The sequence below is a fragment of the Xanthobacter versatilis genome (assembly GCF_043193975.1).
In the GTDB taxonomy this organism is placed as follows: domain Bacteria; phylum Pseudomonadota; class Alphaproteobacteria; order Rhizobiales; family Xanthobacteraceae; genus Xanthobacter; species Xanthobacter autotrophicus_E.
This window is the reverse complement of the sequence record NZ_JBAFVB010000003.1, coordinates 331,656-446,998: the sequence shown is the minus strand read 5'-3', so window position 1 is coordinate 446,998 and position 115,343 is coordinate 331,656. Positions and strand designations below refer to the sequence as shown.

Below are 115,343 nucleotides of genomic sequence, written 5' to 3'. Positions count from 1 at the left end.
CAGGTCCGTTAACCCCCCGTTAACCGCGACGGCCGCAGGAGTCGGGGACATTGATCCGTCTGGCCCGGCGCAGGTCTCTCCCCGGAGGCGCGCCGTCCGCGAAGGGCTCCTGCCGCATGTCCGGCCCCTTTTGCCCCCCGCTCGACGCCGCCGCCAGCTCCCCGCCGGAGCCCGCGGCGCAGGCGGACGGACTCCCCCTCGCGCCCCCCCTGCCCCTCCCCCGCCCTGCCCGCAGCCTCGCAGGCCCATGGCTGGTGGCCGGTCTCGGCAGCTTCGGTCTGGCGCTGGCCGGCGGGGCCCTGGCTGGAAGCGCCGGAGCCGTGGCCGGCGGCGCGGCGGCACTGATCGCCGCAAGCCTCCTCGTCCTGCGGTCCCAGCGGCTGGAAGCGGCCCTGCGCGCGGCCGAAGCGAGAGCCGATGCGGCGGAGGCGGCGGCACGGCAGGCAACCGCCGAAAACCTCGCAAAGTCCAGGTTTCTCGCGGAGATGAGCCATGAGCTGCGCACCCCGCTGAACACGGTGATGGGCTTTTCCGAGATGATGGCGGACGAGGTGCTGGGTCCCCATCGGGTGCCGGCCTATGGCAGCTACGCGCGCGACATCCACGCCTCCGGCCAGCATCTTCTCGCGCTCGCCGACGACCTGCTCGACCTTGCCCGCATCGAGAGCGGCCACCGCACCCTCATGGAAACTCCGGTGCGGCTCGATGCCCTGGCGGAGGACTGCGTCGCCATGATGCGACCGCTGGCCTCCGGCGCCCGCGTGACCCTGACCGCCGAGGTGGCGGGCACGCCGCGCCTGTGGGGGGACGAGCGGGCGCTGCGCCAGATCGCCCTCAACCTCCTGGCCAATGCGGTGAAATTCACGCCGCACCACGGCTCGGTGCATCTGCTGGCCGGCATCGGTGCGGACGGCGTGCCGTTCCTCGCCGTGGAGGATACCGGGGCGGGCATCGCCGAGCGCGAGCTGCCGCTGGGGGCGGCCCATCCCCGGGAAAGCCGTGTCGACCTCGCCACCGGACGCGGCGCCGGGCTGGGACTTGCCATCGTGCGCGGCCTCGCCGGCCTGCACGGCGGCGCATTGGCGCTGGAGCGGCGGCCGGGCGGCGGCACGCGGGCCGAAGTGACGTTTCCTCCCGCGCGCGCCCTGCACTCCTGAGCTTTCAGCCTTCGGACACCCCGGCCTCGGCGAAGGTGGCCATACCACGATGGCAGGCCACCGCCGCCTTCACCACACCGATGGCCAGCGCCGCGCCTGAGCCTTCCCCCAGCCGCATGTCGAGGTCGAGGATCGGACGCAGGCCCAGCCGGTCGAGCAGCGCGCGATGGGCCTTCTCCGCCGAGACATGGCCGGCGAGGCAATGGTCGAGAGCGGACGGGTCGAGGGCGTGGAGCACGGCGGCGGCGGCGGTGACCACGAAACCATCCAGCACCACCGGCACCTTCTCGTGCCGCGCGGCGATGATCGCGCCTGCGATGGCGGCGATTTCGCGCCCGCCAAGGCGGCGCAGCACCTCCAGCGGATCGGACAGGTGGTCCTTGTGGAACGCCACGGCATCGCGCACCGCGGCGATCTTGCGCTCCAGCACCTCGCCCGTGGAGCCGGTGCCGGCGCCTACCCACTCCTCCGCCGTGCCGCCGTAAAGCCCGTGGCACAAGGCGGCGGCGATGGTGGTGTTGCCGATACCCATCTCGCCGAGGCACAAAAGATCCGACCCGCCGGCGATGGCTTCCATGCCGAAGGCCATCGTGGCCGCGCAGGCCTTCTCATCAAGCGCAGCGCCTTGGGTGATGTCCGGGGTGGGATAGTCGAGGGCGAGGTCGAACACCCGCAGCCCGGCGTCGAAGGTGGCGCAGATCTGGTTCACGGCCGCCTTGCCGGCGGTGAAGGTGGCCATCATCTGCTTGGTCACCGCGCCGGGATAGGGCGAGACGCCGCGATCGGCGATGCCATGGGTCGCGGCGAATACCGCCACCATGGGCCGGTTGACGGTGGGCATGGAATTGCCCTGCCAGGCCGCGAGATGGGCGGCGATGGCCTCCAGCCGGCCCAGCGCGCCGAGAGGCTTCACCAGCTGTTCCTGCCGCGCCAGCGCCGCCTCCCGCGCGCCCTCGGACGGGCCGGGCATGGTGGCGACGAGCTGGCGGATGTCGTCGAAGGGCAGGCCGGATTCGCTCGGATACATGGGCAGGCTACCTGAAGCGGCACCGGGACGCAGGACCCGGCGCGGGAACGGAAAGCCGCTGCATAGAGCCAAAGTGTCTCCGAGCGAAGGGGGCAGAAGGGCGAACCGGTAGGGTCGAGTACGCGACTCACGCCCCGGAAGGCGCGGCTTCGGTCAGGCCGCGGGACCAGGGCGGAACACGCAGCGGGCCGCACCGTCAGAGGGCTGGCCCGGCCGCGCGCAGTGGTGCAGACCGATAGTTGCTGTGCCGCTCAGCGCTCGCCCTGAGACTGCGCCACGTGGTCGCGCAGCTCCTGGAGCGAGGCGAAGCGCACCACCCCATCGGGCAGGTCGGCCTGGATGGAGCCGTCCGAATAGAGCGTATAGGCCATGCCGCCGACGATGCCGGATTTCAGGATGCGCGGCTCCTCGGGCTCGCGCCGGGGCGGCGGAGCGGGAGGGACGGCCGGAGCCGGCTGTTGCTCGGGCGCCGGGCGGGCCGGGCGCGGGGGCGGCTCGTAGCCGGTGCGCGGACGCGGCGGGGCGGGCGGCGGCGTCACGGCAGGCTGGGGCTGCTGCGGCTCGGCCCGGCGCTGCAACCGCTGGCGGCGTGCCTCCAGCATGGGATCGGCGGTTTCGGCCTCCGGCTCGGCCGGCGGCGGAAGCGGGGCGTTGCGCGAGGGCGGCGCGATCCGCTCGCGGGCCTCGACCGGCGGAAGCGCGGCGGGGGCGGGCTCGGCGGCGATAGCCTCCGGCTCCGGCGGCGCCAGATCATCCGCGGAGAGGCGGGCCTGTGCGCCACGGCCGCCGACGCGCGCCGGATAGGTGCCCTCGGCAGGCGCTTCCGCGCCGGGATAGCTCCGCTCGACCTGCTGAGTGAGGCGCTCAAGCTGGCGCAGCACCAGACCCATAGCGGTAATGACGAACCCACCCGAGGCCGCCACGGCCCCCGTGGTGATCAGGGTGTTGCCAAAGGTGGACACGAAAATGGAGACGCCGAGCGCGATGACCGCAACCCCGGCCAGAGCGATCAGAACGCCGAGAAGGACCAGGAACCACCACATCTGCCACCCCACTCCCGCTTGCCAGCCTAAAGGCCGCTATACACCAAAGGTGGTACCTCGCCGGGAAAATCGGCCGCATCAAGGTTGTTTGAAGGCAGGGGCCGCCCTATCTAGGTGCACGCTTGGACATGTCGTATACCCGGTATGGCGCCGGGGCCACGATTTCGCCCCGAGCACGACGCCGGATACATTGCGGAGATGTTTCATGTCCTTCACGCTGCCCGAACTGCCCTACGCCTATGACGCCCTCGCCCCCTACATGTCGCGCGAGACGCTGGAATACCACCACGACAAGCACCACCTCGCTTACGTGAACAATGGCAACAATCTCCTAAAGGGAACTGAATTTGAAGGAAAATCCCTGGAGGAGATCGTCAAGGGCTCGTTCGGCAAGAACGCCCCGCTCTTCAACAATGCCGGCCAGCACTACAACCACCTGCATTTCTGGAATTGGATGAAGCCGAACGGCGGCGGCGCCATCCCCGGCGAGATCGAGAAGAAGATCATCGAGGACATCGGCTCGGTCGAGAAGTTCAAGGAAGACTTCATCGCCGCCGGCGTCGGCCAGTTCGGCTCGGGCTGGGCTTGGCTCGCCCTCAAGGACGGCAAGCTCGTGGTGCTCAAGTCCCCCAACGGCGAGAACCCGCTGGTGCAGGGCGCGACCCCGATCCTCGGCGTCGACGTGTGGGAGCACTCCTACTACATCGACTACCGCAACCGCCGCCCTGACTATCTCAAGGCGTTCGTGGACCACCTCGTGAACTGGGACTACGTCGCGGAACTGTACAGCAAGGCTGTCTGATCCGACGGGTTCCCCGCCTCTGGCCTCCCGGCGGACCGCCGGGAGGCCCTTTGCCGCCGAAGCAAAAGTGCTGAGCAAATTCTTCTCTTTGTGGTGAACGATTCAGCGCCACCAAGATGATCCGGACACCTCTCCTTGCGTCGCGGAGACAATCGGCCGCAATTTCACTCCGGATTTGCCTTAAAATTTTGCATTGCACAGCATAATTTTGTTGCGATTGGACGCTACTCCATCTTAGCTGTGACGCGCTCCACCGACTGCGGTAGAATGGTAATATCTACTTCAGGGGAATGAAGCTTTCGGCTTCAACCGGTGGGTGTGCACGCGAAGAGTTGGTCGTCCGTCGGGGTTCTCCTTTCATGTCGTTCCTAGAGATCGATCGTCGGCCAGGCGCGGTTGCGGATGCCTGTGCCGTCATCCTGCTTGCGGCCGTAACCGTCATCGCCGCCCTCACCTTCTCCGATTACGGGCTCGGCTGGGATGACTTCACCCATTCCCAGTACGGCGACCTGCTGTACAAATACTTCTCGTCGGGATTGACGCAGCGGAAAGTGTTTTCCTTCGTCAACCTGTACTATTACGGCGGCGGCTTCGACCTGCTCGCCGCCTCCCTCGCCAAGGCCATGCCCTTCGTGGACGTGTTCGACATCCGCCGTCTGCTGGGCGCGCTGGTGGGCGTCGGCGGCTTCTTCATCGTGTGGCGCATCGGGCGGCGCCTCGCCGGCCCGTGGGGTGGCTTCGCCGCCATGGCGCTGCTGATGATCTGCCCGCTCTTCTACGGCCACATGTTCATGAACGTGAAGGATGCCCCCTTCGCCGTGGCCGTCGCCGGCGTGCTCTACGCGATGGTGCGGGCGTTCGACGAATTCCCCAATCCCTCCCCGCGCACGGTCACCCTGTTCGGCCTGTCCCTCGGCCTTGCCATCGGCACCCGGGTGATGGGGCTGATGTGCGGCGTCTTCATCCTCGCCGCCATCGGCTTCCTGTTCGTCACGGAAGCCCGGCATCTGGGCCTGAAGGCGGCGCTGAAGCGCAGCCTCGCCTTCACCGGCATTCTCGCCCTCGGCCTGCCGCTGGCCTATTTCGTGATGGGCATCCTGTGGCCCTGGGGCGTGGCCGAGCCGCTCAATCCCCTGGTGGCGCTGAAGTATTATTCCAACTTCTGGGAAGTGCCCTGGCGCGAGATGTTCGAGGGACGGCCGATCCTCGTGCCCGACATGCCGCGCTCCTATGTGCCAACCCTGTTCTCGGTGCAGATGCCGGAACTGTTCCTCGGCCTCGCCCTTGCCGGTACGGCGGGCGCCATCGTGTCCGCCCTGTTCGGCAAGGATACGCCGGCCAAGCGCGCCCGGCTGGTGCTCATCGTCACCGCCGCCTTCTTCCCGGTGCTGCTCACGGTGACGGCCCGGCCGGTGGTCTATAACGGCATCCGGCACTTCGTGTTCGTGACGCCGGCCCTGGCCCTGCTCGGCGGCGTCGCAGCCTCCTGGCTGTGGGAAAAGGCGCAGCGCCTGCCGCGCCTCGCCCAGGGCGCCGTGGCGGCCGCCTTCCTGGTGGGCCTCGCCATGCCGGCGGCGGCGTTCCGCAACCTGCACCCTTATGAATACACCTACTACAACCATATGGCGGGTGGCATTCAGGGCGCCGACAGCAAGTTCATGCTCGACTACTGGGGCCTCGCCTTCAAGCAGGCCACGGAAGAGCTTGACGAATATGTGGAGCAGCACCGCCGGTCCCTGCCTCAGGGCCGCAAGCTGCGGGTTGCGGTCTGCGGACCCTACTTCGCCGCCGCCGCCGAGCTCGGCCCGCGCTATGAAACCACCTACGACAGCAGCAGCGCGGACTTCTATCTGCGCCTCGGCGAGTTCTACTGCGCCGACGTGAAGGCGCCACAGCTGGTCAAGATCGAGCGCGAAGGCGTCACCTACGCCACCGTCTATGACGTGCGCGGCCGGCCCTTCCCCAGCGTGTTCGCCGCCGGGCAGTAGGCCCCACAGGTCCCCAATGATGAAGGCCGGGCACCTGCGTGCCCGGCCTTTTCGTTTGCACCGTCGTCCAGCTTGTCCGCCTGACGCTCAGTTCGCCTTCAGCAGCTCCGGCACGGAGAGCAGGACGAACTCGTTGTCGTCGTTCTTCTGCGGGAAGCGGCCGGCGGAGTACGGCAGGTTGTTGTCGTTGCCCACCACGATCTCGGTGGGGCTCACCATCACCACGTTCTCGATGGTGAAGAAGGGCATGTCGAGCACGCCCTCGGTGCCGCCCTGCCGCGCCTTGCCATTGGGGTCCTTGATGGCGAGCAGGTCGATATAGCCCACCTTGCGCACCAGCTGGCCCGCAGTCTCGGGCGAGAACTCCACCTTGTAGACGCGCTTGAACTTGGCCGGCTTGTCGAAGCAGGTCGGCTCCACCTTGCCCTCGGCGCAGGCCTTGAAGCGCGAGCCCTCCAGGCTGTCGCGCTCGATGATGAGGCCGTGGGTGTCGTCGATCATGTTGAAGTCGCCGATGGCGTTGCCGGCCACCGCCAGCGGATATTTCCAGGACCGGCCGGTCCAGTCGCGCTTGGCGATGTCGAACTCGACGATGCGCAGCACCTCGCTGTCACCCACCTTCTCCTTGCCGCCGGCGGCCGCATCGAACAACGGGCCTTCCAGCAGCGCGTACAGCTTGGTCTTATCAGGGGACAGGGCCATGCCCTCGAAGCCCTTGGAGCGATAGACGTTGAACGCCGCCTTGGCGTCCGGCGCCGAAGGGGTGCTGACCGCCGGATGATCGGGCGAGCGCGCCGGCTTGCCGTCCACCTTGGTCTCGAACACGGCTTTCACCTTGCCGGTGAGGTCGGTCTCGATCAGGAAGGGTCCAAACTCCTCGCCGAACCAGATGCTGTCGCCCACCACCTGGATCGATTCGAGGTCGAAGTCGGCGCCGGTGAGATAGCGCTTCTCGGTGCCCTCCATGACGATGGGATAGGGCACCTTCTTATCCGGATCGTGCAGGAAGACGGTGGCGAGGCGCTCGATCTTGCCGTCCTTGAAATCCATCGTCAGGCGATGGGCCATCAGCATGGCGTCGGGCGAATTGGCCTTGGAGCCGAAGCCGTTGTCGGTGAGCACCCAGAACCGGCCGTCACCTTCCGAGACGATGCCGGAGAAGCCCTGCACCGGCTGGCCCTCGAACGGCAGCGACAGGCCGGTCTCGCGCGGGGCGGACTTGTCGGAGAGGACGCTGACGCCCTTCACGCTGCCCACCTGGTCGATGCGCTTGCGGTCGGCGTTGGTGAACTTGCCGGAGGTCTTCAGATCGGCCGGCGCGTCCGCCGGCGCGGCCACGAAGCTGGCGGCCGGCAGCACCGCCTGTCCCACCAGGATCGCCGGATAGGCCGATCCTTCCGAGGGGGCGGAAGCCGCCTTGTCAGATCCAGCCTTATCCTGGGCGAGGACGGGCGTCGCGAGGGCAACGCCAGCGAGCAGCACAAGGGTAAACGATTTCAAGGTGCGCATGGGGAAAACCTCCCAAGGGTCCGATGCGCCCTCCACCTGCCGCGCAAGCGTTGACGGCCCCGCGACAGGCCGACGACACTTCCGTTACGTTCGGACATCCCCACCGATGCGCTCAGTCACGGTCTGTGACCGGCGCCGGGAAGGCTTCGCTCAGCTACCGCAGGACTTCACCAAGGGCGGGTGAGTCGCCCTCGCCAGCCCGCTGGCCTCAGATCCACTTCAGCTTGCGGAACAGCCACAGCAGCACGAAGCCCAGCACCAGCATGGCGACGGCCAGCGCCCAGAACGCCTCGGGATCGGTATTGCCGGGAATGCCGCCCACATTCATGCCGAACATGCCGGAAATGAGCGTCATGGGGGCGAACACCACCGTCACCACGGCCAGCACGAGCATGGACTTGTTCATCTGCTCGGCCCGGGTGTCCACCATCTGCTCGCGGATGATGCCGGCGCGCTCGCGCACGCTGTCCAGCTCTTCGGCGAATCGCGCCACCCGGTCGGCGGCGTCGCGCAGGCGGTTCCTGTCCTTCGGCCCCATCCAGGGATCGTCCTCGAGGGCAAAATGGTTGAGCGCCTCGCGCTGGGGGGCGATGTGGCGGCGCAGCTTGACGGCGACACGGCGCAGGATGGCAATCTTCGGCAGCATCTCGGAGGCGAGGGTGGCGAGCACCGTGTCCTCCAGTTCGTCCGCCTCGTCGATGAGCTTGTCCACCACCGCGTCCACCCGCTCCACGAGGCGCGTGGACAGGTCGGCCACGAACTCGCCCTGGCTGCGGGGGCAGCGGCCACGGGCGAGCGCATCCTCGAAATCGGCGATGGCGGAGAGGAAATCGTGCTGCACCGAGAGCACGCGCCGCGCATCCACCCACAGGTGCACGGTGATGAGTTCCTCGGGCAGGGCATTGCGCTGCAGGTTGATGCCGCGCAGGGAGAGCAGCGCCCCTTCGGCGAACATGGCGCAGCGCGGCCGGCAATCATCCTCGGCGATGGAGTCGACCACCGAGGGATCGAGGCTGCTGTGCTGCCGCAGCCAGGTCTGCGGCGCGCGCGGCAGATAGCGGAAATGCAGCCAGATGAAGCCGCCGTCCGGCGCCGGCTCCACCAGCGCCCGGTCAAGCGGCAATCGAGTGGCGCCGCCCCGCCCGTCGAATCGCCACGCCGAAAGCAGTCCTTCGGCATCCATCTTGAGCGCGGGGCGTTCCATAGGGCGTCCTCGGGGCGTCTGGAGGCTACGTCTGGCGCATCCTGGGGCGGCGTTCAACCGACCTGGCCCGGCCTTCCTCGCACGATTGCGCGCCGCACAAAAGTGGGCGCGCAACGTAAGGGGCGAGAGGGCGCGCGCCTGTGTCCGCCCTCAGGCGAGGGCTTCGAGGATGCGCACCCAGCTGCGGGTGCCCTTGTGGAACGAACTGAGGTCGTACTTCTCGTTGGGCGAGTGGACCCGGTCGTCATCGAGCCCGAAGCCGATAAGCAGGGTATCGACCCCCAGCACGTTCTTGAACTGGCCCACCACGGGAATGGACCCGCCCGAGCCGACGGTGACCGGGGCGATGCCCCATTCCGCCTCCAGCGCCCCGGCGGCGCGGGAGAGGTCCGGACTCTCCGGCGGCACCAGGAAGGCGCGCGCCCCCTCGCCCCAGGAGAAGACAGCCTCGCAGTCCGCCGGCACGCGGGCGGCGACGAAGGCCTCGAAGCCGGCGCGGATCTTCGCCGGGTCCTGGTCCGCCACCAGTCGGAACGAGATCTTGGCAGTGGCCCGCGCGGGAATGATGGTCTTGGTGCCGGCCCCGGTATAGCCGCCGAACATGCCGTTGACCTCGAAGGTGGGCCGCGACTGGATCTGCTCGATGACGAGCCGGTCGCTCTCGCCCGCCGCAACCCCAAGGCCCACCGGATTGAGGAAGGCCTCCGCGGTGAGGCCGAGGCTTTCCCAGCGCTGGCGCACCTCGGCGGGCATCTCGCGCACGTCGTCGTAGAAGCCCGGCAGCGTGACCCGGCCAGAGGCATCGTGGGCCTCGGCGATGAGGCTTGCCAGCACATGGATGGGGTTGCGCGCCGCCCCGCCGAACAGGCCGGAATGCAGGTCCCGGTCGGCGCCGACGATGGTCAGCTCGGTGTGAAGGATGCCGCGCAGTGCCGTGGTGATGGAGGGGGTCTTCGGGTCCCACATGCCGGTGTCGCAGACCAGGGCGAGGTCGGCGGAAAGCTCGGACGCGTGGGCGGCGAGGAAGGCCGGCAGGTTGGGCGAGCCGCACTCCTCCTCGCCCTCCAGCAGCACGGTGACATCCACCGGAGCCCCCGCCCCGACCGACTTGAAGGCGCGCAGAGCCTCCAGGAAGGTCAGCACCTGTCCCTTGTCGTCGCAGGCGCCGCGGGCGACGATGGTCTTGCGGCCGTCCGGCGTCGCGCCGAGGCGCGGCTCGAACGGCGGGGTCTCCCACAAGTCGAGGGGGTCCACCGGCTGCACGTCGTAATGGCCGTAGAACAATACGCGCCGAGGGGCACCTGTGTCGGTGCGGGCGACCACCACCGGATGGCCCGGAGTCGGGTGGACCGTGGCGGCGAAGCCGAGCGCGCGCAACTCTCCCGCCGCCCATTCCGCAGCCTGGGTGCAGGCCGCCTTGTGGGCGGGATCGGTGGAGATGGAGGCAATCTTCAGGAAATCGAACAGCCGCGAGAGCGCGGCATCGAGCCCGTCGTCCACTGCCTTGAGCGTTGCATCAAGGCGCGTTGCCTCGCGTGTTTCAGTGCGTCCCGCCATATGGGGTCTCCGTCGCGCGGGCCATGCCCGGCCCACAATCGCGACGGATGCTGGCTTTCCCACGCGCATCTGGCAAGCAGCCATGACGCAGAACGCGCCGTGACGACAAGACGCCACGGCGGAGAAGACACGACAGGCGGAATTAAGAGGCGCCGCAAAACGGGCGCCAACATACGTGCCCCGCGCGACGCACCCCACTTAAGTCGGGCGCGACGCACCATGCGCGGCGACCCGCCGGACTTCGTCCGGCAAGCCAGGCGTTTCCTTCTCCGGCAGAACACCACTGTCAGAGACAAATCAGCCGGACGACGATCAGCTAGCGCTGACGAGATCCGCTGTCGGCTGCACGACGGGGGACGAAGCCGGACGCGCCAGCCGGCGCGCGCGCTGCATCACTGATCCGATGCGTCGGTAGAGCAGCCGCGGAGCGAGCGGCGCGCCGAGCGCGGCGTCATAGCCAGCACGGCTTGCGGCCCGCACGAGAAGCTGGGCCGGGACTTCCGCGATCAGGACGGCAGGAATGCCGGCACCGAAGCGGAACGGATTGGCAGGGGCATCCTCCGGATCATCCACCTGAACGACGAGCACATCGGCCGATCCCAGAACCGCGGGATCAGTCACTTCGTCGAGCGCAGCGACCTCGCGCACTGAACCGACGCCGAGCGCGGTCAGGGCAGCTTTGGTCGCAAGGCGACGTTCCATATGGGAATCAACCAGAAGAATGCGGGCGATCGGCAACACCTTCATGAGGCGCTCCAAGTCGGGGCGCGCCTGTGAGCGATCCGCCTGGAAGGACAGGGCTCTGGCGCGCGCGTTGAGCAGCTCCCCAGTGAGACCCCGCAATCCCACTGGAATACCGCAATTATACCGCCCCGCCCGCGCCAACGCAACAGAATACGTTTTCGGGCTCCAAGATCAGTACAAACTGTCGTTCGTTCCCCTTTAGGTGAACGTCAGCGTCGGATGGAGCCGAGGATGCCGCGCAGGATGGCCCGGCCGAGACCCGTGGCCACGGTTCGCGCCACCTGGTTCACCACCACCTCGGTGGTGGTCATGCGGGTGCTGGGCCGGCCGCCGCTCCGCGCCGTCCCGGATGGCGTCCTGCCGGCGGCCTGGCCGGTGCCCAGCACGCTGTCGAGCACCCCGCCAAGAAATCCGCCGCCGTCGGAGGCCGCCGCCTCCTGCGGGGCGGCCTTCTCCTCGATTCGCTTCTGCAGCATCTCGAACGCCGATTCGCGATCGATGGGCGTGTCATAGATGTGCCCCACCGGGCTCCTGGCCATCACCGCCGCGCGCTCGTCGGCGCTCAACGGGCCGATTCGGCCGCAGGGCGGGCGGATGAGGGTGCGTTCCACCATGGAGGGCACGCCATTGCCCTCCAGCATGGAGACCAGTGCCTCGCCCTTGCCCAGCTCCATGATGACCTGAGCGGTGTCGAGATCGGGATTGGGCCGGAAGGTCTCGGCCGCAGCCTTCACGGCCTTCTGGTCACGCGGAGTGAAGGCGCGCAGGGCGTGCTGCACCCGGTTGCCGAGCTGGGCGAGCACGCTTTCGGGAATGTCCAGCGGGTTCTGGGAGACGAAATAGACACCCACCCCCTTGGAGCGAATGAGGCGAACCACCTGCTCCACCTTGTCCAGCAGCGCCTTGGGCGCCTCATCGAACAACAGATGCGCCTCGTCGAAGAAGAAGACGAGCTTCGGTTTGTCCGGATCGCCCACCTCTGGCAGGCGCTCGAAGAGTTCCGACAGAAGCCACAGCAGGAAGCAGGCATAAAGCCGCGGCGCGCCCATCAGCTTGTCCGCGGCCAGCACCGAGATGGTGCCATAGCCCGAGCGATCCACCCGCATCAGGTCGGCGATGTTCAGCGCCGGCTCGCCGAAGAACTTGTCCGCCCCCTGGTTCTCCAGCACCAGAAGCTGGCGCTGGATGGCCCCGACGCTCTGCGCCGAGACGTTGCCGTACTTGGTGGTGAGGGTGGAGGCGGTCTGGGCGACCTCGGCCAGCATGGCCCTGAGGTCCTTGAGATCCAGGATCGGCAGGCCCTGCTCGTCGGCGAGGCGGAACACGATGTTGAGCACGCCCTCCTGGGTGTCGTTGAGGCCCATGAGGCGCGCCAGCAGCAGCGGCCCCATCTCCGACACGGTGGCGCGGATGGGATGGCCCTGCTCGCCGAACAGGTCCCAGAAGATCACCGGGAAGCTGTCCGGGGTGTAGGTGAGGCCCACCTGCTGCGCCCGCTCGACCAGGAAGTCCTTGGCCTCGCCAAGGGCGGCCACGCCGGAGAGGTCGCCCTTGATGTCGGCGGCGAACACCGGCACCCCGGCCCGCGAAAACCCTTCGGCCAGAACCTGCAGCGTCACGGTCTTGCCGGTGCCCGTGGCGCCGGTCACCAGGCCGTGGCGGTTGGCGAGGCGCAGGGTGAGATATTCATCCTTGGCGCTGGTGCCTGCTTTCGCCGCTTCGCTGCGGCCAAGGAAGCTGCGCCCCACCAGGATGCGGCCGTCGCCCTCCTCCTGCGCCGCCGGCCCCCAGGGATTGGCCTTCGGCTCGGTCGGTCCCACAGATGCGGGAGGCGCGGCGTCGGCCGCCGGCGCCTTGCCCGTTCTCGGGCCGGTGGCGGGCGGACGGGTGGAAGGGGTACGTGCCATTGCGTGCTCCTCGGCGCGATCCTCGCATCGACGCATGCAACAGCGACGAATCGCCGGATGCATCCGGTCTCTTCAATCCGAAGTTTTCGCCCGCCCCTGCCTGTCGGGCAAGCAAATTGCACCGTTATCCGGCGGCGCCCCTCCGCCCGTCCCGGCCCTGCCCGCTCCTCGCCCGAGGCCGGCCCGAGCGGCCCTTGCGCGCCGCCTCTTGCGCCTGCACTGTGCCGCCCCGCCTGCCGGGCGATGCGGCGCACGAAGCGGGCGCACGACGCGGACGAAGGAGCGCGCATGGACGATCTGATCGCATATCTTCGCTCGCGCCTCGACCTGGACGAGGCCACCGCGCGCGCCGTGGTGATCATCGTCATCCAGTTTCTCGGCAAGGAGGCGCCGGCCGACCTGCTCGCGCCCCTGTTCGCGGTTCATCCCTGGGCCGAAGCCTTGACCGCCGAAGCCCCTGATGTGGACGCCACCGAGCCGTCCGAGCGCCATTTCGGCGGCATGGCCCGCCTGATGCTCGTGGCCGACCGGATGATGGCCCACGGCCTCACCATGGCCCAGGTCCAGTACGCCGTGCACGAGGTCGTGGCCTATGCCCGCGCCACGGTGGGCGACGAACCGGTGACCCGGCTGGTGCGCGCCGTTCCCGGGCTCCGGCAGGTGGTATGACCGGCGCCGATTGACTTGAACGCGGGTTGTGGCGTGATCTTATCCGCCGGCACATAAGCCGGCCGCGATAAGGGGAAACGCATGTCCTATCCGATCATAGACATCGAGGGCATCGGGGCGGTGTTCGCGGAAAAGCTGAAGGGCGCCGGCATCACCACCACGGACGCATTGCTCGAAAAGGCCAAGTCGCCCAAGGGCCGCAAGGAACTTGCGAGCGCAAGCGGCATCGACGAGAGCCGCATCCTCAAATGGGCCAACATGGCCGACCTCATGCGCATCAAGGGTGTGGGCGAGGAATATTCCGAACTTCTGGAAGCCGCCGGCGTGGACACCGTGAAGGAGCTGAAGACCCGCGTTCCCGCCAACCTCACCAAGGCCATGGCCGACGTGAACGCCCACAAGAAGCTGGTGCGCGCCCTGCCCACCGAGAGCATGGTTGCGAAGTGGGTGGCCCAGGCCAAGGACCTGCCCGCCGTCCTGACCTATTGACGATCCCGTCGCACCGGCCCGGCCAGGCGGGCCGGTGCGACGCAACCTGTCCGCCGGACAGCTTCGCCCTCCGGCGGACACCTCCACGCACGGAGAGCGCCCAGGCGCCGGCTCACGCCATTTGCGGCCGGCACCGGCCTCATCTGCGGGGATGGCGGCCGGGCCAGCGCAGAGAGGGCCTTGAAAACGTCCCGCCCTCCCCGTAAATAGTGCCTCCGTGCCGCGGTAGCTCAGCTGGTAGAGCAACGCATTCGTAATGCGTGGGTCGGAGGTTCGAATCCTCTCCGCGGCACCAGATACCTCACCGGCCGTCGCCTGCCAAAAGCGCGACGCGGCCAAGGGATGCCCTGAACGGACGGGATCCCCCCAACAGCGCGAATGACGTCCCGGATCGCCGGGAGGAAATCCTTCAGTCCGTCGACGGCGGCCGGGACTAAGTCACGACCAGGAGCAGGTCTTCACGACTTGCCCCTCCCGTATGTTCTGCTTGAGGGACTTGCCCTGCGCGAACTGCGTGCCGCCCCGTATGATCGCATCAGCCCTTGCGCCAGGTGAAGACCGAGCTTGCCGCGTAGTTCCACACCGCCCCGACCAGGATGCCGGCGGCTCCGGACGCGAACCAATTGCCGGCCGTAAGCGCGTGGTTCTCAGCCTGGAACAGGAAGTTGGCGATGCCGACATTGGCCACCGCCCCCACCGCGCAGACCGCATAGAACGCGAAAAGACCGCGGGTGAGAGCCCAGACCCCCTTCAGCCGCCGGTCGCGGTAGGTGAGCGTGTTGTTGACGAAGAAATTGAACGTCATGGCAACCACGGCCGCCAGCCCCTGAGCGGCGAGGAAGCTCAATTGCGCATGCAGGGCAGCCAGGACCGCCATGTGCACGAACACCCCCAGCCCCCCGACCGCGATGAACATCAGGAAACGGACCGGCAGAAGATGCCCCACCGCCTTGTCGAGCAGCATCACGCCATATTCCCAGATCACCAGGGAATCGAGCTTGCTCTCACCATGTGCGCGGCACCGGAATGTATACGGCACCTCAACCACCCGAAGCGGCGCCTGGGTTGAAGCCAGAAGGTCGAGCAGGATCTTGAAGCCCTGCCCCGAGAGCTGCCGCACGCCGCTCATGAATGCCGGCCGCGTCACCATGAAGAATCCGCTCATCGGATCGCTCAATTGCGCGCGTGCCAGCAGGCCGGCGGCACGGGTTGCCAGCCGGCTCGCCTTTACCCGCCCCCGGTCCCAGGTCTCGATTCCGCCGCCCGCCACATAGCGTGAGCCGACCGCGATGTCGGCCAGGCCGCTCCTGAGCTGCGCCAGCATCGCAGGCAGCGCGTGTTCGTCATGCTGGAGGTCGGCGTCCATCACCGCCACATAGGGCGCGTTCGTCGACAGCACGCCCTCGATCACGGCCGAGGAGAGCCCACGCCGCCCGATGCGATGGATATAGCGCACCCGCCCGTCGCTGCGCGCAAGCGCAGCCAGCACGTCAAGGGTGCCATCCGGGGAATCATCATCGACGAACACGACTTCCCAGGCGATGCCTGACAGGGCGGCATCGAGCCTTGCGGACAGTTCCGCGACGCTGTCACGTTCGTTGAACGTCGGCACGATGATGGAAAGCTCGAGGGGACGCGCCAAGGCGGGCCGCGCCGTCGGCGCTGCTCCCGGCGCGAGAAGGCCTGTCCTGTCCGTCAATATTGCCCCGTCATCGTCCATATGCCATGGTCCGAAACATGCACGCGATGCGTGTCTTAATGCCAATGCGCGCTTCAAGGAAGCGCGAATGCCCAAGCCATCCGCAGGCGCCCGCTTGTGTGGAAGGTGAGGCACGGTGGACGCTGACAGGATCGATCCTGCGTGAACTCGGGCGAGGGAAACCGGAGCTTGCGTGATCTTGTCGATACCGTCCGAACCTTCCGGTCGCATGCGGTCGGGTGGGTGGTCCTGGCGCTGGCCTTCGCACTTCTGGCCGCGATCGAGACCGTATTGTCTCCGCACTTCGCCCTGTGGCTGGACGAGTTGTTTTCGCTCTGGACCACCGATCCCGCCCTGCCCCTCAAGGCGAGCGCCGCCCGGATCACCGGCGATTCCAATCCGCCGCTGTATTATGCGTTGCTGCGCTTCGTCCGCGCCTTCGTTCCTGAGCCAACCGGTGCAATATTGCTGTCGAACGGCATTGCCCTGCTTGCCGCAAGTACCTTCGTGCTGTGGATATCAGCGCGCGCCGGCAAGCCATTGCTTGCCTGCCTGGGCATAGCCGCGTTCGCGCTCAGTGGGCCAACATTGTTTTTCTTTCAGGAAGGCCGCGCGTATTTCCTCAGCAACAGCTTGGTGTTTGCCTTGGCGTGGCAAGCCGCGTTGACCGTCGATGACCCAGCCGTTCAAGCCCCGCCAGTTCGGTTGGCATTGCTTGGCGCGGCTGCGGCCCTGTCCCACGTCTTCGCAGGCCTGGCGGCCGGGGCGATCGCGGCTGGACTTCTGGCTTGCGGATTGTTCGGACGGCGCAGGGATCTTGTCCTGCAGGGCGTGGTTTTGGGTGGATCGACCACTGTGGTGTTCGGTCTGTGGCTCGCAAGCGCGATCGGCACCGTCGGCAACATCGGCTGGATCCAATTCAGTCTTGCCCATGTCACGACGGCGATGCTGTACGTGGCCTTATTGGCCGTTGGCAACAAGATGCTGGCGCCGCTTGTGGTATTTCTGGGCTATGCTGCTTGGCTGAAGCGCGCGCGGCCACTCCTGATTTTATTCGCAGTAGCTTTTACTGTATTCATCGCTCTACCGATCGCCGTATCGTTTCACACACCACTGATTACCGGACGCTATTGGCAGATCGGCGCGCCGGCGCTTATCGTACTCCTGGTTTTTCTGGCCCGCGCGTTCAGCATGCCACCGGCCACACCCTGGGGATACGCAGCAGCGATCGGCGTTGCCTTGTACCTCGTCGTCGCCACTGTCAAAGGCTTTGCCTCCGTACGTTTTTTGCTTGGATCGGAATCGGCCTGGAGCGGCGCCAACCTGGTTGCAAAGCTGGCCAAAGACTGCCCGTCCGGCGCCGTGCGCATCAAGGCCCTCGGGTTCGACAGCGCGCTTGCCACCGATCTTTATTCGGTGGCCTCGGGCCTTCCGGCCTCAGTGTTCGTGACCGCCGATGCGGCGCCGCCGCTTGCGGCGCGAGATGCGCCATGTCCGGTGATCGGATGGGGTGAGAACGTCACCCAACACGACTTGGCGCCACTCACTGCACCTGAGGCGGACATCCTAAAGACACTCAATGTGGAAGGATCGCCTGGAGACTTCACCATCGTGCGTCACCCAAGCGGCTTCGTCGTGCTGCGGGCGCCCACCCCCGCCCACAGCGTCCACTCGCCGTAGCTCTTGCCTTGAAGCCCGCCGCCCCGAGAGCGGCAGGTCCATCGCTGCCCTGACGGGGCAGTTCGCATAGCAGCGGCACTCCATGCTGCGCAATCCGCTGAACCCGCAGGCGTCGATGGCGGGGAGGCGGAACGCCCGTAGGCGCCAGCACGTACGCCGACGGGCATCATCGCGTTCCGCACCGGGAAGACAGGCGGGGTGGTGACCTTCCCTATCCCGCCCCCTCCATGCCCGCGCCACCGAGGGGCGGACACGGGCGACCTCACCTTCCCTCGCGACCGAACGCGGTCAGCCATTCGTGGTCGAGCGTTGGGAATAGGTTCCGAAAAGCCTGCCGTGAGGCAGGATGCCCCGGCTCCGCCCTTGGCTTGGGAAGGCACGGGCCACACGCGCCGCCGAGAACGGGGCCACTGAGCGCGCGGCGATCTATGGGTGGGAGCGCCATAAGCAGGTGGCCGTGTACGCCAAGAAGGCGAACCGGAGACGCCTGGCGGGAGATGCCATGCACCTGATCGTGCCGGCCAGACAGTGAACAACTCTCCCACCTTATCTTCCCCACCGTATCGGCCGGGAAAGATAAGCCAGAAATCTAAATAATTTCAGGTATTTAGAAAGTGAATGGTGCCCAGGAGAGGACTCGAACCTCCACGCCCTTGCGAGCGCCAGCACCTGAAGCTGGTGCGTCTACCAATTCCGCCACCTGGGCCCCGGACGGCGCGTTGCCGTCAGGCAGGGCTCTCACATAAGGGGGGGCGCGGGACGTGTCAATAACACCCGCGCACCACGTGATCGAAAGGTGTGAACAAGCTCAGCCCCACGGCTCCCAACCCCGCGCCGGGACCGGCCTGCCGTCGTGCCGGGACCTGCCGCCGTCCCAGACCGGAAGCCTGGCGCGGCACCCCACCGCTCACCCGCCGAACATGCAGATTCAATTGCCAGAGCGATCGCAGCGCTGGATAGGAGGTGGGGCAAACTGGATCGCGATGGCGGAAACGCTCCGCCATCGCGATGGTCCGTCCCTCCGCCGAGCCGGGCCTCGATGCCCGCATCACCGGGACGAATCGCCCTGTGCGGGAACGGCCCTCAGTGCTCGAACTTCGCGGGGCGCTTCTCGATGAAGGCGGCCATGCCTTCCTTCTGGTCGGCGACGCCGAACTGGGCCTGGAACACCCGCCGCTCGAAGCGGATGCCTTCGGCAAGCGTGGTCTCGTAGGAGCGGTTCACGCTTTCCTTGGTCTGCATGGCCACGTGCGCGGACATGCCGGCGATGACCTTCGCCACCTTCAGCGCCTCGTCCAGCAGTTCGGCTGCCGGCACCACGCGCGAGACGAGGCCGGCGCGCTCGGCTTCGACGGCATCCATCAGGCGGCCGGTGAGGCACATTTCCATGGCCTTCGACTTGCCCACGAATCGGGTGAGGCGCTGAGTGCCGCCGGCACCGGGCATCACCCCAAGCTTGATCTCGGGCTGGCCGAACTTCGCGGTATCGGCGGCCAGGATGAAGTCGCACATCATGGCCAGCTCGCAGCCGCCGCCCAGGGCGAAGCCCGCCACCGCCGCGATCACCGGCTTGCGGGTGCGCGACAGCCGCTCCCAGGAGGTGATGAAATCGTCGAGATAGGTCGCGGGATAGGAGAAGACCTGCATCTCCTTGATGTCGGCCCCGGCGGCGAACGCCTTCTCCGAGCCGGTGAGAACCACGCAGCCGATGCCCCGATCCTGCTCGAACGCATCCAGCGCCGCGTTCAGCTCGCCGATCAGCTGGCCGTTGAGCGCATTGAGCGCCTGGGGGCGGTTCAGGCGGATGAGCCCCACGCGGTCGTGCTGCTCCACCAGGATCGTCTCGTATGCCATCCCATTCCTCCTCGTCGCCCGGCGTGACGCCGGGTCATGCTCGTCCCCCGGCGCGACGCCGGCTCAAGGCTCCGCGCGGCGCCAGCACGCGCGGTCACCGTGCTGTATCGCGTCAGGGGGGCGAGGCGAAGAGGCATCGCCGCACAGTCGTCGTGCAGGCCTGCCCGACCTTTGGCGGATGCCCTTCGGGGGACGACCTCCGGCAAGCTACCTCTGGCAGGTGGGGCAGTAGAAGGTCGAACGCCCATTCTGCACGATGCGCCGGATGGTGTCCTTGCAGTGCAGGGTCTGGCAGGGCTGCCCCTCGCGGTCGTAGACCTTGAAGGTGTGCTGGAAATAGCCCAGCTCACCGTTCACCTGCCGGTGGTCGCGCAGGGAGGAGCCGCCGGCATGGATCGCCTCGCGCAGCACGTCGCGGATGGCGACCACCAGCCGCTCGGCCCTCCGGGTGGGCGCGCCCTCGGCGGTGGCGATGGTGTGGGCGAGGCGGCGCGGCGACAGGCCGGCGCGAAACAGCGCCTCGCACACATAGATGTTGCCAAGCCCTGCCACCAGCTTCTGGTCCAGCAGCGCCGCCTTCAGCGAGGTGTGGCGGCGGGCGCAGGCGCGAGCGAGATATTCGGCATTGAAGCCGTTGCCCAGCGGCTCCGGCCCGAGGCCCGCCAGCAGCGGATGGGACATGATCTGGTCGTAGGGCACGATCAGGATGGCGCCGAAGCGCCGGGGATCGTTGAAGGTCACCGTCGCCCCGCCGGCGAGGTGCAGCACCACGTGGTCGTGCGGTCCACCCGCCCCGCGCGGATGATGGAAGCGGCCGGGGCGGCCCTTCACCGCGCCACCTTCGATGCGGATGGAGCCGGACATGCCGAGATGCAGGATCATCACCTCGCCGCCGTCCAGATCGGCAAGGAGATATTTGGCGCGACGGCCGATGGCCTCGACCCGGCGGCCGGCAAGGCGCTCGGCGAAATTGTCGGGCAAGGGCCAGCGCAGGTCCGGCCTACGGGCCTCCGCGCTTTCGATCACGGCACCTTGCAGGACAGGAATGAGACCGCGGCGGACGGTCTCCACCTCGGGCAATTCGGGCATGTTGTTCTCAAAACTGAATGGGACGCGCCGCAACCGGCACGCGAATCTTCATCGCCTCATAGGATCGGACCGACCGGCCCCCCGCGCAAGAGAGCGCGTCGATCTTGTCCCCTCAATCGAGCGGGGTGACCTTCGCCCCCTCCGGCGGGCCGGGCGGTGTCTCGAAATCGAGCTGCTCCAGCCTGAGGCCGCGACGGGCGATCTTGTCGGCGGAGACGATGACGCGGCCGACGTCGTCGCCCACCTGCGCGAAATGCTTGGCGAGGTCCCCCACCCGCTCGCGCAGGCGCGTGACATCCACCACCAATGCCGCCACTTCGGCACGCACCCGGTCCGCCGCCTCCCGCATGCGAGCATCCTTGGCGATGGCCTGCACCACCTGGATCGCCAGCATGAGCAATGACGGCGAGACCAGCACCACGCGCAGACGATAGGCCTCCTGGACGACGCCGTCGAAATGCTCGGAAATCTCCGCATAGACCGATTCGGACGGCACGAAGATGAGGGCCACGTCCTGGGTCTCGCCGGGCACGAAATAGCGCTCCGCAACGTCGTAAACGTGCTTCAGGAGGTCGTTGCGCAGCCTTTGGCCCGCCGCCTTGCGGATGTCGGCCGAGGGCGCCTCACGGAAGGCGGTGACTGATTCCAGCGGGAATTTCGAATCCACCAGCAGCGGGCGCGGGTCGCCGGGCAGGAAGATGGCGCAGTCCGGCCGCTTGCCGTTGGAGAGGGTGTGCTGGAAGGCGAAGCTGCCGCGCGGCAGTCCGTCGGCGACGATAGCCTCCATGCGGGCCTGCCCGAAGGCGCCACGGGCCTGCTTGTTAGCCAGCGTGTCCTTCAGCGCCACCACCTGGGCCGACAGGTCGGTGAGGCTGCGCTCCGCCTTTTCCACCATCACCAGGCGTTCCGCGATGCGGGTCAGGTTCTCATGGGTGGCACGGGCGCTGGTGGACAGCGTCTCGCCGATGCGGTGGGATGTGGCATCCAGCCGTTCCGCAACCGCGCGGGCCAGCTCGCTCTGACGGTGGGCGAGCACCTCCGTCATGCTCTGCACCCGACCCGCGGTCTCCGACTGGACGCGGACCAGCTCGCGCAGGCGGCGGTCCATTTCGTCGCGCCGCAGCGCCTCCTCGGCCACCGCAGCAGCCCGCGCCCGCGACTGGCGCACGAGGGACACGCCCACCATGAACACAAGCAGCGCAAGCAGTCCCGCGCCCAAGGCTGCGGCCTCGGCCAGAGTGACGGCGTAACCTGCCAGACTGAATAGGGCCTCCCGCATGGCCCCTTCTATCGCGATTCTCGATCCGAACAAACAGCGAACATATTGACCGGACGCGAAGCTTCGCTTATTTCGCGAGAATGGCGACGCGACCCATCCTCATCATCCCCGAGCCCAAGCTGCGCACTCTCTCGGCATCCGTCGAGAAAATCGACAGCGAGGTGAAGAAGCTCGTGGAAGACATGTTCGACACCATGTACGACGCGCCGGGCATCGGCCTCGCGGCGATCCAGGTGGGCGTGCAGCGGCGCGTCGTCACCATTGATGTCGCGCGCGAGGGCGAGGCGAAGAAGCCCATCGCCCTCATCAATCCCGAAATCATCGCAGCATCCGAGGAAACCTCGGTCTATGCCGAGGGCTGCCTCTCCATCCCCGAATATTACGAGGAGGTGGAACGGCCGGCGCGGGTCACCGTGCGCTTCCAGGACATCGAGGGGCAGGTGCGCGAAGTGGCGGCGGACGGCCTGTTCGCCACCTGCGTGCAGCACGAGATCGATCATCTGAACGGCGTGCTCTTCATCGACCACATCTCGAAGCTGAAGCGCGACCGGGTGATCAAGAAGTTCACCAAGCTGGCGCGGCACAAGGACGAGGTCTGACGCCGCGGGCGCCGGCGCCGCCTTTCCCGCTTTCCCGCTGATGCCGTCGCATCCGGGTCCTTTCGCTCAATCGCCGCGCACCTGACTGGACGGGTCGCGCCGGCCTGGATCAGGCAGCATGCGCATCGTCTTCATGGGAACGCCGGATTTCGCCGTGCCGACCCTTTCCGAGATTGTCGGACGTGGGCACGAGGTGGTGGCCGTCTATACCCGCGCGCCGGCTCCGGCCGGGCGGCGCGGGCTCGATCTCACCCCCTCCCCGGTGCATCAGGTGGCCGAGCGCTTCGGCCTCAAGGTTCTCACTCCGAAAAGCCTGCGCACCCCGGAAGCGGCGGCCGAATTTGCCGCCCATGACGCCGACGTGGCGGTAGTGGTGGCCTATGGCCTCATCCTGCCGCCGACGATCCTTGAGGCGCCGCGCCTCGGCTGCCTCAACTTGCACGGCTCGCTTCTGCCCCGCTGGCGCGGCGCAGCGCCCATCCAGCGCGCCATCATGGCCGGGGATCAGGCGACGGGCGTCTGCGTGATGCAGATGGAGCAGGGCCTCGACACCGGCCCCGTCGGCCTCGTGGAGCGCATCCCCATCGGCCCGGACATGACGGCGGGCGACCTGCATGATCGCATGATGGTGCTGGGCGCCGACCTGATGGCCCGCGCACTGGCGGCGCTGGAGCGCGGCGGCCTCGCCTTCACCCCCCAGCCGGAGGCGGGCGTCGCCTATGCCGCCAAGATCGAGAAGGCGGAAACCCGCATCGACTGGTCGCAGCCGGCGCAGGTGGTGCACGATCGCATCCGCGGCCTCTCCCCCTTCCCCGGTGCCTGGTTTCCGCTGGGGCCGGACGAGACGCGGGTGAAGGTGCTGCGCTCGACCCTCGCGGAGGGCGCGGGTCCCCCCGGCGACGTGCTGGACGACCGCCTCACCATCGCCTGCGGCTCCGGCGCGGTGCGGCTGGTGGAATTGCAGAAGGCAGGCAAGCAGCCAGCGGGTGCGTCGAGCTTTCTCAACGGGAATGCCGTGCCGCCCGGCACCCGGCTCACCTGAGCCGCCGGCTCGCCCCGCCATGCCGCGCTACAAGCTGACCATCGAATATGATGGCACCCCCTATGCCGGCTGGCAGATCCAGGCCGACCAGGAGACCGTGCAGGGCGCGCTGGCTCAGGCATTCAAGCGTTTCTGCGGCGAGGATGTGCATGTGGCCGGCGCCGGGCGCACCGATGCGGGGGTGCATGCCACCGGGCAGGTGGCCCATGTCGACCTGTCCCGGCACTGGCGCAGCGACACGGTGCGTGACGCCATGACCGCGCAGCTGCGTCCCCACCCCATCGCGGTTCTGAGCGCCGAAGAGGTGCCGGACAGCTTCGACGCCCGCTTCTCCGCCACCAAGCGGCATTATCTCTACCGTATCATCAACCGGCGGCCGGACCTCGCCCTCGACCGGGACCGGGCCTGGCGCATCCCGCAGAAGCTGGACGCCCAGGCCATGCATGAGGCCGCCCAGCGGCTTTTGGGCAAGCACGATTTCTCCACCTTCCGCGCCGCCGAATGCCAGGCCGCCTCGCCGCTCAAGACCCTGGACCAGCTGGACGTTTCCCGCTCCGGCGACGAGATCCGCGTCATCACCTCGGCGCGGTCCTTCCTGCACCATCAGGTGCGCTCCATGGTGGGCTCGCTGATGCGGGTGGGCGAAGGGCGCTGGAGCGCCGACGATCTGGAAGCCACCCTGAAAGCCGCCGACCGCACCCGCTGCGGCCCCATGGCGCCCGCCGCCGGGCTCTATCTGGCCGCGGTCAGCTATTGAGCGCGCGCAAGCCTCCGGGCCGCGTCATCAACCCTTTGTAAGCACTACCTGCCGCCAAGCAGGGAACGTCTGCCCCACCGGGGGCATTCCCTCTTCAAAGCCCACATGGACACGCCCGGCGCGTCCCAACGGCAGAAGAGGACTGAGGATGATGTTCAACTTTCGCTTCCACGCCCGGCGCGACCCGCCACAGGCCCGCGCCCTCCCCATGACCCACCTGGTGGCGCGTCTGGTGCCCGCGGCGCCATGCGGCTGGGTGTTCTTCGACGGCAGCGAAACCCGCATGTCCACCGAGGACGGCGCCGACCTCATCATTCCCGGCGGTGCGTTCTTTGCCAAGGAGGCGCGATGCTATGCCAGCGAGGCCGATGCCCGTGTCGAAGCCGCAAGGCTCAATGATGCGAGCCTTTGCCTCGACCGGCCGTGGCGGGCGAAGCCGGTGTCCGCCTTCGAGGCCAGGCGCTCGTCGTTCGCCCATGCGGTGGCGCAGTTCTGAGCGCGACACCCCATCACGACAGCCAGACAGACACGAGAAAGCCGCCGCTGCCCATCAAGGCAACGGCGGCTTGTTTTTTCAGAGCGACCCTACGGGCTCAGATGGCGCCGTTGATCCACTGCACCAGCTTGGCCTTGGGGGCGGCGCCGACCTGGCGGGAGGCGATCTTGCCGTCCTTGAACAGCAGCAGGGTGGGGATGGACATGATGCCGTACTTGGAAGCGGTGGCAGGATTCTCATCCACGTTCAGCTTCACGATACGGATCTTCTCGCCCATCTCGCCAGAGACTTCCTCGAGGATGGGGGCGACCATGCGGCAGGGGCCGCACCACTCGGCCCAGAAGTCCACGATGACCGGCGCGCTGGATTGAAGCACGTCCTGCTCAAAATTCTGATCCGAAACCTTCTCGACCGACATGGCAGACCTCGTAGGGGGGAACCGGGGGAACCACTGAATGTTGGGACCGAACGTAGGGAGCCCCTCCCCTCTTCGTCAAGGCGCCGTCACGGCGAGGTGAGACCGAGCCGGGCCAGCGCCGCCTGCAAACGGGCGGATTCGAGCCGGAAAACGCGAGGACCCGTCGTATAGACCAGCCGCGCCTCGAAGGCCCGCCCGGCGAACACCTGCGACAGAAGAGCGCCATAGACGGCAAGCTGCGCCACATAAGCCTCGGCCACGTCTTCCGGCCGCTGGGGTGGGGTGCGGTCGGTCTTGAAGTCGGCGACAATCAGCAGGTCGGGCGTCACCGCCAGCCGGTCAATTCGTCCGGAAACGTGGAAATCCGCGCCCTCCTGCGCCTTCAGCCGGCCGATGACCGGCACTTCCGCCCGGCTTCCGGCGCCGAACAGGTCCGCGAGCGGCGCATGGCCGAGGACGCCCAGCGCTTCCTCCAGCACCTCCTGATGAATCTCGTCCGCCACCTTGTCCGCCGCGTGCCGCAGAAGGCGCAGGCCCGCCGCCGCGCGCTCTTGTGCCGGCAGGTCGGGCAGGCCGGCGAGCAGGCGATGGACCAGATCGCCCCGCACCAGGGGCGACAGCGCCGTCTCCGGTCCCGGCGTGCGCAAGGGCGAGGGACCGGCGGCCTCGGTCTTCGAAGGCCGCAGCAGGCGCGGCGCGGCTTCCGGGGGCGGTGGATTGGCGAAAATCGGCAGCGCCGGCTCTGCGCCAGCCGCGGAAGGGGCCGCCGCCGGCCCGGCCACGGCGAAGCCCGGCCCCTTGTTCCAGCGCAGCACCTGGCCCTCAAAGCCGAGGGCATCCTGCTCGTCCGCCTCCGGCGCGAGGGCGGCGCGCACCAGCTCGTACCAGCAGCCCTCCGGACGGGCATGGGCCTTGTCCTTGGCCGGCGCGCGGGTCTCGGCACCGCAGACGATCACCGCATCCTCGGCCCGCGTGAGGGCCACATAAAGCAGGCGCCGGTGCTCCTCCAGATCGCGGGCGGCGGCCGTGGCGCGGGCGGCGGCGAGGCGCTCGGGGTCCTCCGCCTTGCGCGGGGCCAGCACCGGCACCTCCCCCTCCGGCCCCGGCACGCTCACAAGACCTCCGGCGGAGCGGGCCTTCGGCATGTCCACCGTGTCGGCGAGGATGACGATGGGCGCTTCAAGGCCCTTGGCGCCGTGCACGGTCATCACCCGCACCTCGTTGCGGCCGCTCTCCATGTCGCGCTTGGTCTCGGCACCGCCCCGGCGCAGATAGGCGAGGAAGCCGGCAAGGCTCGCCGGCTCGGTGGATTCGTAGGCGCGGGCCAGCACCATGAATTCGTCCAGCACGTCCGCCGCCTCGGGACCGAGCCGGGCCAGCATGGCGCGCCGGCCGCCGTCGCGGCCCAGCACGCGGGCGTAGAAATCGAACGGCCGCAGCAAGGCCGCCTCCCCGCGCCATGCGGCGAGCCGCGCCCAGGCTGCAGCATGGCGCGGATCCGGCGCCGCCTTGAGCGCGTCCACCAGCCGCCCGCTCCGGCCGGGGCACAGGGCCAGGAGATCGTCGTCGGTGAGGCCGAACAGCGGGCTCTTCAGCAGGGCCGCCAGCGCCAGGTCGTCGTCGGGGGAGACCAGCGTATCGCCCAGCGCCATCAGGTCGAGGGCGGCGATATGCTCGGCCACCACCAGGCGGTCGGCGCCCGCCACTTCCACCTGCGCATCCTTCAATTCCTTCAAGGCGCGGATGACGGCCTCGAACACCCGCCCGCGACGGCGCACCAGCACCAGCACGTCGCCCGCCCGCATGGGCCGCCCCTGCCGGGAGGGGATAGCGAGGCCCTTGGCGATGCCCGCCTGGATGAAGCCGGCGATGCGCTGGGCGAGCCGGCTCACCGGGTCGTCCACCGGCGCCTCGTCCAGCGGGCGGCGCCAATTGTCGGGCTGGGTTGCGGGCTCGGGCGTGGTGGTGGGCCAGATCTCCACCAGGGCCGGCGCATCGGCGCGGATGGCGGCGTGCACCGGGGCCACGGCGTCCAGGGTGAGGCCATCATGGGCTTCGGGGCGGGAGAAGATCTGGTCCACCGCCTCCAGCACGCCGGGGGCGGAGCGGAAGGAATGGGGCAGCTCCACCCGCCGCAGGGCCTGTGGCCCCGCCTTACGCGCGAAGGTCGAGCGCATCTCGCCGAAGGCGCGCGGGTCGGCGCCCTGGAAGGAGAAGATGGACTGCTTCTCGTCGCCCACCACGAACAGGGTGCGGGTCACGTCCTCCCGCGCGCCGGCGCCGGAGAAGAAATCGTCGGCGAGGCCCTGCACCACCCGCCACTGCTGCGGGCTGGTATCCTGGGCCTCGTCCACCAGGATGTGGTCGATGCCCTGGTCAAGCTTATATTGCACGAAGGTGGGCTGGTCCGACAGAAGCTGGGCGGCCTTGACGATGAGGTCGTCGAAATCCAGCAGCCCGCGCGCCGCCTTCTCCGCCTCGTAGCGGCGGACGGCTTCGGCCGCGAGGGTCAGCGCTGCCTCGGTCCGCTCCAGGGTGCGGGCACCCAGCAGCTGGTCGGCAAGCACCGCGAGGCGGTCCCGCTCGTCCCGCAACCGCGCGGCAAGGCCGGGGGCACGGTCAGCAAAGCCCTTGGTGAAGAGGTTGCGGTCCGAGCGCGGTCCCTCCGAGCCGAAGAACACCCGCCGCCAGGCGGCAAGGCCGGACGCCGTGTCCCCCGCCTCGGCGGCGGCCAGAAGATCGTCGCCTCGGGTGCGGTCGGTGGCCTTGTCGGAAGCGGCCAGTTCCGCCGCCGCGCTCGCCCATTCGGAATGGGGCAGATGGGGGCTCGCCAGCATCTGCACTTCCAGATCCGCCACGCTCGCATCCGCCGGTAGATCCAGCGCCCGCGCCACCGCCGCCCGCCGCGCCTGAGGCGTGTCGCCCAGCAGCAGGATGCGGGCGCGCAGGGCGACGGCGGCCTCCAATAGGCCTGAGAGGCCGCTGTCGGACATATCTTCGGTGAGCCGCGCCAGCGCCTCGCCAAGGGGCGCGTTGGGCGTGCGGCTGGCCGCCACCACGAGGTCGGCGCGGATGCGGGCCATCAGCTCCTGACGGCCCACCTCGTCCAGTTCGCCGAAGCCGGCGGCCACGTCCGCCTCGAACGGAAAGCGATGCAGCAGGGCGCCGCAGAAGGCGTGGATGGTCTGGATCTTCAGCCCGCCCGGTGTCTCCAACGCGGCGGCGAACAGCCGGCGGGCGCGGGCACGCAGGGCGGCGTCGGGGGGCGAGCCCACCGTGTCGCGGATGGCGTCGTCCAGCTCCGCATCGGGCAGGCGCACCCAGCGGCCAAGGATGGCCAGCACGCGGTTGGCCATGTTGGCCGCCGCCGCCTTGGTATAGGTGAGGCACAGGATGCGCCCCGGCGGCGTGCCGGCGAGCAGCAGGCGGATGACGCGGCGCGCCAGCACATGGGTCTTGCCCGAGCCGGCATTGGCCGACACCCAGGCCGAGAAGTCGGGATGGGAGGCCTCCGATTGGCGGCGCGTCGCCTCGGACTTGGGGTCGCGGGCGGCATCGGGGGTGGCTTCGGGGGTAAGGTCGGCGCTCATTCGCCCTCCTCCCCCGAGAGCGCCCATTCGCGCACGCGGGCCAGATGATCATAGGTGCCGAAGGTGCCCGACCATTGCGGCGCGGCCAGCGAGCGATAGCCCTGCGCCTCGTTCTCGAACGCCATGAGCAGGCTTTCAAGGCCCGCGAGGGCGGTTTCGGCGAGGTCCATGGTGTCGCGGTCCTTGAGGCGGATGGGCTTTTCCTCGCCCCCCGCCGCGCCGCCTTTCAGCTCCACATAGAGCAGGTCCGCCACGTCCATCGCCGGCACGTCGGGGAAGGCGCCGCGCCGGGCCATGGCGGCCTCCAGCGGCAGCTGGGGCGAGAGCGAGGCGACCTGTCGGGCGCTGGGCGCCGTGCCGGTCTTGTAGTCGAGGATATTGAGCAGGCCGTCGCGGCGCACCTCGATGCGGTCGGCCCGCCCGGTGAGGCGGAAGGCGCCGCCGCCCAAGGGAATTTCAAGACTGCCGGAGGCTTCCGCCACCACATGGTCGAGGTGCCCCCGCCGCTCCCGCTCGAAGGCGACGAGGAAGCCCGCCGCCCGCTCGAACCGCGCCCACCATAGGGCATGCTCGGCGGGGAAGGCCTTGAGCGGGGCGAAGGCACGCCGGCCCTCCTCCAGCAGACGTTCCAGCGCATCGGGTGGCAGCTTGCGCGGGTGGTCCTGGGTGAAGCGGCCGATGGCCTCGTGCAGGGCCGATCCGCGCTCCGCCCCGCCGGGTGCGGCGTCCAGCGGATCGAGGGGGATGAGGCCGAGCACATGGCGGGCATAGATGGAATAGGGATCGCGCAGGAAGGTTTCCACCTCCGTCACCGAGAGTCGGCGGGGCCTGAGCGCCAGCGGCGGGGCCGGCGCGGGGCGGGTGGCGCGGGGCACGGCGGGGGCATCGTCCAGCCGCCGCGCGGCCTGAACCCAGCGGGCGCCGCGGGTGCGGGCGGCCGTCCATTCCGCCTCGCCCGCCACCGTCTTCAACCGCTGCACGAAGCGCGACGGCACGCTCTGGGTGCCCCCTACCTTGGCGGCGAAGGTCAGCACCACCTCGGCGGCGCCGAAGCCCTGGACGAAATCGTGGGCGGAGAGGCCGATGCGCCGCTCCGGCAGATCGAGCCCCAGATCGCCGCGCATGGGCCGGCTGAGCCAGGGGTCGGTCTCGGCGATGCGCGGCCAGCTGCCCTCGATGAGCGCGCCCAGCACCATGCGGTCCACATGGATGAGGCGCGCCTCGAGCGGGCCGAGGATGCGGATGCGCGCATGGGGCTCGGCGCGCGGGCGCACCATGGCGTCGGCGAACAGGGCCCCGGCCGCGTCCGCATAGGCGCTAAGGTCGAGGGCGGGACCATCGCCCGCCGCCCCGTCCAGCGTCTCGAAGGTGCGCGCCAAAGCGGCTTCCGCCGCATCCTCCGCGTCGATGTCGAGGGGGCCGGCGGTCTCCACCCAGGCGGCGCGGTGGGCGGCGACGAGCGCCGAAAGCGGTGCCACGCCCCGCTGCGCGCCGAGGGTGAGCAGCGGGCCGAGCGCCCGGTCGAGCCGGTCCACCAGATCGCGGGCGCGGTTGAGCGCCCCCTCCCCCATGCGCCGGCGCGGGTCGGCGCCACGAAAATCCTCCCGGTCGAAGGCGGCGATGGCATCCCTCAATCCATCGATGCCGGCGCGCGGGCGCGGGCCGCGCAGGGCCACCAGCTCCAGCGCCGCCACCGCATCCGCCTTCGCCTCGGACGCCAGCCCGAATTGGGCCAGGGGATGGGTGAGCAGCGCGAACAGGTGCACCGGCGCCAGGTCCTCCGCCGCCGCCATCACGAGCAGGCCGGCAAGCCGCCCGGCGGGACTGTCGGCCAGCGGGGTGCCGGCGGAATCGTCCAGCGCCACGCCGAAGCGCGCCATCTCCGCCGCCACCCGGCGCGCGAGATCGCGGTCGGGGGTGACGAGGGCGGCGGTCTCACCCTCCCGCTCCAGGCTGTGGCGCAGCAGCAAGGCGATGGCCAGGGCTTCGGCGCGGGGGTCGTCCGCCTCCACCACGCTGATGCCGGCCATGGCGGTGCCCAGCGCCGCCGACGGCAGGCGATCGGAGACGCTCGCCCACAGGTCGGAGGTCTCGGCCTGCCGCATCACCTCGCTCATGAGCCGCTCGCGACCGAAGGCGGTGGGCGCGGCAAGGGACAGCACATCGCCCCGCGCCACGCCGAGGCGCGGAAGCAGCCGGGCAAGGCCATATTGCGGATGGTCCGGCGCCGCGTCCCGCCCGTCGGTGATACGGGCGAAGGAGGCGGCGTCGAGATCCTGGTCGAGGCCCGGCAGCACCACGGCGCCCTTCGGCAGGCCGGCGATGGTGGCCAGGAGGCGGGCGGTGGCTGGCATGGAGCCGGTGGAGCCGGCGGCGATCACCGGGCCGGCGTCGCTTCCCAGGGCGGCGAGGCGGCGCGCTTCCGCATCCACCAGCGCGTCGCGGCGGGCGGCGGGCTCCACCAGCCCGGCGATGTCCAGATAGTCGGTGAAGGCGCGCCGGGCGATGCGCACGAAATCCAGCCCCACGCGGAAATAGCGGTCCAGCTCCTCTGGCACCAGGCCGTCGAGCCCGTCCACGGTCAGTCCCGCCGTGGTGAGGTCGTCGAACAGGGCGCCGAGGGCATCGGCCAGGGCGAAGGTGGCGGCGGTGCCGGCGGCCACCGCCTCCCGCCCGGCTGCTTTCGCGAGGGTATCGCGCCAATGGGCCACCAGCCGCGCCAGCACCAGACGGCGATGCACCGGGGCGATGGCGTGGGGCGCGGCCAGCACCGGCGCATCCTCGGAGAAAGCGAGTGCGTCCTCGTCCACGTCGCCCAAAGGCACGATCTTCGGCAGCAGCAATACCGCGCCGCCGGAGGCTTGGAGCAGTGCCTCGGCGAACAGGCGCCCGGCACGGCGGGTGGGCAGGAACACGGTGGCGCCGGCCAGCGCCAGCGGATCCGCGCGCGGCGCGAAGCCCTCCACCAGCGTGCCGTCGAGCAGCGCTGTCGCCAAAGTCGGCAGGAACGGCGCCGAGGACGGGATGGTGAGCACGCGCGGCACGGCCGTCCCTCCCCTGTCTAGATCGTTGCTGTAACGCGCGTTCTTCACGCGAACCGGTGCCCACTTCGCTCGAAAACGCTTTGGATCTCAGTCGCTGGACCTCTGGATCGCTTCCTCGGCGAGGGCGATGGCATCGGGGGTACCGACATGCATCCAGATGCCGTCGAGGCGCAGGCCGAACAGGCGCTCGGCCTCGGCGGCCTTGTCGAAAATGCGGTTGAGGGAGAAGGCGCCATCCGGCGTGCCCTCGAACAGCTCCGGCTTCAGGATGGCGGCCCCGGCATAGACGAAGGGCACGACCGTGCGCTCGGCCCGACGGGTCAGGCGGCCGAGCTTGTCCATCTGGAAGTCGCCCATGCCGTCGTAGCCGATGGAATGGGCGGCCGAGGCGAGGAGCAGCAGCGCATCCATCCGCTCCGGATCGAAATGCTCCATCAGCCGCACCAGGTTTGGCCGCATGCCTTCGATCCAGATGGTGTCCGAATTGATGGCGAGGAACGGGTCCGGCCCAAGCAGCGGCAGCGCCTTCCGCACGCCACCGCCAGTCTCCAGCAACTGGCCGCGCTCGTCGGACAGGACGATCTGCGGCGGCCCGCCCCGGGCCTTGAGATGCGCCTCCAGCATGTCGGCGTGATGGTGCAGGTTGACCACCGCCTGGGGGATGCCGGCGTCGGCCACGCGGCCGAGCACATGATCGATGAGAGGGCGGCCGTAGACCTCCACCAGCGGCTTGGGCCGCGTGTCGGTGAGCGGACGCATGCGCGTGCCCATCCCGGCGGCGAGCACCATTGCGGTGGAAATCCGGTTGTCGGAAATCTGGGCCGTCGAATGGCCGGCCTGTGCCTTGTCCGTCACGCGGCGAAATCCTTGGATGGCAGCACCGACTCGTACCACGACCGGAGCGAGCCGAGATCCTGGTGGCTGAGGCAGCGGGCAAGATGGCGGCGGATGCGCGACAGGTGGCGCAGGTAATGCGGCTTGCCGTCGCGATCATTGAGCCTTGTGAAGATGCCGAGGATCTTGGACGCCCGCTGCGCGCCCATGAGCGCATAGGATCGCGCGAAGCCGCGCACGTCAAAGGTGGGGTCGGCCTCGCGCCGCAGCTTCACGTAGTGGCTCACCAGTTGCAGCTCCAGCCCTTCAGGCACGTCCACACGCGCGTCCTGCGCCAGCGAGACCACGTCATAGGCGGCCGGGCCCATCACCGCATCCTGAAAATCGATCAGGCCCACCTTGCGCAGCCCTTCACGCTCCGGCAGCCAGATGAGGTTCGGGGAATGGTAGTCGCGCAGCACCCAGGTCGGCGGCTCCGCCAGCACCGGGTTGAGCGCGCTGCGCCAGAGCAGGTGGAATTCCTCGCGCACCACGCCATCCAGCCGGATGCCACGGGCCGGCAAATACCAGTCCAGCATCAGGTCGATCTCGGTGAGCATGGCCGCCACGTCATAAGTGGGCAGCGCCCGCTCCACCCGCGGCGCCACATTCAGCGTGCGCGGCAGGTTGCGGGTGTGGAGGGCGGCGAGCACCTCGATCGCCGCATGGTAGCGCTCGGGAACCGGCGCGGCCGGCGAACCAGCGACGACGCCCTCGCGCCCCAGGTCCTCCAGCACCAGGAGGCCCGCATCAAGGTCGGCGGAATACAGCAGCGGCGCCGACAGGCCCTGCGCCAGCAGGGCGCGGTCCATGGCCACGAAGGGCTTCACGTCCTCCGCCAGATGCACCAGCTGGCTGTAGGGCAGGCCCCGGCGCAGGGGCGGCCCGTCCGGCTGGCGCGGCGCATTCATCAGGATGGCGGAGCGGCCCGGCGCCACGAGGCGGGTATAGGAGCGGCTGGAGGCATCGCCCTGCAGGAATACCCGCTCGGCGGCGGCGAACCCGCTCTGCTCGATCAGGCCATCGGCGATCTGGAACCGGTCGAGCCGGGCGCCGACGCTGCCATGCCCGGTCAGGATGGCCACCCGCGCCTCCGGCCCAAGCCCGGCGCCAAAGTCGGTGCCGGCGGCGTGGAACAGCTCCACGTCGAGGCGGTCCGTCGGCAGGCGGTCGTCGGCCCGGTCCGGCCATTCCACCAGCAACAGTGCATTCTCGCGCAGCTCGTCCCAGCCCAGTTCGTCCAGCTCATCGGTCTCGATGATGCGGTAGAGGTCGGCATGCACCACCCGGCCGCGGGGAAAATCGTACGAGATCAGGATCGGGAAGGTGGGGCTCGGCACGTCCACGCCGGGCTCTTCCGCGAAGGCGCGGATGAGGGCGCGGGCGAACTCGGTCTTGCCCGCGCCGAGGTCGCCGGTGAGGGTGATGGTGTCCTTCGGCCCGAACCAGGTGGAGAGCCAGCCGGCGAGGCGGGCTGTCGCCGCGAGATCCTGGAGCACGACACGGCAGGCGACGGGCTGGCCGGCAAGGCGTTCGATCACGAGGCTCATTCGGCGGCCTCTCTCCGGCCTTCGCCGGACAAGGGAAAGATACAGGTGGCGAGGGTACCTTTGGCGTCCGGCCCGCGCCCGGCCGGCGCCACGGTGACGGAGCCGCCATGGAGGGTCATGAAGGAGCGCACGATGGCAAGGCCCAGCCCCACCCCGCGATGGCGCGGGCCGGCGCTGCGGCTCTCGAAGCGCTCGAACAGGGTATCGGCCACCTCGGCGGGCACGCCCGGCCCCTCGTCGCGCACGGTGAAGACCAGCGCCCCGTCGCGCCGCACCGCGCCGAGGCTCACCGTGCCGCCGGCGGGCGAGACGGCGATGGCGTTGGACAGGAGGTTGAACAGGATCTGCCGCACCCGCCGCCCGTCGGCGACGAAATGGCCCGCATCCGGGCCGACGCTGACGGCAAGGTTCAGCCCCGCCTCCGCCACCGGATCGCGCACCGCCTCGGCGACGCCGAGCACGGTCTCGCCCACGTCCACGTCGGACAGGTCCAGCTCCATGGCCCCGGCATCGATGGAGGCGAGGTCGAGGATGTCGTCGATCAGCGCGCGCAGCTGGTCGGAGGACTGGCGCATGTGCTCCAGATAATCCTGCTGGCGGGTATTGAGCGGGCCGGCTAGGCCATCCCGCAGCATGTCGGCATAGCCCAGGAGCGTGTTGAGGGGCGTGCGCAAATGGTAGGAGACGTGGCCGACGAAGGCATTCTTCAGCTTGTCCGCCGCCTCCAGCGCCTCGGCGCGCTCGATCAGCGCCCGCTCCACCTTCACGCTGTCGGTGACATCGCGGAAGGTGACCATGGTGCCGCCGTCCGGCAGCGGCTGGGTGGCGCCGTCCAGAACCCGGCCGTCCGGGCGCTCGATGCGCAAAGTCACCGCCTCGCGCGGGCCGATGGTGGTCACCGCGTGGCGGATGCGGGCGAAGGCCGAGGTCTCGCCATGCAGCGGCCGGCACAGGGCGGCCACCGCATCCACGTGCGGTCGCTCGCCCAAAGCGCGAGCCTCGAGCGACCACAGGCCGAGGAACGCGTGGTTGTAAAGATTGAGCCGCCCGTCCGAGCCGAACACGGCGACGGCTTCCGCCAGCCCGTCCAGCGTCTCGCCCTGGATGCGGATGAGCGTGTTGTAGCGGCTCTCCAGCGCCATATGCTCGGAGAGGTCGTCGAACAGATAGGTGACGCCGCCTTCCGCATTGGGCGTCACCACCACCCGCAGCATCTGCCCGCCGGGCAGGTGCCACCAGTCGTTCACCGGCTCGATGGCCCGGTAGGCCTCGCGCAGCTGGGCGCGCCAGCCGCGGAAATCCGCCTGCTCGGGCACCTTGCGACGGGTGCGCAGGTCTTCCAGGATCTCGCCTTCCGGCGGGTGCTGGTCGAGAAAGGCGGGGGAGAGGTCGAACAGCCGCTCATAGGCGGCATTGTGGAACACGAGGCGCTCGTCGGCGCCGAAGATGGCCACCGCCGTGGTCAATTGGTCGAGGGTGCGGCGATGGGCGACCACCGCCTGCTTCATCTCCGCCCGCGCGTCTTCCTCCGACGTCACATCGATGGCGATGCCGGCGGTGCCGAAGATGCCGGCCACCTCCACCACCTCCATCTGCCGCCGCTGGCCCTTGGTGACGGCCTTCACCCGCTGGCGGAAATGACCGTCCGCGCCTTCCGCGCTGGCGGCGGCAGCGCGCGTCTTGCCGTCAAGGAGGTCGAGGCCCTGCGCGCGGGCCTCCTCCGCCGAGGCGGCGCCCACCGCCACCACGAAGGCGGGGTTCACATAAGACAGCGCGCCATCCGCCCCGCGCAGCCACGCCGGGGCGGGCGCCGCATCGAGCAAGGCCGCAAGGCCGGACGCCATCGGGCCAGCCTCATGCCCGGACGTTTCGCTGCTGAGCGGGGCCAGCAGCAGGATGCCGGCGCCCGCCCGGCTCCTGCCGTCGAGCCGCAGCGGCCCCCTGGGCGTGTCCAGTGTCTGGGAGAAGGCGCCATCCTCCGCCTTCAGACGGGCGAGCGCGGTTTCGAAGGCGGATGAGGCGGGCCCCAGCTCGGCCTTTAGCGTCTCAGGGGTGCGGCCGAACAGGTCGGCCGGCGCCTCCCGCCCCGTCCACAGCAGGAAGGCCGGAGCGCCATCGGACAGGAGGACACGGCAGGCCTGGGCCTCGGCGCGGGCGCGGGCGGCGGAGGCGGCGGCATCCGCGGCGGCGCGTTCGGCGGCTTCAATGCGGCCGCGCAGGTCCTTCGCCACGCGATGGCTGCGCATGGCGGCAAGGCCGGCGATGGCGGCAGCCGCAAGCCCCGCCACCGGCCAAAGGGCGCCGGCCGCGGTCGCGGCCGCATCCCAACCGGCGGCAGCCGGGCTTACGAACAGCGTGGAAGAAAGGAAGACCGCAGCGAGACCGGCGCAGACAGGACGGACCGAGCATGACGGCAAGGAGAACCGGCGCAGCCCCACCGCCCGGTGAGCGCTGCCCTGCTCACGCCCGCGCCTTTGGCGCGGAACGCCGGTCCGGATGCGGTCCGCCATTCGCCCCGGTGTCCTTCCCCTGCCCGACGGGCGCCGCAGCTTCCTCCGGCGCCCCCGCGAATCACTCGCGTCAGTCTACCGAACGGGCAGCGGACGTTGAAGGGCGCGCCGGCCACAGCACACAGGCGCTTCGCCCCCTCGGCGGCGAAGCCCCATCTTCCACAAACCGGAAGGTAAAAAGGCCGCGCGGGGAGATGCGCCGCCCGCGGCCCTCCCCGCTTGCCCCTATGCCAGCAGGTCGCGCAGGGTGAGGGCGATGACCAAGGTCGCCTTGTCGAGGTCCGACAGGAGCAGGTTCTCGTCCGCCCGGTGGCCGTTGGCCTCCTCGATGGTGTGGGGGCCGGCGCCGTAGAGCACCACCGGCACGCCCGCCTCTGCATAAAGCCGCGCATCCGTGTAGATGGGAACGCCGGTTTCCTTCACCGTCTCGCCGGTCACCGCTGAGGCATTCCGGCACAGCACCGACGACAGCACCTTCGTTCCCTCGCTGGGCACCAAAGGCCGCGCCAGCAGGATGCGCCGCACCTCCACCCGCGCCTTGGGGAAGGCGGAGGCGGCGTCCGAGATCACCTTGCGCACTTCGGCTTCCACCGCTTCCGGGCTCTCGTCGGGCACGATGCGGCGGTCGAGGCGGAAGGTGACGCGGTCCGGCACCACATTGGTGTTGATGCCGCCGGAGATAAGGCCCACCGTCAGCTGCGGCGAGCCGATGCCCGCCACCTCGGACACCTTGTCCTTCAGGGTGCCGCGATAGGCATAGAGCGCGGTGAGGATGTGGTTGGCCGCCTCCAGCGCGTCGATGCCGGTGAAGGGCAGCGCGGCGTGGGCCGACTTGCCGTTCACCTCCACCTCCAGGTGGAGGCAGCCGTTGTGGCCCACCACCACGCCATAGGTGAAGCCGGCGGAGACGGCATAATCCGGCTTGGTGATGCCCTGTTCGAGGATCCAGCCCGGCCCCACCTCGCCGCCGATCTCCTCGTCATAGGTGAAGTGCAGTTCCACCGTGCCCTTGAGCGGCAGGCCCGAGCGCTTCAGCGCATCGAGGGCGAAAGCGTAAGTTGCGAAGTCCGACTTGGAGACGGCGACGCCACGGCCATACATGCGCCCGTCCACCACTTCGGCGCCGAAGGGATCCCTGGTCCAGCCCTCGCCGGGGGGCACCACGTCGCCATGGGCGTTGAGGGCGATCACCGGCCCGTCCCCGAAACGATGGCGCACGATGAGGTTGGTGACCGAGATCATGCCCGCCGCCTTCACCCGGTCGGCCGGCACCACATGGCGCTCCACCACATGGCCGAGCCCTTCCAGCAGCTCGGCGGCGCGGGCGGCATGGGGGGCGCAATCGCCGGGGGGATTGTCGGACGGCACCTTCACCAGCTCCGCCAGGAACGCGTGCTGCGCGTCGGCGCGCTCGGCGATGAGGTGGCGCAGGGTGTCGGCGTCGGGGGTCGTCATGGGGATTTCCTTCGATTTTACATACATTTTTATTGCGCTTTCGACGCAAACGACAAGGCGTGATGGCCGCAACCCGCATGCGCTGCGGCCATCACAAGACGAGGGACCAGCCTTACTTGCCCGCCCCCCAGGCCTTCAGCACCTCGCGGTCTTCCTGCGACAGCTCGGTGATGTTGTTGGGCGGCATGGCATGGGTGAGGCCGGCCTGCACCACGATGAGATCGCGGTTGCGGGCGATGTGCTCCGGCGTATCCAGCAGAACGCCGCGCGGGGCGATGACGATGCCCTCGTAGAGCGGCTCGGAGGCATGACACATGGAGCAGCGGCCCATGACGATGTTCTGGACATCGTCCGGCACCTCCACCGGCGGCCCGCTCCGCGCATAGGCCACGCTCACCAGCGGCGGCAAGCCGAGGGCAGTGCGGCCCATGGGGGTGGTGGTGGCCGAGATGGCGATGGCGAGGATGATGCACACCGCAGCCACCAGCCAGCACCACGCCTTGTCACCACGCCCGGCATGCCGCTCATTGTAGTAATAGCGGATCACCGTGCCCACCACGAGCGACAGCGCCACGATGACATAGGCATAGGGCGTGGAATAAGTGAGCGGATAGTGGTTCGAGATCATCAGGAAGACGACGGGCAGCGTGAAATAATTGTTGTGCCCGGACCTGAGCTTCGCGGTCTTGCCGTAATAGGGGTCCGGCACCTGCCCTGCCTTCAGCGCCGCCACCACCTTGTGCTGGTTGGGAATGATGACGAAGAAGACGTTGCCGCTCATGATGGTGGCCATGAGCGCACCGGTGTGGATGAAGGCGGCGCGGGCCGAGAACACCTGCTGGAACAGGTAGGCCGCCACGACCACGCCGACGAACACGATGACGCCCACCGCCATGGGATTGTTGCCGAGCCGGGAGCGGCACAGCTGGTCATAGGCGATCCAGCCCAAAGCCAGCCCGCCCATGCCGATGACGAAGGCGACGAACGGCTTCAGGTTCATCACCGCCGGGTCGATGAGATAGATGGACGACTTGTAGTAATAGAGCCAGATCAGCAGGAAGAAACCGGTGAGCCAGGTGGCGTAGGACTGCCACTTGTGCCAGCCCAGCTCCTCGGGCAGGAAGCTCGGGGCCACCAGATACTTCTTCACCTGGTAGAAGCCGCCGCCGTGCACTTCCCACGCCTCGCCGCCCTTGCCGGCGGGAATGTCGGGGGTCGCCTTCAGGCTGGCGTCGAGATGCATGAAGTAGAAGGACGAGCCGATCCACGCCATGCCGGCGATGATGTGCGTCCAGCGCAGCAACAGGCTGCCCCACTCGTGAAGGATAGGTTCCATGTCCGTTCAGGTCCCGTAGCTGGAAGGCGAAGGGGCATTTCCTTCGGAGCCCGCGCCCATGGGCTTGCGCCGCAAGCACATGGGATGACGCGGTCTCTCATATGATTGTTGATCCGGGATCTTGCGGCGCCATTGGCCCCGCCGTCCCGCGTGCTTATCGTTGCGAAGGTTCAGGGCAAAGGACGCGGCATCGTGCTCGACAATATGAAGGCCTTCGCCATGTCGGTGGAGAGCGAGAGCTTCTCGGAAGCGGCGCGGCGGCTGCGCCTGTCCGCCAATGTGGTGAGCCACCGCATCCAGATGCTGGAGAAGCACCTGGGCTGCCGGCTGTTCAACCGCACCACCCGCCGCATGAGCCTGACCGAGCAGGGCCGGGTCTATTACGAGGCCATCACCGACGCGCTCCGCCTCATCGACGCGGCGGAGAGCAATGTGTCGGAGCTGGGCGCCCTGCCCCGCGGCGCGCTCAGGGTGACCGCTCCGCTGCATCTGGGCCGGCGCCTGGTGGCGCAGGTTTCGGCGCGCTACCAGGAGGCGCACCCGGAGATCGACGTGCGCCTGCGCCTCTCCGAGCACACCCTCGACCTCATCGCCGAATCCATCGACGTGGCGCTGCGCCTCGCCACCTTCGAGGATTCCAGCATGATCATGCGCAAGGTGGCGCAGGTGGAGCGCATCCTGTGCGCCGCCCCGGCCTATCTGGAGCGGGCAGGAGTGCCGCTGCGCCCGCAGGATCTGTTGTCCCACCAATGCCTGCTCCTGAGATTTGCGAGCCTTCGGGAACTGCGCTGGATGCTGACCGACGAGGGCCGGGACCTCGCCGTGCCGGTCACCGGCCACCTGGAGGCCGACGATGGCGACGTGCTGACGGTGTGGGCGCTCGAGGGGCGGGGCATCGTGGTGAAGCCCCGCTTCGAGGTGGCGGATGCGCTCGCCGAGGGCCGCCTGGTGCCGGTGCTTCAGGCGCACCCGCCCAAGCCCGCGACCCTCGCCGTGCTCTACCCGGCCCGCCAGCTGGTGCCGTTGAAGGTGAAGGCCTTCGCCGACATGCTGGTGGACCAGGGCCGCCGCTACATCGCCCAGGAGCTGGGGAAGATCGGGGAGCGGCTGTCCGCCTGAGCGCAAAGCCAAGCCCTGATTGGCCGCGTTCATCCTTGCACCGCTCCCCTTTCCCCGCCCCCGGCCCGCGTCAGTGGGCCTCGGCCTGCTTGGCCGCCGCGACGATCTCCTCGGTGGAGGTCTTCTTCACGCCATTGAAGAAGACGTTGAGCAGCACGGCGACAATGGCGCAGAGCAGGATGCCGCTCTCCAGCAGCGGATGCAGCTCGTGCGGCAGGTTCTTGAAGAAGTTGGGCGAGACCAGCGGGATCATGCCGAAGCCCACCGACACCGCGACGATGAACAGGTTGAAGCGGTTGGTCTTGAAGTCGACGCCGGTGAGGATGCGCGCACCGGTGGCCGCCACCATGCCGAACATGACGAGGCCCGCGCCACCCAGCACCACCTGGGGCACCGCCTCCACCAGCGCCGCCATCTTCGGCAGCAGGCCGAGGCCGAGCATGATCAGGCCGCCCACCACCGTCACCCAGCGCGAACGCACGCCGGTGACGCCGACAAGGCCCACGTTCTGCGAGAAGGAGGTGTAGGGGAAGGTGTTGAAAACGCCGCCGAGAAGGGTGCCCACGCCGTCGGCGCGCAGGCCCTTGGTGAGCGCCTTCTGGTCCACGGGCTTGCCGGTGATGTCCGAGAGGGCGAGGAACATGCCCACCGATTCGATCATCACCACGACCATCACGATGCACATGGTGATGATGGGGACGATGTGGAACGTGGGCATGCCAAAGTGGAACGGCAGGATCACGTCGAACCAGGACGCCGCGGCCACCTTCTCGAAATGCATGATGCCGAGGAAGGTCGCCAGCACCGCGCCGGCGATGATGCCGAGCAGCACCGCCACGTTGGCAAGGAAGCCCTTGCCCCACTTGATGAGGCCGAGGACAACCAGCATCACGAACAGGGAAATGCCGAGACCCTGAAGCTGGCCGTAATTGGGATTGGCCACCTGCACCACCTTGCCGTCGATGGTCTGGGTCAGGAAGGGAAGGCCGCCGCCGGCCCAGTTGATGCCCACCCGCATGAGCGAGATGCCGATGATGAGGATGATGGTGCCGGTCACAACCGGCGGGAACAGGGGCAGGAGCCGCGAGACGAAGGGCGCGACGATGATGCCGAATATGCCTGCCGCGATCACCGAGCCGTAGATGCCCAACAGGCCGATCTCCGGGCTCGCCGCCATGGAGAGCATGGGGCCGACCGAGGCGAAGGTGACACCCATCATCACCGGCAGGCGGATGCCGACGCCGAGGAAGCCAAGGCACTGGGCCAGCGTCGCGAGACCGCAGGCAAACAGGTCCGCGCTGATGAGGAAGGCCACATCCTGGGGCGGCAGCTTCAGCGCGCGGCCGATGATGAGCGGCACCGCCACGGCACCGGCATACATCACCAGCACATGCTGGAGGCCGAGAATCGCGAGTTTCGGAGCTGGCAATATTTCGTCTACGGGATGAACGGCTTCGGACATGAGGTCCCCCTGGAAAGGAAGTCGGGTCAGGTGCGGAAGGGCGTTTTTCGTTTATTGGCGCCATCTTTGCGTGCGGCGCGGGTACCGGTCCGGCGGGTCTGCCCAACGTATCGGCATGCCTAATGAAAGATCAAATCGCCTCCGGTGAAAACCGTTGGTTAATCGGAAGATCTTCCAATATTTTTGGGAAATGAATCGTCGGCGACCGGGTTATGCTGCCATGCAGCGGAGCTTTTGCCCGCAAGGCTTGCGAGGGAAAAATGGGGCGCCTGTCCACGCATGTACTCGATACCGTCGCCGGTGGTCCGGCAGCCAATGTGACGGTTGAACTTTACCGTCTGGCGCCAGATGGCACGCGCACGCTCCTGACCGAGCGCCGGACCAATGCGGACGGGCGCACCGACACGCCTTTGCTCGCGGGCGATGAGTTCAAGGCCGGCACCTACGAGCTTCAGTTCCACATCGGCGCGCATTTCCGCGCCACCGGTGCGCCGGCCTCCGATCCGCCGTTCCTCGATGTGGTGCCCCTGCGCTTCTCGCTGGCGGAGGACGGGCACTATCATGTGCCGCTGCTGTGCTCCCCGTGGAGCTACTCCACCTATCGGGGCTCCTGAGCGATGAGCGTGCCCAACGATCCCATCACCGGCCGCCCTTACCCGCGCGACCTGATCGGCTACGGACGCAATCCACCCCGTGCGCGCTGGCCGGGAGAGGCGCGCATCGCAGTCCAGTTCGTGGTGAATTACGAGGAGGGTGGCGAGAACTCCGTCCTCCACGGCGACAATGCCTCGGAAGCCTTCCTGTCCGAGATCATCGGCGCCCAGCCCTGGCCCCGCCAGCGGCACATGAACATGGAATCCATCTACGAATACGGCGCGCGGGTGGGCTTCTGGCGGCTGCACCGCCTGTTCACCGAGCGCGCCATGCCGGTCACGGTCTATGGCGTCGCCACGGCGCTGGCCCGCAACCCGGACGCCGTCGCCGCCATGAAAGAGGCCGACTGGGAGATCGCGAGCCACGGCTACAAATGGCTCGAATACAAGGACTTCACGCGCGACGCCGAGCGCGAGCACATCGAGGAGGCGATCCGCATCCACACCGAAGTGACCGGCTCCCGCCCGCTGGGTTTCTACCAGGGCCGCTCGGCCGAGCACACGGTGCCATTGGTGATGGAGGAAGGCGGCTTCCTCTATGCCGCGGACAGCTATGCGGATGAACTGCCCTACTGGATCGAGAGCGCCAAGGGTCCGCAACTGGTGGTGCCCTATACGCTGGACGCCAACGACATGCGCTTCTCGGTGGCGGCGGGCTTCGGCACCGGCACGGATTTCTTCGACTATCTGAAAGACAGCTTCGACCTGCTCTATGCCGAGGGCGAGACCGCGCCGAAGATGATGTCGGTGGGCCTCCACCCCCGCCTCGCCGGCCGGCCCGGCCGCGCCCAGGCGCTGGCCCGCTTCCTCGATTACATCGCTGGCCATGAGAAGGTGTGGGTGGCCCGGCGCGTGGACATCGCCCGCCACTGGATCGCTACCCACCCCCCCGTCGGCGGCTACAAGCCCACCTTCATGCCGCGCGGCCTGTTCGTGGAGCGGTTCGGCGGCGTGTTCGAGCATTCACCCTGGATCGCGGAAGCCGCGTACGACAAGGGTCTCACCCCCCGCGAGGACACCGCCGCCGGCCTCCACGCGGCGCTTGCCGCCGTGCTGCGCGCCGCGCCCATCGAGAAGCAGATGGGGGTCATCCACGCCCATCCGGACCTTGCCGGCAAGCTGGCCGAGGCCAAGCTGCTCACCGCCGAATCCACCGCCGAGCAGGCCTCCGCGGGCCTCGACCGGCTGACGGCGGAGGAGAAGGCCCGCTTCACCGCCCTCAATGACGCCTACGTGGCAAAGTTCGGATTCGTCTTCATCATGGCCATCCGCGGCCGGACCAAGGCCGAGATCCTCGACGCCTTCGAGCGCCGGCTCGCCCATGATCGCGACCAGGAGGTCAACGAGGCCATCACACAGATCGAGCGCATCGCCCGGCTCCGGCTGGACCAGATGCTCCCGGAGGCCGCATGAACAAGGTCTTCCCCGTGCCCCAACCTGCCCCCGTTCCCACCCTCGCGCCCCTTGACGGCAATGCCATCACCGCCCGCCTGAAGGAGCTTGCCGCCTTCTCGGACGTGCCGGGCGAACTCACCCGCCTCTCCCTTACCCCGTCCCACAAGCGGGCGGCGGCGCAGGTATCCCACTGGATGCGCGAGGCCGGCCTCACCCAGGTCCACATGGACGCCACCGGCACCATCGTTGGGCGCTATCCGGCAGACCGGGCCAATGCCAAGACCCTGCTCATCGGCTCGCACATCGACACGGTGCGCAACGCCGGCATCTATGACGGGAACCTCGGCGTGCTCACCGCCATCGCGGCGGTGGAAGCGCTGAACGCGCAGGGCCTGCGCCTGCCGTTCGCCATCGAGGTGGCGGCCTTCGCGGATGAAGAGGGCGTGCGCTTCCTCTCCACCCTCACCTCATCCAAGGCCATGGCGGGCATCTTCGATCCCAAGAGCCTCGACGACGTGGACCAGCAGGGCATCTCCCGCGCCGAGGCGCTGCGCTCGTTCGGCGCGCCGGCGGAGCGTGTCGCCGAATGCCGGCGCGATCCGGCGGACATGATCGGCTATGTGGAAGTGCATATCGAGCAGGGGCCGGTGCTGGAGGCGGCGGGCGCTCCGCTGGGCATCGTCACCGGCATCGCCGGCGCCTCGCGCGGGCACATTCGCGTGCGCGGCGAGGCCGGCCATTCCGGCACCCTGCCCATGCCCATGCGCCACGACGCGCTGGCCGCCGCAGCCGAGATGATCCTCGCCGTCGAAGCCCGCGGCCGCGCCGATGCGGATGCCCTGGTGACCACGGTCGGCACCATGATTATCGCCGGCAGCGCCGTGAACGTGGTGCCCGGCGAGGTGCAATTCTCCCTCGACGTGCGCACCCTCTCCGACGAGTTGCGCCAGCGCGCCGTGGCCGACATCCGCGCGGCCATCGACGAGATCGCGGCGCGGCGCGGTGTGCGCGCCGTCCTCGACATCGGCCATGAGGTGCCGGCCGCGCCCTGCCACGGCGTCCTGAAGGAGCGCATGGCGCAGGTGGTGGAAGGCCTGCAACTGCCCGTGGTGCGCCTGCCCTCCGGCGCCGGGCACGACGCCATGGTCTTCCGGGGTATCATGCCCATGGCCATGCTGTTCGTGCGATCCGAGAACGGCAGTCACAACCCGCGCGAATACGCCTCCCCCGCCGACATCGGCCTTGCCGCCGAAGCGCTCCATGCCTTCCTGCTGAAGACCGCCGGGGAGGTGTGAGCCGGTTGCGTCCCCCGCTGGTGCGGTATCTCCGCGCCCGCGAGCCTCAGGTCGATCACGCGGGCTGGAAAGAGAGGCAATGTGTTTCGGGCCGCGAAACCGCCCTCCCGACCACCCGCGGCCGCCCCATTTGACATTCGCCCCTACCCTGCCTTTAGTGCCCCTGTCGAAGGTCCCGTGGTCCCACACGGGCGCAAAAGGGAATGCGGTGCGGGAGGTCTCTCCCCATGCCGCGGCTGCCCCCGCAACTGTAAGCGGTGAGCCCCTGCCACATGCCACTGTCGCCGCAAGGCGCCGGGAAGGCGGTGGGGGCGCTGATCCGCGAGCCAGGAGACCTGCCTTCGACAAGGTCCGCGCCGGGCGGGGTGCTCCGGTTTGCGTCCCTTCAAGCCCGCCATGCACGGGCGGCCCGCGCACCCATGGATATGTATGGTGGAGCGCGGCGAACCTGCCGATATTACAGGCGATGCCACGGCGGAGACCCCTGCCGGAACGACGCCCCGCGCCCATGACGCGCCCGCCGCCATGCCGGACAACGCGCCGACCGTGACCGTCTTCGTCTGCACCACCTGCCGCAGCAGCGGCGAGGCCGCCTCCCCCGTCGATGGCGCTGCCCTCGCCGAAGCCGCCGCGGCTGCCCCGCTGCCGGACGGTATCGCCGTGCAGGGCGTGCGCTGCCTCGCCAATTGCAAGCGGTCCCTGTCCGCCGCCATGGTCCGCCGCGATGGCTGGACCTATGTGTTCGGCGACCTTTCCGCCGACGCCGCCCCGGACCTCATCGCCGGCGCGGCGCTGCTCGCATGCTCGAGCGACGGTCTCATGCCCTGGCGCGGACGGCCCGACAGCCTCAAGCGCGGCATGGTCGCCCGCATCCCGCCTTTGTCCCTTCCCAAGGAGCCTTGATGACTTCGCTCGCCCGCGTGCCCTGCACCATCGTCACCGGCTTCCTCGGCGCGGGGAAGACCACGCTCATTCGCCACGTGCTGGAGAATGCCGGCGGCAAGCGCCTCGCGGTGATCGTCAACGAGTTCGGCGACGTGGGCATCGACGGCGAGATCCTGAAGGGCTGCGGCATCGAGAGCTGCTCCGAGGACACCATCGTGGAGCTGGCCAACGGCTGCCTGTGCTGCACGGTTGCCGACGATTTCGTGCCGGCACTGGACCAGATCCTGTCGCGCACCCCGCGCGTGGACCACATCCTCATCGAGACTTCCGGCCTCGCTCTGCCCAAGCCGCTGGTGCAGGCGTTCCAGTGGCCTGCCATCAAGAGCCGGGTGACGGTGGACGGCGTGGTGGCGGTGGTGGACGGCCCGGCGCTGGCCGAAGGGCGGGTGGCGCCGGACCTCTCGGCGCTGGCCGCCCAGCGCGCGGAAGACTCAAGCCTCGACCATGACGACCCGGTGGAAGAGGTGTTCGAGGACCAGATCGCCTGCGCCGACCTCGTCATCCTCTCCAAGAGCGACCTCCTCGACGATGCCGGCTTCGCCATCGCCGAACGGGTAGTGGCGCAGAGCCTGCCCCGCGCGGTGAAGCTGGTGCGCGCCACCGCCGGCAAGGTGGATATCGCCGTGCTGCTGGGCCTCGGCATCGGCGTGGAAGACGAGATCGACGCCCGCCGCACCCATCACGACGACGAGGAAGACCACGACCACGACGAGTTCGAGAGCATCGTGCTCCCGCTCCCTGAAATCGCCGATCCCGTCGCCCTCGCGGAGCGCGTGGTCGCGGCCGCCGGGACGCCGGACGTGCTGCGGGTGAAGGGCTTCGCGGCGGTGGCCGGCAAGCCCATGCGGCTGCTGGTGCAGGGCGTTGGCCCACGCGTGTCGCACCATTTCGACCGGCCGTGGGGCGCAGCCGAGGAGCGGCGCGGCGCACTGGTGGTCATCGGCCTCAAGGGCTTCGACCGCGCGGCGGTGGAGCGGGCCATCCTCGGCTGAGGCGAACCGGACCCCATGCACATCCTCGCCACCACATCGACGACGCTGGAGGATCTGGCCGAGCCGGTCGATCTCGCCCAGCCGCCCGGCGACATGGTGGCGCTGTCCTTCACCGACAGCGACCTCCTGGCCCTGTCCGCCGCCTGGCGGGCGCGGCGGGACAGCCTGCCCAGCCTGCGCCTCGCCCGGCTGAAAGACCTCACCCATCCCATGTCGGTGGACCTGTGGGTGGAGAAGGTGGCGCGCCATGCCAAGGTGGTGCTGGTGCGCCAGCTCGGCGGCCTCGACTGGTGGCGCTACGGCGCCGAGCAATTGTCCGCCCTCGCCCGGACGCGCGGCATCGCCCTCGCGCTGCTGCCGGGGGAAGACCAGGACGACCCGCGCCTCGCCGCCCTCTCCACCGTGCCGGCGGAGGAGCTGGCAGACTGGCTTGCTTATTTCCGTGCCGGCGGCCCGGACAATATGGGGGCGCTGCTTGAGCGCATGGCCAGAACGGCCGGATACGCCACGCCCGCCGCGAACGCACCGCCCCGCCCTGTTCCCGCCACCGCCTTCTATCGCCCTGGAGCGGGGCTGACGGAGCTGCAGACTCTCGCTGCCACCGCGCGGGCGGATGGGCGGCCCAGCGCCCTCATCCTGTTCTACCGGTCCCAGTGGCTTGCGGCGGACACCGCCGCCATCGATGCGGTAGCCGCCGCCCTTGAGGCGCGGGGCATCGCCGCCGTGCCGCTGTTCGTGCCGAGCCTGAAGGCACCGGAAGCGCGCGCCGCCGTGCGGGATGCGCTGGCCGCGCTCAAGCCGGCGGTGATCGTCACCACCACCGCGTTTGCGGCGGGGAATGCGGCTGAACTGTTCCCGGCGGGCGGGCCGCCGGTGCTCCAGGCCGCCCCCGCCACCACCGCCCGCGCCGCCTGGGCGGGCAGCCCGCGCGGGCTATCGGCCGCCGATCTCGCCATGCATGTGGTGCTGCCGGAGCTGGACGGACGGGTACTGGCGGGCGCGCTCTCCTTCAAGGATTTCGCCCCGGCCGATGCGGACCTTGCCTTCGCCCCCGCCATCAACCGACCGGAGCCGGACCAGGTGGCCCATGTGGCGGACCGCGTCGCGGGCCTCGCGCGCCTCGCCGCCACGCCCCGCGCCGAGCGGCGGCTGGCGCTGATCCTGCCCGACTATCCCGGCGCCGAGGGCCGCTCCGGCTATGCGGTGGGCCTCGACGTGCCGGAGAGCGCTCGGCGCCTCATCGCGACCTTGGGTGACGCCGGCTACGCCACTGGCGCCGCGCCCGCCGATGCCAAGGCGCTGCTCGCCGCCATCGCCCCCGCGCCGGCCCTCTCACTCGACGCCTATCGCCGCGCCTTTGAGCGCCTGCCGCAGGCGGCGCGCGAGGCTGTGCTTGCCGCGTGGGGTGCGCCCGACGCCGATGCGGAGCTGAAGGACGGCGCCTTCCACTTCCGCATGGCCCGCCTCGGCCCCCTCACCCTCGCCTTCGCACCTGATCGCGGCGCGGCGCTGGACCGGCGCGCGGACTATCACGACGCTGCCCTGCCGCCGCGCCACGCTCTCATCGCTTTCGGCCTGTGGCTACGCGAGGGTCTGGATGTCCACGCCGTCATACATCTCGGCGCCCACGGCACACTGGAATGGCTTCCGGGAAAGGCGGTGGCGCTGACGCCGAGCTGCTTCCCGCAGCTGGTCATGGGCGCGCTGCCGGTGGTCTATCCCTTCATCGTCTCCAATCCCGGCGAGGCGGCGCAGGCCAAGCGGCGGCTCGCCGCCGTCACCATCGGCCACCTGCCCCCGCCGCTGGCCGCCGCCGGCCTGTCCGAGGCCGAGCAGAAGCTGGAGCGGCTGGTGGACGAATACGCGCAAGCCGACGGCCTCGACCGCCGCCGTCGCGAGCGCCTCGCCCAGCTCATCGTGGAGACCGCCGGCGACACCGGCCTTGCCGCCACCGCCGGCGTCACCACCGCCACCGATCCCGACGAGGCCCTGCGCCGCATCGATGCCTGGCTGTGCGACCTCAAAGACCTCGCGGTGAAAGACGGCCTTCACATCTTCGGCCATGTGCCGCCGGAGGAGACCGACCCTGCCCGCATCGCCTCGGCCGCCGCCGAGACCCGCGCGCTGCTCGATGCCCTCGACGGCCGCTTCGTGCCGGCCGGCCCCGCCGGGGTACCGGCGCGGGGGCGGCGGGACGTTTTGCCCACCGGGCGCAACCTCTACACCGCCGATCCGCGCACCCTGCCCACCCCCACCGCCTGCGACCTCGCACTCAAGGCGGCGGATGAGGCCCTGCGCCTGCTGCTGCAGGAACAGGGCGACTGGCCCCGCGCGCTGGTGCTGGACCTGTGGGGCAGCGCCTCCCTGCGCACGGGGGGCGAGGAGATCGCCCAGGGCCTTGCTTTCCTCGGCTGCCGGCCCGTGTGGGAGGCGGCAAGCGGCCGCGTCACCGGCATCGAGGTGATGCCCCCGGCCGTGCTGGGGCGCCCGCGCATCGACGTGACCTTCCGCATCTCCGGCCTGTTCCGCGACATTTTCCCGGCCCAGATCGCGCTTCTGGACGCCGCCGTGCGGGCCGTGGCTGCGCGGGACGAGGACGACGCCGAGAACCCGCTCGCCGCTGCCCGCCGCCGGGGCGAGGACCTGTCCCGCCTGTTCGGCTCGGCGCCGGGCGCCTATGGCGCCGGCATCGAGGCGCAGCTCCAGCGCGGCGCCTTCGCGGATCGCGCCGAGCTGGGCCATGCCTATCTTGCCGCCGCCTCCCATACGTATGGCGGGGCGGATGGCATGGCGCGCCCCGCCCCCGGCGCCTTCGCCGGGCGGATCGCGCAGGCGGACGCGCTCATCCATGGCGCGGACGATGCCGCCCGCGACCTCCTGGACGGCAGCGAGGATGCCGCCTTCATGGGCGGCTTCGCGGCGGCCGGCGCGGCGCTGGGGCGCAAGGCGCACCTCGTGGTGCTCGACACCACCGACCCCGACCGCCCCCGCGCCCGGCCCCTCTCCGAAGCGCTGGCGCGGCTGGTGCACGGGCGGGTTTCGGCCACCTTCATCGCAGGCCAGATGCGCCACGGCCCGCGCGGTGCGGCGGAGCTGGCGGAGACGGTAGACCGCCTCGTCGCCTTCGCCGAGACCACGCAGGAAGTGGCAAGCGCCCTGCTGGACCGGCTCCACGACGCCTATCTGGCGGAGCCGTCGGTGCGCGCTTTCCTGCTCGACCAGAACCCCGCCGCCGCCCGCGCCATGGCCCGCCGCTTCGCCGATGCGCGCCGGCGCGGCCTGTGGCACAGCCGCCGCAACGCCCTCGACGCCGATCTGGAAGGCCTCCTCGCGGAGGTCCATCCTGTTGCAACCGAGGAGGCGGCCGAATGAGCCCGCGCCCGCCCGCGCGCCGGGGCGCCTGCCCTGCCTTCCTCGCCCCCATGGAAACCGGCGACGGTTTGATCCTGCGCCTCGTGCCGGCGGAGGGCGCCATCTCCTCCGGCCAGTTGCGCGGCCTGTCCCGCGCGGCCATCGCCTTCGGCAATTCCATGATGGAGATCACCGCCCGCGGCAGCCTTCAGGTGCGCGGGCTGACGGCGGAAACGGTGGCGCCGCTTCAGGATGCGGTGCTCGCGCTGGGCATTACGCCGCGCCTCGGCCTCGCCATCGATATCTCCCCCCTGTCGGGGCTCGACCCCCGCGAGATTGCCGATGCCCGTCCCCTCGCCCAACGCATCCGGGAGGGAGCGGCAGGGCTTGCAGGCAAGCTGGGGCCGAAGGTGTCCGTGGTCGTCGATGGCGGCGGAGCCATCGGCCTTGCTGGCCATAAGGCGGATGTCCGCCTCGTCGCCATGCGCTCCAGCGCGGGCGTGAGGTGGTCCATGACCATCGGCAGCGGCGCGCCGGAACTGCTGACGGAGCAGGATGCGGCGGCGCTCGCCCTCGACGCCCTGTCGCGGATCGCCGCCCTCGGCCGCCGCGCCCGCGCCACCGACCTGCCGGGATGCGCCGCGACGCAACCCGCCACCTCCGGTGAGGACGGCACGCCCTCCCCCCCGCTGGGCACCTTCTCCCTCGCCGGCGGGCGCTTCGCCTGCGGCATCGGCCTGCCCTTCGGCGCCGGCGCGGCCGGACTGTTCGCGGCTCTCGCCGATGCCGCCGAAAAGGCCGGCGCCCGCGACCTGCGGCCGGCCACCGAGCGGGTGCTCCTCGCCACCGGCCTCGACGCGGAGGGTGCCCATGCCTTCGCGGCGGAAGCCCGGCGGCTCGGCTGCCTGACGGCGCCCGACGATCCCCGCGCCTTCATCGCCGCGTGCCCCGGCTCGCCGGCCTGCGTCTGCGCTCATTTTCCGGCGCGCGACCTCGCGCCCAATGTCGCCGAGGCCCTTGCGCCGCTGCTGGACGGGACGGTGACGGTACATTTGTCCGCCTGCGCCAAGGGCTGCGCCCATCCCGCGCCGGCGACCCTCACCTTCGTGGGCATGGACGAGGGGATCGCTCTGGTGCATGAGGGCGCACCGTCCGGGGCACGCGGTCCGGCGATCGCGGTGGATGCCCTGGTGGCGACGCTGGCAACGCTCGCCGCCACGTCCCGCGCGCCCGGCGAGACGGGACGCGGGCTTCTGGCCCGGATGCAAGAGGCAGGTTTACCGGCGGGCCTGTGGCTGCGCGAAGGAAACGACAAACCGATGGTGAAGACGTGACGAGCCGCGCAGCATGACCCTCCCCTTCGACTACGTGCGCGACGGCACCGCCATCTACGAGCGCTCCTTCGCCATTATCCGCGCCGAGGCGGACCTGTCGCGCTTCTCCCCCGAGGAGGAAGACGTGGCGGTGCGCATGATCCACGCCTGCGGGCTGGTGGACGCGGCGCGCGATTTCGTCTTCGGCCCGGGCGTGGTGGCCGCCGCCCGCGCGGCACTGCAAGCCGGCGCGCCCATCCTGTGCGATGCCCAGATGGTGGCCCACGGCATCACCCGCGCCCGCCTGCCAGCCAGCAACGAGGTGGTCTGCACCCTGCGCGATCCCGCCGTGCCGGAGCTGGCCGAAAAGCTCGGCACCACCCGCTCGGCCGCCGCGCTGGAATTGTGGCGCGAGCAGCTTGCCGGCGCGGTCGTCGCCATCGGCAATGCGCCCACTGCCCTCTTCCATTTACTGGAAATGCTGGACAAGGGCGCACCCCGCCCCGCCGCCATCCTGGGCATGCCGGTGGGCTTCGTGGGCGCGGCGGAATCCAAGGATGCGCTGGCGGCCGATCCGCGCGGCGTGCCGTTCGCCATCGTGCGCGGGCGGCTCGGCGGCAGCGCCATCACCTCGGCCGCCGTCAACGCGCTGGCGAGGGCCGGGCTATGAAGGGCCAGCTCATCGGCGTGGGCGTCGGCCCCGGCGACCCCGATCTCATGACCCTCAAGGCGCTGAAGGCCATCGCCGGCGCCGACGTGGTGGGCTATTTCGCCAAAGCGGGGAACGTCAGCCACGCGCGCACCATCGCGCAGGCGCACTTCCGCCCGGACACGGTGGAGCTGCCCCTGCTCTATCCCGTCACCACCGAGATCCATCGGCACGATGACGCCTATCGTACAGCCATCGGCGCCTTCTACGACGCCTCGGCGGCGGCGGTGGCGGAGCATATCCTCGCCGGGCGCACCGTGGCGGTGCTGAGCGAGGGCGACCCGCTATTCTACGGCTCCTACATGCACCTGCATGTGCGCCTCGCCCAACGCTTCCCCACCAAGGTCATCCCCGGCGTCACCGGCATGTCCGGCTGCTGGTCGCAGGCGGGCGCGCCCATCGCCCAGGGCGACGACGTGCTCATGGTGCTGCCCGGCACACTGGATGAAGCTGAACTTGCCCGCCGCCTCGCCACGGCCGATGCGGCGGTGATCATGAAGGTGGGCCGCAACCTGCCCAAGATCCGCCGGGCGCTGGCCGCCGCCGGCCGGCTCGACCGCGCGCTCTATGTGGAACGCGGCACCATGGCCGATTGCGCGCTGGTTCCCCTGGCCGAACGGGCGGACGAGCGCGCGCCCTATTTCTCCATTGTGCTGGTGCCCGGCTGGGAGCGCGCGGCATGACTGGCGGCGACCGGCGCGGGCGCATCACCGTGGTGGGCCTCGGCCCCGGTGCGGCCCGGCAGATGACGCCTGAAGCGGCGGCGGCGGTGGAAGCGGCGGACCTGGTCTTCGGCTATGCCCCCTACCTCGCCCGCCTGCCGGAGCGGCCCGGGCAGGAGCGCCGGCCTTCAGACAATCGCGAGGAGATCGCCCGTGCCTCGGCCGCGCTGGATGCGGCCGTTGCCGGCGCGCGGGTCGCCATGGTGTCGGGGGGCGATCCCGGCGTGTTCGCCATGGCCGCCGCCGTGTGCGAGGCCATCGAGCACGGGCCGGAGGCGTGGCGCGCCCTCGATTTCGAGGTGGTGCCCGGCGTCACCGCCATGCTGGCGGTCGCGGCGCGCTGCGGGGCGCCGCTGGGCCACGATTTCTGCGCCCTCTCGCTCTCCGACAATCTGAAGCCCTGGGCGCTGGTGGAAAAGCGCCTGCTGCTGGCGGCGGAGGCCGGCTTCGTCATCGCCCTCTACAATCCCATCAGCCGGGCGCGGCCGTGGCAGCTGGGACGGGCCTTCGCGCTGCTGCGCGAGCGCCTAGCGGGCAGCGTGCCAGTGGTGTTCGGCCGCGCGGCGGGGCGCGAGGATGAGCGCATCACCCTCGCCACCCTGGCCGAGGCCGACCCGGCGCAGGCTGACATGGCCACTTGCGTGATTATCGGCACCGCCGACACCCGCATCGTGCCGCGTCCCGGCCTGCCGCCCCTGGTCTACGCGCCGCGCTCGGCGGACAGGCCCGCGCCGCGAGCGGATGGAGAGTCCGCGCCGCGAGCGGGAGAAGAGCCCGTGTCTCCAGTGGAGGAATCCGCGCCTTGAGCGCCGAGCCGGTCGAGCAGCCATGCCTCGGCTTCCGCCGGCGTCTCCACCGCTGGGACGGCGGGAAAGGCGGGCCGCGCGATCAGCAGCACCTCGATGCCCAGCGCGCGGGCGGCCGCCATCTTGCCGCAGGTGGCCGAGCCGCCGCTGTTCTTGGCCACGATGGTGTCGATGCGGTGCGCCTCCAGCAGCGCGCGATCATCGGCCTCGCTGAACGGGCCACGCCCCAGCACGTATTCGGCCTCAGGCACCGCCAGCGGCGGGGTGACCGGATCGACACTGCGCACCAGATAGACATGCTGTGGCGCCGCCTCGAAGGCGCGCACCTCGTTGCGCCCGAGGGCGAGGAACACCCGCCGCGGCGCATCCCCCAGCGCGGCGACCGCCGCCGGCACATCGACCACCTCCCGCCAGCGATCGCCGGCAACGGGCATCCATGGCCCGCGCCGCAGGGCGAGGAGGGGCACGCCCGCCGCCGCGCAGGCCTCAGCCGCATTGAAGGACATGCGAGCGGCATAGGGATGGGTGGCGTCCACCACGGCGGCAATGCGCTCCGCCTTCAGGTAGTCTTCAAGGCCCTCAGCGCCGCCGAAGCCGCCGACGCGCACGGGCACCGGCTGGGGCGCGGGATGTTCCGTGCGCCCCGCCAGCGACAGGACCACGTGGAGGCCGGCATGATCGGCGATGCGGGCGGCAAGCCGCCTCGCGAGGGCACTGGCCTCGCTGGTGCCGCCCAGCAGGAGAATGCGCGGAACCATGGCTGAAACGGCGCGGGTCGAGACGGAGGGATCGCTCATGGCGGGCATAAGTGCCCCAGCGGGGCGCTGGCTGTCCATCGTCGGCATCGGCGAGGATGGGGCGGACGGTCTCTCCCCCGCCGCGCGCGCCGCCATTTCCTCCGCCGAAATCGTGTTTGGCGGGGCGCGCCACCTTGCGCTCGCGGGCGGGCTCGTCACCGGAGAAGCGCAGGTGTGGCCGAGCCCCTTCAGCCTTGTCGGCGTTCTCGCCGCGCGCGGGCGGGCGGTGTGCGTCCTCGCCTCGGGCGATCCCTTCCTTTACGGCGTGGGCGCGAGCCTCGCCCGCCATGTGCCGGCCGACGAGATGCGCGCCTTCCCCGCGCCTTCCGCCTTCGCGCTGGCCGCCGCGCGCCTTGGCTGGCCGTTGCAGGAGGCGGACCTCGTATCCCTCCACGGCCGGCCGCTGGCCCGGCTGCGGCCCTTCCTTCAGGACGGCGCGCGGCTGATCCTCCTCACCTCGGACGGCGACGGGCCGCGACAGGTGGCGGATTTCGTCACCGCCCACGGCTGCGGTGCTTCGCGCCTTATGGTGCTGGAGGCGCTGGGCGGCCCCTCCGAGCGGGTGCGCGAGACGCGGGCCGAGGCCTTCGCCTTTACCGACGTGGCCGCGCTGAACGTGGTGGCGCTGCAGGTGGCGGCGGAGGCAAACGCCCCCCTCCTGCCTCTCGCCAGCGGCCTTGCCGACGACTTGTTCGAGCATGATGGCCAGATCACCAAGCGCGAGATCCGCGCCCTCACCCTCTCCTCCCTCGCGCCACGACGGGGGGAGCTGTTGTGGGATATCGGCGCGGGGGCTGGGTCCATCGCCATTGAATGGCTGCTGGCGCATCCCTCCCTCAGTGCCGTCGCCATCGAGGGGCATGCGGAGCGCGCCGCCCGCGTCGGCCGCAATGCCGGGCGCCTCGGCGTGCCGCATCTGAAAGTCGTAGAGGGTGCGGCACCCGGCGCCCTTGCCGGACTGCCCCCGCCGGATGTCATCTTTCTCGGCGGCGGCGCCTCGGAGCCGGGCGTGTTCGAGGCGGCGCTGGCGGCGCTGAAGCCGGGCGGGCGGCTGGTGGCCAACGCGGTGACGCTGGAGACGGAAGCGGTGCTCCTCGCTGCCCATGCAAGGCTCGGCGGCGATCTCGTACGCATCGCGCTGGCGCGCTCCGTGGCGGTGAAGGGCATGACCGGCTGGCGGCCCGCCATGCCGGTCACCCAATGGCGCTATGGCAAGCCGCCCGAAGGCAAGCCACCTGAGACCGAGGGAGGCGGGGCATGATCGTGGCCGGCATCGGCTCGAAGCGGGGTGTGAGCGTGGACGAGGTGCTGGCCGCCTTCGACGCGGCCCTGGCGCGCGCCGCGCTGGCACGGGACGACGTGGCCCTCATCGCCGCGCCGGCAGTGAAGGGGGGCGAGGCCGGTATCAGCGAGGCGGCGGCGAGGCTCGGCCTGCCGCTGGTGCTGGTGCCCCAGACCCAGCTAGAAGCCGCCTCCAACCGCACCAAGACCCGCTCGGAGCGGGTGATCGCCCTGCTGCGCGTGCCCTCGGCGGCGGAGACTGCGGCGCTTGCCGCCGGCGGTGCCCGGGCGCGCCTTCTGGGGCCGCGCCTTGCGCTCGGCCCCGTCACCTGCGCCCTGGCCCGGCGGGAGGAAGAAGAAGCGTGACCGTTCATTTCATCGGCGCGGGACCCGGCGCGGCGGACCTCATCACCGTGCGCGGGCGCGATCTCATCGCCCGCTGCCCGGTCTGCCTCTATGCCGGCTCCATCGTCGCGCCGGAACTGCTGGACTACTGCCCGCCCGGCGCGCGCATCGTGGACACCGCCCCCCTCGACCTCGACCGGATCGAGGCCGAATATGTGCGCGCCTTCGCGGCGGGCGAGGATGTGGCGCGGCTGCATTCCGGCGACCTCTCGGTCTACAGCGCGGTGGCCGAGCAGATGCGCCGGCTCGACCGGCTGTCCATCCCCTATACGCTGACGCCCGGCGTGCCGGCCTTCGCGGCGGCGGCAGCGCTGCTGAAGCGGGAGTTCACCGTGCCCGAGGTGGCCCAGAGCCTCGTCATCACCCGCGTCTCGGGCCGCGCCTCCGCCATGCCGGAGAGCGAAAAGCTTAAAGCCTTCGCTGCCACGGGGGCGACCCTCGCCATTCATCTGGCCATCCATGCCCTCGACAAGGTGGTGGCGGAACTGACCCCGGTGCTCGGTGCCGACTGCCCGGTGGCGGTGGTGGCCAAGGCCTCCTGGCCGGACGGGCGCGTCGTCACCGGGACCCTCGGTGACATCGCCGGCCAGCTTGAGGCCGACCCCATCCCGCGCACGGCGCTCATTCTGGTGGGGCGGGCGCTGGCGGCGCAGGATTTCCGCGAGAGCGCGCTCTACGACACCGCCTATGTCCGCCGCTTTCGCGGGGGCGGAGAATGAGGGACGGCTCAGGCCTGCGCGGGGGCGAAGGGGGCGCGGCCCATGAGCGTGCCGTCGCGGTCGAACACGACGATCTCCAGCGCCACGTCGGCCCGGCCGAGCGCCCGCGCGGCGGTGGTCCAGGCGGCCTGGGCCACGCAATCGCCCAGCGGGAAGCCTGCGGCGCGGGCGATCTGAAACGCCTCCGCCACCATGTGCGCGGCGCCGATGCGCGCCGCGAGGTCCGCCCCGGCGCCGGCGCCCGACGCCAGAGTGGCGAGGGCATCCATGTCGGCGCGGCCGCGCTTGGAGTGGAGATCGAGGAAACCCTGGCCGAGCTTGGTCATCTTGGCGACGCCGCCGGCCACCGTCACCTTCGCCACGGGATGGGCGCGCAGATATTTCAGCATGCCGCCGACGAAATCGCCCATGTCGATGAGCGCCACCTCGTCGAGGCCATGCAGCTTCTGCACCGCCTGCTCGGAAGCGTTTCCGGTGGCCCCGGCCACGTGATCCAGCCCCATGGCGCGGGCCACATCGATGCCGCGATGGATGGAGTGGATCCACGCCGCGCAGGAATAGGGCACGACGATGCCCGTGGTGCCCAGCACCGAGAGCCCGCCGACGATGCCGAGGCGCGGATTGAGCGTCTTGAGCGCGAGGCGCGCCCCGTCGGCGATGGAGATTTCCACGTCCGCATCGGCCGCAACGCCCGCCGCGCGCGCCACCTCGGCGATGCCGGCGGCGATCATGCGGCGCGGCACCGGATTGATGGCCGGCTCGCCGGGCGGGATCGGCAGGCCCGGCCGCGTCACCGTGCCCACCCCCTCCCCGGCCCGGAAGGTGACGCCCGCCCCCGTCGCCCCGCGCCGGACGGTGGCGCGCACCAGGGCGCCATGGGTCACATCCGGATCGTCGCCCGCATCCTTGACGATGCCGGCCATGGCGCTGTCGGGGCCGAGATCCTGAACCGCGAGGGCGAAGGCGGGACGGGCGCCGCCGGGCAGTTCCACCTCGACCGGATCGGGAAAGGCGCCGGTGACGAGCGCGGCAAAGGCGGCCTTGGCCGCGCCGGCGGCGCAGGTGCCCGTGGTCCAGCCGCGCTTCAGCGGACGGTCGGTGGGGGCGCCTTCGGGACCATCGCTCGGCACGTCGCTCATGACCGCCTTGATAGAGAGGCCAGGCGGACTGCGGAAGGGGGGCGTGCATGGTGAGCCCTCGGGGTCTCCTCATCGCCGCGCCGCGTTCCGGCTCGGGCAAGACAACGATCACCCTCGCCCTGCTCTCGGCTTTGGCACGGCGGGGCGTCGCCGTGCGGGCGGCGAAATCGGGACCGGACTATATCGACCCCGCCTTCCATGCCGCCGCCACCGGCCGTCCGGGCCTCAATCTCGACAGCTGGGCCATGCCGCCGGCCCTCGTCGACCACCTCGCCTCGACAGCCGCGCAGGGCGCCGAGCTGCTGGTGACGGAAGGCGCCATGGGCCTCTTCGACGGGGTAGCGACCGAGCCGGGCCGCACCGGCGCGGGAGCCGACATCGCCGCCCGGCTCGGTCTGCCGGTGCTGCTGGTGCTGGATGTGTCGGGGCAATCCCAGACAGCGGCGGCGGTGCTGCGCGGCTTCCTCACCCATGATCCTCGGGTGCGCATCGCCGGCGTGGTGCTGAACAAGCTCGGCAGCGAGCGGCATATCCGCATGATCCGCGAGGCCGTCGCCCCGCTGGGCGTCCCCATCCTTGGAACAGTCCCGCGCGAGGCGACCATCGTGCTGCCCGAGCGCCATCTGGGGCTGGTGCAGGCCGGGGAGACCGACGATCTCGCCGCCCGCCTCGAAGCCCTGGCCGATCTCGGCGAACGCCATCTCGACCTCGACGGCATCCGCGCCGCCGCCGGTCCCCTCGGTCTCGCAGCGGGAGATGCGAACGCGCTCATCGCGCCGCCCGGCCAAAGGATCGCACTGGCGCAGGATGCGGCTTTCAGCTTCATGTATGGCCATCTGCTGGCGGGCTGGCGGGCACTGGGGGCGGAAATCCACCCCTTCTCACCGCTTGCCGACGAGGCGCCGGACCCGTCCTGCGACGTGTGCTGGCTACCCGGCGGTTATCCCGAGCTTCATGCCGGACGGCTGGCGACAGCGGCCCGCTTCCTAGAAGGCACGCGGCGATTTGCGCAGTCCAAGCCCGTGCATGGGGAGTGCGGCGGCTACATGGCTCTTGGCCGAGCGCTGACCGACGCAGACGGCACCACCCACGCCATGCTCGGCCTGCTGGACCTCGAGACCAGCTTTGCCCGCCGCAAGATGAACCTCGGCTATCGGGCGGCCCGCCTTCTGGCCCCCTCGCCCCTCGGGGCGACGGGGGAAACGGTGCGCGGCCACGAGTTCCACTACGCGACCGTCGTCACCCGCGGCGGCGACGCGCCCCTCGCCGAACTGTCCGATGCCGAAGGCCGCCCGCTGGGCCCAGCCGGCAGCCGGCGCGGCAGCGTCACGGGCGGCTTTTTTCACGCCATCGCGCGGGGCTGACGTTCGCGCGATTTCCGCTCGCCCTGGCTCAGACAAACCGCTCGAGACTTTGCTTCAACGCGTTTTCTTGACGCGAACCGGAGTCCACTTGGCTCGAAAACGCTTTAGAGCACGCCTCAGACCTGCCTGACGGTGACGGCAAGGATGCGCTTGGCCACCACATAGGCCGCCGGAATGGCGACGACAGCGCCGATGGCGGCAGCGATGGGGATGAGGCGCATGTCCTGCCCCGCCAGGGACGGCATGGCCAGGACAAACAGGATGGCCGCGCCCGCAAAGGTGGTGGCGAGAATGAGCCAGACGAGGATCGCAATCTTGAGCATGGTAGAGGCTCCCGCAGCAGACGTCTTTTGATACGCCCTTCCGCTGGGTCCGCTTTTGACAACGATCAACTGTGAATGAGACCGCCGTGTCGCATGCATTCAACGCATGACCGTTACCGGCACTTGCGGGTTATAGTCGCATCCGCAGGCACGCCGCCGGGCGCCGGAAGGGCACGCCGCCGATCCCCGGGAGGGACGCAATGCAGTGTCAGTTCAAGGAAGATGACTTCCGTGCTGCCATCCTCGACATCGTCAGCCACAAGGATGGGCAGGCCATAATCATCCAGGTGATTGGTGGAAACACCCTCACCGGTTTCGCCCCCCTCAGCGTGGGCCGGGACTATCTCAGGTGCCAGGTGGCCGCCGGGACCGGGCAGAAGGAACAGGTGGTTCCCTTCCACTCCATCACCTGCGTGCGCTGAGGCGCCCGAGCTTGGAAGCCTGCGCGCAGTAAAACCCGGCGTGCGCCGAGGAGTCGCCCCTGTCAGGCTGGCCGCGCCGTCCTATATCGTATATCCATCGCGGGCGTTCGATCGCCCCGGCACTTCATGCCCCTCAGGAGCCCCCCATGGCAGCACCCCAGCCCCTTTCCCGTCCTGCGACCGCGCGCTTCCCGCTGCTGCGCGACAAGATGCTGATCGGCGGCGCCTGGGTGGATGCGGACTCAGGCGCCACCATCGAGGTCAACAATCCCGCCACCGGCGAGATCATCGGCACCATTCCGAAGGCCGGCGCCGCCGAGACCCGCCGCGCCATCGAGGCCGCCTCCGAAGCCTTCAAGACCTGGCGCGCCACCACCGCCGCCGAGCGCGCGGCGAAGCTGCACAAGCTCGCCGACCTCATCACCCAGAATGCGGACGAGCTGGCCGCCATCCTCACCACCGAGCAGGGCAAGCCGCTGGCCGAGGCCAAGGGTGAGATCGGCGCCTCCGCCGGCTATGTGCGTTGGTTCGCGGAAGAGGCCCGGCGCCTCTATGGCGACGTGATTCCCTCGCCATGGGGCAATCGCCGCATCCTCGTCACCAAGGAGCCGGTGGGCGTGGTGACGGCGGTGACGCCGTGGAACTTCCCCTCCTCCATGCTGTCGCGCAAGATTGGCGCGGCGCTGGCGGCGGGCTGCACGGTGGTGGCCAAGCCCTCCGAGCTGACCCCCTATTCGGGCCTCGCCTGGGGCGTGCTGGCCGAGATGGCCGGCATCCCGGCGGGCGTCGTCAACATCGTGGTGGGCGAGGCTCCCGCCATCGGCAGCGAGATGACCTCCAACCCGCTGGTGAAGAAGGTGACATTCACCGGCTCCACCCCCGTGGGCAAGCTGCTGATGAAGCAGTCCGCCGACACCATGAAGAAGATCTCCATGGAGCTGGGCGGCAACGCGCCGTTCCTGGTGTTCGACGATGCCGACCTCGACCTCGCGGTGGAGCAGGCCATCGCCTCCAAGTTCCGCAACGTGGGCCAGACCTGCGTGTGCGCGAACCGCTTCTACGTGCAGGCCGGCATCTATGACGCCTTCGCCGCCAAGTTCGCCGAGGCATCCAAGAAGCTGAAGGTGGGCAATGGCCTGGACGAGGGCGTGGTCGCCGGCCCGCTCATCGACGACCGCGCGCTGGCCAAGGTGGAACGCCTGCTGAAGGACGCCCTGGACAAGGGCGCCACCGTGCTCACCGGCGGCAAGCAGCCCGCCCTCGGCGGCACCTTCTTCGAGCCCACGGTGCTGGCCGGGGCCACCCAGGACATGGCGTTCGCCCGCGACGAAATCTTCGGCCCGCTGGCCCCGCTCTTCAAGTTCGAGACCGAGGAGCAGGCCGTGTCGTACGCCAACGACACGGAATACGGTCTCGCCTGCTACTTCTTCACCAAGGACCTCGGCCGCGCCTTCCGGGTGGCGGAAAAGCTGGAATACGGCCAGGTGGGCATCAATGCCGGCGTCATCACCACCGAAGTCGCGCCCTTCGGTGGCGTGAAGGAGAGCGGCATGGGCCGCGAAGGCTCCAAGTACGGCTGCGACGACTATCTGAACATCAAGTACATGTGCGTCGGCGGGCTCTGACCCGCCCCGCCCCCGGGGCGGTCCACCGCCCCGGGGCTTCCTGCATCAGGCTGGCGGCGCGAAGCGCAAGGCGATGCCGATGCGGTTCCAGGCGTTGATGGAGGCGATGGTCACCGTCAGGAAGACCGCCTCGTCCTCCGAGAATTCCTTGAGCAGCGCCGCCCAGGCCGCGTCGGAGGCAGCTTCCGCCTCAAGCTGCGTCAGCTCTTCCGCATAGGCCAGCGCCGCACGCTCCCGCGCCGAGAACGTCGGTGCATCCCGCCAGGCCGCCAGCAGGTCGAGCTTGTCCTGCGGCACGCCAGCCTTTCGCGCCACCCCCAGATGGAACTTCAGGCAGAAGGCGCATCCGTTGATCTGGGAGGCGCGCAGCTTCACCAGCTCGGTCAGCCCCTTGTCGAGGCCCGAGGCGTCCACCGCCTTGGTGAGGGCGGACAGCCCCGCATAGACATCCGGGGCACGCTCAGTGAAGGCCTTGTAGGTGGGGCGGGAAAGCGGATCGGCCATGAACTGGTCCTTTCGATGATCCTCAGGCAATATCAAAGCTCGAATATAATATCAGAGCTTTGATATGAACGACAAGGCACCATCTCTTGCCCCGGCACCCGGCGACGGCAAGCGCGGGACGCACGGCTATCTGGGCTACCTCTTACGACAGGCCGCCACGGCCCATCGCCAGCGCATGGAGAAGGCGCTCTCGGGCCTTGGGCTGACCGCGCCGCAATTCACCGTGATGACCATGGTCGAGGCCTATCCCGGCTTGAGCGGCGCGGACCTCGCGCGCCTTGCCCTCGTCACGCCGCAGACAGTCAGCGTGATTCTTGCCAATCTCGAGCGGGCGGACCTGGTGCGCCGGACGCCTCACGCCGTGCATGGACGCATCCTCGAAGTGGTGCTCACCGAAGCTGGCCGCGCGCTGCTTGTCGATGCGCGGGCGCGGGTCCATGCTCTGGAGCCCGACCTGCAAGCGAACCTGCCACCCGAAGCGGAAGACGCAGTGCGTCGCTGGCTCGTGGCCGTGGCGCAGTTTGCCCCGTAGCCTCAGCTCTTCAGCCGGTAGCCGGTACGGAACATCCAGCGCACGGTGACGAGGCACACGGCGAGGAAGGCGAGCGTCATGGCGAAGCTCACCTCCACCCGCACGTCCGAATGGCCGAAGAAGCTCCAGCGGAAGCCGGAGACCAGATAGACCACCGGGTTGAACAGGGTCACCGTCCGCCACACCGGGGGCAGCATGTCCAGCGAGTAGAAGGTGCCGCCGAGGAAGGTCAGCGGCGTGATCACCAGCATGGGGATGACCTGCAGCCGCTCAAATCCGTCGGCCCAGATGCCGATGATGAAGCCGAACAGGGAGAAGGTGACCGCCGTCAGCACCAGGAACGCCAGCAGCCACACCGGATGGCGGATCTCCAGCGGCACGAACAGCGAGGCGGTGGCGAGGATGATCAGCCCCAGCACCGTGGACTTGGTGGCCGCCGCCCCCACATAGCCCGCCACGATCTCGAACGGCGACACCGGCGCCGACAGCAGTTCGTAGATGGTGCCGGTGAAGCGCGGGAAGTAGATGGCAAACGCCGCGTTGCTGATGGACTGCGTGAGCAGCGTCAGCATCATCAGGCCCGGCACGATGAAGGCGCCGTAGGGGACGCCCCCCACCTCCGCCATGCGCGGGCCGATGGCCGAGCCGAACACCACGAAATACAGCGAGGTGGACAAAACCGGCGAGACCACGCTCTGCCCCAGCGTGCGCCGGGTGCGGTTCATCTCGAAGCCGTAGATGGCGGCGATGGCTTGCAGGTTCACGGCTCGCGCCTCACCAGGCTCACGAAGATGTCTTCGAGGGAGCTTTGCTCCGTATGGAGATCTTTGAAGGCGATGCCCTCCGACGAGAGGGCGGCCAGCAGGCCGGCGATGGAGAGGCCGTCGTCGTCCCCCTCGCGGTTGGTCGCGTAGGTGTAGGTGAGGCGGGTGCCGTCGTCCGACAGGGCGAGCCCGAAGTCCGCCAGCGCCTGCGGCAGGGCGGCCAGCGGCGCGGTCAGCTCGACGGTGAGCTGCTTCTTGCCCAGCTTGCGCATGAGCGTCGCCTTCTCCTCCACCAGGATCAGCTCGCCCTTCGCGATCACCCCAACCCGGTCGGCCATCTCCTCGGCCTCCTCCAGATAGTGGGTGGTGAGGATGATGGTGACGCCCTCGTCGCGCAGTTCACGGACGAGGCGCCACATGTCGCGGCGCAATTCCACGTCCACGCCGGCGGACGGTTCGTCGAGGAACAACACCTCCGGCTCGTGGGACAGCGCCTTGGCGATGAGGACGCGACGCTTCATGCCGCCCGAGAGCGTCATGATGCGGGCGTCCTTCTTGTCCCACAGCGACAGGCTGCGCAGCACCTTCTCGATATAAGCGGGGTTCGCCTTCCGGCCGAACAGGCCGCGCGAGAAGCTGACCGTCGCCCACACGCTCTCGAACGAATCGGTGGTCAGCTCCTGCGGCACCAGACCGATGCGGGAGCGCGCCGCGCGATAGTCCGTGACGATATCGTATCCGGCAACCTCCACCGTGCCGGCTGTGGCGTTCACGAGGCCGCAGATGATGGAGATGAGGGTGGTCTTGCCCGCGCCGTTGGGCCCGAGCAAAGCGAAGATCTCGCCGCGCCGGATGTCGAGGCTGACATCCTTCAGCGCGACGTGGCCGGTCGCGTAGGTCTTGCCGAGGCCGGAAACGGTGATGACGCTGGTGGAGGCGCCGGGGGTGGCGATCATGGAAGAGTCGCGGGTCGCAGGAGCGCTCATGGGGGCGCTTTAGACCACGTCACGGTGGCGGCGGGAAGCCCCGCCGCCTGCCCCTCACGCATATGCGCAGGCCGCTCAGGCGCCCTGGATGGCGCTGAGGCGCCAAAGCCCGGCTGCCCCGCCGGTCGGGCCCGCGATGCGGTCGCGCACGAAGGTCCACACCTCGGTGCTTTCCCCGATGCCCGCGGCGCCGGAGACGACCTTGCCGCTGGCGCGGTCCAGCATCACGTCGCGGCTGGCATAGCGCATGGCCACGGTGGCGTACTCGCGATTGCCCTCCCGCCACGCCTCGGCCACGTCGCCCTGAAGCAGCTTCACGTCGGAGACCTGGTTGCGCAGCCCGCGCTCGGCATTCTCCCGCAGCTCGTCGGCGAGATAGCCGAACATCTCCGGGGTGGTGTTCGCGCGAAGCTCGGCCTGATCCTCCCGACTCACCGCACCCTGGATGATGCCGAGCAGGCGCTCGAAGGCATCGAGGTCAGCCGGGGTGACGCCGATCTCGTCCTGCACGCCGGGAGGACGCCCGCTGCCGGCCGGCGGAGCGCTGGCAGCGCGCCAGTCGCCGCGCGCCGCGGGACGCGGTCCGCCATAGCCACCACCCGCTCCCGCGCCGGCAGGGACCGGCTGCGAGCGGCGCAGCAGGCGCATCACCAGCATCACGCCGGCCACGACGAGGCCGACCTGAAGCAACAGCCCCAGGATACCAGCAAGCCCGCCGAGCCCCTGCCCCATCAGCATGCCGATGAGACCGCCAATGAGCAGGCCGCGCATGAGCGAGCCGGCGAATCCATTGCCGAACATGGAGGGCCGCTGAGCGGCCGTCTGCGGCCGGGCCGCGCTGGACGGCGCCGTCTGCGGCGAAGTTGTGGAGCGCTGCACTGGCGCCACCGTGCCCGGCGCCGTGGGGGTCGAGGCCGGGGTCTGGTAGGTTCGGTTTCCCCGGCTACCGAAGGAGCCGCCTTGGCGCGCATCCGCATGGTCCGCGACGACGAGGGTCAGCGCACCCGCGACGGCCAGCGCCGCCAGAACCGTCCCTTTGCGAAACATGGACATTCCGATCAGATCCTCCCCGACGCCGGGCAAATGCCGCAGCGTCACATGCGCACTCATATAGGAGAGGTTGCAGCGATTGCGAGGGCCTCGGCGTCACGTTTGCCACGTGAGCGCGCGCTGATATGGTCGCCTCGCCTGCCGCGCCGTCGCTTTCCGGAGCCACCGATGCCCGTCCTTGCCGTGCGTGCCCTTGCCAGAAAAGCCTTTGCCGGGAACAGGTTTGCAAAACCGATCCTTGGCCTTCTCGCCGGCTGCGCCGTTCTGGGCGCACCGATCGCGCGGGCCGAGCCCATCGGCGTCACCGTGCGCAACGAGAGCGTGGCCGCCACCTGCGCCGAGACCGACAACGTCACGCTGTCCTTCGTCTCCGACAAGGTGAGCCGGTTCCGCATCGTCGCCCGTCACCCGGCCTACACCGGCATGCTGCGCATCGACCGGACCGAACCGGATTTCGACACCTGCGACTTCTCCGGCGACCCGGCGGTGCCGGCCACCGCCCCCGCGACGGCCGGAACACCGCCGGCCGCGATCACGGCTCCGAAGCGCATCACCATCTATGAGACGCCGGACCTGTGGCTCACCGGCTTCGTCTTCCCCTCGTTCTGGCGCGCCGCCACGGTGCCGTTCCGGGTGGGCACCGAGGCGACGCAAGGCCTGCACATGGTGCAGCTGTGGGTGCGCGGCGAACACCAGCAGCCGGAAGAGGTGCTGGTGGTCTATCCGCCGGATGGCTATTGGCGGGCGCGGCCGCTGTCGCCGGCGCATCTTGCAAGCACCGCCTACGGCTCGTCCTTCCTGCTGGGTCCGGTGGAGCAGGCCGAGCGCCCGCTGGTGCGCCTGAAGGAGATCGGCTTCGCGCCGCAGACGCGCACCTTCACCCTGTCGTTTGCCGACGGCGGCAAGGCTCGGCTGAAGCTTGCCAGCGTGGATCGCGATGCGCTGACCCTTGAAGCGGAATTCGACGGCACGGCGCCGCGCACCTTCGCCGCCTTGCGCTCCATGTATGTGACCGAGGGCAATGCCGACGTGGCCCGCGTCTCCTGGCGGACGCTGGCGAAAACCGGGGTGCCCGCCACCATCGGCGAGGCTCCCGTGCTGAGCTTCACCGATGCCGACAACGTCGCCATGCTGTGGGCGGGGCGCCTCGTGCCCTCCCGCCACAACACCAGCGCACCGGACTTTATCTTCGACGGCTTCGCCAGCCGCTGAGACCCATCAGGCGACGGCGAGCACCGCTTCCGCCTCCAGCACGCCACTGGCGCCGCTGGTGACGGCTTCTTCCAGCCCCTTCGCCTCGGTCGCGAGGTTCTCGGCGAAGAAGCGGGCGAGGGCGATGCGTGCGGCAAGGCGCGGGTCGGTGCCGCCCGCGGCGCGCTCCCCATAGGCGGCCAGCGCCACCTTGGCGAGATAGGCCCCGCCGGCGGCACGGGCGAACAGGCGCAGATAGGGCGTCGCCCCGGCCAGCGCCTTGGCCTGGTCGCTCGGCAGCCAGTCCAGCATCTTGCGGGTGGCGCGGGCGAGCGCATCCACCGCCTCGGCGAGCCGCACCCCCGTATGGCCGAAATCCGGCGCATTCAGTGCGGCCACCTCGGCGACGATGTCGCGATAATCGGCGATTACCGCGTTCACCACATCGCCGCCCTCCTGCGGCAGCTTGCGGGTGACGAGGTCGATGGCCTGGATACCGTTGGTACCCTCATAGATGGCGAAGATGCGGGCATCGCGCAGGTGCTGGGCGGCGCCCGTTTCCTCCACATAACCCATGCCGCCGTGCACCTGCACGCCGGTGGAGGCCACCTCGATGCCGATGTCGGTGGAGAAGGCCTTGGCCACCGGGGTCAAAAGGCTCGCCTCGGCCAGCGCCGCCGCGCGGGCGGAGGGGTCGGGCAGGCGGTGGGCGCGGTCGAGGGCATCGGCGGTCTTCAGGCAAATGGCCCGGGCGGCGTCGGTCTCGGCGCGCATGGTCAGAAGCATGCGCTTCACATCGGGATGGGCGATGATGGGAGCCGAGCCCTCGAAGCCCGGCGCCTTGCCCTGCCGGCGGTCCTTGGCATAGGCGAAGGTGGGTGGCGCGCTCTGCCACCGCCACGCCCTGGATGCCCACCGCGAGGCGGGCGTTGTTCATCATGGTGAACATGCAGGCGAGGCCGCGATTTTCCTCGCCCACCAGATAGCCGATGGCGCCCTCGCCCTTTTCGCCGAACACCATGGTGCAGGTGGGCGAGCCATGCAGGCCCAGCTTGTGCTCGATGCCGGCGCAGACCACGTCGTTGCGTTCACCGAGGCTGCCGTCCGCGTTCACCAGCACCTTCGGGACCAGGAACAGGGAGATGCCGCGAGTACCGGCCGGCGCGTCCGGCAGGCGGGCGAGCACGAGGTGGACGATGTTCTCGGCGATGTCGTGCTCGCCGTAGGAGATGAAGATCTTGGTGCCGAACACCCGGTAGGTGCCGTCCGCCTGCTTCACCGCCTTGGCGCGCAGGGCGGCGAGGTCCGAGCCCGCCTGCGGCTCGGTGAGGTTCATGGTGCCGGTCCAGGTGCCGGCCACCATCTTGGTGAGATAGGTCTGCTGCAGTTCGGGGGCGCCGTGGGCGGTGAGGGCCTCGATGGCGCCCATGGTCAGCACGCCGCCGATGCCGAAGGCGGGCGAAGCGGAGTTCCAGAATTCCGTGAGTGCCGAGGTCACCGAGGTCGGCAGGTGCTGGCCGCCGAACTCTTCCTCGGCCGCGACCGAACTCCAGCCGGCGGCGGTCCAGGCCTCATAGGCGGCGCGCCAGCCTTCGGGGGTGGTCACCGCGCCGTCCTTGAGGGTGCAGCCCTGCTTGTCCGCCACCTTGTCGAGGGGGGCGATGACGGACGCCGCGAACTTGCCGGCCTCTTCCAGCACCGGGTCCACCACGTCGAAGGACAGGTCCACGAGGCCCTGCTCCATCAGCAGGGGAAGAGCCGTGCAGGTCTTGAGAAAAAAGGCGACCTCTTCCACCGGCGCGCGATAGCTCATGTGACCCTCCCCTGTGCGGCACGCGCTTGACCGGCCCGGCGGGGCGCGCTCTAAGCACGCGACGTTCGGCTTCCCACATCGCGGCGCCGGCAGGCTTCGTCAAGGGGCGCGCTGTGGCCATTGGTCGGACACGCGTGGATTGAAGGCATCATGGTTTCTCCCGCTCCGCCCCAGATGCGCCCGACCCGCCTTTTGCCGGCCGCCGCCCCCGGCGCTGTCGAAGAGGCGGCGCGGCTTCTTTCCGGGGGCGGGCTCGTGGCCTTTCCCACCGAGACGGTCTACGGCCTCGGTGCCGATGCGGCGAACCCTCAGGCCGTGGCCGCCCTCTATGCCGCCAAGGGGCGCCCGGCCTTCAACCCGCTGATCGCCCATACGAAGGACGCCGCCTCCGCCCGCCGGCTCGGCAGCTTCAACCGGGCGGCGAACATCCTCGCGGAGCGCTTCTGGCCGGGGCCGCTGACGCTGGTGGTGCCTTATGCCGGGGGCGACGGCGTCTGCGAGCTGGCGCGGGCGGGGCTCGACACGGTAGCCCTGCGGGTGCCCGCCCATGGCGATGCCGCCGCGCTCATCGCGGCCTTCGGCGGCGCGGTGGTGGCCCCCAGCGCCAACCGCTCGGGCCATGTCTCACCCACCACCGCCGCCCATGTGATGGACGACCTTTCCGGCCGTATCGATGCGGTTGTGGACGGCGGGCCGACGCCGGTGGGGGTCGAATCCACCATTCTCGATGTCACCGGGGAGGTTCCGGTGCTGCTGCGTCCCGGAGGCCTGGCGCGGGAGGAGATCGAGGCCGCCCTCGGCCACCCCGTCGCGCGGCCCGTCGCCACCGACGACGCCCGCCCGCTGGCTCCGGGCCGCCTCGCCTCCCATTACGCGCCCCGCGCCGCGCTACGCCTCGACGCGACCCATGTCGCCCCGGGCGAAGCCCTGCTCACTTTCGCGGGGATGGCACCGGACGGCACGCCGAATGCCGACAGCGTGCTCGACCTTAGCCCGTCCGGCGACCTCACCGAGGCCGCGGCCCGGCTCTATGGCGCGCTGCGGGCCCTCGATGCCTCGGGTGTGTCCGCCATCGCCGTGGTGCCGCTGCCCCGCACCGGCCTTGGCGAAGCCATCTCCGACCGCCTCGCGCGCGCTGCCGCGCCGCGCCCCTCCCCAGCCCCTTCCGGAAGCGAGATCCCCGCATGACCGAGACGCTCGCCACCACCGCCGTTGAGGGTTTCGCCTTCAGCCATGCGCAGGACACCGACACGCCGGCGCTTGCCGCCTTGTGGGAGCGCGCCGGCCTGACGCGCCCGTGGAACGACCCCTTCGCCGACATCGCCCTGGCCCGGCGCGGGCCCCATTCCACCATCCTGGTGGCACGGCGGGACGGCGCTCTGGCCGGCTCGGTGATGGTGGGCCATGACGGCCATCGCGGCTGGGTCTATTACCTCGCCGTGGAGCCGGACCTGCAGCGCAAGGGCCTCGGCCGCGCCCTGCTCACCGCCGCCGAGGACTGGCTGCGCGCCCGCGCCGTGCCCAAGCTCATGCTGCTGGTGCGCCCGGACAACGAGGCCGTGCGCGGCTTCTATTCCGCCGTCGGCTATCTGGAGGAGCCGCGCGTCGTCTTCTCCCGCCGCCTCGACGGAAAGTAAGACGCGCGCTCCGGCGCCTCACGCCGCCGCGCGCAACTGCGGACGGATGCGGGCGGCGAAGGTCTCAAGGTCGCTCAGGCGCTTGGCATGGCTGGGCGCCAGCGGCTTCAGCACCAGCGTGCGCGGCGCGAAATCCCGCTCCAAGGCGGCCACCTGCGCGGCCACGTCGGCCTCGGTGCCGATGAGCGAATCCGCGATCATGCGGTCAAGCTCGAACCATGGCGTCCAGTCCGGCCTCACCTGGGCGGTGGTGGCGCGCATGCGCTCGACGAAGGGCGCCAGGATGCCCCTGGCCTCCTCCACCGCCTGCGCGCGACTGTCGGCCAGATGTAGGAAGCGGATGAGCGTGAGGCGCGGGTCCCCGTCCGGCGCGCTCGCGCGATAATGGGCGAGATTGGCGGCCAGCCCCTTGAGCGGAAACGGCGGCGCCGCCATCAGCCCGTAGCCGCGCCGGGCGGCGAGGGCCACCGTCTCCGGCGTGGCACTCGCCATGTGGACGGGCACGGGCTTCTGCACCGGCCGCGGCACCAGTTCCAGCCCCTCAGCCGCATAGAAGCGGCCCTTGAAGGTGACCGAGGCACCGTCAAGCAGCGCCTCGATAAGGTCGAGCGCCTCCAGCGTGCGGTCCCGCGCCTCCTCCTTCGCCACGCCGAAATGCTTCATCTGCATGGGGAAGGGGCCGCCCTTGGCGACGCCGAACTCGAACCGTCCGCCGGAGAGGATGTCCACCGTTGCCACGTCCTCGGCCACCGTGATCGGATTGTGCAGCGGCAGCAGCACCGCCGCCGAGCCGAGGCGGATGCGCGAGGTGCGCCCGGCGAGATAGGTCAGGATGGGAAGGCAGGAGGGGCTTGCCGCCTGCGGATTGAAATGATGCTCGGCGATCCACGCCTCCTCGAAGCCGAGGGTCTCGATTCTCTCCACCAGCTCGGTCTGCTCCCGGAAGGCGCTGGCGTAATCGAGCTGCGGATTTTCGTAGGTGCAGAACAATCCGATGCGCATGGCAATCCCCACAATCATCAATGAAAAGCGCCCGAGCGGAATCCAGCGCCACAAAGCTATATTACATTGGATATAACTGAGCAGCCAAGGCACCCTGCGCGCCCTTCCCTCCCCGCCGGCTGCGTCCTATGGAAAGGAACCCCTCCCCGGAGCCTTGCCATGGTCTCTTATGTCTTCGCGCCGCCCGCCGTCCCCACCCTTCCCATCGTGGGCAGCGATGATCACTTCCCGGTCCACCGCATCTATTGCGTCGGCCGCAACTTCGCCGACCATGCGGTGGAGATGGGCCATGATCCCAACAAGGAGCCGCCCTTCTTCTTCCAGAAGAATCCAGACACCCTGGTGCCCCACGGCGCGACCATCGCCTATCCGAAGATGTCGCAGGACGTGCACCATGAGATCGAGCTGGTGGTGGCGCTGAAGGCCGGCGGCGAGGACATTCCGCTGGAGCGGGCGCTTGACTGCGTGTTCGGCTATGCGGTGGGCCTCGACCTCACCCGCCGCGACCTGCAGGGCGAGGCCAAGAAGCTCGGCCGCCCGTGGGAAGTGGGCAAGGCGTTCGAGGAAGCCGCGCCCTGCTCGGCCCTGGTGCCGGCAACCACCATCGGCCATCCGGACGCGGGGCGGATCTTCCTGAAGATCAACGGTGCAGTGAAGCAGGAGGGCAACCTCAACCAGATGATCTGGAAGGTGCCGGAGATGATCGCCACCCTCTCCACCCTGTTCCGGCTCGCCCCCGGCGACCTCATCTTCGCCGGCACCCCGGCCGGCGTCGGCCCCATCTCCAAGGGCGACGTGCTGGAAGGCGGCGTCGAGGGCGTGGGCGAACTCCGGCTGACGGTGGTCTGAACGACGTCTGGGCGGCCGTCCGCGCGGCCGTTGCTCGCAAGGCGCTGCCTGCGATCCGACAAAGGCAGGGGCTGCCAAGCCCCTGCCCTACGTCCTAGCGCTACGTTCTTGCCAGCCTGCGATCCCCACCCGGCGAGCCGAAATGGCAGGCGGCGAGCCGCCATTTCGGCTCGCCCTGATGGCAGGGACGAACCGATGGCGGAGCGCATTTGTAAGTTTGGGATTGGCTGGGGGACTAGGATTCGAACCTAGATTAACGGAGTCAGAGTCCGCGGTTCTACCGTTGAACTATCCCCCAAACGCTGCCCTCTATCCGCCGCCGAAGCGGCCAAGGACGCGTGCCCCGTGAGGCAGGTGGGGTCTATACGCAATTCTCCGGCCCGGTTCAATAGGCTTTCGCGTCATCCACAGCCTGCGAACTGCGCTGGTATACGGTATCCGCATTGGTGCCATGCACAATTCAATCTATTGCGCCGCACACTCCTGGCCTATGTTCCGAACATCGAATTTGGAGCCACTCTCCAAACGGAGGCGAAAATGGCCACGATCACTGCAACTCCTTCCCGCGAATTCGGGCTGTTCGGGCGCATCGGCGCCGCGGCTTCCAAGCTGGCTTCCGCCATTGCCGAAGCCCGCCAGATGGCGGCCCGCTACGAGCAGCTCCGCCGCATGCCCAACAGCGAGCTGGCCAAGCTCGGCTGCAGCCGCGACGAGATCGCCCAGCTGGTCGTGCGCGGTCTCTGAGTTTTCCGCTTCTGGTTTCCGGGCCCGTTGGCCCGGTGCGTGACATCTTCCGCGTTTCCTCCCAGTGACTGTCCCGCCCACCGCAAGGTGGCGCGGGACTTTCTTTTTGGGGTGATCCGTCCTACTCGACCCGCACCGTCACGCTGTCGGAAAGCCCGACCGCATCGATCACGGTGAGGCGGGCAAAGCCTCGCCCCTGTGGGGTCCAGAACAGGGTGCGCCGGTCCTCCACCTGCGCCACGGGGCGGCCATCCATCAGCAGGGTGAGCGGGAAGGTGCCGCCATCCACCTTGAGCGCGAGCGTCTCCGCCTCGGCGCCGGACACCCGCGCGCCGTCCGGCGGATAGACCACCTGCAAGGGCTGCTCCTGCCGGGTGCGGCCGAAATGGCGCTGCGGCACAGGAAGCCGGGCATTCGCCGCCATCACCGCCCCGCGCGGCGCCGGGCCGAGCCCCGCCGGGGTGCGGACGATGCGGGCAAAGGCGTCGAACAAAAGCGGCGCGGCTGCCGCGCGGCCGGTGAGGTCGGGGACCGCCTGCCCGTCCGGCCGGCCCACCCAGACGCCCACGGTGCGCCGCCCGTCGAAGCCCATGGCCCAGCTGTCGCGATAGCCGTAGGAGGTGCCGGTCTTGAAGGCGATGCGTCCTCCCAGCGCATTCTCCGGCGCCGGCGTGCCCAGAAGGCACTGGCCCACATACCAGGCCGCCACCTGATCCACGAGCCGCGACCGGCGCGGCGCCGACACCGCGCCGCCCTCGCGGCGGAACACCAGCGGATGGGCCTCGCCGCCCCGCGCCAGCGCGCCATAGAGCATCGTGAGGTCCACGAGGCGGATACCCACGCCGCCGAGCCCCATGGGCAAGGCCGGCGCCGCCCCCGGTGGCAGTTCCAGCCGCGCCCCGGCCTGCTGCAGGCGGGTGGCGAGGCGCTGCGGCCCCACTGCATCCAGCAATCGCACCGCGGGCACGTTCAAAGACAGTTGCAGCGCCTTGCGCACGGAGAGGGTGCCCTGGAAGCTGCGGTCGAAATTCTCCGGCCGCCAGCCGCCGAAGCGGGCGGGCCGGTCCTCGATCAGCGTCTCGGGATGGGCGATGCCGTCCTCGAAGGCGAGGGCATAGATGAAGGGCTTCAGCGTCGAGCCCGGCGAGCGCACCGCGCGGGCGAGGTCCACCGCGCCGGCCCGCTCCTTGTCGAGGAAATCCGCCGAGGCCACATAGGCCCGCACCTCGGCACTGTCATTGTCCATCACCACCAGGGCGGAGGAGAGCCCGCGGCCCAGCGCCCGCGTGCGCTCGCGCACCAGCTCTTCCAGCTTCTCCTGCAGCGGAGCGTCGAGGGTCGAGAGGTGGCGGGAGAGATCCGGCCGCTCCGCCACCATCTGCTCGGCGAGGTGGGGCGCGAGCTGCGGCAAGGGGCGCCGCGCCGTAGGCACCGGCTCGGCCTTGGCCACGCGCACCTCGTCGGCGGCAAGCAGGCCCTGGGACAGGAGCCGGTCCAGCACCCGGTCGCGCGCGGCCCGCGCCCGGGCCGGGAATCGATCCGGCCGGCGGGTTTCCGGCGCCTGCGGCAGGGCCACCAGCAAGGCCGCCTCGCCGAGGGTGAGCCGGCGCGGCTCCTTGCCGAAATAGGTCAGCGCCGCCGCCCGCACCCCCTCGATGTTGCCGCCATAGGGCGCGAGCGTCAGGTAGAGCCCGAGGATTTCGGGCTTGGACAGATGGGCCTCCAACTCCAGCGCGCGGCGCATCTGGGCGAGCTTGGCGGCAAGGGTGCGCGGACGCGGTGGCAGGGTCAGCCGCGCCACCTGCATGGTCAGCGTCGAGCCGCCCGAGACCACGCGCCGCGATCCCGCCGCCTGCCCGGCTGCCCGCAGCAGCGCCAGCGCATCGACGCCGCCGTGTTGCTGGAACCGGCGATCCTCATAGGCCAGGATCATGGTGATGAGGCGCGGGTCCACGTCCTCCGCCGTGGCGGCGAGCCGCCAGCGGCCATCGGGCAGCGCGAATGGCCGCAGCAGGCGGCCCTCACGGTCCACCACCTCGGCGGACACCTTCACCTGCGGCGCCGGCGGCGCGTTGGCGCGCAGATGATGGAGCCCCGCCCAAGCCCCGCCGGCCAGCAGCCCGGCCCCTAGCACGAGGCCCCCCGCCACCCGCAGCAGCCGGCGGCGGGCGGGGGCGGCGGGCGATGGCCCGGATGGCTGGATCGCGCTCATCGGGCGGGCGCGACCTCCATGGTGCCAGCGGCGGTGCGGGCGAAGCGGTCGGGGCGGTACATGTCCTCCACCATGGCGGGCGGATGGGCATAGCGCCCGGGCGAGACCGCCCGCACCGTGTAGGCGACGACGAAGGCGCCATCCCCCTCCTGCCGCGTCACCGAGGCGACGAAGCGGTCGTCGCGGAACTCCACGTGGCCAGCCTCGCTGGTCTCGTCGAGCCAGGTGAAGCCGCCGTCACCGCCCTGAACGAGGCTGGGATTCTCGATCTCGAACCCGGCGGGCAGATAGTCCACCAGCAGCACGTCGGCCAGCGCGCTCTGGGTCTCGCTGAACGAGAGCACCACCGCGAAGCGCTGGTTCTGCACCGCCTTGGAGGGGTCGGCGGCCTTGCCGTCGAGGGTGAAATAGCGCCGCTCCAGGGTGAAGCCCTTCGCCACCGGCGGCTCCGGCGCCACGGGCGCGCCATTGATGCCGATCACCACCTTCACTGCCTCTGCCCCGGCATTGCGCAGGGTCACCGGGCCGCGCTCCAGGTCGGCGCGGGTGAGCTTGCGGCCGAACGGGCCGCGCACCAGCCCCCCGTCCACCTCAAGCCCCATGTTGGCGGCACTGGCGGCGAGCGAGCGGGCGGCCAGCAGCAGCCAGGCATTTTCCTGCGTGGAGGTGCGCTCAGTGCGCACCCGCGCCGCGTCGACGCGGGCGAGCGCCACGTCGGCCAGCTTCTCCAGCCCCGCCTCGCGGGCGAGCACTGTGAGAGCCGCCGCATCGCGCAGCACAGAGCCGAAATCGGGACGGCCGGCAACCGGCGCACCGGGGTTGGCGGGCAGGCCCTCGACGGCCACGTTGAAGGCCCGTTCCGCCCGGGTTCGATCCCCGAGCAGGGCCAGCGCCGCGCCCACCTGTCCCTTGGCGAGGGGGGTGCCGAGATCCTTCAGGCGGGTATCGGCGAGATAGCGCAGGTCGCCCAGCGGCGCACGGCCGTTGCGGGCCAGCACATAGAGCGCATAGGCGAGGTTCTCGGTCTCCGCGCGCATGTCGGCGCCGGCGAGGTTGACCACGTTGCGCAGCCGGTCGAGGGCCAGCGAGAAGGCCACCTCCGGCACGGCGAAGCCCTTCTCCTTGGCGCGGCTGAGGAAATCCACCACATAGGCGTCGAGCCAGGTGTCGGTGCCCCCCGCCGACCACAGGCCGAAGGAGCCGTCCGAGCCCTGCCGGGCCATGATCCGCACGATGGCGTCGCGGATGCGCTGGTCCGCCTCCGGGTCGGTGGCGCGGCCGGCCAGCACGCTCAGCTCGTTGTAGGACAAGAGCGGCAGCGCCCGGCTGGTGATCTGCTCGGTGCAGCCATAGGGGTAGCGGTCGAGGGCAGCGAGCAGGGCCGGCACGTCGATGGTGCTGGAGGGCATGGCGCTCACCGCCACGCTGCCGGTTCCAGGCAACAGGTCGGCGAGGAGATCGCGCGACAGGGTGATGCTCTCGCCCGGCGCGAGATTGCGCACGGTGCGCCGCTCGATGTCCGGATAGGCCGGGCGCACTTTCATCTCGAAGCTGCGGGTGATGTCGAGCCCTTGGCCCGTCAGCCGCGCGGTGACGGTGGCAGGCCCCACCGCCTTGCCTTCCAGCGCGAGCCGCAGCGACTGGCGCTGCTTCGCCGCCAGCGTCACGGGTCCCGCAGGCTGGGCGACGGTGACGGCACCGGTGGCGGAGACATCAAGGCGATAGTCGCCGTCAGGTGCCTCCACATTGGTGAGGTCGAGGTTCAGGCTGGAGCGGTCGCCGGAGGCGAGGAAGCGCGGCAGGGTGGCGAGCATCACCACCTTGTCGCGCACCACCACGTCGGCAGAGGCATGCCCGAGCTTGCCTGCGCTCCAGGCAATGGCCATCACCCGCGCGGTACCGTCGAAGGCGGGAACGGGGAAGGCGACGGTGGCGGTGCCGTCCGCCCCCACTTCCACCAAGCCGGAGAACAGCGCCAGCGGCGGCCCGTTCGGCGGGCTCGCGAGCATGGTCGTCTCGCCGCCGTCGCCGCCCGAGCGCAGCCGGCCGGCGGCGCCCTGCATGCCGTCGATGAGCGCGCCGTAGAAATCGCGGATGTCGGAGGCCAGCCGACGCTGGCCGAACACCACCGCATCAGGCGCCGGCGGCTTGTAGCCGGTGAGGTTGAGGATGCCCACATCCACCGCCGCCACCGTCACATAGGCCTTCTCGCCGGAGGCGAGTCCGCTGACACGGACCGGCACGGTGAGGGTGGAGTTGGGGCGGATCTGTGCCGGCGGCGTCAGTTCCACCTTCAGGGTGCGCGCGTCCTTGTTCACGGAGAACCAGGAGAGGCCGATGGCGCGGCCGGGCATGCGGCTCGCCCCCACATCCAGCGGCCGGTGCATGAAGGCCACCACATAGGCCCCCGGCCCCCAGCTTGCGCCGACCTTGAAGCTCACCTTGTTGGCGCCAGGGGAAACGGTGAGGAACTTCTGGTCCAGAAGCCCCTCGTTCAGCACCAGCACGCTGGCGGTGCCGGCGGCGCGGGCGGTGACGGTCGCATCCAGCGTGTCGCCGGTGGCATAGGCGGCGCGGTCCAGCGTCAGCTCCAGCCGATCTGGCGTGTCGGCGCTGCCCTCGCCGGCAAATCCCGCCTCGAAGCCGAGGCTGGTGAGCGGAAGGCCATCGCCGATGATGTCGAGACGGTAGCGCCCGTTTTCGGTGGGCATGGAGAGACGCGCGGGACCATCCGCCCTGGTGTCGAGCCGGCCTTCCGCCACGCGGGTCACGGTCTTCACCGGCTCATAATCCCACGAGCCGCTGACGCGATACCACTGGTAGCGCGTCTCGATGCGCGACAGCTTCCAGGAGAGGCCGGGGGCGGCGAGGAGCTTGTCGTCGGTGCCGGCGACCACCACGTCGAAATTGGCCACCTCCCCTTCCCGCACCCGGTCGGCGAACAGCGGCTTCACGCCGATCTGACTGCCCGCCGGCGCCACCGGCAGCACGATGGTGCGCTGGACCGCGCGTCCGCCCGCCTCCACGAGGCGCACAAAAGCTTCCATCTCCAGCGGCCGGGCCGTGCGGGGCAGTTCGGAAGCGACAAGGCGCAGGCTGGCGCGGCCGCGCGCGTCGGTGGTGGGCGTATCCGCCAGCGGCTGGCGCTCGGCCAGCACCTGGTCATCCCCATTGCCGAAGCGATAGCCGGCAAAGCCGGGGCGCTCGGCGGCGGCGCGCAGCTCGCTTTCCGCCTCCACGTCGAGGCCGGCGGCGGGGGCGCCGAACAGGAAGCGCCCGTCCACCAGCACCTCGGCCGGCCGGTTGCGCGGCAGGCGCGTCTCGCGGGCGGAGAGGTCGAACTCCACCCGGTCGGGCACATAGTCTTCCACCAGGAAGGTCACCTCGCCCACGGCCGGCGCCTTGGGATCGGTGAGCGCCTTGGCCCGCCAGGTGCCGGTCATGGCGCCGGTGAGCAAGGCGAAGTCCGCCGTGCGCCCGCCCGCGCCCTGGTCCGCCACCACAAGACGGCGGTCGGCGACCCCGTCGGGCCGGTAGAGCTGGAGGGTCAGGGGCACGCCGGTCGCGGCATTGCCCTGCGCATCGCGCAGCAGCACGGTGAGATGGACCGTCTCGCCGGAGCGGTAGACGCCGCGCTCGGTGGCAAGAAAAGCATCAAGCCCCCCCGGCGCATCGCGGCCGGACACGCCCCGGTCGGTGAGATCGAAGGCGGTCTCCTTCAGCGACAGGAAGGCATAGTCGCCGCCCTCCGTGCGCGCCGTCACCACCTCCGGTCCGAGGCCGGCGGGGCCGCGCGAGAGGCCGGCATCGAAGCGCACATAGCCGTTGGCGTCGCTCTTGGCCGTGCCCAGAACCTCGTTGGAGCGGGCGATGAGGCGCACCTCCGCCCCGGCCACCGGCTCGGCGCTGCCCAGCGAGCGCAGCAGCACATGCACGCCGTCCTGCCCCGACAGGGCGGTGAGGCCGAGATCGGAGACGATGAACCACTGGGTTGCCTTGGTGGAATAATCGTCGTCGCCGGCGGTCTTCTCCGGCTCGGAGGTCATCACATAGACGCCGGGCTCAAGGCGCCCCACGGCCTCGGTGACGGGCACGGCGGTGGTGACATCCGCATTCAGCGGATTGTCCACCTCCAGCACACCAGAATAGACGGCGATGGCGGTGCCGTCGGCCAGCCGCTCGCGGGCATAGGCCTCGATGCCTTGCCGGAATTCGCCCTGGATGGCGGTGGGAACGAGGCCCCGGTCGCCGATGCGCAGGATGTCGACCTTCACCGCGCTGGTGTTCACCGAGACCAGCGGAATGCCCTTCTGGCCGGTGCGCGGCAGCACATAGTTGCGGCCGGTGAAGCGCACCGTGGGCGAACGATCACGCACATAGATGGTGAGCTCGGTGGATTTGCGCAGGCGCTCGCCGGTGACGGCGGGAATGCCGGGGCGCACCGCCAGGGTGTAGCGCTCGCCGTGCTTCAGGCCCTCGACGCAGATCTGCCGCGCCTCGCCGGTGATGGCCGGCTTGTCCAGTCCCCCCACCTGCACGAAGGCGGCGAAATCGGTGCCGGGCACCAGATCCTCGGAGAATTGCACGCAGGCGCGTGGGGCGGCGGCGTCCGATTCCACGGAATAGTCCACCAGCCGGAACCCGTGCTCTTCCTTCAGCTTGTCGAGGAAGCTGCGGTCGGCCGCGTTGTCGCGCAGGTCGAGGGCGGTCTTCATGGTGTCGATGGCGGCGTTCCACAGGCGCCGGTCGGCATAGATGCGGCCGATGAAGGACAAGGCCTCGCCCTCCTCCGCCCGGGTCTGCGCCCTGCGATAGGCAATGAAGGCCGCCCCCATGGCATTGTCGATGAAGGAGGAGGCATCCTCGTTGTCGTTCGCCTTGATGGCGGCGAGCGAGCGGGCGAGGCGCAGCCACACTCCCGCATCCTGCGCCTGGGCGACGGCGAGGCTGGCATACAGTTCGGCGGCGGCGCGGGCGTCGTTGCGCTGGAAGGCCTGGGCGGCGTCGCGGCGCACCTTGTCGAGGGGCTGGCTGGGCGCGCTCCCCTCGCGGCGCAGCACGCGCTCATAGCGGCGGGCGGCGGTCACCAGGTCCGAGCGCTGGAAGGTCTTGAGGCTGGCGGGACGGGGCGGCACGGGCGGCGACGGCTGGGCGGAAGGTACACCACCGGGCACGGTCGCCGGCGGACGCGGCACCTGTCCGAAGGCCAGCGTCGCCGGGGCCGTCACCGCGACGGCGAGGCAGGCGATGCGGCTGAGCATCAGGAGGCGACGAGGCAGGGTTTCACCGCGAAGCGAATCGGAACGCGAAGACTCACGGCGCAGGAAAAGACGGCGAAGGTCCATGGACCGCTCCCTCGGTGCGCAGCACCGTTATGGGAGGCGAGGCGTGCGCCGCGGCCTTCAGGCGGGGCATCGATCAGGCATCATGCCCGGTCGGTCGCCCGGAGCACGGTCCCCCGGACTGCAGCGCAATCCGATACGAAAACCGTGCCCTGTCCTGAAGTCGGAGACGGACCCACCGTCCAGGCCAATTCAACCTGAACGGATCCGGCTCCAAAGCCCGCTGATCGTTCGACCGGCCCCCTTACGAGAAATGACCGACCGGTGCCCGCTTCCCCAAGAGAAGCTGGCCCGACCCCGCGCCGTCATCTATGCGCAACCGGGGCGCCTCGCCAAGGGGGATGTTGAGAACCGTCGGAAATTTCAGGGAGTGGGGCCGCTTCGGTCCTCAGGCATCCTTCGCCGGCATCAGCACATGGGGGCGCAGCAGGTGGATGCGGCGCCGGCCGATCCGCGCGATCAGGCGCCGCTCCGCCCGCGTACCGGCAGGGTGGCCACCGAGCCGCTCGTAATATGCCTGGGAGATGAGAAGCCCCTGGCCGGGCGCCGGCAGGCCGAACAGAGCCAGCCGCGCCACCGCCAGCGCTTCGCCAATGCGCGGGCCGATGCCATAGCCGTCCACGGCGAGGCGGAAGGTACCGGCGATGCGCTCAGCCTGTCCGCGCCGCTCGCAGGTCTCGATGAAGGTCATGACCTCCCGCGCCCAGCCCTCCTCCAGAATAGAGCAGTCCGACAGGAACAGCAGCCAACGCCCGCGGGACTGGGCAGCACCCTGGCGCAGGCGCACCCCCACGTCGGCCACGGACGAAAGGAACGCGCAGCCGGCGGCATCAGCAATGGTGGTGGTGCCGTCAGTGGAGCCGCAATCCACCAGCGTGACGTCACGCAGCACGCCCGCCGTCACGCCCTGGACGAGGGCGGACAGGACCGGCACGAGCTGGCGCTCGGAATTGTGCGTTGCAATGACGACGGACAGCACGGGAAACGTTCTCATTGAGCGTTCCCGCCAGCTATACCGCCGCATCCGTGCGCCGTCGATGCCGCATCGCACAAAAGCGGGCGCTTGTTGCTGCCTCAAGCGATACGGATTGACGCGGGCCGGCCTGGAGCCGTGCGCGAATACCTTAAATCCGCGCGCAAAGGCGCGGGCGGCACCGCAGGACGGCTAGGGCTGAGCTATTTCGGGCAGGGCACGATCTTGTAGACCGCGTCGGCAAACTGCTTCACGCCCACGTTGATGCGCAGGGGCGAAGTCCAGGTCTGGTAGGTGACGATGCCACGGGTCATGGCGATCACCTTGTAGTTCTCGATGCCCTTCGTCTTGTAGCACTTGCCGGGCTGAATATCCTCTTCCCTCAAAGGCATGGCGAAAACCTCAACGCAAATGGCCGAAACAATAGCGCCAGTATGATCGCCTTGAGGATCGCGATCAAGACGGCCTGCCGCAGTGCAGCAGGCCCGCCCGGGAGGGAGATTGCGCGCCGATCCGAACGCTCAAGCCATGATGGAGAGGCCGCCGTCCACATAGACGGTCATGCCGGTCAGCCGCCGCGCGAAGGGGGTGGCGAGGAAGGCGGTGGTCAGGCCCACATCGTCGATGTCCACCAGCTCGCCGATGGGCGAGCGCTGGGTTGCCTCCGACAGGAGCACGTCGAAATCCTTCAGTCCCGAAGCGGCGCGGGTCTTCAGCGGGCCGGGCGAAACGGCATGGACGCGGATGTCCTTGTGGCCCAGCTCATAGGCGAGATAGCGCACCGAACTCTCCAGCGCCGCCTTCACCGGACCCATGAGATTGTAGTTGGGCACCACCTTGTCGGCGCCATGATAGCTCATGGCCATGAGGGTGCCGCCACCGGTCATCAGCGGCTCGGCGAGCTTCGCCATGCGGATGAAGGAATGGCAGGAGATGTCCATGGCCACCTTGAACCCCTCCGCCGAGGAATCCACCAGCCGGCCCTGAAGGTCATCCTTGGGGGCGAATGCGATGGAATGCAGCGCGATGTCGAGGCCGCCCCACTCCTTCCCGATGCGGGCGAAGACGGCCTCGAGCTCCCCCTCCCGGCTCACGTCGCAGGGGGCGAAGATGCTGGCGCCCAGCTCCTGCGCCAGCGGCTCCACATGGGGCCGCGCCTTCTCGTTGAGGTAGGTGATGGCGAGGTCGGCGCCCAGCCGGCGGAACACCCGGGCACAGCCGTAGGCGATGGAATGCTCGTTGGCGATACCGAGTACCAGAGCTTTCCGCCCCTTCAGCGCCGCTCCCAGGAGGTCCCAATCCGGCTGAGACATGGAACCGGTCGTCGTGTCCTGCGCGTTCATACGGACAGCCCTGCATAGGAAGGAAATGGAATCACCTGGCCCTCGGCGCCCTGCCCCGCCGGGCCCTCGGCCAGCACGCGCTTCACATCGGCGACCACGTCGTTCACATCCGGCCCGAAGGCGATGTTTGCCAGCAGCCGGTCGAGCAACGTCAGCAGGTGGGCACGCGCCTCGGGGGTGGGAAGCAGGGCCGGCAGCGTGGCGAGGGCCTCGTCGGGCGCATGCTCGACGATGATGGACTGCCGCCGGATGATCGCCTGCGCGTCGTCGGCCGGCAGCGCGAGGAGGCCCACCTCATGCCCCACCAGCTCGCGGATCTGCTTCAGGATGGAGAGCCTCTGCTGACCGCCGCCGCGCTTCTGGGCCAGCAGCGCCACGCGCACCGCCGCATCGGTGAAGCCGCCCTCACGCAGGCTGGCGAGGGCGGACGCCACCTCCACCGGCGACTGCTCGACGATGGCGGGCGTCGTCGGCGCCGTGAGGTCGGGGTCCAGCATGGCGAGGGTGCCGTAGAGGCGGAAGAATTCGGTCTCCACCGTGGCGTCGCGCGTTTGCCGGTAGAAGTCGAAGCTGGCGGTGATGGCCGTGGCCATGAAATGCTCGGCGGCCACGTGCGGGCCGTCCTCGTTGCGCGGGGTGCGCTGGCCGCGGGCAAATTCCGCGAAGGGTGCCAGGGCGGCGAGGAACGGATTAAGGTCGGAGAGGCCCCAGCGTGCCAACCGCAGCGGATGCACGGCCCGTAGCGCCCGCCCCATCTCCGGCGTCACCACCGCCGAGAGGACAGGATGCACGAAGGTCTCGTAGGCCCGCGCATTGACCTGCGAGACATTCGCCACCACCTCGAACGGGATCTCATCCTTGCGGCTGTATTTCTGCAGCACGGCGAGGTCTTCCACCCGCAGCTCGGTGAGCGTCACGTCATATTTCACCTCGGCGCCGGAATGATCCTCCTCGATGGTCATGCCATAGAGGCCGGGAGCCAGCCCTTCCACATGGTCGATGAGATCGACGATCTGCGCATGCTCGCGCCTCGCCACCGCGCCGGAGACGAAGATGCCCAGGTGGCCGACGCTCTCGTGCATCAGGCCCACCACCACCTGCCCGGCATTCTTGAGGGCCTGCGTGGTGGGATAGAGATCGGCAACCCAGTTGATGGCCTGCTGCGGCGGCGTGATGTTGTCGCCCAGCGAGGCGAAGACGATGATGGGCGAGCGCACCGCCTTCAGGTCGAAGGTCTTGCCCGGCGCCCATTCCGCTTTGCCCGCAGCGAGCTTGTTGCCGACGAACAGGTTCTCGACGATCCACTTGATCTCTTCCCGGTTCATCAGGAAGTAGCCGCCCCACCAGCGCTCGAATTCCAGGAAGCGCGCCGGCTCGGTGTCGATGCGGGAATAGAGGGTGTAATACTTGCCGAAATAGGTGTTGGCCGGGTTCAGATACTCGAAATTGTCCACCAGGTAGGCGCCGTCGAAGACCCCGCCACCGAGGTCCGCGGCCAGCGAGGCCGTCCACGCGCCGCCGAGCACGCCGCCGGCGTAGCGCATGGGGTTCTCGGCGTCGTTGCCGGCCCAGTAGGACATGGGCGCGCCATTCACCACGATGGGACCCACATTGTCGGGATCCAGCGCCGCCACCAGCATGGCGGCCCATCCGCCCTGGCAATTGCCCATCACCACCGGCTTGTCGCAGGTGGGATGGCGCCCGCGCACGATGCGCACGAACTCCGCCTCCGCCAGCGACACGTCCGCCAGCGTCTGCCCCGGCACCGGCTCGGGGAAGAAAATGACCATGTAGACCGCATGCCCGGCCTTCAGCGCGAAGCCGACTTCCGAATCCGCCTTGAAGCCACCGATGCCCGGCCCGTGGCCGGCGCGCGGATCGATGATCAGGAACGGTCGCTTGTCGGGATCGAGCGTCACGCCCGCCGGCGGCAGGATGCGCACCAGGGCGTAGTTGGCGGAACGCGCGAAGGTGCGCGCGTCGGCGATGGTCTCATAATCGAAGGCCAGCAGCGGCGGCTTGCCGGCTTTCTCGTGAGCGATCCAGTTGTTGCCGCGCTGGCGCATGGTGTCCCAGAAGATGAGGGACCGCTGGGCCGCGTCGAACGTGTAGGAGACCGTATCGCGCCAGGCGCTCGCCGGATCCTGCGGGCGGCAGGCGGCGGCAAAGGCGCTCGCCGCGCCCCGCATGGCCACGCCGTAGGCCGAGACCGCCTCGCCGAGGCGCAGGCGATAGATCTCCGCCACCCGGCCATACACCTTCACCATGTCGAACGGGTTCATGTGCGTCTCCTTCGAGAGTCGCCGCGTTTCAGCGAACCGCGAAACGGCTCCGGGCCATGGGCTCGAGCCGCTCAGATCTCGCCGGCATCCTGCCGGCTCTCCGCCAGCACCGCGCGCATCTCGCGCACGATGGTCCATTCCTCGTCGGTGGGGATCACATAGGCCTGCGGACCACTGCCCCTGGTGATGCGGGTCGCGCCGGAGCGGTTGGCTTCCGGGTCCAGCTCGAAGCCGGCCCAGCGGGCGGCCTCGATCACCTCTGCGCGGGTGGCCGCATCGTTCTCGCCGATGCCGGCGGTGAAGACGAGGGCGTCGATGCCGCCCAGCGCCGCCACCAGCGAGCCGAACTCCCGGTTGATGCGATAGACGAACAGGTCGATGGCCCGCTGCGCGCTCGGCTCCGCCTCCGCCTTCTCGCGCAATTCGCGCATGTCGTTGGAGATGCCGGAGACGCCGAGCAGGCCGCATTTGGTATAGAGGAAGTGCTCGGCCTCCGGTGCGCTCATGCCCAGCTCACGCTGGAGATAGAACACCACCCCCGCGTCGATGGTGCCGCAGCGCGTGCCCATCACCAGCCCGTCCAGGGCGGAAAAGCCCATGGTGGTGGCGATACTCTTCGAGGCCGCATAGGCGCCAAGGCTCGCGCCCGAGCCGAGATGTGCCGCCACCACCTTGCTGTGGACGAGGCGCTCGTCCACGTGCGGAAACTGGGTGGCAAGATAGGCGTAGGACAGGCCGTGGAACCCGTAGCGCTTCACCCCCGCGTCGGTGAGGGACTGCGGGATGGCGAAGGCCTGGGCGATCTCCGGCTGGGTGCGATGGAAAGCGGTGTCGAAGGCCGCCACCTGCGGCAGGCCCGGCACCCGCCGCGCGATGATGCGGATGGGCTCCAGGCTGCGCGGCTGGTGCAGCGGCGCGAGCGGGGAGAGCGTGTCCAGCTCGGCGATGATCTCCGGCGTCAGGCGCACCGCATGGGTGTAGTTCGGCCCGCCGTGCACCACGCGATGGCCCACGGCGGCAAGCTGGTGGCCGCCGCGATGGGCGGCGAGCCAGTCGGAGAGGTAGGCCAGCGCCTCCTCGAACCCGTAGGCCGTGTCATGGGGCCAGCGCTCCTCCCCCACCACCGCGCCCTCATGGTCCTTCACCTTGAAGTGCGGGTCGGTGCCGAGGCCCTCGAACAGGCCGCGATAGAGGCGGTTGGGCACGTCCGCCCCGTCGTCCACGAACACCTGGAACTTGAGGCTGGAGGAGCCCGCATTCAGGACAAGCTGCACTTTCGCCATGTTCAGACCTCCACCGCCTTGGCCATCGCGCGCTGTGCGTCAGCCAACAGGGACGCCACGGCACAGGAGGCGAGCCGCGTGGTCTTGGAATCCGCCCGGCTGGTCAGGATGATGGGAACGCGGGCGCCCAGCACGATGCCCGCGGCATCGGCGCCGGCCAGGAAGGTGAGGCTTTTCGCCAGCATGTTGCCGGCCTCAAGATCCGGCACCACCAGGATGTTGGCGCGACCGGCCACCGGCGAGGTGATGTGCTTGATGGCCGCCGAGCCGAGATCGATGGCGTTGTCGAGGGCCAGCGGCCCGTCCACGATACCGCCGGTGATCTGGCCGCGATCGGCCATCTTGCACAGGGCCGCCGCCTCGATGGTGGAGGGCACGTTGGGGTTCACCGTCTCCATGGCCGAGAGCACCGCGACACGCGGCTCGTCGAACTTCAGTGCATTGGCCAGATCGATGGCGTTCTGAACGATGTGGCTCTTGTCTTCCAGCGACGGCGCAATGTTGATGGCCGCATCCGTGATGATCAGCGGGTCGGGATGGCTGGGCACGTCCATGACGAAGCAGTGGCTGATGCGGCGCGCGGTGCGCAGGCCGGTGTCGCGGGCCACCACGGCGCTCATCAACTCGTCGGTGTGGAGGCTGCCCTTCATCAGAGCGTCGGCTTCTCCGCAGCGCACCAGTTCCACCGCCTTGGCCGCGGCGTCATGGCTGTGGGCGGCGCCGACCTGGCGCAGGGCGGAAATGTCCAGCCTCGCCGCGGCGGCTGCAGCCGCGATCTTCCCCGGCGGGCCGACCAGAATGGGCTCGATGAGGCCCAGTTCCGCTGCCTCCAGCGCCGCGCCGAGAGAGGCTTCGTCGCAGGGATGGGCCACCGCCACCCGCAGCTTGGGCAGGGCCTGCGCGGCAGCGATGAGACGATCATACTTCTCATGGCGCGGCGCCTGGGCGTGGGGCAAGGAAGGCTCCAGGGCGATGGAGGCCGGCATCAAGATTTCTCCCTGTCGTCCCACCGGTGCCGGCTGCTCAATCTGACCTTCCCCGCGATCAGCGCGCGTGACAGGCGAAAAAAAATAGCCTCTACCGAGGTGGGCTCAAGCCGAATGCGTCCCCAAGCCTATGCCGAATTCAGGCTCTCGTCTTCCATGACACAAATCAATCCTTGGATTTATGACACCTTCGTATCATCCGCATCGGCCTGGTCCGTATCCGCCGCTGCGAGCGCCTTCACGGCGTGACGCAGGGTGGGATGCATGACGATGCCATCGGGGTTGAAGCCGTGGGTGACCATCCAGTTGCGCCACTCGGTCTGCCGCCCGGCGCCGACCAGCGCGATGCCGCGCTGGCGCAGGGCATCGGACACCTCCTTCAGGGTGAAAAGGCCCGTCACGTCCACTTCCGTCACTGGCAGCAGATCGAGGATGACCGCCTTCGGCGCCCCCTGCTCGGCGCTCGTGGCCGCCATCAGCGCGTGGCGGAAATGGCCGGCATTGAAGAAGACGAGCGGGCCGTTGAAGCGGAAGATGACGAGGCCGTGAGGCGCCGTCGCGCTTTCGTGCCGCGACAGGGCATGGAAGCCCGGCATGCCCGCCACCCGGCCGAGGATTTCCACCCGGGGCCGTGCGCTGATGTGCAGGAACCGCAGCAGGGCCAGCACCACCGCGACCAGGATGCCCTGTGTCGCCCCCAATACCACCACCCCGAGCGTGGCCAGAAGGGAGATCACCGCCTCCGTCCGGTCGGCGCGGGCGATAAGGCGCAGGGTGGCAAGGTCCACCAGCGAGAGGCCCGCCATCACCAGCACCGCGCCCAGCGCCGCCACCGGCACGTAGCGCAGGGGCGCGGTGAGGAACATGAGCACCAGCGCCACCGCCACGGCCGCGACCAAGGCGGCGGCGTGGGTACGCCCGCCGGCGGCATCCGCCATGGCGGTCCGTGAATCCGCCCCGCTGACGGCGAAGCCGTGGGTGAGGGCCGACACCACGTTGGCGACCCCGAGGGCGGCGAAGTCCTTGTCGGGGTCCACCTCGTAACCGTTCTTCGAGGCGAAGGAGCGGGACGTGAGCATCATGCTGGTGAAGCTCACCAAGGCGAGGCCGCCGGCGGCGGGCACGAGCGCGGCCAGCGCGTCGGGATCGAGCCGGACCAGCATCACGCCCGGTAGCCCTGCCGGCACCACGCCCAACGTCTTCACTCCGGACAGGTCGAGCCCCAGCAGGAACACCGCCAGCGCCGCGCCGGCCATGGCCAGCACCGCGGCCGGAAAGGCCGGCAGCAGCCGGCCGCTCGCGATCATGAGGCCGAACGCACCGAGCGCGATCAGCAGGGTCGGCGGATGGGTCTCGCCCAGGCGCACGACAAGATCGAAGGTGGCATGCAGGACGTGGTCGCCCTCCGCCTCGATCCGCGTGATCTTGGCAAGCTGGCCCAGCACGATGGTGATGGCGATGCCGTTCAGGAAACCGATGAGGATGGGCTTGGAGAGGAAATCGGCCAGCACGCCGAGGCGCAGGAACCGCGCCAGGATGCAGATGATGCCGGTGAGGAGGGCCAGCTCGGCGGACAGCGCCGCATAGGCCGCCCCGTCTCCGGCCGCCAGCGGCGCCACGGCCGAGGCGATGACGGCGCAGGTGGCCGCATCCGGCCCGAGCACCAGCTGGCGGGACGAACCGAAGATGGCATAGGCGACGAGGGGGAAGACGCAGGAATACAGGCCGACCTCCGGGCGGAAGCCGGCAAGCTCGGCATAGGCGATGCCCACCGGGATCGCCACCGCCGCCACCGCCAGCCCCGCCCTCAGGTCGGGGCCGAGATCGGCCCGGCGATAGGCGAGGAGGGCGGCGAGCCCGGGTGCCCAGCGCCTCAGGGCTTCACGCACGATCCCGCTCCTCGCCTTGCCGCGTTACCGCGCAGACCGTCGGGATTTGCGGCGGACACGCACGCTAAGATTTTAGACGAGGATGGTTGAGGCTCATAGCCGGCCAGGGCGCAGCTCCAAAAGGAGCGCCCCGCGCTGATGCGCGGGGCTAAAGGCAAACCTGGAGGAAAAATCCCGGCCGGGCCGCGTGCGGGGAAAGCGGCCCGGCCGACGCTGCCCGGAAGGTCTCCTGCAGCGCGGGATCATCTTTCGTCAGAGCCGATGCCGCCGCATCCCCCAAACTGAGGACGGCGAAAATTTCCATTCCCCGACCCGACATTTCATCGGCCGGAGCTTTGCGTCGCCTCCCGCACAGGTCATGAAAGGACAGAGAGCCACCGGCGCCGCCGTTCCAGGTCTGCGCCGGTTCGGTCAGGCTCCCCCCTGAACAGATCCAGCTTCGCGGACGCTCCCATGATTAATGCCGAATGACCACTTTCGTCATGGCCCTGCGCACCCTGCTGCGCCACAAGGATCGCGTCCTGAAAGGGCTCGCCGCCGTACTGTGGCTGGTGATCGTCATCTTGTCCCTGCTGCCGGGAAGCGAGCGGCCACATACCGGCTATTCCGGCAATTTGGAGCATTTCGTCGCCTATCTGGGCACGGGTGCCGTGACGGCCTTCGCCTTTCCCGCGGCATCACTCCTTCGCCTCGCCCTGCCCTTCGTCGTGGCATCCGGCCTGTTCGAGATCGCCCAGATCTTCATTCCGGGCCGCTCGCCGGGCGTTGACAACTGGATGGCGAGCAGCCTCGGCGCTTTCGTCGGGATCCTCGCCATGCGGACCGTGGTCGCCCCGCTCCTGATGCGCTGGCGCCGCAAGACCTGAGCAGGGAAGCGGTGGGGCCGTCCCCGCGCGGCCCCACCCTGCCCGCTCACTTCATGGTGGGCATGACGAAGTCGGCGCCGGCGCGGATGCCGGTGGGCCAGCGGGTGGTGATGGTCTTCAGGCGCGTATAGAAGCGCACGCCCTCCGGCCCATGCATGTGGTGGTCGCCGAACAGGGAGGCCTTCCAGCCGCCGAAGGAGTGGAACGCCATGGGCACCGGGATCGGCACGTTGATGCCCACCATGCCCACCTTGATCTGGTGGGCGAACTCGCGGGCGGCATCGCCGTCGCGGGTAAAGATGGCGGTGCCGTTGCCGAACTCGTGGGTATTGATGAGCCGCGCCGCCGTGGCATAGCTGTCGGCGCGCACCACGGCGAGGACGGGTCCGAAGATCTCCTCCCGGTAGATGCGCATGTCGCTTGTCACGTGGTCGAACAGGGTGCCGCCGATGAAATAGCCACCCTCATAGCCCTGGAGCTTGAGGCCGCGCCCGTCCACCACCAGCTTGGCGCCTTCCGCGACGCCGCTGTCCACATAGCCGGACACCTTTTCGAGGTGCTGCTTCGTCACCAGCGGCCCCATCTCCGCCTCGGGATCAGTACCGGGGCCGATCTTGAGGGCACGCACCCGCGGCTCCAGCTTCTCCATCAGCGCCTCGGCGGTGCCCTCGCCCACCGGCACGGCCACCGAGACCGCCATGCAGCGCTCACCGGCCGAACCGTAGGCGGCGCCCATGAGGGCGTCCACGGCCTGGTCCATGTCGGCGTCGGGCATGATGATCATGTGGTTCTTGGCGCCGCCCAGCGCCTGGCAGCGCTTTCCGGTGCGCGCCGCCGTCTCGTAGATGTAGCGGGCAATGGGGGTGGAGCCGACGAAGCTGATGGCCTCCACGCCCGGATCGTTCAGCAGCGCATCCACCGCCACCTTGTCGCCCTGCACCACGGTGAAGACGCCGTCCGGCAGGCCAGCTTCCTTCAGCCATTCGGCCAGCAGCAGGGACGCGGAGGGATCGCGCTCGGACGGCTTCAGGATGAAGCAGTTGCCGCATGCCAGCGCCACCGGGAACATCCACATGGGCACCATGGCCGGGAAGTTGAACGGCGTGATGCCGGCCACCACGCCCAGCGGCTGGCGCACGGCATGGCTGTCCACGCGGGTGCCCACGTCCTCGGTGATCTCGCCCTTCAGGAGTTGGGGCGCGCCGGTGGCGAATTCCACCACCTCCATGCCGCGCTGGATCTCGCCCTTGGCGTCAGAGAACACCTTGCCGTGCTCGGCGGAGATGACTTCCGCCAGCGTGTCGATGCGCTCTTCCAGAAGGCGCAGGAAAGCGTTGAGGATGCGGGCGCGGCGGAGCGGCGTGGTGGCCGCCCAGCCGGGGGCCGCGGCATTGGCCGCCTCCACCGCCGCGCGTACTTCCGCTTTGGAAGCCAGCGCCACCTCGCCCGACTGCACGCCCGTGGCCGGATTGAACACCGGCGCGGTGCGGCCGCTGGTGCCGGAGACCTTCCGGCCGGCGATGAAATGAGGGATGGCGAGCGGGCCTGAAACAGGCTGGGCGGCGGCGAGCGGCATGGTCTGGGCCTCTTGAGCGGCAGGAAGGTGCCCCGTCTTCCCACTTCAAAAGATGCTCATCAATGCTATCATTCGAGCATCTGTTGTGCGGATTTTGAAGTATGGATTGGGACCATCTGCGCATTTTCCTCGCCGTGGCGCGGCAGGGGCAACTTCTGGCGGCGGCGCGGCGACTGGGGCTGAACCATGCCACGGTGGCCCGCCGGCTCGATGCGCTGGAAGAGGCCCTCGGCGCCCCATTGTTCGACCGCCGGCCCGCCGGTTGCGTGCCCACCGATGCCGGCGAGCGGCTGTTGCCGGCGGCCGAGCGGGTGGAAGCGGAGATGCTGGGCATCGTCGAGGGTTTTCGCGACGCGGCGGCGGATGTCTCCGGCACGGTGCGCATCGGCGCGCCGGACGGCCTCGGCAACTACTTCCTCGCCGCGGAGCTGGGCGCGCTCACCGCCCTCTATCCGGACCTGGTGGTGGAACTGGTGCCCCTGCCACGCACCTTCTCCCTGTCGCGGCGGGAGGCGGATCTCGCCATCGTGCTCGACCGCCCGATGGAAGGCCGGCTGCTGGTCTCGCGGCTCATCGACTACACCCTCTCGGTCTATGCCGCCCGCGCCTATCTGGATCGCCACGGCACCCCCAGGAGCGTGGAAGACCTCGCCGGCCATGTGGTGGTGACGGGGGTGGAGGACCTCGCCTATGCCTCGGCGCTGGATTATTCCGGCGTGCTGGAGAAGCACGGGCGCAGCCGGTTCCGCTGCGCCAGCGTCATGGGCCAGATGGAGGCGGTGCGGGCGGGGGCCGGCATCGGCGTGCTGCACGATTTCGCCGCCGGCCGGCATCTGGAGGCGCAGGGCCCGGATGCGCTGGTGCGGATCCTGCCCGGAATCGGCTTCCGCCGCTCCTATTTCCTCCTCGCCCACCCCGACACGGCGCAGGTGCGGCGCATCGCAGTGCTGCGGGATGTGCTGGCGCAACGCTTCCGCGCCGAGCGCGCCCGCTTCATCATCCCATGAAGATCGCGCGGTCTGCGCGGATGGTGGCGGTGATGGCCTCCAGCACCGCCCGCACCCGATTGAGGTGCTTGAGATCGTCATGCACCGACACCCAATAGCTGCGGGTGAGGCGGAAGGCGCCTTCCAGCAGCACCTCAAGGTCCGGATGGGCGGCGGCAAGAAACGCAGGCAGCACCCCCAACGCTGCTCCGCTCAGCACCGCATTCACCTGCGCGATGACGCTGGTGGAGCGGATGACGGGCGTCACCTCCACCCCCGCCTCCAGCGTGGAGAAATCCAGCGCGCGGGTGAACAGCAGCTCCGGGATATAGCCCGCGAAGACATGGCCCTGAAGCTCCGCCGCCGTGCCCGGCCGGCCCCTGCGGTCGAAATAGGCCTGCGTGCCATAGAGTTCCAGGGTGTAGTCCGTGAGCTTCTTGACGCTCACCTGACCGGCGATGGGCCGATCCAGGGTGATGGCGATGTCCACCTCTCGGCTTGCCAGCGAATAGGCGCGCGGCAGGGCGACCAGTTCGGTCTCCAGCTTCGGGTTTTCCGCCGACAGCGCCGCGAGGCGAGCGGCCAGATAGCCCACCCCCAACCCTTCCGGCGCGCCGATGCGCACCCGCCCCGCCACCTGCATGTCGGCCTCGCCCAGGCCGACGATCTTGCGCAGGACGATGGATTCCATCTCCTCTGCCGCCTGGGCCAGCTTCTGGCCCTGCTCGGTGATGACAGTGCGGCGGCCGGCGCGGGCAACGAGAGGCGCCCCGACCTCTTTCTCCAGCCGGGCGACGCGGCGGCCCACCGTGGTATCGTCGAGCCCCAAAGCACGCCCGGCCCCCGCCATCCGGCCGGTGCGCGCCAGCTGGAGGAAGATGCGCAGATCGTCCCAATCCATGGCCTGGGGATCCCTCGCCAATTGCTGCAATTTTGCAGAATGGATCCGACTTTATCGGCCTTGAGTGCAAATCTGCAAGCTGGGATCAAGTCGAAACCCAGCGCGAGGAGGAACGCCAGATGCAGCGCCAGAACGAACCGGCCGCCGAACGGCTGGAGGGGGATTACGACTATATCGTCGTCGGCGCCGGCACCGCCGGCTGCATCGTCGCCAACCGGCTGTCGGCGGATGCGCGCAGGCGCGTGCTGATCCTGGAGGCCGGCGGCCACGACAACTGGATCTGGTTCCACATTCCGGTGGGCTACCTGTTCGCCATCGGCAATCCGCGTTCGGACTGGATGTTCAGGACCGTCCCCGAGCCCGGCCTGAACGGGCGGTCGCTGGCCTATCCGCGCGGCAAGGTCATCGGCGGCTGCTCCGCCATCAACGCCATGATCTCCATGCGTGGGCAGGCGGCGGACTATGACCACTGGCGCCAGTTGGGCCTTGCCGGCTGGGGCTGGGACGACGTGCTGCCCGCTTTCAAGGCGCTGGAGGACCATTTCCTCGGCGCCAGCGACATCCACGGCACCGGCGGCGGCTGGCGCATCGAGGCGCCGCGCATCGCCTGGCCCGTGCTCGACAAGGTGGCGCAGGCGGCGGGCGAGATGGGCATCCGTTCGGTGCCCGATTTCAACACCGGCGACAATGAGGGCGTCGGCTATTTCCATGTGAATCAGAAACGCGGCCGGCGCTGGTCCTCGGCTCGCGGCTTCCTGAAACCGGCCCTCTCCCGCCCCAACCTGCGTCTGGAAACGCAAGTGCTGGTGGACCGTCTCGTCATCGAGAACGGCCGGGCGGTGGGCGTGCGCTATATGCAGAACGGCCGGCTGATGGAGGCCCGCACCCGTGGCGAGGTGATCCTTTCCGCCGGCTCCATCGGCTCCACGCAGGTGCTCCACCGCTCCGGCATCGGCCCCGGCGAATGGCTCTCGGAACTCGGCATCGAGACCGTACGGGACCGGCCGGGAGTGGGCCGAAACCTTCAGGATCATCTGCAACAGCGGGCGATCTACAAGGTTTCCGGCATCCGCACCCTGAACGAAACCTATTATTCCCTGCCCCGCCGCGCGCTGATGGGGATCGACTACGCCCTGCGCCGGCGCGGGCCGCTCACCATGGCGCCGTCCCAGCTCGGCATCTTCACACGCTCCGACCCGAGTCAGGAGCGGGCCAACATCCAGTTCCATGTGCAGCCGCTGTCGCTCGACAAATTCGGCGAGCCACTGCACCGCTTCCCGGCCATCACGGTGGCGGCCTGCAACCTGCGGCCCACCTCGCGCGGCGTGGTGCGGCTGACCTCCATGGCGTTGGACGCCGCCCCGCAGATCGCCCCCAATTATCTCGCCACCGACGAGGACCGGCAGGTGGCGGCGGACGCCATCCGCGTCACCCGCCGCCTCATGCGCCAGCAGGCCCTCAGCCCCTACCGGCCGGAGGAATATCTGCCCGGCCCTTCGGTGGGCGAGGATGATGCGTCCCTGGCCAAGGCGGCCGGTGATATCGGCACCACCATCTTCCACCCCGTGGGCACGGCAAAGATGGGCCGGCCGGACGATCCCATGGCGGTGGTGGACGAGCGGCTGCGCGTCTACGGGATCGACGGGCTGCGCGTCATCGACGCCTCGGTGATGCCCACCATCACTTCGGGCAACACCAACACCCCCACCGCCATGATCGCCGAGAAGGGCGCCCGCCTCGCCATCGAGGATGCGGCGCAGGGCACATCCACCGCCACCGCGGCGGCGTGAAGCCCGCGCGGCGCTTGAGCGACACCCTCTCGGCACCGGTCAAAGACCGGTGCTGTCGGTCAGAGGCCCCTCACGTCCTCAGGGCGCGGCGGAGCACCTTGCCGGAGGGGGTGTGGGGCAGCTCACGCACGAACACATAGGCGCGCGGGCGCTTGTATTCGGCGAGGTGCCGGGCGGCGTGACGGGCGAGTGCGTCCGCATCGCCCACCGCTCCCTCGTGCAGCACCACGAACGCGGTGATGACCGAGACCTCGCCGGATTTTGCTTCCGTCACAGCAACTTCAGCGACGGACGGGTGGTCGGCCAGCGCCCGCTCCACCTCCTCCGGCGCCACCCGATAGCCGAACGCGTTCATCTGGTCGTCGGAGCGGCCTTCGTACCAGAGGTAACCGTCGGCATCGAAGCGGGCGAGGTCGCCGGTGAGGAACCATTCGCCGCGCATCACCGCCGCCGTCTCCTGCGGCAGGCCCCAATAGCCGAGCATCAGGCCGGGGTCGGAACGGTGGACGGCGAGGATACCGGTCTCCCCGGGAGGTAGCGGCTGATCGGCCGAATCCGCCGCCGCGTCCGAAGGCAGAACACACACCTTCCGCCCCGCCTGCGGCTTGCCGGGACTGCCGGCGCGCGTTGGTACGCCTGGGCCGGACGAGATGTAGGTGGAGATTTCGCTCATGCCCAGCGCCTCGTAAAGCGGGCGGCCGGTAGCCCGGGTCCACTCGCCATAGAGCGTGGGCTTCAGCGCCTCGCCGGCGGTAAGCCCATGGCGCAGCGCGGGAAAACGGCTGGGGGTGACGGACCCATATTTCAGGATGCGCCGGTAGAGGCCGGGGACGGCGGCAAACAGGGTGGCCCCCGTCGCTTCAAGGAGATCCGGCCAGGCTTCGGGCGGGCGCTCGCCCAGATGGACGATGCTGGTGGCCCCCGCAGACCATGGGTCCATCAGCCCAGCGCCCAGGGTGTAGGTCCAGTTGAAGGCCCCGGCGTGGAACAGAAAATCGCTCGCCGAAAGCCCCAGCCACCCCTCCCGCATGGGCCTTCGGCCGAGCACCACCCGCTGGGCATGGGCGACGCCCTTTGGCCGTCCGCTGGTGCCGGAGGTGTAGACGAGGAAGGCGAGATCGTCCGCCTTCGTATCGGAAACTTCGGCAGGATCGGCCTGTTCGAGTTCGGCGATCTCACCCCGCCCGAGCACCCGCGCCGCGCCCGGATCGGAGGGCATGGCGCCGGAGCCGTCGCCCACCACCAGCAGCGCGCCGGAATCGGCGAGGATGAGGTCCACCTCGTCCTGGGTGAGCAAAGTGGACGTGGGGATCGGCGCGAGCCCCGCCGCGATGGCGCCGAAGAACAGCAGCGGAAAGTGGGAGGTGTTGCCCACCCGCAGCAGCACCCGCGACCCGCGCGGCAGGCCATAGCCGGCAAATCCCCCGGCCATGCGCGCCACCGCCGCGCGCATCTCGCCATAGGTCCAGGTCTCGATGATGCGCCCGCTGGGGCCCTCCGCCACCAGCAAGGCGGGCTTGGCCGCATCCGCCCCCTGGTGGAGGCAGTAGCGGGCGAGATTGAAGGGGCTATCGGGCAAGGCGTCGCTCATGGTGCGATCATGGACCAGCTTCAGCCGCGCTGGCCAGATGACGCGCCGCCGCGACCGACGGCGGGCCCCTTGCGCTTATACCATCGGCCTCGGTCTTTGACCGATGCCAAGTGGGTACGCTCAGGCGCCGCGCGGGCTTGACCAACGGCCAATGAGTCAAGCTCACAGGCCATTGGTATCACGCGAGCGCGCCGCAGCCCGGCGGCAGCAGGGTGTGGAAATCGGTGCGGCGCTGATAGGCATCGCCGGCCTTCAGCAGCACCGGATCGGCATAGGGCCGGCCTACCAGCTGGAAGGCGGCCGGCAGGCCGTTGGCGGTGAAGCCGCACGGCACCGACAGGCTGGGCAGGCCGAGATAATTGATGCCCCGCGTGAACGCCGCGAGGCGCCCCACCACGGCGGCGATATCCTCCGGCGGGCCGGCGGTGGTCTCGGCGATGCTGGGCACCGCCACCGGAAGGGTCGGCATGTGCACCATGTCCGCCGCACCCATGGTGGTGGCGAGCCAGTCGCGCGTCACGCTGGCGCGCATCATCAGGGCTTCCGCGTAGCGGGTGGCCGGCAAAGCGAGGCCGGGCAGCATGCGGGCGCGTACCTGCGGGCTGTAGTCCTGCGGCCGCTCGGTGAGCCAGCGGCGATGGAGGGTGGACATCTCCACCAGCATCACCACCTGCATCAGCGCGTTCACCAGCGCCATGTCGGGCGGGCTGGTCTCGATGAGCTGCGCGCCCGCGTCCTTCAGCACGGCGCGGCTGTCGTCCATGAGCGCGGCGATCTCCGGCGTCGCCAGCTCGCGGTAATAGCCGGACGGCACAGCGATGGTGAGGCCCTTGAGGTCCCCCTTATGCCCGCCCTCGAAATCGAGGCGCGGCGCTGGCAGGGTGGCACCATCACGCGGGTCGGGACCGGCGATGGCCGTCATCATGCGCGCCGCATCGCGGGCGGTGCGGGTCAGCGGGCCGATGGTGTCGAGGCTCGGCGCCAGCGGCATGGCGCCGTAAAGCGGCACGAGGCCGTGGGTGGGCTTCAGCCCCGTCACCCCGCACATGGCAGAGGGATGGCGGATGGAGCCGCCGGTGTCCGATCCCAGCGCCCCCGGGACCATGCGCGCCGCCACCGCCGCCCCCGAGCCGGACGAGGAGCCGCCAGCGCCATAGGCGGTGTTCCACGGGCTGAGGCCATGGCCGTAATGGACATTGAAGCCGGTGGGCGAGAGCGCGAACTCGGCAAGGTGCAGGGAGCCGAGGTCCAGCGCCCCCGCCGCATCCAGCCGCTCCAGCACGCTTGAGGTCACATCCGGCACGAAATCCTTGCGGATCAGCGAGCCGCCGGTGGCGACGCGGCCGGCGCGATAGAGCAGGTCCTTGTGCGCCAGAGGCACGCCGGCAAGCGGCCCCAGCTTGTCGCCCCGTGCCCGCGCGAGATCGACCGCGCGCGCCGCCTCGCGCGCCCGCTCGGGCTCGATCTGCATCACGGCGTTGTAGCGCGGGCCGAGGGTTTCAAGCCGCTGCAGCGCCTCCTCGGCGAGGGCTTCGGACGACACCGAGCCATCGGCCACGGCGTCCGCCATCTCGACCACGCCGAGGGTGAAAAAGCCGCTCATTCGCCCGCCCCCGAGTTGGTTTCTTCGCTGGTCTTCTGGCTGGTCGTCAGGCCGGCGGCGATTTCGGCGCACAGGGTGGCGAAGCTCCAGGGCGCGGCGTCGAAGGCGAGGCGCTGGCCAGCGCCGGCCGCCACACGGGCATTGAGATCGCCGGCCAGCGCGGCAACCGCCCGCGCCTCCGTCTCGGTCAGCGTGATGCCATTGTCCGCGCTCACGCGGGCGGCGATGTCGTCTTGGGTCATGGGCGGGTTCCGGGGCAGCGTGTGACGAGCGCGGACAGCGCGTGGGCGGGATTCGCCACGAGTGTAGAGGCGGCATCGGGCGCGGAGAAGGCGGCGCCGTGGGCAGGTGATCGCGGTTGGCCACGAAGCGCCGCCCTGTCCTCCGCTCCCGCGTGCGGGCGGAGAGGGGGCTCACTCTCCATCCCGTCACCCTCCGGCTTGACCGGCGGGTCCATCTCCCTGCTTCCCCAGCCCCACCGCGTCGTCCCGGCGGGGCCATGGGCCGTCCGGTCAAGCCGGACGGCGACGGTGGGATGGTGCGAGGGCCGGCGGTGAACCTTCCCCTGCAAGCGGGAGAAGGTTTTACGGCGCGCCCGGCCGGAGCAGCCGCAGACGGGCCAGCCACGCCCGCCGCCCCCGCGATCTTTATGAGATTCCTATGCCGCCGCTACGGCATCCCTCTCGAATCTTGATCCAGTTGGGGCCAGCTTCAGGCCCGTGAGGCGAGCGCTCCGCCAGCCGGCGCCGCGCCCTCCCCCGACACACGGAACGGACCGGAAAGCCAAACTCATGCTGGACCTTCTGATGCTCGCGCTGGGCCTCGGCTTCTTCGCCGTCGCCATCGGCTACGGCCACCTCTGCGAGCGGCTCTGAACGAAAGATCTTTCGTGCCGAAATCCGGGGCGGCCTCGCGCTGCCGCCGGATCAAGTCTTGTGCGCCCACCCGGCGCACCAAGGAGAACTTCCATGGTCTTTGATTATGCGCTCGGCGGTCTCGTGACCGCGGGGCTTCTCTTCTACCTCACCTTCGCGCTCCTCAATCCCGAGCGGTTCTGAGGCATCCTCCCATGACACCCAATGGACTGATCCAGATCGCCCTGTTCTGCCTCGTCGTGCTGATGCTGACGCGGCCGCTCGGCGGCTACATGACCCGCGTGTTCGCGGGCGAACGCACGTTTCTCTCCCCCGTGTTCGCGCCGGTGGAAAAGCTCATCTACCGCCTCGGCGGAGTGGATGCGACGCGCGAGCAGCATTGGCTCACCTACACCATCGCCATGCTGCTGTTCCACGTGGGCGGCTTCCTCCTGCTCTATGCGCTCATGCGGGTGCAGGACCTGCTGCCCTTCAATCCGCAGGGCATGGCGGCGGTGGCCCCCGACCTTGCCTTCAACACGGCCATCAGCTTCATCACCAACACCAACTGGCAGAATTACGGTGGTGAAAGCACGATGGGCTACCTCGTGCAGATGCTGGGGCTCACCCACCAGAACTTCCTGTCCGCCGCCACCGGCATCGTGCTGGGCATGGCGCTGATCCGCGGCTTTTCCCGCGCCTCGGCGCAGACGGTGGGCAATTTCTGGGTGGATATCACCCGCTGCACCCTCTACGTGCTGTTGCCCATCTGCGTGGTTTTCACCCTGGTGCTGGTGTGGCAGGGCATCCCGCAGACGCTGGGCCCCTATGTGGACGCCGCGACGCTGGACGGCGGCAAGCAGACCCTCGCGCTGGGCCCGGTGGCCTCGCAGGTGGCCATCAAGATGCTGGGCACCAACGGCGGCGGCTTCTTCAACGCCAATGCCGCCCACCCGTTCGAGAACCCCACCGCGCTCTCCAACTTCCTGCAGATGGTCTCCATCTTCGCGCTGGGCGCGGCGCTCACCAACGTGTTCGGCCGCATGGTGGGCAACGAGAAGCAGGGCTGGGCCATCCTCGCCGCCATGGGCGTTCTGTTCGTGGCCGGCGTCGCAGTGACCTACTGGGCCGAGGCCGCCGGCACGCCGGCGCTCAATGCGCTGGGCCTTAACGGCGGCAACATGGAGGGCAAGGAGCTGCGCTTCGGCATCCTTGCCTCCGCCTTGTTCGCGGTCATCACCACGGCGGCGTCCTGCGGCGCGGTGAATGCCATGCACGACAGCTTCACGGCGCTCGGCGGCATGATCCCGCTCATCAACATGGAGCTGGGCGAGATCATCGTCGGCGGCGTGGGCGCGGGCCTCTACGGCATGCTGCTGTTCGTGGTGGTCACCATGTTCGTGGCCGGCCTCATGGTGGGCCGCACGCCGGAATATGTGGGCAAGAAGATCGAGGCCAAGGAAGTGAAGATGGCCATGCTCGCCATCCTCATCCTGCCCCTGATGATGCTGGGCTGGACGGCGGTGGCGACAGTATTGCCCTCGGCTGTTGCCTCCATAAACAATCCGGGACCGCACGGCTTCTCGGAGATCCTCTACGCCTTCACCTCGGCCACCGCCAACAACGGCTCGGCCTTCGGCGGACTCACGGGGAATACCTTCTTCTACAACCTGACGCTGGCCTCCTCCATGTTCGTCGGCCGCTTCCTCATGATCGTGCCGGCCATGGCGCTGGCGGGGGCGCTGGCGGCGAAGAAGACCGTGCCGGCCTCGGCGGGCACCTTCCCCACCACCGGCGGCCTGTTCGTGGGGCTGCTGGTGGGCGTCATCCTGATCGTGGGCGGGCTCACCTTCTTCCCGGCCCTGTCGCTCGGCCCCATCGTCGAGCATCTGGCGGCGGCGGCCGGGCAGAGCTTCGGCGCGGGAGGCTGACATGGACCACCACCCCCCGCCCGCCCGGCCCCGCGCCGGGCGGGAGCCCAGGGCGCGCCGCATGCCGCTCTCGGCGTCCGAACTCATCCTGATCGTGTCGGTCGCCGCCCTCGTGCTCGCGGCCGCCATCCAGGCCGTCATCGCGCTGGCGCTGAACGTCGCAACCCACTGACACCTCTTCCCGGGAGTGCCTCCATGGCCAGATCCCATTCCGTAAGCCTGCTCGACCCCGCCATCCTCCTGCCCGCCGTCGGCGCCTCGTTCCGCAAGCTCGATCCGCGCGCGATGGTGAGGAACCCGGTCATGTTCGTGGTGGAGGTGGTCGCCCTCCTCACCACCGTGCTGTTCGTGCGCGACCTCGTCACCTCGGGCGGCGGCCTCGGCTTCTCCTTCCAGATCATCCTGTGGCTGTGGTTCACCGTGCTGTTCGCCAATTTCGCCGAAGCGGTGGCGGAGGGGCGCGGCAAGGCGCAGGCGGAATCACTGCGCCGCACCCGCACCGAGACCCAGGCCAAGCTGCTCACCGGCGAGGGCGACGCCTTCCGCACCGTGCCCGGCACCTCACTGAAGGTGGGCGACGTGGTGCTGGTGGAGGCCGGCGACATCATCCCCTCCGACGGCGAGGTGGTGGAAGGCGTCGCCTCGGTGAACGAGGCCGCCATCACCGGCGAGAGTGCCCCTGTGATCCGCGAATCCGGCGGCGACCGCTCGGCGGTGACCGGCGGCACCACGGTGGTCTCCGATCATCTCAAGGTGCGCATCACAGCGGCGGCGGGCGCGACCTTCCTCGACCGCATGATCGCGCTGGTGGAAGGCGCCGAGCGGCAGAAGACGCCCAACGAGATCGCCCTCAACATCCTGCTCGCGGGCATGACGCTGATCTTCATCTTCGCCACCGCGTCGATCCCGAGCTTTGCGTCCTACGCGGGCGGCTCCATCTCCGTGGTGGTGCTGGTGGCGCTGTTCGTGACCCTCATTCCCACCACTATCGGAGCGCTGCTCTCGGCCATCGGCATCGCCGGCATGGACCGGCTGGTGCGCTTCAACGTGCTCGCCATGTCGGGCCGCGCGGTGGAGGCGGCGGGCGACGTGGACACCCTGCTGCTCGACAAGACCGGCACCATCACGCTGGGCAACCGGCAGGCCGCCGCCTTCCACCCGGTGCGCGGGGTGAGCGAGCAGGACCTGGCGGACGCCGCCCAGCTCGCATCGCTTGCCGACGAGACCCCCGAAGGCCGCTCCATCGTGGTGCTGGCGAAGGAGAAATACGCCATCCGCGGCCGCGACATGGCGAGCCTGAACGCCCATTTCGTGCCCTTCACCGCCCAGACCCGCATGAGCGGCGTGGACGTGGACGGAAGCTCCGTCCGCAAGGGCGCGGTGGATGCCATCCTGTCTTATGTCCAGGGCGGCAGCAGCGCCGTCACCGCCTCCGGCGCGGTGCAGAATGTGCGAACGCTGGTGAGCCAGGAGGCCATCCGCGAGATCAATGCCATCGCCGAGGAGATCGCCAAGTCCGGCGGCACGCCTTTGGCCGTGGCGCGGGACGGGCGACTGCTCGGCGTCATCCATCTCAAGGACATCGTGAAGGGCGGCATCCGCGAGCGCTTCGCCGAATTGCGGCGCATGGGCATCCGCACGGTGATGATCACCGGCGACAACGCGCTCACCGCCGCCGCAATCGCCGCCGAGGCGGGGGTGGACGACTTCCTCGCCCAGGCGACCCCGGAAGCCAAGCTGCGCCTCATCCGCGATGAGCAGGCCAAGGGCAAGCTGGTGGCCATGTGCGGCGACGGCACCAACGATGCCCCGGCGCTGGCCCAGGCCGACGTGGGGGTCGCCATGAACACCGGCACTGTGGCGGCCCGCGAGGCCGGCAACATGGTGGACCTCGACAGCGACCCCACCAAGCTCATCGAGATCGTGGAGATCGGCAAGGCGCTGCTGATGACGCGCGGCTCGCTCACCACCTTCTCCATCGCCAATGATGTGGCGAAGTATTTCGCCATCATCCCCGCCATGTTCGTGGCCTTCTACCCGCAGCTCGGCACGCTGAACGTGATGGGGCTGGCCTCGCCCCAAAGCGCCATCCTGTCGGCCATCATCTTCAACGCGCTCATCATCATCGCCCTCATCCCGCTGGCGCTGAAGGGCGTCGCCTTCCGGCCCATCGGCGCGGCGGCGCTGCTGAAGCGCAACCTTCTGATCTACGGCCTCGGCGGCATCCTCGTGCCGTTCGTCGGCATCAAGGCCATCGACCTTGCGGTCACGGCCCTTCACCTGGTTTGAGGAAACACCCATGCTGAAAGAACTTCGCCCCGCGTTCGTCGTGCTCATCGCCCTGACGGCGCTCACCGGCCTTGCCTACCCGCTCGCCATGACCGGGGCGGCACAGGTGCTCTTCCCGAGGCAGGCCAACGGCAGCCTCGTCACCCGCGAGGGGACCGTGATCGGCTCGGCGCTGATCGGCCAGAACTTCACGTCCGCGCGCTATTTCCACGGCCGGCCGTCGGCCACCACCGACGCCGACCCGGCCGACGCCACCAAGACCATTCCCGCGCCCTATAATGCGGCGAACTCCATGGGTTCGAACCTCGGCCCCACCAACCCGGCGCTGGCCGACCGGGTGAAGGCCGACCTTGACGCCCTCAGGGCCGAGAACCCGCGCGACCCGGTGCCGGTAGACCTCGTCACCGCCTCCGGCAGCGGGCTCGACCCCCACATCTCGCCCGAGGCGGCCCTGTTCCAGGTGCCGCGGGTGGCCAGGGCGCGCGGCCTCAACGAGGGCGTGGTGCGCCGGCTGGTGGAGGAGAGCGTGGAGGACCGCACCCTCGGCCTCCTCGGCGAGCCGCGCGTGAACGTGCTCGCCCTCAACCTCGCCCTCGACAAGGCGCGCCCGCAGTGACAGACCGATAGGCCAAGCCCACGCGGCGCTTGAGCCTGAAGGCAATGGATCGGGCTGTCACACGCCCGGATCCCGGAGGAGGCCATGCCCGACGACCGTGCCGCTCCCGTGCGGCCTTCGCCCGATGCCCTGCTCGCGGCCGCCGAGCAGGAGACGCGCGGCCGCCTGAAGATCTTCCTCGGGGCTGCGCCGGGCGTCGGTAAGACCTACGAGATGCTCGCCTCCGGCCATGCCCGCCGCAACGATGGCGCGGACGTGGTGATCGGCGTGGTGGAGACCCACGGCCGGCGCGAGACCGAAGCGCTGGTGGCCGGCCTCGAGGTGATCCCGCGCCGGAGCATCCCCTACAAGGGACGGTTGATCGAGGAGATGGACCTCGACGCCATCCTCGCCCGCCGCCCGGCCCTGGTGCTGGTGGACGAGCTGGCCCACACCAACGCCCCGGAGAGCCGCCACGCCAAGCGCTACATGGATGTGGAGGAGCTGCTGGCGGCGGGCATCGATGTCTACACCACGCTGAACATCCAGCATGTGGAGAGCCTCAACGACGTGGTGGCGCAGATCACCCGCGTGCGGGTGCGAGAGACGGTGCCCGACGCCATCATCGACCGCGCCGACGACATCGAGGTCATCGACATCACCCCCGGCGACCTCCTCCAGCGGCTGAAGGAGGGCAAGGTCTACGTGCCCGAGACGGCGCGGCGAGCGGTGGAGAACTATTTCTCCCCCGGCAACCTCACCGCCCTGCGGGAACTCGCCCTGCGCCGCACCGCCGAGCGGGTGGACGAGCAATTGCTCTCCCACATGCGTGCCCATGCCATATCCGGCCCGTGGGCGGCGGGGGAGCGGGTGCTGGTCTGCCTCAGCGAGGACCCGCGCAGTGCCGCGCTGGTGCGCTACACCAAGCGCCTCGCCGACCGGCTGCGGGCGCCGTGGGTCGCGCTCTACGTGGAGACCGAGCGCGCGCTGCGGCTCGACACCGCCGAGCGCGACCGCATCGCCGATTTCCTGCGGCTGGCGGAGCGCATGGGCGGGGAGGCGGTGACCATCCCCGGCGGCACCCGCATCGCCGATGATGTGCTCAGCTACGCCCGCTCCGCCAACGTGACCCATATCGTCATCGGCAAGTCGGACCGCTCCCGCTGGTTCGAGATCCTCCACGGCTCCGTGGTGCACGACCTCGTGCGCCGCTCCGGCAACATCTCGGTCCACGTCATCGCCGGGGACAAGGAGACGCCCGCGCCCGGCCGCTCAGGGGCCGCCGTGCCCACCGCCCGGCGGGAGACGTGGCCCTATCTCGCCAGCCTTGTCATCGTCGCGCTGGCGACCCTTGTCGGCTTCGGCCTCCAGAAGGTCCTGGCGCTGCAGAACATCGCGCTGGTGTTCCTCACCGCGGTGCTGGTCAGCGCGGTGCGCTTCGGGCTGGCGCCGGCCTTGGTCGCCTCCGGCGCCGCCATGCTGGCGTTCAATTTCTTCTTCATCCCGCCGCTCTACACTTTCACCATTACCGATCCGGAGAACGTGGTCGCGCTGTTCTTCTTCCTGGTGGTGGCCATCATCGCCTCGAACCTCACGGCGCGGGTGCGCGCCCAGGCGCTGGCGGCGCGGGCGCGGGCCAAGACGGCGGAAGACCTCTACCTGTTCTCCAAAAAGCTCGCCGGCGCCGGCACCCTCGACGATTTGCTCTGGGCCACCGCCTTCCAGATCGCCTCCATGCTCAACGTGCGAGTGGTGATCGTGCTGCCCGATGGCGACACCCTGACGGTGAAGGCCGCCTACCCGCCGGAAGACGCCATCGACGCCGCCGACCTTGCCGCCGCCCGCTGGGCCTTCGAGAACAACCGCTGGGCCGGGCGCGGCGCCGATACCCTGCCGGGGGCCAAGCGCCTGTTCATGCCCATGCAGACCGGGCGCGGCGCGGTGGGGGTCATCGGCATCGACCGCGACAAGGAGGGACCGCTCCTCACCCCCGAGCAGCGGCGGCTGATGGATGCGCTGGCCGACCAGGCGGCGCTGGCGGTGGAGCGGGTGAACCTCGTCGCCGACGTGGAGAAGGCGAAGCTGGACGCCGCCACCGACCGGCTGCGCACGGCGCTGCTCACCTCCATCTCCCATGACCTGAAGACGCCGCTCGCCTCCATCATGGGCGCCGCCGGCACCCTGCGCAGCTTCTTCTCCGCGCTCACCGAGGAGGCGCGCTCGGACCTGCTCTCCACCGTCGAGGAGGAGGCCGAGCGGCTCAACCGCTTCATCGCCAACCTACTCGACATGACCCGGCTGGAATCCGGCGCCATCGTGCCCAATGCCGGCCTCTGCGACGTGAGCGAGGTGGTGGGCAGCGCGCTCGACCGCGCCCGGTCCATCCTGCGGCATCATCGCCTGGAGATCGACCTTGCCCCGGACCTGCCGATGCTGAGCATCGATCCCGTGCTGTTCGAGCAGGCCCTGTTCAACCTCCTCGACAATGCCGCAAAATATGCGCCGGAGGGCGCGCTGGTGCGCATCGAGGGCTGGTCCGACGGCGCCTTCGTCACGCTCCGCGTGCTGGACGAGGGGCCGGGCATCGCCGAGGAGGATCGCGAGCGGGTGTTCGACAAATTCTATCGCGTCCGCAAGGGCGACCAGGTGCGGGCCGGAACGGGCTTGGGGCTCGGCATCAGCCGCGGCTTCCTGGAGGCCATGGGCGGCACCCTCACCGCCGACGGGCGGCCCGACCGGCGCGGCGCCGCCTTCACCATCCGCATGCCGGTGCCGCCCCAGGCCCGCGCGCTGAAGGCGTTGCCATGAGGGACGCACCATGAAAGACGCGTCATGAACGGCGTGAAGCTCCTCGTAGTGGATGACGAGCCGGCCATCCGCAAGCTGCTCAATGCCGGGCTGTCCACCCAGGGCTATGACGTGACCAGCGCCGCCACCGCCGCCGAGGCCATTGCCCGCGTCACCGAGGCCCGGCCCGACCTCATCATCCTCGACCTCGGACTGCCCGACATGCCGGGCCGCGACCTGCTCGCCCGCTGGCGTGCCGAAGGGCTGGATGCCCCCGTGGTGATCCTCTCCAGCCGCACCGACGAGGCCGGCATCGTCGAGGCGCTGGAGGGCGGGGCGGACGATTATGTCACCAAGCCGTTCGGCATGAACGAGCTGATCGCCCGCCTGCGCGTCGCCCTGCGCCACCGCCTCCAGCAGCAGGGGGAAAAGCCCCTGTTCAAGGTGGGCGACCTGTCGGTGGACCTGGTGCGCCGCATCGTCCGGCTGAAGGAGCGGGAGGTGAAGCTCTCGCCCAAGGAATACGACATCCTGCGCCTCATGGTGCAGCATGCCGGCCGGGTGCTCACCCACGCCTTCATCCTGCAAAAGGTGTGGGGCAGCGCTTATGACGTGCAATATCTGCGGGTCTATGTGCGCCAGCTGCGGCAGAAGCTGGAGGACAACCCCGAGCAGCCGCGCTACATCCGCACCGAGACCGGCGTCGGCTACCGTCTCGCCGAGCCGGACTGAGCTGTGGCTGTCGATCGGGTGAACTGCACCCGGAACGGCAGCCGTCTCGACACGAATTCGCGATTTCGTTCGACAAAATCCTGCTCTAGGCTCGTCCGGCTTCCCCGGGGCCGGGCCGATCCATGATCCCTCCCACCAGCTTTGTCACCGTCGCGCGGCGCGCGGCTCCTCCCGCCCACAGGCGGGGGGCGGCATGAGTCTGCGCTACGACCTGCAATCGCGCCCGCCGCTGGCAGTGCTCGCCGCCTCCATCGCCCAGCACATGGGGCTGATGGCGGTGACGCTGGTGTTCCCGGTGCTGGTGGCGCAAGCCGCCGGCGCGGATGCGGCGACACAGGCCAATTACCTTGCGCTGGCCATGCTCGCCATGGGTCTGTCCACCCTGTTCCAGTCCTGGGGCGGCCGGCTGCCGGGGCTGCCGCGGGTCGGCAGCGGCTTCCTGCTGCCGGCGGTATTCACCGCCGCCTACCTGCCCGCCGCACTGCTGACCGCCAAGACCGGCGGGCTGTCGGCGGTGGCCGGCCTCACCATCGCGGCGGGGCTGACCCAGATCACCCTCAGCCGCTTCATCAGCCGGCTGCGGCCGTACCTGCCTATCGAGATCGTCGGGCTGGTGGTGCTTTTGATCGGCATCATACTGGGGGTGGTGGCGTTCAAGCTGGTGGTGGGACTGGGGCAGGAGCGGCCCCTGTCGGGCGACGGCACCGGCGCCGCCGTGCTGGCGCTGGCGGTCATGATCGGCCTTGCGGTGTGGGGCACCGCCCGGCTCAAGACCATGGCGGTGCTGGTGGGCCTGGCGGTGGGAACTGCCTTCCATGTGGCGTGGAGGCTCGCCGACCCCTCCGGCATGTCTGCGGCCGATGCGGTGCCGGTGACCGCCCTTATGCCCTCGTTCGCCAGCTCGCTCGGCTGGTCGCTGAACTGGCCGCTGGTGACGCCGAGCTTCAGCCTCGGCCTGCTGCCGGGCTTCCTGGCGGGGGCGCTGGCCTGCACCCTGCGCGGCTTCGGCGACATGGTGGCGAGCCAGCGGGCCAACGACCGTGACTGGAAGCGGCCGGACTATGCCAACATCGAGGCCGGCGTGCTCGCCGACGGACTCGGCACGCTCATGGCCGGCCTGCTCGGCACCATGGGTCTGAACACCTATTCCGCCAGCGTCGGGCTTTCGGTGGCGACGCAAGTGCTGGCGCGCCGGGTGGCCCTGGGCGTGGGCTTCGCCTGGATCGCCCTCGCCTTCCTTCCCGGCGCATCGGCGCTGGTGCTGGCGATTCCGCGCGGGGTGCTGGGGGCGGCGCTCTTGTTCGCCTCCGCCTTCATCGTGCTGTCCGGCGTGTCGATCCTCGGCCAGAGGATGCTCGATGCGCGGCGGACCATCACGGTGGGCCTCGGCTTCCTGCTCGGCCTGTCGTTCGACCAGTTGCCGGCCTTCTATTCCCAGCATCTGTCGTCCGAATTGCAGTCCGTGGTCAGCTCCTCGCTGATCCTCGGCCTGTTCACGGCGCTGGCGCTGAATGCCCTGTTCCGCATCGGCCGGCGCACCACGCTCCGGACGCACTGGGAGCCCGGGACCGGATTTTCGACCCTGCGTCCCTTCCTGCTGGACACCGGCGGCGTGGAAGGCGCCCGCGCCGATGCCGTCGCCCGCCTGGTGCAGTTGGCCGAGGAATTCAGCACCGCCGCCCCCGCCCTTGTCGAGGGGGCGGTGGAGGTGGCGGCGACTTTCGACGAGCACCAGCTGAAACTGGCCTTCACCTGGGCCGGCAGGCCCCTGGAGGCGGGCCCCGCGCCCAGCCTGGACCCGGAGGTGGACGAGGACGCGGTGATGAACGGCATCGTTCTGCTGCTGATGACCCGCCTCTCCGACCGCCTCACCCGCCGGGTGCTGGCGGACGGCCGGCACGAGCTGGTGTGCGTGGTGGACCAGTAGGACTTCACAAAACGGGGGCGGCACCGGCGCGCCGCCCCCTCATTTCACGCCGCGAGCCCTCGGGCCAGCTCCATGGCCTGCCGCTCGAACAGGCGGCGATAGAGGCCGCCCTCGCGCTGCACCAGGGCATCGTGGTCGCCCTCCTCCACGATCCGCCCCCGGTCGAACACCAGCAGGCGATCGAGGGAGCGCACCGTGGACAGCCGGTGGGCGATGACCAGCGTCGTGCGCCCCACCATCAGCCGCTCCATGGCCTCCTGGATGGCCGCCTCCGATTCCGAATCGAGGCTGGAAGTGGCCTCGTCCAGGATCAGGATGCGCGCATCCGCAAGGAAGGCGCGGGCGATGGCGATGCGCTGGCGCTCGCCGCCGGAGAGCTTCACCCCCCGTTCGCCCACCAGCGTGCCGTAGCCGCGCGGCATGCGCTCGATGAAGCCAGAGGCATTGGCCAGCTCCGCCGCCCGCCGAATCTCGGCAAAGGAGGCGTCGGGACGGCCATAGGCGATGTTCTCCATCAGCGAGCGGTGGAACAGCACCGGCTCCTGCTGCACCACCGCGATGGCCCGCCGGAGCGAGCCCTGCGTCACCGCGCGCACATCCTGCCCGTCCACGGTCACCCGGCCCGAGGTTACGTCGTGCATGCGCTGGATCAGCTTCACGAACGTGGTCTTGCCCGAGCCGGAATGGCCCACGAGGCCCACCCGTTCGCCGCCGTCGATGGTGACGTTCAGGTCCTCGAACAGCCGCGCGTCATGGCCGCGATAGTGGAAGGTGACGTGCTCGAAGGCGATGCGCCCGTCCACCATCTTGATCGGCACGGCATCCCTCGCATCGGCAATGGCCACGCTCTGCTGGTGGATCTCCACCAACTCCTCCAGCTCGTTGAGCGAGCGCTGGAGATTGTGCACATGCATGCCGATGTCGCGCAGGTAGGAATGCACGACGAGGTAGGTGGTGAGCACATAGGCGATGTCGCCCGCGCTCGCCGCGCCCTGCCGCCACAGCATCAGCGCCGTGCCGATGATGGAGGCCTGCAACGCCACCAGCGCCATCAGCTGCGCCGTGCCGGCCCAGGTGCCCGCCATCCAAGTCCGACGGGTGCGGCCGTTCCACTTGGCGAGCACGCGGGCAAGCCGCGCCTCTTCCCGCGCCTCGGCGCCGAAGCCCTTCACCACCGCGTTGCAGCCCACCGCGTCCGCCAGCACGCCGCCGACGCGGGTGTCCCACGCATTGGAGAGGCGGGCCGCCGGCGCCACGAAGTTCAGCGACAGCACCAGCGTCAGCGTCACGAAGGCTACCGCACCCACCGCCACCACGAGGCCCATCACCGGCCAGTGCAGGCCCAGCAGGATCGCCGATCCGGCCAGCGCCACCACGGAGGGGAACAGCGCCACCAGCAGGGTGTCGTGGAGCACGTCGAGGGACCACATGCCGCGCGAGATCTTGCGCACGGTGGAACCGGCGAACGTGCTCGCATGCCAGTCCGCCGAGAAGCGCTGGACGCGGGCGAAAGCATCCGCCGCGAGGTCCGACATCATGCGCAGGGTGAGCCGCACGAGGGCGACATAGGTGAAATGCCGGGCGGTGACCATCACTGCGCCGAGGGCCACGATGGCGAGGAAGGCTGCCGTCGCCGCCCGCCATGCCGCCTCCCGGTCCGCGAGCGCGAGCGCGCCGATGAGCCGGCCGGCGAACAGCGGCACGAACACTTCCGCGAGCGTCGCGACGAGCACGGCGGCGGCGGTGGCGGCGATCACGCCCTTGCGGCGCCGCCAGTGGCCGAGGAGGAAGGCGAAAACGGCGCGGAAGGACACCCCGCGCTTGTGGGTCTGGAAGAGCGACATGACATGTTCCCGGCCGCGCGAAGTCATGCGCGAGGCATGTGCGAAGGGCCGGTCCCTGGTTCGGACAAGGAGAAGCGGCGCAAGGCGCGCCGCGTCGGATGAGGCGGAGGAAGGTCGGGCGTCACTGTCCCCGCCGGCCTCGAGGCCGGCGCGGGGCGGACCACGCGCGCTGGAAGGAGGGCCGGCCTAGCGGCGGGGCCGCCGGGAAATCGGGCGCCTGGGAATGACGTCGGTGTGGTGGGTGCGCCGGACAACGCCGCGCGCCACACCCGCGCCGATAACGGCACCAGACGGAACGCTTCCAAACGGGGCGCGCGCAAGCCCGCCGTAGCAAAGCCTTGGATTGGCCAGCCTTGCGAGGGATGGCGCGTCGGACATGGAATGCTTCATGGACACGACCCTCCCTTCTTCACCTGCCGTTAGGATAGCCCGGCCGAAACCGCTCGTCGAGCCGGCGCCGGTTCCCACACCCATGGCCGATCTGCCGCGGCACGGGGTCTTTCACCGGCGCGCATCAGAGGCTAAGGTCGCGGCGCTTTTTTGAACGCACACGGGCGGAACCATGGCGGACACCGGCATTCCCCACTTCTGCAACGACCTCGGCGTCACCCTGATCGAGGTGGGCAGCAAGGAATTCATGTGCGTGGGCGCCAAGCCGCCGTTCGACCACCCGCACATCTTCATCGACCTCGGCGGCGACACCGAGGCGGTCTGCCCCTATTGCTCCACGCTCTACCGCTACAACCCGGCCCTTGCCGCCGGCGCGGCCAAGCCGGAAGAGTGCGAGTGGCACGACACCCCGGCGGCCACCGCCGCCTGACCGAAAGCTGATCCGCCGGCTCCCCGCGCGGAGCCGGATGCCGCCATGGCCGACCCCATTCCCTTCGCGCCTGTCCCCTTTCGGCCACAGCCCGTCCGCGCGGCGCGCAGTGCCGTCGTGGTGGGGGCGGGAATCGGCGGGCTTGCCGCCGCCATCGCCTTGGCCCGCGCCGGCCTCACGGTGCAGGTGGTGGAGCAGGCGAAGAAGCTGAAGGAGGTCGGCGCCGGCCTCCAACTCACCCCCAACGCCACCCGCATCCTGCGCGATTTCGGCCTGCTGAAGCGCCTCGAGCAGGTGGCGGTGGCCCCGCGCTCCCTGGACGTGCGCGACGGGCGCAGCGGCGCCACCATCACCCGCGCCCATTACGGACCGGCGGTGACGCGCTACGGCGCGCCCTTCCTCGTGGTACACCGGGCGGACCTGCAGAACCTGCTGGCCGATGCGGCCCGGGAGGCAGGCGCCATCCTGACCCTCGGCTCCGACCTGACGGCGGTGGAACCCTCCTTCGGTGGCGTGCGCGCGGTGGTGAAGCAGGGCGACACCCTGCTGGCCCATGGCGCCGACATCCTCGTCGGCGCCGATGGCGTGCGCTCTGCGGTGCGCGCCCATCTCGGCGTCAAGGACCCGCCGGTGTTCGCCCGACGCCTTGCCTTTCGCGCCACCGTGCCGGTGCCGGCGCGCCATCCGCCCGACGTGCGGCTCTATCTCGGCCGCGACGCGCATCTGGTGGTCTATCCGGTGAAGGGCGGCGAGGTGCTCAACCTCGTCGCCATCGTCAAGCAGACCGAGCCGGTGGCCCGCTGGAGCGCCCCCGGCGACAGCGCCGCCGTGCATGCCGCCTTCGCCTCCTGGACCGGCGAGGTGCGCGCGCTCTTGGAAAGCGCCTCCCATTTCCTGTGCTGGGGGCTCTACGACATCGATCCCCTGCCCCGCTGGGGCTCCGGCCGGGTGACGCTTTTGGGCGATGCCGCCCATGCCATGCTGCCCTTCCTCGCCCAGGGCGCGGCGCAGGCCATCGAGGATGCGGCAAGCCTTGCCGGCGCGCTCACCCGTGAGAACGACGCCGCCGCCGCCCTGCGCGCCTATGAGAGCGAGCGGCGCGGCCGCACCGCCCGCATCCAGGGCGAGGCGCGGCGCAACGGCATGATCTACCACCTCTCCGGCGCGCCCCGGATCGCCCGCGACCTGGTGCTGCGCCGCCAGGGCCCGGCCCTGCTGGACCGCTACGGCTGGATCTACGGCGCCTGAGGGGCCGGGCCGGTACGGGCATCGCCGCCCGCCCTCTGGACCTTCCCCCACGGCCGTGGTATCGGCCCGCCTCTCTCTCGAGGAAGATGTTCTCGTGCAGGACGTGATGGTCACCCGCCTTCAGCGACGACGACAGGACACGGCGCCCCAGACCGCCCGTGCCCTGCTGCCCGCCTGACGACCCTGTCGGTGATCCCTCCGGCTGTCTCGCGGGCCTTTCGTCCTGCCCGCGAAACGAGCCTTCCATGACTGAGCTTCCCCTGTCCATCGCCGTCGAGACGGCGGCCGACGACCACGACATCGACAAGCTGCACGAGCGCACCTTCGGCCCCGGCCGGTTCGCCCGCACCGCCTTCCGTATCCGCGAGCAGGCGCCCCATGAGCGCGCCCTCTCCTTCACGGCGCGGGTGGGCAACATGCTGGTGGGCTCGGTGCGGCTGACGCGCGTGCGCGTCGGCACCACGCCCGCCCTGCTGCTCGGCCCGCTCACGGTGGAGCCGCCGTTCCAGTCGGTGGGCATCGGCGCCCGGCTGATGGAGGTGGCGCTGAAGGCGGCGCAGGAGGGCGGCCACCGCCTGGTGGTGCTGGTGGGCGACGAGCCTTATTACGCCCGCTTCGGCTTCAGGCGCGTGCCCCCCGGCCGGGTGACGCTGCCCGGCCCGGTGGACCCGGCCCGCCTGCTGGTGGCGGAACTGGTGGAAGGCGCCTTCACCGACGTGGCCGGCATGGTGAACGCCTGAGGCGTTGCCCTCGGACCGGCTCCAGCCGGGCCGATCACGACGCCGTGCGCATATTGTCCCCGGCCTCGGCCCGTGCTTACGTCAACACCATAAGAACAAGCCGCCGGCCTGTCGCAGGCCGGGCGGAAATATAAGAATCACAAGGGAGAGACCTAAATGACGTCACGTCGATCGCTCGATCCGCGCGCCCTGTTCCATCCGCGACCGCTGCTGGTGGCGGCGGCGCTCTGCGGCCTCATGGCCGGCGCCGCGCGGGCCGAGGACACCACCGTCAAGCTCGGCGTGCTCAACGACATGTCCGGCGTCTATGCCGACATTTCCGGGCCCGGCTCGGTGGTGGCCGCGCAGATGGCGGCCCAGGACTTCATGGCCAAGAACAAGGGCTTCAAGGTGGAGGTGGTGGGCGCCGACCACCAGAACAAGCCGGATGTCGGCTCCTCCATCGCCCGCAAGTGGTACGACCAGGACGGGGTGGACGCCATCATGGATGTTACCACCTCCTCGGTGGCGCTGGCGGTGAATGACGTGACCCGGGAGAAGAACAAGATCTTCCTCGTGTCCGGCGGCGGCACCTCCGACCTCACCGGCGCCAAGTGCTCGCCCAACACCGTGCACTGGACCTACGACACCTGGGCGCTCGCCAACGGCACCGGTTCGGCGATCACCAAGCAGGGCGG

Annotated in this window: 91 protein-coding genes, 3 tRNA genes, 1 pseudogene and 1 riboswitch (1 of these 96 only partly in view); of the genes and pseudogenes, 49 read left to right on the top strand and 46 right to left on the bottom strand. The window is 69.6% G+C overall.

Annotated features, from left to right (window positions below; all coding sequences use genetic code 11):
- The first annotated feature begins 116 nt into the window (after positions 1-116).
- Positions 117-1,157 (top strand): sensor histidine kinase, encoded by a 1,041-nt coding sequence (locus V5F66_RS09550; RefSeq protein ID WP_394093727.1) that lies wholly within the window; start codon positions 117-119, stop codon positions 1,155-1,157.
- 4 nt (positions 1,158-1,161) lie between these two features.
- Here the strand turns inward: V5F66_RS09550 and cobT are convergent, their stop codons facing one another.
- A complete protein-coding gene (gene cobT / locus V5F66_RS09545; protein WP_041575730.1) occupies positions 1,162-2,184 on the bottom strand; it encodes a nicotinate-nucleotide--dimethylbenzimidazole phosphoribosyltransferase in 1,023 nt (340 codons plus the stop codon).
- Between the two features lie 251 nt (positions 2,185-2,435).
- Entirely contained in the window at positions 2,436-3,227 is a 792-nt protein-coding gene (locus V5F66_RS09540) for a hypothetical protein (protein ID WP_394051346.1), read from the bottom strand.
- A gap of 205 nt (positions 3,228-3,432) precedes the next feature.
- On the opposite strand from V5F66_RS09540, the gene V5F66_RS09535 reads away from it, so the two are divergent.
- Positions 3,433-4,029 (top strand): superoxide dismutase, encoded by a 597-nt coding sequence (locus V5F66_RS09535; RefSeq protein ID WP_012115295.1) that lies wholly within the window; start codon positions 3,433-3,435, stop codon positions 4,027-4,029.
- 359 nt (positions 4,030-4,388) lie between these two features.
- Positions 4,389-6,017: a glycosyltransferase family 39 protein gene (locus V5F66_RS09525; protein WP_012115294.1), complete on the top strand. Its 1,629-nt coding sequence runs from the start codon at positions 4,389-4,391 to the stop codon at positions 6,015-6,017.
- Positions 6,018-6,104: 87 nt separating this feature from the next.
- On the opposite strand, the gene V5F66_RS09520 is transcribed toward V5F66_RS09525, so the two are convergent.
- The 5 genes from V5F66_RS09520 to V5F66_RS09500 form a co-directional block, all read right to left on the bottom strand.
- Complete coding sequence (locus tag V5F66_RS09520; protein ID WP_394093726.1) at positions 6,105-7,526, bottom strand: esterase-like activity of phytase family protein; 1,422 nt, start codon at positions 7,524-7,526, stop codon at positions 6,105-6,107.
- A gap of 208 nt (positions 7,527-7,734) precedes the next feature.
- Complete coding sequence (locus V5F66_RS09515) at positions 7,735-8,730, bottom strand: zinc transporter ZntB (protein WP_012115291.1); 996 nt, start codon at positions 8,728-8,730, stop codon at positions 7,735-7,737.
- Between the two features lie 150 nt (positions 8,731-8,880).
- Complete coding sequence (locus tag V5F66_RS09510) at positions 8,881-10,287, bottom strand: M20/M25/M40 family metallo-hydrolase (protein WP_394093725.1); 1,407 nt, start codon at positions 10,285-10,287, stop codon at positions 8,881-8,883.
- A gap of 312 nt (positions 10,288-10,599) precedes the next feature.
- A complete protein-coding gene (locus V5F66_RS09505; RefSeq protein ID WP_012115289.1) occupies positions 10,600-11,034 on the bottom strand; it encodes an ANTAR domain-containing protein in 435 nt (144 codons plus the stop codon).
- Positions 11,035-11,240: 206 nt separating this feature from the next.
- Positions 11,241-12,938 (bottom strand): helicase HerA-like C-terminal domain-containing protein, encoded by a 1,698-nt coding sequence (locus V5F66_RS09500; protein ID WP_394093724.1) that lies wholly within the window; start codon positions 12,936-12,938, stop codon positions 11,241-11,243.
- Positions 12,939-13,226: 288 nt separating this feature from the next.
- Between V5F66_RS09500 and V5F66_RS09495 the strand changes: the two genes are divergently transcribed.
- From V5F66_RS09495 to V5F66_RS09485, 3 genes are all read left to right on the top strand, one after another.
- Positions 13,227-13,607, top strand: a complete 381-nt coding sequence (locus V5F66_RS09495) for a hypothetical protein (RefSeq protein WP_012115287.1) — start codon at positions 13,227-13,229, stop codon at positions 13,605-13,607.
- An 81-nt stretch (positions 13,608-13,688) separates the two neighbouring features.
- A complete protein-coding gene (locus tag V5F66_RS09490; protein WP_012115286.1) occupies positions 13,689-14,096 on the top strand; it encodes a DUF4332 domain-containing protein in 408 nt (135 codons plus the stop codon).
- Between the two features lie 219 nt (positions 14,097-14,315).
- Positions 14,316-14,391, top strand: a tRNA-Thr gene (locus V5F66_RS09485).
- A gap of 240 nt (positions 14,392-14,631) precedes the next feature.
- Here the strand turns inward: V5F66_RS09485 and V5F66_RS09480 are convergent.
- A complete protein-coding gene (locus V5F66_RS09480) occupies positions 14,632-15,816 on the bottom strand; it encodes a glycosyltransferase (protein ID WP_394093723.1) in 1,185 nt (394 codons plus the stop codon).
- A gap of 168 nt (positions 15,817-15,984) precedes the next feature.
- On the opposite strand from V5F66_RS09480, the gene V5F66_RS09475 reads away from it, so the two are divergent.
- Entirely contained in the window at positions 15,985-17,475 is a 1,491-nt protein-coding gene (locus tag V5F66_RS09475) for a hypothetical protein (RefSeq protein ID WP_394093722.1), read from the top strand.
- 619 nt (positions 17,476-18,094) lie between these two features.
- On the opposite strand, the gene V5F66_RS09470 is transcribed toward V5F66_RS09475, so the two are convergent.
- The 4 genes from V5F66_RS09470 to V5F66_RS09455 form a co-directional block, all read right to left on the bottom strand.
- Positions 18,095-18,181 (bottom strand) — tRNA-Leu (locus V5F66_RS09470).
- A gap of 377 nt (positions 18,182-18,558) precedes the next feature.
- A complete protein-coding gene (locus V5F66_RS09465; RefSeq protein WP_012115283.1) occupies positions 18,559-19,329 on the bottom strand; it encodes an enoyl-CoA hydratase in 771 nt (256 codons plus the stop codon).
- 207 nt (positions 19,330-19,536) lie between these two features.
- Positions 19,537-20,418: a bifunctional DNA-formamidopyrimidine glycosylase/DNA-(apurinic or apyrimidinic site) lyase gene (mutM, locus tag V5F66_RS09460; RefSeq protein WP_394093721.1), complete on the bottom strand. Its 882-nt coding sequence runs from the start codon at positions 20,416-20,418 to the stop codon at positions 19,537-19,539.
- Between the two features lie 112 nt (positions 20,419-20,530).
- A complete protein-coding gene (locus V5F66_RS09455) occupies positions 20,531-21,697 on the bottom strand; it encodes a DNA recombination protein RmuC (protein ID WP_394007948.1) in 1,167 nt (388 codons plus the stop codon).
- Between the two features lie 80 nt (positions 21,698-21,777).
- Between V5F66_RS09455 and def the strand changes: the two genes are divergently transcribed.
- From def to V5F66_RS09435, 4 genes are all read left to right on the top strand, one after another.
- Positions 21,778-22,296: a peptide deformylase gene (gene def, locus V5F66_RS09450; protein ID WP_012115280.1), complete on the top strand. Its 519-nt coding sequence runs from the start codon at positions 21,778-21,780 to the stop codon at positions 22,294-22,296.
- Positions 22,297-22,414: 118 nt separating this feature from the next.
- Positions 22,415-23,338, top strand: a complete 924-nt coding sequence (gene fmt, locus V5F66_RS09445) for a methionyl-tRNA formyltransferase (protein ID WP_394093720.1) — start codon at positions 22,415-22,417, stop codon at positions 23,336-23,338.
- A 19-nt stretch (positions 23,339-23,357) separates the two neighbouring features.
- Positions 23,358-24,095 (top strand): tRNA pseudouridine(38-40) synthase TruA, encoded by a 738-nt coding sequence (gene truA, locus V5F66_RS09440; protein ID WP_394093719.1) that lies wholly within the window; start codon positions 23,358-23,360, stop codon positions 24,093-24,095.
- A gap of 148 nt (positions 24,096-24,243) precedes the next feature.
- Entirely contained in the window at positions 24,244-24,591 is a 348-nt protein-coding gene (locus tag V5F66_RS09435; RefSeq protein WP_394093718.1) for a hypothetical protein, read from the top strand.
- A 97-nt stretch (positions 24,592-24,688) separates the two neighbouring features.
- On the opposite strand, the gene trxA is transcribed toward V5F66_RS09435, so the two are convergent.
- From trxA to V5F66_RS09395, 8 genes are all read right to left on the bottom strand, one after another.
- On the bottom strand, positions 24,689-25,009 hold the full coding sequence (gene trxA / locus V5F66_RS09430; protein ID WP_012115276.1) for a thioredoxin: 321 nt from the start codon (positions 25,007-25,009) through the stop codon (positions 24,689-24,691).
- A gap of 86 nt (positions 25,010-25,095) precedes the next feature.
- A complete protein-coding gene (addA, locus tag V5F66_RS09425) occupies positions 25,096-28,599 on the bottom strand; it encodes a double-strand break repair helicase AddA (protein WP_394093717.1) in 3,504 nt (1,167 codons plus the stop codon).
- Entirely contained in the window at positions 28,596-31,643 is a 3,048-nt protein-coding gene (gene addB / locus V5F66_RS09420) for a double-strand break repair protein AddB (RefSeq protein WP_394093716.1), read from the bottom strand. Before addB ends, addA begins: the two co-directional genes overlap by 4 nt.
- Before the next feature lie 87 nt (positions 31,644-31,730).
- Positions 31,731-32,432: a nucleotidyltransferase family protein gene (locus V5F66_RS09415; protein WP_041577204.1), complete on the bottom strand. Its 702-nt coding sequence runs from the start codon at positions 32,430-32,432 to the stop codon at positions 31,731-31,733.
- Positions 32,433-32,494: 62 nt separating this feature from the next.
- Positions 32,495-34,066 (bottom strand): bifunctional tRNA (adenosine(37)-N6)-threonylcarbamoyltransferase complex ATPase subunit type 1 TsaE/phosphotransferase, encoded by a 1,572-nt coding sequence (locus V5F66_RS09410; RefSeq protein ID WP_012115272.1) that lies wholly within the window; start codon positions 34,064-34,066, stop codon positions 32,495-32,497.
- A complete protein-coding gene (locus tag V5F66_RS09405) occupies positions 34,063-36,354 on the bottom strand; it encodes a sensor histidine kinase (protein ID WP_394093715.1) in 2,292 nt (763 codons plus the stop codon). The genes V5F66_RS09410 and V5F66_RS09405 overlap by 4 nt, the downstream gene beginning before the upstream one ends.
- A 447-nt stretch (positions 36,355-36,801) precedes the next feature.
- Positions 36,802-38,031: an ArgE/DapE family deacylase gene (locus V5F66_RS09400; RefSeq protein WP_394051387.1), complete on the bottom strand. Its 1,230-nt coding sequence runs from the start codon at positions 38,029-38,031 to the stop codon at positions 36,802-36,804.
- A 112-nt stretch (positions 38,032-38,143) separates the two neighbouring features.
- Positions 38,144-39,367 (bottom strand): urate hydroxylase PuuD, encoded by a 1,224-nt coding sequence (locus tag V5F66_RS09395; RefSeq protein WP_012115269.1) that lies wholly within the window; start codon positions 39,365-39,367, stop codon positions 38,144-38,146.
- A 192-nt stretch (positions 39,368-39,559) separates the two neighbouring features.
- On the opposite strand from V5F66_RS09395, the gene V5F66_RS09390 reads away from it, so the two are divergent.
- Positions 39,560-40,486 carry a LysR family transcriptional regulator gene (locus V5F66_RS09390; RefSeq protein ID WP_393998936.1) on the top strand — a complete coding sequence of 309 codons (927 nt, stop codon included), beginning with the start codon at positions 39,560-39,562 and terminating at the stop codon, positions 40,484-40,486.
- A 70-nt stretch (positions 40,487-40,556) separates the two neighbouring features.
- Here V5F66_RS09390 and V5F66_RS09385 read toward each other — a convergent pair whose 3' ends face one another.
- Positions 40,557-41,948: a nucleobase:cation symporter-2 family protein gene (locus V5F66_RS09385; protein ID WP_394051389.1), complete on the bottom strand. Its 1,392-nt coding sequence runs from the start codon at positions 41,946-41,948 to the stop codon at positions 40,557-40,559.
- Positions 41,949-42,208: 260 nt separating this feature from the next.
- Between V5F66_RS09385 and uraH the strand changes: the two genes are divergently transcribed.
- The 10 genes from uraH (at position 42,209) to V5F66_RS09335 (ending at position 54,129) form a co-directional block, all read left to right on the top strand.
- Entirely contained in the window at positions 42,209-42,562 is a 354-nt protein-coding gene (uraH, locus tag V5F66_RS09380) for a hydroxyisourate hydrolase (protein WP_393998938.1), read from the top strand.
- Positions 42,563-42,565: 3 nt separating this feature from the next.
- Complete coding sequence (gene puuE / locus V5F66_RS09375) at positions 42,566-44,014, top strand: allantoinase PuuE (protein ID WP_394093714.1); 1,449 nt, start codon at positions 42,566-42,568, stop codon at positions 44,012-44,014.
- The gene (locus tag V5F66_RS09370) at positions 44,011-45,291 is read left to right on the top strand and encodes an allantoate amidohydrolase (protein ID WP_394093713.1); all 1,281 of its coding nucleotides are present in this window, start codon (positions 44,011-44,013) and stop codon (positions 45,289-45,291) included. The genes puuE and V5F66_RS09370 overlap by 4 nt, the downstream gene beginning before the upstream one ends.
- Before the next feature lie 153 nt (positions 45,292-45,444).
- Positions 45,445-45,648: riboswitch (cobalamin riboswitch) on the top strand.
- 75 nt (positions 45,649-45,723) lie between these two features.
- A complete protein-coding gene (locus tag V5F66_RS09365; protein ID WP_394093756.1) occupies positions 45,724-46,194 on the top strand; it encodes a DUF1636 family protein in 471 nt (156 codons plus the stop codon).
- Complete coding sequence (cobW, locus tag V5F66_RS09360; RefSeq protein WP_157048120.1) at positions 46,191-47,228, top strand: cobalamin biosynthesis protein CobW; 1,038 nt, start codon at positions 46,191-46,193, stop codon at positions 47,226-47,228. The genes V5F66_RS09365 and cobW overlap by 4 nt, the downstream gene beginning before the upstream one ends.
- A gap of 15 nt (positions 47,229-47,243) precedes the next feature.
- Entirely contained in the window at positions 47,244-50,600 is a 3,357-nt protein-coding gene (gene cobN, locus V5F66_RS09355; protein ID WP_394093712.1) for a cobaltochelatase subunit CobN, read from the top strand.
- Positions 50,597-51,913, top strand: coding sequence for a precorrin-3B synthase (gene cobG / locus V5F66_RS09350; protein WP_394093711.1), 1,317 nt, complete (start codon positions 50,597-50,599; stop codon positions 51,911-51,913). The genes cobN and cobG overlap by 4 nt, the downstream gene beginning before the upstream one ends.
- Before the next feature lie 13 nt (positions 51,914-51,926).
- Complete coding sequence (locus V5F66_RS09345; protein WP_394093710.1) at positions 51,927-52,562, top strand: precorrin-8X methylmutase; 636 nt, start codon at positions 51,927-51,929, stop codon at positions 52,560-52,562.
- The gene (locus tag V5F66_RS09340) at positions 52,559-53,284 is read left to right on the top strand and encodes a precorrin-2 C(20)-methyltransferase (RefSeq protein ID WP_394093709.1); all 726 of its coding nucleotides are present in this window, start codon (positions 52,559-52,561) and stop codon (positions 53,282-53,284) included. Before V5F66_RS09345 ends, V5F66_RS09340 begins: the two co-directional genes overlap by 4 nt.
- Positions 53,281-54,129, top strand: a complete 849-nt coding sequence (locus V5F66_RS09335) for a precorrin-3B C(17)-methyltransferase (protein ID WP_394093708.1) — start codon at positions 53,281-53,283, stop codon at positions 54,127-54,129. The genes V5F66_RS09340 and V5F66_RS09335 overlap by 4 nt, the downstream gene beginning before the upstream one ends.
- Here the strand turns inward: V5F66_RS09335 and V5F66_RS09330 are convergent.
- Positions 54,024-54,887 carry a cobalt-precorrin-6A reductase gene (locus tag V5F66_RS09330; protein ID WP_394093755.1) on the bottom strand — a complete coding sequence of 288 codons (864 nt, stop codon included), beginning with the start codon at positions 54,885-54,887 and terminating at the stop codon, positions 54,024-54,026. The two genes, V5F66_RS09335 and V5F66_RS09330, sit on opposite strands and share 106 nt — an antisense overlap.
- 37 nt (positions 54,888-54,924) lie before the next feature.
- On the opposite strand from V5F66_RS09330, the gene cbiE reads away from it, so the two are divergent.
- The 3 genes from cbiE to cobM are packed head-to-tail and all read left to right on the top strand — an operon-like array spanning position 54,925 to position 57,331.
- Positions 54,925-56,187 carry a precorrin-6y C5,15-methyltransferase (decarboxylating) subunit CbiE gene (gene cbiE / locus V5F66_RS09325; RefSeq protein ID WP_394093707.1) on the top strand — a complete coding sequence of 421 codons (1,263 nt, stop codon included), beginning with the start codon at positions 54,925-54,927 and terminating at the stop codon, positions 56,185-56,187.
- Positions 56,184-56,573 carry a cobalamin biosynthesis protein gene (locus V5F66_RS09320; RefSeq protein ID WP_012115254.1) on the top strand — a complete coding sequence of 130 codons (390 nt, stop codon included), beginning with the start codon at positions 56,184-56,186 and terminating at the stop codon, positions 56,571-56,573. The genes cbiE and V5F66_RS09320 overlap by 4 nt, the downstream gene beginning before the upstream one ends.
- A complete protein-coding gene (cobM, locus tag V5F66_RS09315) occupies positions 56,570-57,331 on the top strand; it encodes a precorrin-4 C(11)-methyltransferase (RefSeq protein WP_394093706.1) in 762 nt (253 codons plus the stop codon). Before V5F66_RS09320 ends, cobM begins: the two co-directional genes overlap by 4 nt.
- Before the next feature lie 8 nt (positions 57,332-57,339).
- Here cobM and V5F66_RS09310 read toward each other — a convergent pair whose 3' ends face one another.
- Positions 57,340-58,470: a cobalt-precorrin-5B (C(1))-methyltransferase gene (locus tag V5F66_RS09310; RefSeq protein ID WP_394051409.1), complete on the bottom strand. Its 1,131-nt coding sequence runs from the start codon at positions 58,468-58,470 to the stop codon at positions 57,340-57,342.
- 50 nt (positions 58,471-58,520) lie between these two features.
- On the opposite strand from V5F66_RS09310, the gene V5F66_RS09305 reads away from it, so the two are divergent.
- On the top strand, positions 58,521-59,834 hold the full coding sequence (locus V5F66_RS09305; protein ID WP_394093754.1) for a cobyrinate a,c-diamide synthase: 1,314 nt from the start codon (positions 58,521-58,523) through the stop codon (positions 59,832-59,834).
- Positions 59,835-59,950: 116 nt separating this feature from the next.
- On the opposite strand, the gene V5F66_RS09300 is transcribed toward V5F66_RS09305, so the two are convergent.
- The gene (locus V5F66_RS09300; RefSeq protein ID WP_012115250.1) at positions 59,951-60,157 is read right to left on the bottom strand and encodes a hypothetical protein; all 207 of its coding nucleotides are present in this window, start codon (positions 60,155-60,157) and stop codon (positions 59,951-59,953) included.
- A gap of 200 nt (positions 60,158-60,357) precedes the next feature.
- Here V5F66_RS09300 and V5F66_RS09295 point away from each other — a divergent pair, with 200 nt between their 5' ends.
- Positions 60,358-60,579 (top strand): hypothetical protein, encoded by a 222-nt coding sequence (locus V5F66_RS09295; RefSeq protein WP_012115249.1) that lies wholly within the window; start codon positions 60,358-60,360, stop codon positions 60,577-60,579.
- 146 nt (positions 60,580-60,725) lie between these two features.
- Complete coding sequence (locus V5F66_RS09290; RefSeq protein ID WP_394093705.1) at positions 60,726-62,204, top strand: NAD-dependent succinate-semialdehyde dehydrogenase; 1,479 nt, start codon at positions 60,726-60,728, stop codon at positions 62,202-62,204.
- Positions 62,205-62,249: 45 nt separating this feature from the next.
- Here the strand turns inward: V5F66_RS09290 and V5F66_RS09285 are convergent, their stop codons facing one another.
- Positions 62,250-62,708, bottom strand: coding sequence for a carboxymuconolactone decarboxylase family protein (locus V5F66_RS09285; RefSeq protein ID WP_394051415.1), 459 nt, complete (start codon positions 62,706-62,708; stop codon positions 62,250-62,252).
- A gap of 64 nt (positions 62,709-62,772) precedes the next feature.
- On the opposite strand from V5F66_RS09285, the gene V5F66_RS09280 reads away from it, so the two are divergent.
- On the top strand, positions 62,773-63,240 hold the full coding sequence (locus V5F66_RS09280; RefSeq protein ID WP_394093704.1) for a MarR family winged helix-turn-helix transcriptional regulator: 468 nt from the start codon (positions 62,773-62,775) through the stop codon (positions 63,238-63,240).
- Positions 63,241-63,242: 2 nt separating this feature from the next.
- Here V5F66_RS09280 and V5F66_RS09275 read toward each other — a convergent pair whose 3' ends face one another.
- The 3 genes from V5F66_RS09275 to V5F66_RS09265 all read right to left on the bottom strand — a co-directional run bounded on the left by V5F66_RS09275 (position 63,243) and on the right by V5F66_RS09265 (position 66,043).
- Entirely contained in the window at positions 63,243-64,004 is a 762-nt protein-coding gene (locus V5F66_RS09275) for an ABC transporter permease (protein ID WP_394093703.1), read from the bottom strand.
- Positions 64,001-64,990, bottom strand: coding sequence for an ABC transporter ATP-binding protein (locus tag V5F66_RS09270; protein WP_393998955.1), 990 nt, complete (start codon positions 64,988-64,990; stop codon positions 64,001-64,003). Before V5F66_RS09270 ends, V5F66_RS09275 begins: the two co-directional genes overlap by 4 nt.
- Positions 64,991-65,065: 75 nt before the next feature.
- Positions 65,066-66,043 (bottom strand): Tim44 domain-containing protein, encoded by a 978-nt coding sequence (locus tag V5F66_RS09265; protein WP_394093702.1) that lies wholly within the window; start codon positions 66,041-66,043, stop codon positions 65,066-65,068.
- A 165-nt stretch (positions 66,044-66,208) separates the two neighbouring features.
- On the opposite strand from V5F66_RS09265, the gene V5F66_RS09260 reads away from it, so the two are divergent.
- A complete protein-coding gene (locus tag V5F66_RS09260; RefSeq protein ID WP_394093701.1) occupies positions 66,209-67,252 on the top strand; it encodes a hypothetical protein in 1,044 nt (347 codons plus the stop codon).
- Positions 67,253-67,258: 6 nt separating this feature from the next.
- On the opposite strand, the pseudogene V5F66_RS09255 reads toward V5F66_RS09260, so the two are convergent.
- A pseudogene (locus tag V5F66_RS09255) lies at positions 67,259-69,044 on the bottom strand (acyl-CoA dehydrogenase).
- 150 nt (positions 69,045-69,194) lie between these two features.
- Here V5F66_RS09255 and V5F66_RS09250 point away from each other — a divergent pair.
- Both V5F66_RS09250 and V5F66_RS09245 read left to right on the top strand, forming a co-directional pair.
- Positions 69,195-70,232 carry an L-threonylcarbamoyladenylate synthase gene (locus tag V5F66_RS09250; protein WP_394093700.1) on the top strand — a complete coding sequence of 346 codons (1,038 nt, stop codon included), beginning with the start codon at positions 69,195-69,197 and terminating at the stop codon, positions 70,230-70,232.
- Complete coding sequence (locus tag V5F66_RS09245) at positions 70,229-70,681, top strand: GNAT family acetyltransferase (protein ID WP_393998960.1); 453 nt, start codon at positions 70,229-70,231, stop codon at positions 70,679-70,681. Before V5F66_RS09250 ends, V5F66_RS09245 begins: the two co-directional genes overlap by 4 nt.
- Positions 70,682-70,699: 18 nt before the next feature.
- On the opposite strand, the gene V5F66_RS09240 is transcribed toward V5F66_RS09245, so the two are convergent.
- On the bottom strand, positions 70,700-71,683 hold the full coding sequence (locus V5F66_RS09240) for an LLM class flavin-dependent oxidoreductase (protein WP_394093699.1): 984 nt from the start codon (positions 71,681-71,683) through the stop codon (positions 70,700-70,702).
- Positions 71,684-71,842: 159 nt separating this feature from the next.
- Here V5F66_RS09240 and V5F66_RS09235 point away from each other — a divergent pair, with 159 nt between their 5' ends.
- On the top strand, positions 71,843-72,532 hold the full coding sequence (locus V5F66_RS09235) for a fumarylacetoacetate hydrolase family protein (RefSeq protein ID WP_394007999.1): 690 nt from the start codon (positions 71,843-71,845) through the stop codon (positions 72,530-72,532).
- Positions 72,533-72,756: 224 nt separating this feature from the next.
- Here V5F66_RS09235 and V5F66_RS09230 read toward each other — a convergent pair.
- Positions 72,757-72,830: transfer RNA gene (locus V5F66_RS09230), tRNA-Gln, on the bottom strand.
- Between the two features lie 239 nt (positions 72,831-73,069).
- Between V5F66_RS09230 and V5F66_RS09225 the strand changes: the two genes are divergently transcribed.
- A complete protein-coding gene (locus V5F66_RS09225) occupies positions 73,070-73,276 on the top strand; it encodes a hypothetical protein (RefSeq protein WP_393998963.1) in 207 nt (68 codons plus the stop codon).
- Positions 73,277-73,397: 121 nt separating this feature from the next.
- On the opposite strand, the gene pbpC is transcribed toward V5F66_RS09225, so the two are convergent.
- The 9 genes from pbpC to V5F66_RS09180 form a co-directional block, all read right to left on the bottom strand.
- On the bottom strand, positions 73,398-75,488 hold the full coding sequence (pbpC, locus tag V5F66_RS09220; RefSeq protein ID WP_394093698.1) for a penicillin-binding protein 1C: 2,091 nt from the start codon (positions 75,486-75,488) through the stop codon (positions 73,398-73,400).
- Entirely contained in the window at positions 75,485-80,833 is a 5,349-nt protein-coding gene (locus V5F66_RS09215; RefSeq protein ID WP_394093697.1) for an alpha-2-macroglobulin, read from the bottom strand. Before V5F66_RS09215 ends, pbpC begins: the two co-directional genes overlap by 4 nt.
- A 385-nt stretch (positions 80,834-81,218) precedes the next feature.
- Positions 81,219-81,824, bottom strand: coding sequence for a glycosyltransferase (locus V5F66_RS09210; protein WP_394008004.1), 606 nt, complete (start codon positions 81,822-81,824; stop codon positions 81,219-81,221).
- Positions 81,825-82,006: 182 nt separating this feature from the next.
- A complete protein-coding gene (locus tag V5F66_RS09205; RefSeq protein WP_012115232.1) occupies positions 82,007-82,195 on the bottom strand; it encodes a hypothetical protein in 189 nt (62 codons plus the stop codon).
- A gap of 129 nt (positions 82,196-82,324) precedes the next feature.
- Positions 82,325-83,116, bottom strand: coding sequence for an enoyl-ACP reductase FabI (gene fabI / locus V5F66_RS09200; protein WP_393998967.1), 792 nt, complete (start codon positions 83,114-83,116; stop codon positions 82,325-82,327).
- Between the two features lie 26 nt (positions 83,117-83,142).
- Positions 83,143-85,428, bottom strand: coding sequence for a DUF3141 domain-containing protein (locus tag V5F66_RS09195; protein WP_394093696.1), 2,286 nt, complete (start codon positions 85,426-85,428; stop codon positions 83,143-83,145).
- 71 nt (positions 85,429-85,499) lie between these two features.
- Positions 85,500-86,711: an acetate/propionate family kinase gene (locus tag V5F66_RS09190; RefSeq protein WP_394093695.1), complete on the bottom strand. Its 1,212-nt coding sequence runs from the start codon at positions 86,709-86,711 to the stop codon at positions 85,500-85,502.
- A gap of 2 nt (positions 86,712-86,713) precedes the next feature.
- Positions 86,714-87,697, bottom strand: coding sequence for a phosphate acetyltransferase (locus V5F66_RS09185; RefSeq protein ID WP_012115227.1), 984 nt, complete (start codon positions 87,695-87,697; stop codon positions 86,714-86,716).
- A 179-nt stretch (positions 87,698-87,876) separates the two neighbouring features.
- The gene (locus V5F66_RS09180) at positions 87,877-89,586 is read right to left on the bottom strand and encodes a SulP family inorganic anion transporter (RefSeq protein ID WP_394093694.1); all 1,710 of its coding nucleotides are present in this window, start codon (positions 89,584-89,586) and stop codon (positions 87,877-87,879) included.
- 467 nt (positions 89,587-90,053) lie between these two features.
- Between V5F66_RS09180 and V5F66_RS09175 the strand changes: the two genes are divergently transcribed.
- Positions 90,054-90,452, top strand: a complete 399-nt coding sequence (locus V5F66_RS09175; RefSeq protein ID WP_012115225.1) for a VanZ family protein — start codon at positions 90,054-90,056, stop codon at positions 90,450-90,452.
- Positions 90,453-90,498: 46 nt separating this feature from the next.
- Here the strand turns inward: V5F66_RS09175 and V5F66_RS09170 are convergent, their stop codons facing one another.
- Entirely contained in the window at positions 90,499-92,028 is a 1,530-nt protein-coding gene (locus V5F66_RS09170; protein WP_394093693.1) for a CoA-acylating methylmalonate-semialdehyde dehydrogenase, read from the bottom strand.
- Between the two features lie 101 nt (positions 92,029-92,129).
- Between V5F66_RS09170 and V5F66_RS09165 the strand changes: the two genes are divergently transcribed.
- The gene (locus V5F66_RS09165) at positions 92,130-93,035 is read left to right on the top strand and encodes a LysR family transcriptional regulator (RefSeq protein ID WP_394093692.1); all 906 of its coding nucleotides are present in this window, start codon (positions 92,130-92,132) and stop codon (positions 93,033-93,035) included.
- Here the strand turns inward: V5F66_RS09165 and V5F66_RS09160 are convergent.
- On the bottom strand, positions 93,025-93,915 hold the full coding sequence (locus V5F66_RS09160; RefSeq protein WP_394051506.1) for a LysR family transcriptional regulator: 891 nt from the start codon (positions 93,913-93,915) through the stop codon (positions 93,025-93,027). The two genes, V5F66_RS09165 and V5F66_RS09160, sit on opposite strands and share 11 nt — an antisense overlap.
- Before the next feature lie 119 nt (positions 93,916-94,034).
- Here V5F66_RS09160 and V5F66_RS09155 point away from each other — a divergent pair, with 119 nt between their 5' ends.
- Positions 94,035-95,705 (top strand): GMC family oxidoreductase, encoded by a 1,671-nt coding sequence (locus tag V5F66_RS09155; RefSeq protein ID WP_394093691.1) that lies wholly within the window; start codon positions 94,035-94,037, stop codon positions 95,703-95,705.
- Between the two features lie 70 nt (positions 95,706-95,775).
- On the opposite strand, the gene V5F66_RS09150 is transcribed toward V5F66_RS09155, so the two are convergent.
- The 3 genes from V5F66_RS09150 to V5F66_RS09140 form a co-directional block, all read right to left on the bottom strand.
- A complete protein-coding gene (locus tag V5F66_RS09150) occupies positions 95,776-97,296 on the bottom strand; it encodes an acyl-CoA synthetase (RefSeq protein WP_394093690.1) in 1,521 nt (506 codons plus the stop codon).
- Positions 97,297-97,474: 178 nt separating this feature from the next.
- On the bottom strand, positions 97,475-98,899 hold the full coding sequence (locus V5F66_RS09145; RefSeq protein WP_394093689.1) for an amidase: 1,425 nt from the start codon (positions 98,897-98,899) through the stop codon (positions 97,475-97,477).
- The gene (locus V5F66_RS09140) at positions 98,896-99,141 is read right to left on the bottom strand and encodes a hypothetical protein (RefSeq protein ID WP_041575711.1); all 246 of its coding nucleotides are present in this window, start codon (positions 99,139-99,141) and stop codon (positions 98,896-98,898) included. Before V5F66_RS09140 ends, V5F66_RS09145 begins: the two co-directional genes overlap by 4 nt.
- Positions 99,142-99,867: 726 nt before the next feature.
- Here V5F66_RS09140 and V5F66_RS09135 point away from each other — a divergent pair.
- From V5F66_RS09135 to V5F66_RS09100, 8 genes are all read left to right on the top strand, one after another.
- Entirely contained in the window at positions 99,868-99,957 is a 90-nt protein-coding gene (locus V5F66_RS09135; protein ID WP_041575709.1) for a K(+)-transporting ATPase subunit F, read from the top strand.
- Between the two features lie 11 nt (positions 99,958-99,968).
- Positions 99,969-101,684: a potassium-transporting ATPase subunit KdpA gene (gene kdpA, locus V5F66_RS09130; RefSeq protein ID WP_394093688.1), complete on the top strand. Its 1,716-nt coding sequence runs from the start codon at positions 99,969-99,971 to the stop codon at positions 101,682-101,684.
- 1 nt (position 101,685) lies between these two features.
- Positions 101,686-101,856 carry a hypothetical protein gene (locus tag V5F66_RS09125; protein ID WP_394093687.1) on the top strand — a complete coding sequence of 57 codons (171 nt, stop codon included), beginning with the start codon at positions 101,686-101,688 and terminating at the stop codon, positions 101,854-101,856.
- A 23-nt stretch (positions 101,857-101,879) separates the two neighbouring features.
- Positions 101,880-103,973 (top strand): potassium-transporting ATPase subunit KdpB, encoded by a 2,094-nt coding sequence (gene kdpB / locus V5F66_RS09120; RefSeq protein WP_394008031.1) that lies wholly within the window; start codon positions 101,880-101,882, stop codon positions 103,971-103,973.
- A gap of 10 nt (positions 103,974-103,983) precedes the next feature.
- Positions 103,984-104,589, top strand: coding sequence for a K(+)-transporting ATPase subunit C (locus V5F66_RS09115; protein WP_394093686.1), 606 nt, complete (start codon positions 103,984-103,986; stop codon positions 104,587-104,589).
- A gap of 84 nt (positions 104,590-104,673) precedes the next feature.
- Positions 104,674-107,376, top strand: coding sequence for a DUF4118 domain-containing protein (locus V5F66_RS09110; protein ID WP_394093685.1), 2,703 nt, complete (start codon positions 104,674-104,676; stop codon positions 107,374-107,376).
- A gap of 24 nt (positions 107,377-107,400) precedes the next feature.
- On the top strand, positions 107,401-108,087 hold the full coding sequence (locus V5F66_RS09105) for a response regulator transcription factor (protein WP_012115211.1): 687 nt from the start codon (positions 107,401-107,403) through the stop codon (positions 108,085-108,087).
- Between the two features lie 193 nt (positions 108,088-108,280).
- A complete protein-coding gene (locus V5F66_RS09100) occupies positions 108,281-110,014 on the top strand; it encodes a uracil-xanthine permease family protein (protein ID WP_394051519.1) in 1,734 nt (577 codons plus the stop codon).
- Positions 110,015-110,058: 44 nt separating this feature from the next.
- Here the strand turns inward: V5F66_RS09100 and V5F66_RS09095 are convergent, their stop codons facing one another.
- Positions 110,059-111,858 (bottom strand): ABC transporter ATP-binding protein, encoded by a 1,800-nt coding sequence (locus V5F66_RS09095; protein WP_394093684.1) that lies wholly within the window; start codon positions 111,856-111,858, stop codon positions 110,059-110,061.
- Between the two features lie 562 nt (positions 111,859-112,420).
- On the opposite strand from V5F66_RS09095, the gene V5F66_RS09090 reads away from it, so the two are divergent.
- The 4 genes from V5F66_RS09090 to V5F66_RS09075 all read left to right on the top strand — a co-directional run.
- On the top strand, positions 112,421-112,678 hold the full coding sequence (locus V5F66_RS09090) for a zinc-finger domain-containing protein (RefSeq protein WP_012115208.1): 258 nt from the start codon (positions 112,421-112,423) through the stop codon (positions 112,676-112,678).
- 45 nt (positions 112,679-112,723) lie between these two features.
- Complete coding sequence (locus tag V5F66_RS09085; protein ID WP_394051523.1) at positions 112,724-113,926, top strand: FAD-dependent monooxygenase; 1,203 nt, start codon at positions 112,724-112,726, stop codon at positions 113,924-113,926.
- Positions 113,927-114,171: 245 nt separating this feature from the next.
- Complete coding sequence (locus V5F66_RS09080) at positions 114,172-114,666, top strand: GNAT family N-acetyltransferase (protein ID WP_394051525.1); 495 nt, start codon at positions 114,172-114,174, stop codon at positions 114,664-114,666.
- A 156-nt stretch (positions 114,667-114,822) separates the two neighbouring features.
- On the top strand, positions 114,823-115,343 hold the 5' portion of the coding sequence (locus V5F66_RS09075; protein WP_394051527.1) for an ABC transporter substrate-binding protein. Its footprint extends 718 nt past the window's final position; only the first 521 of its 1,239 coding nucleotides appear in the window; it begins with the start codon at positions 114,823-114,825; its stop codon lies off the right edge, out of view.

Excerpts from the sequence above, each read along its gene's own strand:
- V5F66_RS09550 (WP_394093727.1), top strand. The coding sequence starts at position 117 with ATGTCCGGCCCCTTTTGCCCCCCGCTCGACGCCGCCGCCAGCTCCCCG.
- cobT (WP_041575730.1), bottom strand. The coding sequence starts at position 2,184 with ATGTATCCGAGCGAATCCGGCCTGCCCTTCGACGACATCCGCCAGCTC.
- V5F66_RS09540 (WP_394051346.1), bottom strand. The coding sequence starts at position 3,227 with ATGTGGTGGTTCCTGGTCCTTCTCGGCGTTCTGATCGCTCTGGCCGGG.
- V5F66_RS09535 (WP_012115295.1), top strand. The coding sequence starts at position 3,433 with ATGTCCTTCACGCTGCCCGAACTGCCCTACGCCTATGACGCCCTCGCC.
- V5F66_RS09525 (WP_012115294.1), top strand. The coding sequence starts at position 4,389 with ATGTCGTTCCTAGAGATCGATCGTCGGCCAGGCGCGGTTGCGGATGCC.
- V5F66_RS09520 (WP_394093726.1), bottom strand. The coding sequence starts at position 7,526 with ATGCGCACCTTGAAATCGTTTACCCTTGTGCTGCTCGCTGGCGTTGCC.
- V5F66_RS09515 (WP_012115291.1), bottom strand. The coding sequence starts at position 8,730 with ATGGAACGCCCCGCGCTCAAGATGGATGCCGAAGGACTGCTTTCGGCG.
- V5F66_RS09510 (WP_394093725.1), bottom strand. The coding sequence starts at position 10,287 with ATGGCGGGACGCACTGAAACACGCGAGGCAACGCGCCTTGATGCAACG.
- V5F66_RS09505 (WP_012115289.1), bottom strand. The coding sequence starts at position 11,034 with ATGAAGGTGTTGCCGATCGCCCGCATTCTTCTGGTTGATTCCCATATG.
- V5F66_RS09500 (WP_394093724.1), bottom strand. The coding sequence starts at position 12,938 with ATGGCACGTACCCCTTCCACCCGTCCGCCCGCCACCGGCCCGAGAACG.
- V5F66_RS09495 (WP_012115287.1), top strand. The coding sequence starts at position 13,227 with ATGGACGATCTGATCGCATATCTTCGCTCGCGCCTCGACCTGGACGAG.
- V5F66_RS09490 (WP_012115286.1), top strand. The coding sequence starts at position 13,689 with ATGTCCTATCCGATCATAGACATCGAGGGCATCGGGGCGGTGTTCGCG.
- V5F66_RS09480 (WP_394093723.1), bottom strand. The coding sequence starts at position 15,816 with ATGGACGATGACGGGGCAATATTGACGGACAGGACAGGCCTTCTCGCG.
- V5F66_RS09465 (WP_012115283.1), bottom strand. The coding sequence starts at position 19,329 with ATGGCATACGAGACGATCCTGGTGGAGCAGCACGACCGCGTGGGGCTC.
- mutM (WP_394093721.1), bottom strand. The coding sequence starts at position 20,418 with ATGCCCGAATTGCCCGAGGTGGAGACCGTCCGCCGCGGTCTCATTCCT.
- V5F66_RS09455 (WP_394007948.1), bottom strand. The coding sequence starts at position 21,697 with ATGCGGGAGGCCCTATTCAGTCTGGCAGGTTACGCCGTCACTCTGGCC.
- def (WP_012115280.1), top strand. The coding sequence starts at position 21,778 with ATGGCGACGCGACCCATCCTCATCATCCCCGAGCCCAAGCTGCGCACT.
- fmt (WP_394093720.1), top strand. The coding sequence starts at position 22,415 with ATGCGCATCGTCTTCATGGGAACGCCGGATTTCGCCGTGCCGACCCTT.
- truA (WP_394093719.1), top strand. The coding sequence starts at position 23,358 with ATGCCGCGCTACAAGCTGACCATCGAATATGATGGCACCCCCTATGCC.
- V5F66_RS09435 (WP_394093718.1), top strand. The coding sequence starts at position 24,244 with ATGATGTTCAACTTTCGCTTCCACGCCCGGCGCGACCCGCCACAGGCC.
- trxA (WP_012115276.1), bottom strand. The coding sequence starts at position 25,009 with ATGTCGGTCGAGAAGGTTTCGGATCAGAATTTTGAGCAGGACGTGCTT.
- addA (WP_394093717.1), bottom strand. The coding sequence starts at position 28,599 with ATGAGCGCCGACCTTACCCCCGAAGCCACCCCCGATGCCGCCCGCGAC.
- V5F66_RS09415 (WP_041577204.1), bottom strand. The coding sequence starts at position 32,432 with ATGGTGCTCGCCGCCGGGATGGGCACGCGCATGCGTCCGCTCACCGAC.
- V5F66_RS09410 (WP_012115272.1), bottom strand. The coding sequence starts at position 34,066 with ATGAGCCTCGTGATCGAACGCCTTGCCGGCCAGCCCGTCGCCTGCCGT.
- V5F66_RS09400 (WP_394051387.1), bottom strand. The coding sequence starts at position 38,031 with ATGACGACCCCCGACGCCGACACCCTGCGCCACCTCATCGCCGAGCGC.
- V5F66_RS09395 (WP_012115269.1), bottom strand. The coding sequence starts at position 39,367 with ATGGAACCTATCCTTCACGAGTGGGGCAGCCTGTTGCTGCGCTGGACG.
- V5F66_RS09385 (WP_394051389.1), bottom strand. The coding sequence starts at position 41,948 with ATGTCCGAAGCCGTTCATCCCGTAGACGAAATATTGCCAGCTCCGAAA.
- uraH (WP_393998938.1), top strand. The coding sequence starts at position 42,209 with ATGGGGCGCCTGTCCACGCATGTACTCGATACCGTCGCCGGTGGTCCG.
- puuE (WP_394093714.1), top strand. The coding sequence starts at position 42,566 with ATGAGCGTGCCCAACGATCCCATCACCGGCCGCCCTTACCCGCGCGAC.
- V5F66_RS09370 (WP_394093713.1), top strand. The coding sequence starts at position 44,011 with ATGAACAAGGTCTTCCCCGTGCCCCAACCTGCCCCCGTTCCCACCCTC.
- cobN (WP_394093712.1), top strand. The coding sequence starts at position 47,244 with ATGCACATCCTCGCCACCACATCGACGACGCTGGAGGATCTGGCCGAG.
- cobG (WP_394093711.1), top strand. The coding sequence starts at position 50,597 with ATGAGCCCGCGCCCGCCCGCGCGCCGGGGCGCCTGCCCTGCCTTCCTC.
- V5F66_RS09345 (WP_394093710.1), top strand. The coding sequence starts at position 51,927 with ATGACCCTCCCCTTCGACTACGTGCGCGACGGCACCGCCATCTACGAG.
- V5F66_RS09340 (WP_394093709.1), top strand. The coding sequence starts at position 52,559 with ATGAAGGGCCAGCTCATCGGCGTGGGCGTCGGCCCCGGCGACCCCGAT.
- V5F66_RS09335 (WP_394093708.1), top strand. The coding sequence starts at position 53,281 with ATGACTGGCGGCGACCGGCGCGGGCGCATCACCGTGGTGGGCCTCGGC.
- V5F66_RS09330 (WP_394093755.1), bottom strand. The coding sequence starts at position 54,887 with ATGGTTCCGCGCATTCTCCTGCTGGGCGGCACCAGCGAGGCCAGTGCC.
- cbiE (WP_394093707.1), top strand. The coding sequence starts at position 54,925 with ATGGCGGGCATAAGTGCCCCAGCGGGGCGCTGGCTGTCCATCGTCGGC.
- V5F66_RS09320 (WP_012115254.1), top strand. The coding sequence starts at position 56,184 with ATGATCGTGGCCGGCATCGGCTCGAAGCGGGGTGTGAGCGTGGACGAG.
- V5F66_RS09310 (WP_394051409.1), bottom strand. The coding sequence starts at position 58,470 with ATGAGCGACGTGCCGAGCGATGGTCCCGAAGGCGCCCCCACCGACCGT.
- V5F66_RS09300 (WP_012115250.1), bottom strand. The coding sequence starts at position 60,157 with ATGCTCAAGATTGCGATCCTCGTCTGGCTCATTCTCGCCACCACCTTT.
- V5F66_RS09295 (WP_012115249.1), top strand. The coding sequence starts at position 60,358 with ATGCAGTGTCAGTTCAAGGAAGATGACTTCCGTGCTGCCATCCTCGAC.
- V5F66_RS09290 (WP_394093705.1), top strand. The coding sequence starts at position 60,726 with ATGGCAGCACCCCAGCCCCTTTCCCGTCCTGCGACCGCGCGCTTCCCG.
- V5F66_RS09285 (WP_394051415.1), bottom strand. The coding sequence starts at position 62,708 with ATGGCCGATCCGCTTTCCCGCCCCACCTACAAGGCCTTCACTGAGCGT.
- V5F66_RS09280 (WP_394093704.1), top strand. The coding sequence starts at position 62,773 with ATGAACGACAAGGCACCATCTCTTGCCCCGGCACCCGGCGACGGCAAG.
- V5F66_RS09270 (WP_393998955.1), bottom strand. The coding sequence starts at position 64,990 with ATGAGCGCTCCTGCGACCCGCGACTCTTCCATGATCGCCACCCCCGGC.
- V5F66_RS09265 (WP_394093702.1), bottom strand. The coding sequence starts at position 66,043 with ATGTCCATGTTTCGCAAAGGGACGGTTCTGGCGGCGCTGGCCGTCGCG.
- V5F66_RS09260 (WP_394093701.1), top strand. The coding sequence starts at position 66,209 with ATGCCCGTCCTTGCCGTGCGTGCCCTTGCCAGAAAAGCCTTTGCCGGG.
- V5F66_RS09250 (WP_394093700.1), top strand. The coding sequence starts at position 69,195 with ATGGTTTCTCCCGCTCCGCCCCAGATGCGCCCGACCCGCCTTTTGCCG.
- V5F66_RS09245 (WP_393998960.1), top strand. The coding sequence starts at position 70,229 with ATGACCGAGACGCTCGCCACCACCGCCGTTGAGGGTTTCGCCTTCAGC.
- V5F66_RS09240 (WP_394093699.1), bottom strand. The coding sequence starts at position 71,683 with ATGCGCATCGGATTGTTCTGCACCTACGAAAATCCGCAGCTCGATTAC.
- V5F66_RS09235 (WP_394007999.1), top strand. The coding sequence starts at position 71,843 with ATGGTCTCTTATGTCTTCGCGCCGCCCGCCGTCCCCACCCTTCCCATC.
- V5F66_RS09225 (WP_393998963.1), top strand. The coding sequence starts at position 73,070 with ATGGCCACGATCACTGCAACTCCTTCCCGCGAATTCGGGCTGTTCGGG.
- pbpC (WP_394093698.1), bottom strand. The coding sequence starts at position 75,488 with ATGAGCGCGATCCAGCCATCCGGGCCATCGCCCGCCGCCCCCGCCCGC.
- V5F66_RS09215 (WP_394093697.1), bottom strand. The coding sequence starts at position 80,833 with ATGGACCTTCGCCGTCTTTTCCTGCGCCGTGAGTCTTCGCGTTCCGAT.
- V5F66_RS09210 (WP_394008004.1), bottom strand. The coding sequence starts at position 81,824 with ATGAGAACGTTTCCCGTGCTGTCCGTCGTCATTGCAACGCACAATTCC.
- V5F66_RS09205 (WP_012115232.1), bottom strand. The coding sequence starts at position 82,195 with ATGCCTTTGAGGGAAGAGGATATTCAGCCCGGCAAGTGCTACAAGACG.
- fabI (WP_393998967.1), bottom strand. The coding sequence starts at position 83,116 with ATGTCTCAGCCGGATTGGGACCTCCTGGGAGCGGCGCTGAAGGGGCGG.
- V5F66_RS09195 (WP_394093696.1), bottom strand. The coding sequence starts at position 85,428 with ATGAACCCGTTCGACATGGTGAAGGTGTATGGCCGGGTGGCGGAGATC.
- V5F66_RS09190 (WP_394093695.1), bottom strand. The coding sequence starts at position 86,711 with ATGGCGAAAGTGCAGCTTGTCCTGAATGCGGGCTCCTCCAGCCTCAAG.
- V5F66_RS09185 (WP_012115227.1), bottom strand. The coding sequence starts at position 87,697 with ATGCCGGCCTCCATCGCCCTGGAGCCTTCCTTGCCCCACGCCCAGGCG.
- V5F66_RS09175 (WP_012115225.1), top strand. The coding sequence starts at position 90,054 with ATGACCACTTTCGTCATGGCCCTGCGCACCCTGCTGCGCCACAAGGAT.
- V5F66_RS09170 (WP_394093693.1), bottom strand. The coding sequence starts at position 92,028 with ATGCCGCTCGCCGCCGCCCAGCCTGTTTCAGGCCCGCTCGCCATCCCT.
- V5F66_RS09165 (WP_394093692.1), top strand. The coding sequence starts at position 92,130 with ATGGATTGGGACCATCTGCGCATTTTCCTCGCCGTGGCGCGGCAGGGG.
- V5F66_RS09160 (WP_394051506.1), bottom strand. The coding sequence starts at position 93,915 with ATGGATTGGGACGATCTGCGCATCTTCCTCCAGCTGGCGCGCACCGGC.
- V5F66_RS09155 (WP_394093691.1), top strand. The coding sequence starts at position 94,035 with ATGCAGCGCCAGAACGAACCGGCCGCCGAACGGCTGGAGGGGGATTAC.
- V5F66_RS09150 (WP_394093690.1), bottom strand. The coding sequence starts at position 97,296 with ATGAGCGACGCCTTGCCCGATAGCCCCTTCAATCTCGCCCGCTACTGC.
- V5F66_RS09145 (WP_394093689.1), bottom strand. The coding sequence starts at position 98,899 with ATGAGCGGCTTTTTCACCCTCGGCGTGGTCGAGATGGCGGACGCCGTG.
- V5F66_RS09140 (WP_041575711.1), bottom strand. The coding sequence starts at position 99,141 with ATGACCCAAGACGACATCGCCGCCCGCGTGAGCGCGGACAATGGCATC.
- V5F66_RS09135 (WP_041575709.1), top strand. The coding sequence starts at position 99,868 with ATGGTCTTTGATTATGCGCTCGGCGGTCTCGTGACCGCGGGGCTTCTC.
- kdpA (WP_394093688.1), top strand. The coding sequence starts at position 99,969 with ATGACACCCAATGGACTGATCCAGATCGCCCTGTTCTGCCTCGTCGTG.
- V5F66_RS09125 (WP_394093687.1), top strand. The coding sequence starts at position 101,686 with ATGGACCACCACCCCCCGCCCGCCCGGCCCCGCGCCGGGCGGGAGCCC.
- kdpB (WP_394008031.1), top strand. The coding sequence starts at position 101,880 with ATGGCCAGATCCCATTCCGTAAGCCTGCTCGACCCCGCCATCCTCCTG.
- V5F66_RS09115 (WP_394093686.1), top strand. The coding sequence starts at position 103,984 with ATGCTGAAAGAACTTCGCCCCGCGTTCGTCGTGCTCATCGCCCTGACG.
- V5F66_RS09110 (WP_394093685.1), top strand. The coding sequence starts at position 104,674 with ATGCCCGACGACCGTGCCGCTCCCGTGCGGCCTTCGCCCGATGCCCTG.
- V5F66_RS09105 (WP_012115211.1), top strand. The coding sequence starts at position 107,401 with ATGAACGGCGTGAAGCTCCTCGTAGTGGATGACGAGCCGGCCATCCGC.
- V5F66_RS09100 (WP_394051519.1), top strand. The coding sequence starts at position 108,281 with ATGAGTCTGCGCTACGACCTGCAATCGCGCCCGCCGCTGGCAGTGCTC.
- V5F66_RS09095 (WP_394093684.1), bottom strand. The coding sequence starts at position 111,858 with ATGTCGCTCTTCCAGACCCACAAGCGCGGGGTGTCCTTCCGCGCCGTT.
- V5F66_RS09090 (WP_012115208.1), top strand. The coding sequence starts at position 112,421 with ATGGCGGACACCGGCATTCCCCACTTCTGCAACGACCTCGGCGTCACC.
- V5F66_RS09085 (WP_394051523.1), top strand. The coding sequence starts at position 112,724 with ATGGCCGACCCCATTCCCTTCGCGCCTGTCCCCTTTCGGCCACAGCCC.
- V5F66_RS09080 (WP_394051525.1), top strand. The coding sequence starts at position 114,172 with ATGACTGAGCTTCCCCTGTCCATCGCCGTCGAGACGGCGGCCGACGAC.